At 49.0% G+C, this 115,343-nt stretch carries 103 protein-coding genes and 2 pseudogenes; 45 read left to right on the top strand and 60 right to left on the bottom strand.

What is annotated here, in order from left to right:
- The first annotated feature begins 185 nt into the window (after positions 1-185).
- Positions 186-1,076 (top strand): TPR end-of-group domain-containing protein, encoded by an 891-nt coding sequence (locus BZG76_RS07345; protein WP_236719515.1) that lies wholly within the window; start codon positions 186-188, stop codon positions 1,074-1,076.
- Positions 1,077-1,133: 57 nt separating this feature from the next.
- On the opposite strand, the gene yciH is transcribed toward BZG76_RS07345, so the two are convergent.
- A complete protein-coding gene (gene yciH / locus BZG76_RS07340) occupies positions 1,134-1,457 on the bottom strand; it encodes a stress response translation initiation inhibitor YciH (RefSeq protein WP_077460748.1) in 324 nt (107 codons plus the stop codon).
- 68 nt (positions 1,458-1,525) lie between these two features.
- Positions 1,526-1,894 carry a DUF3319 domain-containing protein gene (locus BZG76_RS07335; protein WP_077460747.1) on the bottom strand — a complete coding sequence of 123 codons (369 nt, stop codon included), beginning with the start codon at positions 1,892-1,894 and terminating at the stop codon, positions 1,526-1,528.
- 209 nt (positions 1,895-2,103) lie between these two features.
- On the opposite strand from BZG76_RS07335, the gene BZG76_RS07330 reads away from it, so the two are divergent.
- The gene (locus BZG76_RS07330; RefSeq protein WP_077460746.1) at positions 2,104-3,057 is read left to right on the top strand and encodes a tyrosine-type recombinase/integrase; all 954 of its coding nucleotides are present in this window, start codon (positions 2,104-2,106) and stop codon (positions 3,055-3,057) included.
- On the opposite strand, the gene BZG76_RS07325 is transcribed toward BZG76_RS07330, so the two are convergent.
- Both BZG76_RS07325 and BZG76_RS07320 read right to left on the bottom strand, forming a co-directional pair.
- Positions 3,058-4,062: a D-alanine--D-alanine ligase gene (locus BZG76_RS07325; protein WP_077460745.1), complete on the bottom strand. Its 1,005-nt coding sequence runs from the start codon at positions 4,060-4,062 to the stop codon at positions 3,058-3,060.
- Positions 4,063-4,240: 178 nt separating this feature from the next.
- A complete protein-coding gene (locus BZG76_RS07320; protein ID WP_077460744.1) occupies positions 4,241-4,747 on the bottom strand; it encodes an SPOR domain-containing protein in 507 nt (168 codons plus the stop codon).
- A gap of 285 nt (positions 4,748-5,032) precedes the next feature.
- On the opposite strand from BZG76_RS07320, the gene BZG76_RS07315 reads away from it, so the two are divergent.
- Positions 5,033-7,735 (top strand): bifunctional acetate--CoA ligase family protein/GNAT family N-acetyltransferase, encoded by a 2,703-nt coding sequence (locus tag BZG76_RS07315; RefSeq protein WP_077460743.1) that lies wholly within the window; start codon positions 5,033-5,035, stop codon positions 7,733-7,735.
- A 53-nt stretch (positions 7,736-7,788) separates the two neighbouring features.
- Here the strand turns inward: BZG76_RS07315 and BZG76_RS07310 are convergent, their stop codons facing one another.
- On the bottom strand, positions 7,789-8,706 hold the full coding sequence (locus BZG76_RS07310; RefSeq protein WP_025744581.1) for a LysR family transcriptional regulator: 918 nt from the start codon (positions 8,704-8,706) through the stop codon (positions 7,789-7,791).
- A 212-nt stretch (positions 8,707-8,918) separates the two neighbouring features.
- On the opposite strand from BZG76_RS07310, the gene BZG76_RS07305 reads away from it, so the two are divergent.
- On the top strand, positions 8,919-10,550 hold the full coding sequence (locus tag BZG76_RS07305) for a DUF2813 domain-containing protein (RefSeq protein WP_077460742.1): 1,632 nt from the start codon (positions 8,919-8,921) through the stop codon (positions 10,548-10,550).
- A gap of 14 nt (positions 10,551-10,564) precedes the next feature.
- Here BZG76_RS07305 and BZG76_RS07300 read toward each other — a convergent pair whose 3' ends face one another.
- The 13 genes from BZG76_RS07300 to BZG76_RS07240 form a co-directional block, all read right to left on the bottom strand.
- Positions 10,565-11,113: a DUF3833 domain-containing protein gene (locus BZG76_RS07300; protein ID WP_077460741.1), complete on the bottom strand. Its 549-nt coding sequence runs from the start codon at positions 11,111-11,113 to the stop codon at positions 10,565-10,567.
- Positions 11,110-11,649, bottom strand: coding sequence for a hypothetical protein (locus BZG76_RS07295; RefSeq protein ID WP_108743657.1), 540 nt, complete (start codon positions 11,647-11,649; stop codon positions 11,110-11,112). The genes BZG76_RS07300 and BZG76_RS07295 overlap by 4 nt, the downstream gene beginning before the upstream one ends.
- On the bottom strand, positions 11,646-12,164 hold the full coding sequence (locus tag BZG76_RS07290; RefSeq protein WP_077460740.1) for a DUF2878 domain-containing protein: 519 nt from the start codon (positions 12,162-12,164) through the stop codon (positions 11,646-11,648). The genes BZG76_RS07295 and BZG76_RS07290 overlap by 4 nt, the downstream gene beginning before the upstream one ends.
- A 3-nt stretch (positions 12,165-12,167) precedes the next feature.
- Positions 12,168-13,409, bottom strand: a complete 1,242-nt coding sequence (locus BZG76_RS07285; RefSeq protein ID WP_025744576.1) for an SAM-dependent methyltransferase — start codon at positions 13,407-13,409, stop codon at positions 12,168-12,170.
- Between the two features lie 2 nt (positions 13,410-13,411).
- Positions 13,412-14,158 carry a DUF1365 domain-containing protein gene (locus BZG76_RS07280; protein ID WP_198532308.1) on the bottom strand — a complete coding sequence of 249 codons (747 nt, stop codon included), beginning with the start codon at positions 14,156-14,158 and terminating at the stop codon, positions 13,412-13,414.
- The gene (locus BZG76_RS07275; RefSeq protein WP_037367761.1) at positions 14,155-15,414 is read right to left on the bottom strand and encodes an NAD(P)/FAD-dependent oxidoreductase; all 1,260 of its coding nucleotides are present in this window, start codon (positions 15,412-15,414) and stop codon (positions 14,155-14,157) included. The genes BZG76_RS07280 and BZG76_RS07275 overlap by 4 nt, the downstream gene beginning before the upstream one ends.
- A 3-nt stretch (positions 15,415-15,417) precedes the next feature.
- Positions 15,418-16,143, bottom strand: coding sequence for an SDR family NAD(P)-dependent oxidoreductase (locus BZG76_RS07270; protein WP_077460739.1), 726 nt, complete (start codon positions 16,141-16,143; stop codon positions 15,418-15,420).
- Positions 16,140-16,580 carry a nuclear transport factor 2 family protein gene (locus BZG76_RS07265; protein ID WP_077460738.1) on the bottom strand — a complete coding sequence of 147 codons (441 nt, stop codon included), beginning with the start codon at positions 16,578-16,580 and terminating at the stop codon, positions 16,140-16,142. Before BZG76_RS07265 ends, BZG76_RS07270 begins: the two co-directional genes overlap by 4 nt.
- Positions 16,580-18,019, bottom strand: a complete 1,440-nt coding sequence (gene phrB / locus BZG76_RS07260) for a deoxyribodipyrimidine photo-lyase (protein ID WP_077460737.1) — start codon at positions 18,017-18,019, stop codon at positions 16,580-16,582. Before phrB ends, BZG76_RS07265 begins: the two co-directional genes overlap by 1 nt.
- Positions 18,010-18,840 carry a MerR family transcriptional regulator gene (locus tag BZG76_RS07255; protein WP_025744573.1) on the bottom strand — a complete coding sequence of 277 codons (831 nt, stop codon included), beginning with the start codon at positions 18,838-18,840 and terminating at the stop codon, positions 18,010-18,012. Before BZG76_RS07255 ends, phrB begins: the two co-directional genes overlap by 10 nt.
- Positions 18,830-19,783: a YbgA family protein gene (locus BZG76_RS07250; RefSeq protein ID WP_077460736.1), complete on the bottom strand. Its 954-nt coding sequence runs from the start codon at positions 19,781-19,783 to the stop codon at positions 18,830-18,832. Before BZG76_RS07250 ends, BZG76_RS07255 begins: the two co-directional genes overlap by 11 nt.
- Positions 19,784-19,920: 137 nt before the next feature.
- On the bottom strand, positions 19,921-20,172 hold the full coding sequence (locus tag BZG76_RS07245) for a GIY-YIG nuclease family protein (RefSeq protein ID WP_037367758.1): 252 nt from the start codon (positions 20,170-20,172) through the stop codon (positions 19,921-19,923).
- Between the two features lie 6 nt (positions 20,173-20,178).
- On the bottom strand, positions 20,179-20,823 hold the full coding sequence (locus BZG76_RS07240; protein WP_025744571.1) for a YceH family protein: 645 nt from the start codon (positions 20,821-20,823) through the stop codon (positions 20,179-20,181).
- Between the two features lie 234 nt (positions 20,824-21,057).
- Here BZG76_RS07240 and BZG76_RS07235 point away from each other — a divergent pair, with 234 nt between their 5' ends.
- Complete coding sequence (locus BZG76_RS07235) at positions 21,058-21,513, top strand: bactofilin family protein (protein ID WP_077460735.1); 456 nt, start codon at positions 21,058-21,060, stop codon at positions 21,511-21,513.
- Between the two features lie 13 nt (positions 21,514-21,526).
- Positions 21,527-21,958 carry a DUF3069 domain-containing protein gene (locus tag BZG76_RS07230; protein ID WP_077460734.1) on the top strand — a complete coding sequence of 144 codons (432 nt, stop codon included), beginning with the start codon at positions 21,527-21,529 and terminating at the stop codon, positions 21,956-21,958.
- Positions 21,959-22,068: 110 nt separating this feature from the next.
- Here BZG76_RS07230 and aroG read toward each other — a convergent pair whose 3' ends face one another.
- The gene (gene aroG / locus BZG76_RS07225; RefSeq protein WP_077460733.1) at positions 22,069-23,151 is read right to left on the bottom strand and encodes a 3-deoxy-7-phosphoheptulonate synthase AroG; all 1,083 of its coding nucleotides are present in this window, start codon (positions 23,149-23,151) and stop codon (positions 22,069-22,071) included.
- A gap of 287 nt (positions 23,152-23,438) precedes the next feature.
- Between aroG and BZG76_RS07220 the strand changes: the two genes are divergently transcribed.
- A complete protein-coding gene (locus BZG76_RS07220) occupies positions 23,439-23,978 on the top strand; it encodes a hypothetical protein (RefSeq protein ID WP_077460732.1) in 540 nt (179 codons plus the stop codon).
- Positions 23,979-24,185: 207 nt separating this feature from the next.
- Positions 24,186-24,383 (top strand): hypothetical protein, encoded by a 198-nt coding sequence (locus BZG76_RS07215; protein ID WP_128080777.1) that lies wholly within the window; start codon positions 24,186-24,188, stop codon positions 24,381-24,383.
- Between the two features lie 587 nt (positions 24,384-24,970).
- Here the strand turns inward: BZG76_RS07215 and BZG76_RS07210 are convergent.
- Positions 24,971-26,290, bottom strand: coding sequence for a DEAD/DEAH box helicase (locus BZG76_RS07210; protein ID WP_028569685.1), 1,320 nt, complete (start codon positions 26,288-26,290; stop codon positions 24,971-24,973).
- 257 nt (positions 26,291-26,547) lie between these two features.
- Here BZG76_RS07210 and BZG76_RS07205 point away from each other — a divergent pair, with 257 nt between their 5' ends.
- Positions 26,548-27,030 (top strand): PaaI family thioesterase, encoded by a 483-nt coding sequence (locus tag BZG76_RS07205; protein ID WP_021023545.1) that lies wholly within the window; start codon positions 26,548-26,550, stop codon positions 27,028-27,030.
- Positions 27,031-27,351: 321 nt separating this feature from the next.
- Here the strand turns inward: BZG76_RS07205 and BZG76_RS07200 are convergent, their stop codons facing one another.
- The 5 genes from BZG76_RS07200 to BZG76_RS07180 form a co-directional block, all read right to left on the bottom strand.
- Positions 27,352-30,417, bottom strand: a complete 3,066-nt coding sequence (locus tag BZG76_RS07200; protein ID WP_077460731.1) for an efflux RND transporter permease subunit — start codon at positions 30,415-30,417, stop codon at positions 27,352-27,354.
- Entirely contained in the window at positions 30,414-31,523 is a 1,110-nt protein-coding gene (locus BZG76_RS07195) for an efflux RND transporter periplasmic adaptor subunit (protein WP_077460730.1), read from the bottom strand. The genes BZG76_RS07200 and BZG76_RS07195 overlap by 4 nt, the downstream gene beginning before the upstream one ends.
- Positions 31,520-32,557 carry an efflux RND transporter periplasmic adaptor subunit gene (locus BZG76_RS07190; RefSeq protein WP_077460729.1) on the bottom strand — a complete coding sequence of 346 codons (1,038 nt, stop codon included), beginning with the start codon at positions 32,555-32,557 and terminating at the stop codon, positions 31,520-31,522. The genes BZG76_RS07195 and BZG76_RS07190 overlap by 4 nt, the downstream gene beginning before the upstream one ends.
- Positions 32,558-32,682: 125 nt before the next feature.
- The gene (locus tag BZG76_RS07185) at positions 32,683-35,994 is read right to left on the bottom strand and encodes an ATP-binding protein (protein ID WP_241824059.1); all 3,312 of its coding nucleotides are present in this window, start codon (positions 35,992-35,994) and stop codon (positions 32,683-32,685) included.
- Positions 35,995-37,203, bottom strand: a complete 1,209-nt coding sequence (locus tag BZG76_RS07180) for an EAL and HDOD domain-containing protein (RefSeq protein ID WP_077460728.1) — start codon at positions 37,201-37,203, stop codon at positions 35,995-35,997. It abuts the gene before it with no gap.
- Between the two features lie 179 nt (positions 37,204-37,382).
- Between BZG76_RS07180 and BZG76_RS07175 the strand changes: the two genes are divergently transcribed.
- Positions 37,383-37,571 (top strand): restriction endonuclease subunit S, encoded by a 189-nt coding sequence (locus BZG76_RS07175; RefSeq protein ID WP_077460727.1) that lies wholly within the window; start codon positions 37,383-37,385, stop codon positions 37,569-37,571.
- A 185-nt stretch (positions 37,572-37,756) separates the two neighbouring features.
- On the opposite strand, the gene BZG76_RS07170 is transcribed toward BZG76_RS07175, so the two are convergent.
- Positions 37,757-38,098 (bottom strand): 4a-hydroxytetrahydrobiopterin dehydratase, encoded by a 342-nt coding sequence (locus BZG76_RS07170; RefSeq protein ID WP_077460726.1) that lies wholly within the window; start codon positions 38,096-38,098, stop codon positions 37,757-37,759.
- Entirely contained in the window at positions 38,091-38,963 is an 873-nt protein-coding gene (gene phhA / locus BZG76_RS07165; RefSeq protein WP_077460725.1) for a phenylalanine 4-monooxygenase, read from the bottom strand. The genes BZG76_RS07170 and phhA overlap by 8 nt, the downstream gene beginning before the upstream one ends.
- Positions 38,964-39,184: 221 nt before the next feature.
- On the opposite strand from phhA, the gene BZG76_RS07160 reads away from it, so the two are divergent.
- Positions 39,185-39,490 (top strand): DUF6482 family protein, encoded by a 306-nt coding sequence (locus BZG76_RS07160; RefSeq protein WP_069586487.1) that lies wholly within the window; start codon positions 39,185-39,187, stop codon positions 39,488-39,490.
- A gap of 17 nt (positions 39,491-39,507) precedes the next feature.
- Here the strand turns inward: BZG76_RS07160 and BZG76_RS07155 are convergent, their stop codons facing one another.
- The 4 genes from BZG76_RS07155 to BZG76_RS07140 form a co-directional block, all read right to left on the bottom strand.
- Positions 39,508-40,242 carry an SDR family NAD(P)-dependent oxidoreductase gene (locus BZG76_RS07155; RefSeq protein ID WP_077460724.1) on the bottom strand — a complete coding sequence of 245 codons (735 nt, stop codon included), beginning with the start codon at positions 40,240-40,242 and terminating at the stop codon, positions 39,508-39,510.
- Between the two features lie 87 nt (positions 40,243-40,329).
- Positions 40,330-42,297: a Fe(3+)-hydroxamate ABC transporter permease FhuB gene (gene fhuB, locus BZG76_RS07150; RefSeq protein ID WP_077460723.1), complete on the bottom strand. Its 1,968-nt coding sequence runs from the start codon at positions 42,295-42,297 to the stop codon at positions 40,330-40,332.
- Entirely contained in the window at positions 42,294-43,163 is an 870-nt protein-coding gene (locus BZG76_RS07145; RefSeq protein WP_077460722.1) for an iron-siderophore ABC transporter substrate-binding protein, read from the bottom strand. The genes fhuB and BZG76_RS07145 overlap by 4 nt, the downstream gene beginning before the upstream one ends.
- Positions 43,160-43,939: an ABC transporter ATP-binding protein gene (locus BZG76_RS07140; RefSeq protein WP_021023558.1), complete on the bottom strand. Its 780-nt coding sequence runs from the start codon at positions 43,937-43,939 to the stop codon at positions 43,160-43,162. Before BZG76_RS07140 ends, BZG76_RS07145 begins: the two co-directional genes overlap by 4 nt.
- 240 nt (positions 43,940-44,179) lie before the next feature.
- Between BZG76_RS07140 and BZG76_RS07135 the strand changes: the two genes are divergently transcribed.
- Both BZG76_RS07135 and BZG76_RS07130 read left to right on the top strand, forming a co-directional pair.
- Positions 44,180-45,736, top strand: a complete 1,557-nt coding sequence (locus BZG76_RS07135) for an FAD-binding domain-containing protein (RefSeq protein ID WP_077460721.1) — start codon at positions 44,180-44,182, stop codon at positions 45,734-45,736.
- Positions 45,726-45,887, top strand: a complete 162-nt coding sequence (locus BZG76_RS07130; protein ID WP_077460720.1) for a DUF2256 domain-containing protein — start codon at positions 45,726-45,728, stop codon at positions 45,885-45,887. The genes BZG76_RS07135 and BZG76_RS07130 overlap by 11 nt, the downstream gene beginning before the upstream one ends.
- Here BZG76_RS07130 and BZG76_RS07125 read toward each other — a convergent pair.
- Entirely contained in the window at positions 45,823-46,755 is a 933-nt protein-coding gene (locus tag BZG76_RS07125; protein ID WP_077460719.1) for a LysR family transcriptional regulator, read from the bottom strand. The genes BZG76_RS07130 and BZG76_RS07125 overlap by 65 nt on opposite strands.
- A 99-nt stretch (positions 46,756-46,854) precedes the next feature.
- On the opposite strand from BZG76_RS07125, the gene BZG76_RS07120 reads away from it, so the two are divergent.
- Genes BZG76_RS07120 through BZG76_RS07110 form a run of 3 tightly spaced genes read left to right on the top strand, consistent with a single transcriptional unit; the run spans position 46,855 to position 51,649 of the window.
- Positions 46,855-48,222 carry an NADH-quinone oxidoreductase subunit L gene (locus BZG76_RS07120; protein WP_077460718.1) on the top strand — a complete coding sequence of 456 codons (1,368 nt, stop codon included), beginning with the start codon at positions 46,855-46,857 and terminating at the stop codon, positions 48,220-48,222.
- On the top strand, positions 48,222-50,669 hold the full coding sequence (locus BZG76_RS07115) for a DUF2309 domain-containing protein (protein WP_077460717.1): 2,448 nt from the start codon (positions 48,222-48,224) through the stop codon (positions 50,667-50,669). Before BZG76_RS07120 ends, BZG76_RS07115 begins: the two co-directional genes overlap by 1 nt.
- Positions 50,670-50,677: 8 nt before the next feature.
- Positions 50,678-51,649: an L-threonylcarbamoyladenylate synthase gene (locus BZG76_RS07110; protein ID WP_108743656.1), complete on the top strand. Its 972-nt coding sequence runs from the start codon at positions 50,678-50,680 to the stop codon at positions 51,647-51,649.
- A 10-nt stretch (positions 51,650-51,659) separates the two neighbouring features.
- Here BZG76_RS07110 and BZG76_RS07105 read toward each other — a convergent pair whose 3' ends face one another.
- The 7 genes from BZG76_RS07105 to BZG76_RS07075 form a co-directional block, all read right to left on the bottom strand.
- The gene (locus tag BZG76_RS07105; protein WP_077460716.1) at positions 51,660-52,118 is read right to left on the bottom strand and encodes a PaaI family thioesterase; all 459 of its coding nucleotides are present in this window, start codon (positions 52,116-52,118) and stop codon (positions 51,660-51,662) included.
- Entirely contained in the window at positions 52,063-52,578 is a 516-nt protein-coding gene (locus tag BZG76_RS07100; RefSeq protein ID WP_077460715.1) for a NifB/NifX family molybdenum-iron cluster-binding protein, read from the bottom strand. Before BZG76_RS07100 ends, BZG76_RS07105 begins: the two co-directional genes overlap by 56 nt.
- A 338-nt stretch (positions 52,579-52,916) precedes the next feature.
- Positions 52,917-53,198: a DUF134 domain-containing protein gene (locus BZG76_RS07095; protein WP_021023566.1), complete on the bottom strand. Its 282-nt coding sequence runs from the start codon at positions 53,196-53,198 to the stop codon at positions 52,917-52,919.
- Positions 53,199-53,311: 113 nt separating this feature from the next.
- A complete protein-coding gene (gene gnd, locus BZG76_RS07090; protein ID WP_077460714.1) occupies positions 53,312-54,760 on the bottom strand; it encodes a decarboxylating NADP(+)-dependent phosphogluconate dehydrogenase in 1,449 nt (482 codons plus the stop codon).
- Between the two features lie 11 nt (positions 54,761-54,771).
- The gene (gene pgl, locus BZG76_RS07085; RefSeq protein ID WP_077460713.1) at positions 54,772-55,497 is read right to left on the bottom strand and encodes a 6-phosphogluconolactonase; all 726 of its coding nucleotides are present in this window, start codon (positions 55,495-55,497) and stop codon (positions 54,772-54,774) included.
- Positions 55,494-56,996, bottom strand: coding sequence for a glucose-6-phosphate dehydrogenase (gene zwf / locus BZG76_RS07080; RefSeq protein WP_077460712.1), 1,503 nt, complete (start codon positions 56,994-56,996; stop codon positions 55,494-55,496). Before zwf ends, pgl begins: the two co-directional genes overlap by 4 nt.
- A 236-nt stretch (positions 56,997-57,232) precedes the next feature.
- Positions 57,233-58,159, bottom strand: a complete 927-nt coding sequence (locus BZG76_RS07075; RefSeq protein ID WP_077460711.1) for a LysR family transcriptional regulator — start codon at positions 58,157-58,159, stop codon at positions 57,233-57,235.
- A 218-nt stretch (positions 58,160-58,377) separates the two neighbouring features.
- Between BZG76_RS07075 and BZG76_RS07070 the strand changes: the two genes are divergently transcribed.
- A complete protein-coding gene (locus BZG76_RS07070) occupies positions 58,378-60,009 on the top strand; it encodes a glycoside hydrolase family 13 protein (RefSeq protein WP_077460710.1) in 1,632 nt (543 codons plus the stop codon).
- Between the two features lie 101 nt (positions 60,010-60,110).
- Here BZG76_RS07070 and BZG76_RS07065 read toward each other — a convergent pair whose 3' ends face one another.
- Positions 60,111-61,418 carry an ATP-grasp domain-containing protein gene (locus tag BZG76_RS07065; RefSeq protein WP_077460709.1) on the bottom strand — a complete coding sequence of 436 codons (1,308 nt, stop codon included), beginning with the start codon at positions 61,416-61,418 and terminating at the stop codon, positions 60,111-60,113.
- Positions 61,419-61,556: 138 nt separating this feature from the next.
- Positions 61,557-62,606, bottom strand: a complete 1,050-nt coding sequence (locus tag BZG76_RS07060; protein WP_198532307.1) for a zinc-binding metallopeptidase family protein — start codon at positions 62,604-62,606, stop codon at positions 61,557-61,559.
- Positions 62,607-62,801: 195 nt separating this feature from the next.
- Between BZG76_RS07060 and BZG76_RS07055 the strand changes: the two genes are divergently transcribed.
- The 5 genes from BZG76_RS07055 to BZG76_RS07035 all read left to right on the top strand — a co-directional run bounded on the left by BZG76_RS07055 (position 62,802) and on the right by BZG76_RS07035 (position 70,379).
- Positions 62,802-64,805 carry a hypothetical protein gene (locus tag BZG76_RS07055; RefSeq protein WP_077460708.1) on the top strand — a complete coding sequence of 668 codons (2,004 nt, stop codon included), beginning with the start codon at positions 62,802-62,804 and terminating at the stop codon, positions 64,803-64,805.
- A gap of 365 nt (positions 64,806-65,170) precedes the next feature.
- A complete protein-coding gene (locus BZG76_RS07050) occupies positions 65,171-67,000 on the top strand; it encodes a M4 family metallopeptidase (RefSeq protein ID WP_077460707.1) in 1,830 nt (609 codons plus the stop codon).
- A 263-nt stretch (positions 67,001-67,263) separates the two neighbouring features.
- Positions 67,264-68,001, top strand: coding sequence for a substrate-binding periplasmic protein (locus BZG76_RS07045; protein WP_077460706.1), 738 nt, complete (start codon positions 67,264-67,266; stop codon positions 67,999-68,001).
- A gap of 65 nt (positions 68,002-68,066) precedes the next feature.
- Positions 68,067-69,620 (top strand): methyl-accepting chemotaxis protein, encoded by a 1,554-nt coding sequence (locus tag BZG76_RS07040; RefSeq protein WP_077460705.1) that lies wholly within the window; start codon positions 68,067-68,069, stop codon positions 69,618-69,620.
- A 27-nt stretch (positions 69,621-69,647) separates the two neighbouring features.
- Positions 69,648-70,379, top strand: coding sequence for a substrate-binding periplasmic protein (locus BZG76_RS07035; RefSeq protein ID WP_077460704.1), 732 nt, complete (start codon positions 69,648-69,650; stop codon positions 70,377-70,379).
- A 96-nt stretch (positions 70,380-70,475) separates the two neighbouring features.
- On the opposite strand, the gene BZG76_RS07030 is transcribed toward BZG76_RS07035, so the two are convergent.
- The 4 genes from BZG76_RS07030 to BZG76_RS07015 form a co-directional block, all read right to left on the bottom strand.
- Entirely contained in the window at positions 70,476-71,243 is a 768-nt protein-coding gene (locus BZG76_RS07030; protein WP_158011333.1) for a substrate-binding periplasmic protein, read from the bottom strand.
- Between the two features lie 65 nt (positions 71,244-71,308).
- On the bottom strand, positions 71,309-72,376 hold the full coding sequence (locus BZG76_RS07025) for an efflux RND transporter periplasmic adaptor subunit (RefSeq protein ID WP_077460702.1): 1,068 nt from the start codon (positions 72,374-72,376) through the stop codon (positions 71,309-71,311).
- On the bottom strand, positions 72,373-75,681 hold the full coding sequence (locus tag BZG76_RS07020; RefSeq protein WP_077460701.1) for an efflux RND transporter permease subunit: 3,309 nt from the start codon (positions 75,679-75,681) through the stop codon (positions 72,373-72,375). The genes BZG76_RS07025 and BZG76_RS07020 overlap by 4 nt, the downstream gene beginning before the upstream one ends.
- A gap of 135 nt (positions 75,682-75,816) precedes the next feature.
- Entirely contained in the window at positions 75,817-76,155 is a 339-nt protein-coding gene (locus tag BZG76_RS07015) for an ArsR/SmtB family transcription factor (RefSeq protein WP_021023582.1), read from the bottom strand.
- Between the two features lie 214 nt (positions 76,156-76,369).
- Between BZG76_RS07015 and BZG76_RS07010 the strand changes: the two genes are divergently transcribed.
- The 3 genes from BZG76_RS07010 to BZG76_RS15620 all read left to right on the top strand — a co-directional run bounded on the left by BZG76_RS07010 (position 76,370) and on the right by BZG76_RS15620 (position 80,206).
- Positions 76,370-76,561, top strand: a complete 192-nt coding sequence (locus BZG76_RS07010) for a YgaP family membrane protein (protein ID WP_077460700.1) — start codon at positions 76,370-76,372, stop codon at positions 76,559-76,561.
- 10 nt (positions 76,562-76,571) lie between these two features.
- Positions 76,572-78,272: an FAD-dependent oxidoreductase gene (locus BZG76_RS07005; RefSeq protein WP_077460699.1), complete on the top strand. Its 1,701-nt coding sequence runs from the start codon at positions 76,572-76,574 to the stop codon at positions 78,270-78,272.
- Positions 78,273-78,463: 191 nt separating this feature from the next.
- On the top strand, positions 78,464-80,206 hold the full coding sequence (locus tag BZG76_RS15620; RefSeq protein ID WP_077460698.1) for a PAS domain S-box protein: 1,743 nt from the start codon (positions 78,464-78,466) through the stop codon (positions 80,204-80,206).
- 69 nt (positions 80,207-80,275) lie between these two features.
- Here BZG76_RS15620 and BZG76_RS06995 read toward each other — a convergent pair whose 3' ends face one another.
- The gene (locus BZG76_RS06995) at positions 80,276-81,757 is read right to left on the bottom strand and encodes a putative bifunctional diguanylate cyclase/phosphodiesterase (protein WP_077460697.1); all 1,482 of its coding nucleotides are present in this window, start codon (positions 81,755-81,757) and stop codon (positions 80,276-80,278) included.
- Positions 81,758-82,011: 254 nt separating this feature from the next.
- Between BZG76_RS06995 and BZG76_RS06990 the strand changes: the two genes are divergently transcribed.
- Both BZG76_RS06990 and BZG76_RS06985 read left to right on the top strand, forming a co-directional pair.
- Positions 82,012-82,437, top strand: coding sequence for a YeeE/YedE family protein (locus BZG76_RS06990; RefSeq protein WP_077460696.1), 426 nt, complete (start codon positions 82,012-82,014; stop codon positions 82,435-82,437).
- Between the two features lie 15 nt (positions 82,438-82,452).
- Entirely contained in the window at positions 82,453-82,890 is a 438-nt protein-coding gene (locus tag BZG76_RS06985) for a YeeE/YedE family protein (protein WP_077460695.1), read from the top strand.
- Positions 82,891-82,952: 62 nt separating this feature from the next.
- Here the strand turns inward: BZG76_RS06985 and BZG76_RS15655 are convergent.
- From BZG76_RS15655 to cysM, 3 genes and pseudogenes are all read right to left on the bottom strand, one after another.
- A pseudogene (locus BZG76_RS15655) lies at positions 82,953-83,327 on the bottom strand (methyl-accepting chemotaxis protein); the annotation flags it as partial.
- A 162-nt stretch (positions 83,328-83,489) separates the two neighbouring features.
- Positions 83,490-84,248, bottom strand: a pseudogene (locus tag BZG76_RS15650) (PAS domain-containing protein); the annotation flags it as partial.
- Positions 84,249-84,617: 369 nt separating this feature from the next.
- Entirely contained in the window at positions 84,618-85,508 is an 891-nt protein-coding gene (gene cysM, locus BZG76_RS06975; RefSeq protein WP_077460694.1) for a cysteine synthase CysM, read from the bottom strand.
- Between the two features lie 226 nt (positions 85,509-85,734).
- On the opposite strand from cysM, the gene cysP reads away from it, so the two are divergent.
- The 7 genes from cysP (at position 85,735) to BZG76_RS06940 (ending at position 92,050) form a co-directional block, all read left to right on the top strand.
- Positions 85,735-86,739 (top strand): thiosulfate ABC transporter substrate-binding protein CysP, encoded by a 1,005-nt coding sequence (cysP, locus tag BZG76_RS06970; RefSeq protein ID WP_077460693.1) that lies wholly within the window; start codon positions 85,735-85,737, stop codon positions 86,737-86,739.
- Between the two features lie 58 nt (positions 86,740-86,797).
- Positions 86,798-87,634: a sulfate ABC transporter permease subunit CysT gene (gene cysT, locus BZG76_RS06965; protein WP_108742907.1), complete on the top strand. Its 837-nt coding sequence runs from the start codon at positions 86,798-86,800 to the stop codon at positions 87,632-87,634.
- 10 nt (positions 87,635-87,644) lie between these two features.
- Positions 87,645-88,553, top strand: coding sequence for a sulfate ABC transporter permease subunit CysW (gene cysW, locus BZG76_RS06960; RefSeq protein WP_077460691.1), 909 nt, complete (start codon positions 87,645-87,647; stop codon positions 88,551-88,553).
- Positions 88,554-88,557: 4 nt separating this feature from the next.
- Entirely contained in the window at positions 88,558-89,685 is a 1,128-nt protein-coding gene (locus BZG76_RS06955; RefSeq protein WP_077460690.1) for a sulfate/molybdate ABC transporter ATP-binding protein, read from the top strand.
- 628 nt (positions 89,686-90,313) lie between these two features.
- Positions 90,314-90,445 carry a hypothetical protein gene (locus tag BZG76_RS15610; RefSeq protein WP_274532497.1) on the top strand — a complete coding sequence of 44 codons (132 nt, stop codon included), beginning with the start codon at positions 90,314-90,316 and terminating at the stop codon, positions 90,443-90,445.
- Positions 90,446-90,558: 113 nt separating this feature from the next.
- Positions 90,559-90,759, top strand: a complete 201-nt coding sequence (locus BZG76_RS06945) for a hypothetical protein (protein WP_077460688.1) — start codon at positions 90,559-90,561, stop codon at positions 90,757-90,759.
- A gap of 127 nt (positions 90,760-90,886) precedes the next feature.
- Positions 90,887-92,050, top strand: a complete 1,164-nt coding sequence (locus tag BZG76_RS06940) for a DEAD/DEAH box helicase (RefSeq protein WP_077460687.1) — start codon at positions 90,887-90,889, stop codon at positions 92,048-92,050.
- Between the two features lie 63 nt (positions 92,051-92,113).
- Here BZG76_RS06940 and BZG76_RS06935 read toward each other — a convergent pair whose 3' ends face one another.
- Together BZG76_RS06935 and BZG76_RS06930 are read right to left on the bottom strand one after the other, a co-directional pair.
- Positions 92,114-92,740, bottom strand: coding sequence for a DsbA family protein (locus BZG76_RS06935; RefSeq protein WP_077460686.1), 627 nt, complete (start codon positions 92,738-92,740; stop codon positions 92,114-92,116).
- On the bottom strand, positions 92,734-93,603 hold the full coding sequence (locus BZG76_RS06930) for an MBL fold metallo-hydrolase (protein ID WP_077460685.1): 870 nt from the start codon (positions 93,601-93,603) through the stop codon (positions 92,734-92,736). The genes BZG76_RS06935 and BZG76_RS06930 overlap by 7 nt, the downstream gene beginning before the upstream one ends.
- Positions 93,604-93,771: 168 nt before the next feature.
- Between BZG76_RS06930 and BZG76_RS06925 the strand changes: the two genes are divergently transcribed.
- The gene (locus BZG76_RS06925; protein WP_077460684.1) at positions 93,772-94,674 is read left to right on the top strand and encodes a LysR family transcriptional regulator; all 903 of its coding nucleotides are present in this window, start codon (positions 93,772-93,774) and stop codon (positions 94,672-94,674) included.
- A gap of 55 nt (positions 94,675-94,729) precedes the next feature.
- Here the strand turns inward: BZG76_RS06925 and BZG76_RS06920 are convergent, their stop codons facing one another.
- The 6 genes from BZG76_RS06920 to BZG76_RS06895 form a co-directional block, all read right to left on the bottom strand.
- The gene (locus BZG76_RS06920) at positions 94,730-95,209 is read right to left on the bottom strand and encodes a YaiI/YqxD family protein (RefSeq protein ID WP_077460683.1); all 480 of its coding nucleotides are present in this window, start codon (positions 95,207-95,209) and stop codon (positions 94,730-94,732) included.
- A gap of 112 nt (positions 95,210-95,321) precedes the next feature.
- On the bottom strand, positions 95,322-96,395 hold the full coding sequence (locus tag BZG76_RS06915) for an alpha/beta hydrolase family protein (protein WP_077460682.1): 1,074 nt from the start codon (positions 96,393-96,395) through the stop codon (positions 95,322-95,324).
- Positions 96,396-96,422: 27 nt separating this feature from the next.
- A complete protein-coding gene (locus tag BZG76_RS06910) occupies positions 96,423-97,181 on the bottom strand; it encodes a MipA/OmpV family protein (protein WP_158011332.1) in 759 nt (252 codons plus the stop codon).
- 75 nt (positions 97,182-97,256) lie between these two features.
- The gene (locus tag BZG76_RS06905) at positions 97,257-98,546 is read right to left on the bottom strand and encodes a sensor histidine kinase (RefSeq protein ID WP_077460680.1); all 1,290 of its coding nucleotides are present in this window, start codon (positions 98,544-98,546) and stop codon (positions 97,257-97,259) included.
- Positions 98,543-99,217, bottom strand: coding sequence for a response regulator transcription factor (locus BZG76_RS06900; RefSeq protein WP_077460679.1), 675 nt, complete (start codon positions 99,215-99,217; stop codon positions 98,543-98,545). Before BZG76_RS06900 ends, BZG76_RS06905 begins: the two co-directional genes overlap by 4 nt.
- A gap of 130 nt (positions 99,218-99,347) precedes the next feature.
- Positions 99,348-100,034, bottom strand: coding sequence for a type 1 glutamine amidotransferase domain-containing protein (locus tag BZG76_RS06895; RefSeq protein ID WP_077460678.1), 687 nt, complete (start codon positions 100,032-100,034; stop codon positions 99,348-99,350).
- Positions 100,035-100,307: 273 nt separating this feature from the next.
- On the opposite strand from BZG76_RS06895, the gene BZG76_RS06890 reads away from it, so the two are divergent.
- From BZG76_RS06890 to BZG76_RS06865, 6 genes are all read left to right on the top strand, one after another.
- A complete protein-coding gene (locus tag BZG76_RS06890) occupies positions 100,308-100,850 on the top strand; it encodes a copper resistance protein NlpE (RefSeq protein ID WP_077460677.1) in 543 nt (180 codons plus the stop codon).
- 454 nt (positions 100,851-101,304) lie between these two features.
- On the top strand, positions 101,305-102,492 hold the full coding sequence (locus BZG76_RS06885) for a M24 family metallopeptidase (protein ID WP_021023431.1): 1,188 nt from the start codon (positions 101,305-101,307) through the stop codon (positions 102,490-102,492).
- Between the two features lie 177 nt (positions 102,493-102,669).
- Positions 102,670-103,665: a N(2)-acetyl-L-2,4-diaminobutanoate deacetylase DoeB gene (gene doeB / locus BZG76_RS06880; protein ID WP_021023430.1), complete on the top strand. Its 996-nt coding sequence runs from the start codon at positions 102,670-102,672 to the stop codon at positions 103,663-103,665.
- 10 nt (positions 103,666-103,675) lie between these two features.
- Positions 103,676-104,164, top strand: a complete 489-nt coding sequence (locus BZG76_RS06875) for an Lrp/AsnC family transcriptional regulator (RefSeq protein WP_077460676.1) — start codon at positions 103,676-103,678, stop codon at positions 104,162-104,164.
- A 153-nt stretch (positions 104,165-104,317) separates the two neighbouring features.
- Positions 104,318-105,877, top strand: coding sequence for an NAD-dependent succinate-semialdehyde dehydrogenase (locus BZG76_RS06870; RefSeq protein WP_077460675.1), 1,560 nt, complete (start codon positions 104,318-104,320; stop codon positions 105,875-105,877).
- 32 nt (positions 105,878-105,909) lie between these two features.
- The gene (locus BZG76_RS06865) at positions 105,910-107,313 is read left to right on the top strand and encodes an aspartate aminotransferase family protein (protein WP_077460674.1); all 1,404 of its coding nucleotides are present in this window, start codon (positions 105,910-105,912) and stop codon (positions 107,311-107,313) included.
- Between the two features lie 75 nt (positions 107,314-107,388).
- On the opposite strand, the gene BZG76_RS06860 is transcribed toward BZG76_RS06865, so the two are convergent.
- The 3 genes from BZG76_RS06860 to BZG76_RS06850 form a co-directional block, all read right to left on the bottom strand.
- The gene (locus BZG76_RS06860) at positions 107,389-108,933 is read right to left on the bottom strand and encodes a BCCT family transporter (protein ID WP_021023426.1); all 1,545 of its coding nucleotides are present in this window, start codon (positions 108,931-108,933) and stop codon (positions 107,389-107,391) included.
- A gap of 186 nt (positions 108,934-109,119) precedes the next feature.
- A complete protein-coding gene (locus BZG76_RS06855; protein ID WP_077460673.1) occupies positions 109,120-109,551 on the bottom strand; it encodes a hypothetical protein in 432 nt (143 codons plus the stop codon).
- 119 nt (positions 109,552-109,670) lie between these two features.
- Complete coding sequence (locus BZG76_RS06850; RefSeq protein WP_021023424.1) at positions 109,671-109,970, bottom strand: DUF6916 family protein; 300 nt, start codon at positions 109,968-109,970, stop codon at positions 109,671-109,673.
- Positions 109,971-110,198: 228 nt separating this feature from the next.
- Here BZG76_RS06850 and BZG76_RS06845 point away from each other — a divergent pair, with 228 nt between their 5' ends.
- The 4 genes from BZG76_RS06845 to BZG76_RS06830 form a co-directional block, all read left to right on the top strand.
- Complete coding sequence (locus tag BZG76_RS06845) at positions 110,199-110,804, top strand: TetR/AcrR family transcriptional regulator (RefSeq protein ID WP_108743655.1); 606 nt, start codon at positions 110,199-110,201, stop codon at positions 110,802-110,804.
- Between the two features lie 200 nt (positions 110,805-111,004).
- The gene (locus BZG76_RS06840; RefSeq protein ID WP_021023422.1) at positions 111,005-112,162 is read left to right on the top strand and encodes an iron-containing alcohol dehydrogenase; all 1,158 of its coding nucleotides are present in this window, start codon (positions 111,005-111,007) and stop codon (positions 112,160-112,162) included.
- 28 nt (positions 112,163-112,190) lie between these two features.
- The gene (locus BZG76_RS06835) at positions 112,191-113,213 is read left to right on the top strand and encodes an NADP-dependent oxidoreductase (RefSeq protein WP_077460671.1); all 1,023 of its coding nucleotides are present in this window, start codon (positions 112,191-112,193) and stop codon (positions 113,211-113,213) included.
- 247 nt (positions 113,214-113,460) lie between these two features.
- Positions 113,461-115,343: sensor histidine kinase (locus BZG76_RS06830; protein WP_131825317.1), on the top strand; the 1,883-nt coding region annotated here is incomplete at its 3' end.

Below are 115,343 nucleotides of genomic sequence, written 5' to 3'. Positions count from 1 at the left end.
CTAAAATGGATGACATTATGACAGTTGTCAAGCTGGGCTAAAATACAGCAGAACAGCAGGTGTTTACTGTACCGGGAACACAAATCACGGTTTGCTCCGGACGAATTCCACCCATTAACCTTTTTAGGTTCAGCAAGGTTTGCTACAGTTCATCAGTCATTAGATCATTCATTATAAGGATAACCATGAAAGCGCACATTTGGGCGTGTTTGCTCGTGGCGTTAGCCAGTTTTGGCGCGATAGCTCAGGACGAAAACGATGTTAAGCATACTAAGGCGGCCAAAGAGCCAACATCGTACGCCGAGCAAAGTATTTACGATAAACCATTGATGGAAAGGTATGTTTTGGATGAGATCCGGAACTTAAGAACCGATTTCCAAGCGTTAGAAAAACGTATGGTCACAGAGATTACCGACCGTGAGCTCGACGTGGCGGATAAGTCACTCAACTACGCTAATGTGACAGTGACCTACTTCTTTTATCTCATCGCGGGCGCAGCATCGCTCATTGCCCTCGTTGGCTGGCAGTCGTTACGTGATATTAAGACCAACACCAAAGAACTGGCGGATCAACAGTTATCTGAAATTGCAGAGCAATATGAGCGCAAGTTCCAAGCGCTCGAGCGAGATTTGAAGCGTAAAACGCGTATTATTGCTGAAAATAACAAAGAAATTGAACGCATTAACGAAATCCATAACTTATGGTTACGTGCGCAGCATTCGCAGACGCCAGAGCAGCGGATGGAAATTTATAATGAGATACTCAAAATCCGCCCTGGTGATCTCGAAGCGTTAACTCACAAAGCGGATGCCGCGATGGAAATGGGTGAATACCATTGGGCGCTAAGTATTAGTAACCGCGTCTTGGAAGTGGATGAGCGCAATGCTAATGCCCTATTCCAACGCGCTTGTGCTTATGCAAGGTTAGGTGCCGAGGACCAAGCCGTGTCTGACTTAGAGCTGGCGATAGCTGAAAGTGCTTCGTTGCGTGAGGCGGCTCGAGAAGAGGCCGACTTTGAATCACTGCATGGTCACGAGCGGTTTGATCTGTTGATTGACCCTGATGGACTTATTTAAGCAACAAAAAACGTAAACAAAAAACCAGGCATGAGATGTTGCCTGGTTTTTCTTTTTTTACCCGCCGGCCAGTTTGACTGTGTGGCCTTTCTTTTCTAAGTACGTTTTGATGTTGTCGCGCTTATCCCCTTGGATCTCAATCACGCCATCTTTCACGGCTCCCCCGCAACCACATACTTTTTTGAGTTCGGCGGCGAGCTGTTTTAATTCAGCATCATCAAGGTCTAAGCCAGTGACTAAGCTGACGCCTTTACCTTTGCGCCCTTTTGTTTGGCGCTGGATACGAACAATGCCATCCCCTTTAGGGCGTTGAGGCTTCTCGGGCGTTTCTTTGATTTTTCCAGATTCTGTTGAGTAGACTAAGCGGTTTTCGTCAGACATGGTGATAGTTTTGCTTCGTTGAACATTTTAGACTTATACTATCAAAAGCAATGCTATGTTGGCAGTCACTATCCGCGCAGCTGCTCTCCATTCTTATCAATAAAAAGCTTTAATCCTGGTAGCGATCCCTTCATCAGTTTGCCTCGGACAATCATATACCAGCCCTTTTCATCTTTTTCTGGATCGTCGTTCATAATACGAAAACCATTATATTCTTCCACCTGCTTTTTTGACGATACGTCATCCTCTTCATCATCAAAATCGGCGGGATCGACAAGAATACTGGTGTCAGCCCACCACTCGATTGATTTTTTCACATTGTGCAAACTGCCAGATATCGATTTACCCCCGAGTCTAGCGCGGTAAACCTCTGTGGCCTCATCGCCACCTTCTGACTTTTCAATCGTATAACCACGATGAAAAAGGCGTCGGGTCATGTTTTTTCCTCCCGCAAATAGCCGTGTACGCCATGTTGCATTGAACTACGGCCTTGAGTCTGTTTTAGACTATTATCAGCCCTACTTAGAATTATTTCATTAATCCAAGCCATTAACGGACTTAGGGTCTAGTGTAATGAGACATAAGTCTAATATTTTTCATTCTAGCGTGTTAGACTGACAACAAACATATAAAGTTATAGTGCGTTATGAAAAAGATTTTACCGCTTGAGCCAAAACATATTCCCGATAGCTTGGCCCTTTTCAATCAAGGCGTAGTCAGTTTGGATGAGTGGAAATTATTAACACAAGGCGCTTACAGTCGTAATTCATTACTCAGTTACCGTAATGACTGGCACGTATTTGCTGATTTTTGTCACGGCCAAGGGGTAACAGCCGTGCCATGTGCGATAACGACGTTGCGTCGCTTTGCCGAGCTAGCGGCTCAACACCGTAAAATATCGGCGATTCGTCGTGTCGTGGTCACCGTCGGTTTAGTACATCGACTACATCAACAGCGTGATCCCAGTAAACATCGCGAAGTAAAATACGCCATGGCTCGATTACTTCAGGCAAAGTTACCGGAAAGTAAAGAAGCCACCCCCTTTCACGCGCAGCACATGATACAACTCAATGAACAACTCGCCAGTTCGCAAAGACTGCAAGATCTGAGAGATCGGCTTGTATGGTCACTTTCTTATGAAGGATTGCTTAAACGCAGTGAACTTGCCGCACTGACCACAGACGATCTGATTACTCAAGGCACCCAAACGTTCATAATAGTTAGAGATCAACGGGTAGCATTGAGTGAGCAAACAGCGATGTTAGTCGCCCAGTGGTTAGATAAAACAGGAATGAATCATGGCCCTCTCCTTCGTCGAATCAACAAACATGGCCATTTAGGTGAGACCGTATTAGACCCGTCATCGATTTATCGGATCTTTCGACGCGCGAGTCGCTTGCTGGGTGAGTCCGTTACTTTTTCCGGGCAATCGCCTCGCGTCGGTGCAAGCCGTGCACTTGCCAATAAAGGAATGACAATAAAACAAATCCAGCATCTTGGCCGCTGGAAAAGCCCCGCAATGCCGGCGCAATATGTCGGTAACACGATAGCAAGTGAACAAGCTAAAGCGCGATACCGACATAAGAAGCTGACGGAATAACTAGCTTACTCGCCGTCCCGTTGCATGGGTGATACGTGATGCGAGATATTCATCAAATGCTAACCCATGATGTTCGACCAATTTAGGGAACATGGAAATGGGCGTCATACCTGGAAAGGTATTAATTTCGTTGACGAGTACCGTACCGTTCTCAGTCAAGAAAAAGTCAATGCGCGACATGTCCTTTAATCGCAGTTGCTTAAACGCTTGATGGGCATAGTCGCGAATACAGGCAACTTGTTCCTCGTTAAGGTCGAGTGCTTCAATCTGTGTATTGCTCGAACTCCCTTCGCTGTATTTCTCTTCAAAGGTATAAAAACTCCCCTCTGGACAGCGTATTTCACCCGGCTTGGTGACAATAATTTCGTCGCCAACCTGAAACGCGGCGACCTCTAATTCACGCGGTTGAATCGCTTTTTCGATCAATACTTGGTCAGAAAACGTAAACGCATCTGCAATGCATGTTGAGAGCTGCTCTTCTTCAGTCACACGATAGCAGCCTACACTGGAACCTTGACTGGCCGCTTTGACGAAAACACCTTGATGCTCAGCAAAAAAGGCGGACGCACGTGCCATGCTTTGGTCACTTTGATCGGTGATAAACACGTAGGGTGTGTTCGGAATGCCGAGGGCATCAAACCACAACTTCGAGGTAATTTTATTAAAGCAAATTTGGCTACCTTCCGGGCCGCATCCTAGGTAAGGCAGGCCGGTGATCTCGAGTAGTGACTGAATATCCCCCGTCTCGCCGGGAAAACCATGGAAGCAAGGGATCACATAATGAATTTGCCTATGCTCAACCTTGCTACAAAGCATGCCATCAGTATCAAGGTGACAGCGCATACCATCGTCAAGATGCCATCCCTCTTGGGTGATTTCGACTTTTTGGACATTGACTCGAGGGAGCTTCGCTAGCTGTGATTCAATATACTGCGCAGAAACGAGCGAGATATCGTGCTCCGCACCACCGCCACCGCACAGTAAAAGCAGGTTTAGTTTCGTCATTATTTTCTCTCACCACGTGCATTAACACGTTACCTGAATATACCGCCATAGTAGTCAAATGCGACGTTGCTTTCACCTATCGACGCGTATTTGTTGGTATTTTTGTGTTTGATTGCTGCGGGTTTGTTCAAAGCTGACCCAAGAGCCAGCTTCTATATTGACAGGCGCGGAGATTCGACTAGTTAACGCGTGTCATCTCAGGCGTTGATGAACGCTTAATGTCTGCGATGTCACGAACAAAAGGACCATACTGCTGAATGGTTTGCGGTAAAGCCTTAATGGCACGCTTCGCTGCATCTCGTGATGAATATTCACCATACAACAAGGTATACCAAGGTAAGCCGTCTACCATTTTCTTGTTGCTCCAAAGTGGCTCGTTACTTGGAAGCCGTTTGGCGTAATCAGTAAACCCGCGATCATGGCTAAGTGCCACAATTTGAATGGTATACCCTGGGCCCTGGCTTGATGCTTTTACGGTTTGTTTTTTCGGCGCTGGCGACGCTTCCTCTTTCCAAGCGGATTGCCCTTTCGATGCAGATCGCTCTTTCGGTTGTGGTGCCGAGGTTTTCACAGTCTCGCGCGTATCGGTTGACTCAATGGTCTGACTATAAATTTCAGTGGTCACACCACCACCACTGCATCCTGTTAGCAGCAGCGCAACTGCAAGTAAGCCCAGTTTTTTCATTGTGATTCTGTCAGTTATCCAAATTTGTTTCATTGTGCCCCCGACCTAATAGCCATTCAACCAAAAGTTAACCTGTTACATAAGGTTTCCGGTGATAGCTCACAGATAGAACGTTAAACGACGTGCTTGAGTGTATCGTAACAGCCAGTTTCTGCCACACCCAGATCACATTGCGTTAAAAAAGACCGTTGATTTCAACGCTGAACCGATAGACTGGCTTCAGAGCTTAACCAATTGATGTGCCCACCGTTGATGACGCTGGGCGACGCTTTTTCGGAGGAAACTATGGCCGGCATCGATCAACTCCTCAAGCCTAAATCTATTGCGGTTATAGGTGCGTCCGACCGCAGCGACCGCAGCGACCGCGCAGGCTACGTTATCACCCGCAACTTACAATCCGGTGGATTTCAAGGCCCTATCATGCCTGTCACACCTAAGTATCAAGCGGTTGCCGGCATTTTGGCGTATAAAACGATTGCGGACCTGCCACTTGTCCCCGATTTAGCTGTTCTCTGTACCCGTGGTGAAGCGACGCCAGCGCTTATCGAACAATTGGGAGAAAGAGGCGTTAAGCTCGTCATTGTGCTCGCAGCCGGGATGCGCGGCCAGCTCGACTCACTCGGCACAAGTCAGTACGCGATAATGCAACGGGTGGCAGAGAGATACACCATGCGCGTGCTTGGCCCCAATAGTTTGGGCATGATTTTACCATGGCTTAACCTTAACGCATCCTTTGCACCTGTGCCGGCCAACAAAGGAAACATTGCTTTTGTCTCTCAATCGGCCGCCGTCTGTACCACTATTTTGGACTGGGCGCGAAATAAACGTATTGGCTTTTCAACCTTTATCTCATTGGGCGAAGCCTGTGATATTGATTTCCCCGAATTACTCGACTTTTTGTGTCGCGACAGTAAAACCGACGCGATTTTGCTCTACGTCGATTCAATTCGTGATGCACGACGCTTTATCTCCGCTGCGCGAGCGGCCGCCCGGAATCGTCGTATTCTCGTATTGAAAAGTGGTCGTACCCGCGGTGGGTCCGTTGCTCTTGAACAACTTAGTCAGACCAGTACAGGGTTAGATGCCGCTTACGATGCTGCAATCCGTCGCTCTGGGATGTTACGTGTGAACAACACGCACGAGTTATTTGCCGCGGTCGAGACGCTATCTCACTCCGTTCCTTTGCGTGGAGAACGACTCGCGATTATCACTAACGGCGGTGGGCCGGCAGTAATGGCGGTTGACACGCTGATGGATGCTGGGGGTAAGCTAGCGACCTTGAGTGATTCAACGCTTGACGCCCTAAATCAGGTCTTGCCTGCAAGCTGGTCGCATACGAACCCCATTGATCTGGTCGGAGATGCTGACACGCAGCGTTACCAAGCGGCAATAGATATCATGTTAAACAGTGATGAGGCCGACGCGGTTTTGATCATGCATTCCCCATCGGTCACGGCACCTGGACTGGCGACCGCCAAAGCCATCATTCATTCATTAAAAGAAAACCCTCGCGCGCGGCGCTTTAATATTTTAACGAATTGGCAAGGAGAGGGAGACGACGCCACAGTCGCCCGGCTGGCGTTCACGCATGCCGGCTTCCCAACCTATCGAACACCTGAAAGCGCCGTGACTGCTTATATGCACTTAGTCGAATATAGGCGCAACCAAAAGCAATTAATGGAAACCCCTACCTCGACTGGACTCATGGACTATGACTTATTGGCCGCACGGGCGTTTATCGAACAAGCAGAAGACATTGAGCATCTCACCCTAACGACCCATGAGGTACGACCCTTTTTAGAAGCTTATGGTATGCAGGTTATATCTACCTGGCTCGCGACCGACGCGGTAGAAGCCGCCCAAATTGCCGAACAAGTTGGTTATCCTGTTGCCGTGAAGCTTCGCTCTTCCGATATTCGTCATAAATCAGATGTACAAGGCGTGATGTTGAATTTACGTACAGGAGCGGAAGTCGCTAATGCCGCTCAAGCGATCCTTGATCGCGTGTCTGTCACTTTTCCCAACGCCCACATCCAAGGATTATTGATACAGTCGATGGCTCCGCGAGCGGGTGCCCAGGAGCTACGCGTTACCATCAGTAATGATCCCGTTTTTGGTACCATCATTTTACTCGGAGAAGGCGGCTCTGATTGGGATGTCACCAAAGATGCGGCAGTCGGGATCCCGCCGCTGAATATGGCACTGGCGCGCTATCTTGTGATTGGCGCGATTAAAAGCGGTAAAATCAAGCAACGCGGCTTTCCTATTGCTATCGATGTACCGCGTCTATGTCAATTTTTAGTGACATTGTCACAAATGATCATTGATTGCCCGGAAGTCGATGAGCTCGATATCCACCCACTTCTGGTCGCTGGCGAGGAACTCACGGTTTTGGATGCATCGCTGCGGTTACGAGATTACGCGGGTAGCCAACAAAAGCGCTTAGCTATTCGGCCTTACCCTAAAGAATTGGAGCAATCGGTCACGCTTAAAAACGGACAAACCATTCTGCTGCGTCCTATTCTTCCCGAAGATGAGCCAACGCATAAGGCCTTTGTCGAAAAAGTGTCTGAAGAGGATCTATACCGCCGCTTTTTCTCTGACGTTGGCGAGCTAAATCATGAGGCGTTGGCGAATTTGACTCAAATTGACTATGACCGTGAAATGGCGATAGTGGCCACGTTCCAACTATCTTCCGGGAGAGAAGAAATCTGGGGAGTCGCGCGTTTATTGGCCGATCCTCAAAATACAGACGCCGAATTTGCGGTCTTAGTCCGCTCTGATTTAAAAGGTGTTGGTCTCGGCAGTGTGCTTATGAACACCATTATTAACTATGGCCGCCAGGCAGGCCTATCACGCATCACCGGGATGACCATGCCCAATAATCGAGGGATGATCGCACTCGCACAAAAATGCGGCTTTAGTATTGATGTGCAAATGGCCGATGGCATCGTCGATATGCAACTGCCGTTATCATCCAACGCGTAAGCGAAGACAACGCGCGACCAAAGCTGGTCAATTCAATCCAGCGCCTTCTTCATTCAAGACGAGGACTTATTAATCGGTATGTCGCCTGCTTGCATGTAAGGCGCAAGTAAATTGGGCAACTGTCTGACTAACCAGGATTTAGCATTGCCCATTCGATTGCGCTTCCAGGCTACTCCGAACTTGAGCTGAAACGGCTCTCCCCCTTTTAGGCGTTTTAAACGTCCGGCGTTGAGATCGTCTTGGACCCAAAACCAGGGCAACGTCCCTATGCCTTGGCCATTCAAAATAGCCGTATATTTGTCATGCATGGAACTGACGGTTAAGCGTGGTTGATTTTCCAGCACATTATAGGTTTTCGGCTGCATACCTCGCGCCGTGTCAGCAACCGCGACGCCACGGTATTTGGCGCGAACATCGGGTTCAACCGGGCGCGCTTCTTTATGTATCGGATGGTCGGGAGCGGCAACCCAATAGGCGCTCATTTCTCCCAGCGGCTGTACTTTTATCCCTTGAGGCACAGTATCGGGGATCGGCGCAATCAGTACATCTGCGCGCTCTTGTGCTAACGCCTCCCAACAGCCTGCTAGTATTTGCTCAGACAGTTTCAGCCGTGTACTACTCTTTTTAGCTAAACGCTCGATCAGCGGAAAAAAGAAGTCACTCTTAAACAATCCATCGTAGGCAAGACAAATTTCCAACTCCCAGCCGTGAGCCAATGATGCAGCATCCGCCACCATTTCATCTGCCGCTTTTAACAACATGCGCCCTCGCTCAACCAATAAATGGCCGGCATCAGTAAACGTCGCACGGTGGCCTGAACGATCAAAAATCACTAATCCAAGTTCGTCTTCAAGCTTCTGTACTTGATAGCTCAGCGATGAGGGCGCACGATTCAACGACTCAGCGGCAGCAGCAAAACTGCCTTTTCGCTCAATGGCATCAAGAACGTGTAAGGCTTCAAACGACAACATAATTTTCTCTCGATGATCACCCTAAAAAGGGCACGTAACAGATCTACACACTATATCAGGGTTTACCTTGCCACCCTATGGTAAATCGAAGGGCAATCCCTCGAGAGGAAGCATTATGTGTTAGTCACGATAAATCAGGCATATAGCACAAAATAACCATCGATTTCGTTTCCTTTTTCGTCAAGGTGTCATACTCTAAAACAGAGGTGACAATGAGATTAGACCGTATAGAAATTGCAGGCTTCCGTGGCATCCGGCGCCTATCACTCCAAGTCGATGAACTCACCGTGTTAATCGGCGAAAACGCATGGGGGAAATCGTCTCTTTTGGATGCACTGGAGCTCGCACTCCATCCCAGTGGCGATAAACCTCAGTTTAAACGCTCTGACTTTCATGTTGACCATGCCCTTGGCGTCGCACCAGAACAACAATTTCAGATTATTCTCCGTTGGCAGGAAAGTTTTCCGGGGGAGCATAAAGCTCGCCGTTATCGTCGTTTTAAGCCGCTCTGGAACGGTGAAAATGGCGGTTGCCGAACTTTAGATTACTGTCTGAACGCGACCATGCAAGAAAGTAAAGTGTCGGTACAGCGTGTATTCTTGTCTTGTCAGGGAGAGATAATTGAAAAGGTCGACAACGATGCGCTCGCAAGCCATTTAATGCAGATCCACCCCGTTGTTAGGGTACGTGATGCCCGACGTATGCGGGTACCTGGGCAAATGGTCAATAAAGACAATACGCGGGTTGAGCAACGTTTAGATAATACCTATCGCCGTTTATTAATGATGCCTGGGCACGTTAACAAAGGGGAAATAAAAAGTGGTCTGCATGCAATGCGTCAGCTACTCGATCACTATTTTGCCGCTGACGAGCATAGCCGCGCCCCCTACCCCATTCATGCTCCTGGCGCACTGTCGATTACTCATAATCAAATGCACCCCTTAGAAGCGGTTGCCGCCAATACATCCAACCAAAGCCGGCTCGTATTAATGGGGTTACTGAGTGCATTTGTGCGGGCGCGTGGCCCGAAACAACTCAAACGTAATGCCCGACCTATTATGTTGTTTGAAGATCCTGAAGGTCGGCTACACCCCACACTTTTAAATCAGGCATGGCGGCTCATCCAACTCATGCCCATGCAAAAACTGTTGACCACCAATAGCGGTGATTTGTTGGCTGGCGTTCAGCTCGATCATATTCGCCGGCTTGTACGCCATCCCACGGAAACACGTAGCCATCAAGTCCCTTCTCACCTACTGACGCAAGATGAACGTCGGCGTGTCACGTTCCACGTTCGCTTTCATCGTCCCAGCGCACTGTTCGCACGCTGCTGGTTATTGGTTGAAGGTGAAACTGAAATCTGGCTATTTAATGAGCTTGCACGATTACAAGGTTATGACTTTGCAGCGGAAGGTGTCCATTTAATTGAGTTTGCACAAAGCGGACTTAGGCCACTCATCAAGACCGCCAAGGCACTGGGCATTGAATGGCACCTTGTCGCCGATGGTGATATGGCAGGAAAGAAGTACGCAGCCACCGCGCGAGGACAAATCGAGCATCAGCCCGAAGGAGCAAGACTGACGGTACTGCCCGATAGAGATATTGAGCATTATTTATATAACAATGGCTATGAGCCGTTGTTTCGCGAGATGGCTGGCGTGGCGAGCCAGCAGCCGCACATGAACGATAAGCGTATCATCGCCAAGGCGTTAAAGCGCTACGCAAAACCCGATGCCGCCCTGGCCATTATTGCTTATACAGAAAATGAGCTGAATACGCCGATCCCTAAACTGCTCCGTTGGGTTATTCAGCGTGCCATCGGGCTAGCTAGAGGCGTTGGATAACGCCTCAAACACACTTATTGTTCGACGCGTTGGAAAAACAGCGTCACTTTGCCCACTTCAATGCCCCATTTTCGCATCGAGGTCACGTTAAAGAGATGATCATCATCTTGACGAAACATCCAGTCATCAAAGTGGAACTGGTATTCACTCTCGCCAACAGGCACCACTAAATCATAGCGCCAATTCAGGGCATTACCCGCAACGACACCCCTTGCCTCGCCGACGATATCGCCAGCCGTCCCCGTATAAGTACCATCTTGATGACGCGTAATCGTCCACACGCGCGTTTGGGTTTCTCCATCCGCATAGATAAACGATTCATCCAATGTGAGCGTGTCACCGTCGACCGTTCCCTCAATATCCACTTCGAAGCGGCGGGTTTGCTCTCCTGTAAAGTCTTGGACCATGCCCCACGCTTTGGTATGTCCATCAAAATACTCGAACATGTTGAACGCCGGCTCACGATCTTGATAATCATCGATATCCGCCGAACAAGCAGCAAGCATGATAACGCTTGCAAGGGTAAGGCATGCCCGGTTAAAACTGCGGGTCCACTTTGTCATGATGCTTCTCCTAATAATGCGCGCCGATGATCGGGGTACTCTGTGTTTTCTGATAACCAGATAGCTAAAAAGGCGTCGGCTAGATCTGTGTCATCGATCACTAATGTGGTGCGCCAATCTTGCCCTTGAGATTGATAATGGAAAACGCCTTTGTCCTTGTAGCGAACAAACGCAAGTCGATCGTCTTCGACAATATCGCCCCACGCATCATTAAGCGCAGTTTGCCAGCGTTCACGTTGTGAAGCCGAATAACCTAAATGCGCCCATTGGTCGTTAGTGGCTTTCATCAAGCGCTCGTCGCTAATATCACGGGCATACGTGATCACCAGAGCATGAGGTAATGGTGGTTCGTAATCGCCTGATGGCGTGCGTAATGACGATTGATAAATCGTCCACCAGCCCCAAGTAAAGGTCGCTTCCCCCACTTCGGGCCATTGCTGCCAGGCCATCGAGCCGCCGGTCGTTGGCTGCTCAGCTTGCACGGAAGTTGCCATGGTGAGAATGAGGCTGGCAATAAGTACTTTCCATCCTGTCATTGTTGTCCCCTTGTTGCCGCCATTCGCGCCTCTACTTTGTGTTGTAACCCACGCATTAAGACAACGAATAACACACTGTATATCGCCCAAACGCCGAGTAATACCACGCCCGTTATCCAAAAGGATTGCGGGAATGATAATGCACCGAGTCGCTCTCCCGCGAGATAACTGCTTGCTCCCCCCACACTGCCAATGCATGTGATCAACCAAATTGGCCGAGCGAGCACGAGTTCACGCATAAGCCACGCAAAGGCGCAAAAACCCAACCAAAGTAAAATAAGCCAAGAAGGCATGATCAGTGAGCTGGTGTCGACAGCTAACCACTGCGTATACAGCATCACACTGTCACCAATGATGCCTACTGGGGCAAGGGTTAAGATCCCAGCGATCACGGTACGATCATAGGCGATCGCAGCCAGTAACATCGCTCCCATCAACCATTGTAAACTCGGCGGCCCGATAGCCGCCGAAAACCAGTACACGTTGAACAATAAAGAGATCAACACAAAACGCATTATTTAGGCCTCTCGCCAAGCCGGACGACTGAGCAACAGCTGGACTGCACTGATGGTTCGCTCTCTGAAGCCGCCTTCGCAATAGCAAAAATAAAAACGCCACAGGCGCGCAAAACGATCGTCGTATCCGTATTCCCGCAAGGTCTCTGCTTGTTGATTAAACCGGGTATGCCAGTCAGCTAGCGTTTGCGCGTAATCCAAACCAATGTCTTTTAAATCCCGCATCACAAAGTCCGTTTGGGCGGTGAAGTGATCAAGTAAGACGTTTACCGAGGGCAAAAACCCTCCCGGGAAAATGTGCTTTTGAATAAAATCGACATTGCGACTGTAATGGTCATAACGTTGATCCGCTATTGTAATCGCTTGAATCGCCATCAAACCACTCGGCTTGAGTAGTGACTGACACTTTCGCACAAAGGTATCTAGGTATTCTTTGCCTACCGCTTCAATCATCTCTATCGAGACAAGTTTGTCGTACTCGCCGGTCAGATCGCGGTAATCCTCTTTAAGCAATGTGATCTGATTATCTAACCCCTCTCGTGCAATACACGCCTGTGCCCAAGCATGCTGTTCTTCCGAGATGGTGGTGGTAGTAACGCGACAGCCGTAATGCTTTGCGGCATAGATCGCCATGCCACCCCAACCTGTGCCAATTTCGATCAGGTGATCATCAGGCGTTAGCGACAGTTGTCGGCAGAGACGATCCATTTTTTCGATTTGCGCGGCTTCTAGTGAGGCTTCCTTTTCCGGATAAATTCCACTGGAATACAGCATTTGATCATCGAGAAAGTGACGATACAGATCGTTGCCAAGATCATAATGCGCGGCAATATTGCGGCGTGCTGTGTCTTTCTCGTTACGATTGCGCCAATGTGCCAGTTTATGACCGAGGCTCACCAACCAACCCGTGTGCTTTTCTATCCGATCAATCGCCGGCAAATTACGAGCAAAGACCCGAATCACGTCGGTTAGACTGGGCGATTCCCACCAGCCTTCAATATAAGCTTCGGCGGCTGCAATACTGCCACCGGTCAAAATCCGAGTATAAAAACGTGGATCATGGACTAAGACTGATGCATGTAATTGTGCCTGAGGATCTCCGCACTGCAAGGTCTGACCCTGCTCATCAACGAGCGAAATGGAAGCATCTTTGACGTGTGCCATTAACGTATAAACCAACTGCTTCGCGTAATGCTCTTTACGCGTCAATGTGCGTTGACTTTGAGGTACGTCCGTTACAGACATAATTACTCCTTCTTCGCACCCGGGTGCGGATAAAACGGTGCGCCCTTTATCCAAAGTTTGAGCGCTTGCCAATAAATACCAATGAGAACTTTTACTGTCTCTATCGGTGTCCGGATCAATAACTTACCCAATGTTTTTGAGGTAAAAGGCCGTCGTTGTAGGCCAAGTGTCGCGTCAAACTCCTTGGCTTCGCGGTGCGCTTCAAGATGCAAGTGCACGCGCTCGCGGGGCGGACGAAGACGCCAATGATAGCGTTGTTCTATTGGATTGAACGGCGACACATGAAACGCTTTATCATTTTCCCAACGCGTACCGGCCGGAACCGCGTAATAGTGGCGTTCGCCCCAAGGGGTGTTACTGACTTCTGCAAGCACGTAGCGCCAGTTATTGTCGTGATCATAGACGTAGTAAAAATTCGCCGGACTAAAATACACGCCGAGATAACGCAGCTGACACAGCGCATAAACTTTTCCTTCTATGCGCTCGCCCGTGAGTGTGTATACCTTGTCAAGACACGCCGCTTTGGTATCTTCTCGCCCATCTAAATAGTCTCGATAATCAAAGGCCGCCCAGCCCCATTTACCCAGCCGGAACCCCGTAACCTGTGACGACAGTAATGCCAGTTCGTCTAGGTCAATCAACGGCATAAAAACAGGATACGTGAACGTATGTTTGATCGGTGTATAGCGCCGATGCCGGACCTGGCCGACATACAAACCGCTATTCAAAGTTACAACCGACTCAGTCACGAATTGATGCCCTCCACCACGTCAAGTGCACTTTTAACGCCATCTTCATGAAAACCGTTATACCAATACGCGCCACAAAACCAGCTTTGCTGTTGGCCATTAATCTGATGACGCTTTTGCTGTGCTGCGACGCTCTCGGTATTAAACACTGGGTGTGCATACACAAAACGACGTAAAATCTTGCTGGGTTCTATTCTGTGTGTTTGATTGAGCGTGACACAAAACGTCTCAGGCGACTGAATTGATTGCAATATATTCATATTGTAGGTCAAAGCTGCCGGATCCGTGTCTATTTCTTCTGACAAGGGCAAATGATAATTCCAGCTCGCCCATGCACCTTGTCGCTTAGGTAACAGAGAGGTATCCGTATGTAGCACCACTTCATTATCTTGATAAGGGATGGCGCCGAGAACGTCACGCTCTGCATCACTGGGATCGGCTAACATAGCAAGCGCTTGATCGCTATGACACGCGAATACCACCTGATCAAACACCTGCTCGCCCTTATCCGTGGTGACATAGACCGCGCCTTGATCACGTCGAACCTGTTTTACCGGCGTATTGAGATGAATTTTATCGGCAAAAGCCGGTGTCAGTTTTTTCACGTATTCGCGTGAGCCACCTGGTATCACATACCACTGCGGTCGATTCGTTACATCTAACAAACCATGATTTTGGAAAAACCGTAGGAAAAAGGCTAATGGAAATCCACGCATATCCGACAGCGTTGACGACCAAATGGCCGCACCCATCGGTAAGATATAGTTTTGACAAAAATAATCACTGAATCCATGTTGGTTAAGGAAATCCCCTAAGGTATTCAATGATGAAGACGAGGCACTATCTTTCGCTGCGTACGCGTCACGTGCGAGACGATTAAAGCGCATGATTTCGGCTAGAAAGCGATAAAAACGTACATTAACGATATTGCGTTTTTGCGCAAACAACGACGACAAGCTGTGGCCGTTATATTCTAAGCCGTTTGCATCGTTGCGCACACTAAAACTCATTTGTGAAGGCTGACGTCCAACCCCGATGTCATTGAGCAAGCGCTCATAATTTGGATAAGTTCTGTCATTAAAGACGATAAAGCCGGTATCAATCGCGTATTGACCACTTTCGACCTCAATATCAACGGTCGCCGTGTGACCACCGAGGTAGTCATTCGCTTCAAATAACTGAATATCATGTTGTTTGTTAAGGTAATGGGCGCACGTTAACCCGGCAATGCCCGAACCAATAATGGCAATTTTCATGGTTTAGTTCCTTGTCATACGTCGAGCAAGGGCTATCTGCCAAGACATAGGCAGTAGCGCTAAAAATTTAAGAATAAACGTGAATTTTCGTGGGAAATGCACTTCTGTCTTGCCTTTGGCTAATCCAGACTGGATCGCCGCTGAGGCTTGTTTAACACTGACTCGCATTGGCATAGCAAAGTCATTTTTGTCCGTGAGCGGGGTTTCCACGAAACCAGGAGAAACAAGTGACACTGTCACTCCTTGCTGAGCAAGATCTGCGGATAACGTATTGGCGATATAGCTGATCGCCGCTTTGGAGGCGCCATAAGCTTCTGCTCGGGGTAGCGGCATGTAACTGGCAGAGGAACCCACGATCGCAAGATGGGTCGCATCACTAAAACCCGCTTGTAATGCTTCAATACAATTGAGCACACCAAAGACATTGATATCAAACACGCGCTTAAACAACGACACATCGACCCGACCTTGATCGATATATTCGCAGGTTCCCGCGTTTAAAATGATCAAATCTGGGGCCATACTGAGTTTGCCCAATGCCTGATGGGTTTGTTCACTATCGGTCGCGTCAAACGCCAAGGGGGTGAGTGAGGCATGATCATTTGCCATTGCAGACAGTTTGTCTTGATTGCGCCCACACGCGGTGACTTGCCAGCCTTGTCGCGCATAATCTCGAGCCAACTGTTCGCCAATGCCAGAGGTGGCGCCTGTGATCACTACGTGTTTCATTGTCCTAACCTCGTTTTAATCTGTTTCAGTAAGCGCCCGAGAACAGGCAATGCTTCATATAGCATTTCACCCATGTCAAAGTAGTCACGATGACGGATAATTTTGCCCTCGCTAAAGCGCAAGTGAGAGCAACCTTGAACCTGACGCGCTTTGCCTTTTTCTAACTTTGGATGCGAGAGTGTCATGGTCCAGGTGACAAATGCGTCATCGTCTTCGACCGTGGTGTGATGAATAACAAATTGACAGTCAGTAACATTCTCATAAAGCACAGTAAAATACTGAATGAAGGCTGCCAGTCCGACAATCTCATGTGCCGGGTCACGAAACACGATCTCTGGATGATAAAGGGTTTCTAATGACGTTAAGTTACGTTTGTTTAATGCCTTATAAATAGACACAAACTGCTTCACTCCGGCTTGTGTTTCATGATGTGCCATTAAAACGACTCCTGAGGCTGGTTTTTAGCCGCTTCAAATAAGGCTAACGCTTTCTTTCTTTGTTTAGCGTGATCAACCACAGGTCGTGGATAATCTATTGATTGAGCATACTTTTCTGCCCATTGCCAGGGTTGATGAACATGCTTGCCAGGCACCGATTTTAAAGCCGGAATCCAGCGGCGGATAAAACGGCCATCACTATCAAACCGCTCTCCTTGTGTTGTTGGGTTAAAAATCCGGAAGTAAGGCTGCGCATCGGTGCCGACAGATGCCGACCACTGCCAACCGCCATTGTTTGATGCAAAGTCGCCATCAATCAGTTTGGACATAAAATAGTCTTCGCCCCAGCGCCAGTCGATCAGCAAATCTTTGGTTAAAAAGCTCGCCACGATCATTCGTAAGCGGTTGTGCATCCAGCCGGTTTGATTCAGTTGCTGCATGGCGGCATCGACAATCGGATAACCCGTTTTTCCGTTTTTCCACGCCTCAAACAAGGTTGAGTCGTTTTCCCAGACCACCGACTCTCCCCAGCTTAAAAAACACTGCCGCTTGCTAATTGCAGGGTTCTGCGCGCTGACTTCTTGATAAAAATCTCGCCAAATAAGCTCAGACAACCAGGTAGCAGCGCCGGTATCGGGCTCACGCCAATCGCCGTTTTCCGCCTGAAGTCGGGCTAAGCATTGTCGTGGTGACAAGGCGCCGATGGCGAGATAAGGGGAAAGCTGACTGGTGCCATCCATCGCAGGAAAGTCACGGTGCTTTTTGTAATCTGCCGCTCGCTCGCGACAGTATTCGCGCAAACAATCAAGGATCCCTTTTTCGTCACTCGCCCACGCAGAGACATCTTCGGTTGGGTAGACAAACTCAATCGGGGCGAGTTGAGAAAAGATGTCTCTCACCACAGATGTTTCTTCTCGCACAGACGGCGCTCTACGGGGCGATAAGTCCAAGTTATCAAGCGCGCGCAAGCACGCTTTTTTAAACGGGGTAAACACTTTGTATGCTTCTCCCTTGCCTGACTTTATCGTTCCAGGGGCAAATAAATTGCGATCGGCATAGGTATGCCAAGCAATCCCTCGGGCAGCTAAATCAGCCTGCACGCGTTCATCTCGTTTGACTTCATTGAGCTCGTACTCATGATTGGCGAATACCGCTTGTGCATCTGTTTGTGTGGCATACTCTGCCACTGTACGCGCCGCCTCAGTAAAATCATTCGCCCGTTCAACCACTAATGGGATGTTGAGTGCTTTTAGCTCCTCACGCAGCGCTTCGAGCCGTGCTTGAATAAGTCCGGCTTGTGTGGGTGCAAGCTGGTGCTCAGCCCACTGCTGTGGTGTTTCGATAAAAATCCCGACAACAGGGCTAGATGACGCACTCGCGGCACTCAACGCCAAGTTGTCTAACACACGTAAATCGCGCCGAAACCAAACTAAATGCATAACGTCTTGTTCTCCCTCAAATCCTCGAGCTCGTCACCGTGTACGGAGTAAATGAATGCCTGGCTCACCACCTCAATCTCATTTTGCGACAGACAAAGACGTAGTTGGTTAAGCTGCGTACGATCAAGTCGATGGTTTGCCATCACCGCCAGTGTTTTAATTTGCTGCTCGCGCATGACCTCTAAAATCAAACTTAACTGGCTGTGTGCCTGTGAAAGTATAGTGACGTTGTAACCTTTTTCGTGAAGAGCTACCGCCATTAACAAACGTTGATACTCACTGGTTGGGTTGAGCGATACCAACCAACAAGTTGCTCGCGTGTTTCTCTTGGCATTCGCGGCGATCACCGACCGGCACTGTTCAATCACCGTGGTTTGCCAAAGATCACGCTGTAGCATACTGACCGCTCCATCGTGATGACTGAGCCATTGATCGACGGGTGTCATGACATGCTCGACCAACCAGTAAAAGGGATACTCTTTGAAGAGTTGGTCCAAACTTTGGCTAAGGCGCCTCACCGAGAACGTATGAATACAGTCGATCAAATCTCGAGCGACACCGTTGTCTTGGACATCGATAGATGCGGACGTTTGCACCAACAAGGGTTTCACCTTGCTAATTGGCACACCTTTGTCTAACCACTGAAGAATGCTCGCAATCGTGCTGACGTCATCGTCACTGTATAAACGGTGGCCTTTTGCGGTTCTTGCTGGTGACAATAAGCCATAACGACGCTGCCAAGCGCGTAAGGTCACAGGATTAACGCCCGTTTGCTCTGCGACCTGACTAATAGTGAGTGTGTGGGATCCCTCACAAGCCATAACGTAACCTCAGTGCGTCGGGGTATGGCTTAAGATAGACTTGATTGGCCAGATAATCGTCGGGATGATTATGTAAATGATGTGAAATTAAGGTCAAAGGCGCCAGTAATGGCATGGTGCCTTGACGATAGGCGTGGATAAGGTTCGCCAATTCTGCTTTTTGGCCTTTATCGAGATTATTTTTAAAATAACCTTGTAGGTGCATTAGCACATTGGTGTGCTTTTTACGGGTAGCGCGAATGGCAATCGCCTGCATAAAAGCGGTCCGATACTGTTCAAAGAATGCATCGATATCGTAATGCCCAATGTTCGCCATAAAACGCCCTAACTCGCGATAACGTTCGGGCGAGTGTGCCATCAACACCAATTTGTATCGGGAATGAAAATCAACTAGAGTTTTTTTAGTGACGCCACCTTCCACACTTTTATAGAGATCATCGAGCGCGAACAAACGGAACACGAAATTCTCTTTTAAGATAGGATCATTAAGGCGACCATCTTCTTCTATAGGTAGCCAAGGCATCTGCGCCATCAGTGCTTGCGTGTACAAGCCAACCCCTGAAATATCAGAGGCGTAGCCATTTTCGCGATACACTTTGACCCGCTCCATGCCACACGTTGGTGACTTTGCGCAGACGATGTATCCGCGGAGTGCTTTGTGTTCCAGCTCTTCCGCTTTACGCTCACTAAACGCGATCATTTTATCCGTGTAGTCTTTTTGTTGATCCTTGGTTTCAACAAGCTTTACAGAAAGATCGCCTTTATCGACCAGCCTAATCGCCGGACGGGGAACAGGAAGACCAATCCCCACTTCAGGGCACACGGGCACGAAATCCACATAAGGACCTAACTCTTTCGTGACGAATGTGCTCCGCTTATGGCCACTGTCAAAGCGGACTTTTTCACCGATCACACAGGCGCTTACACCAACTGGAAACGACATGCCTTACCTCTACACTCACTGTGCGACGGGTGCCGCACTTGTACATTTATATTATCTTGTACAAGTAAAGGTAGAGGATAGATCAAAATTGTACAAATTTTTTTATTTGTACAATTTAAGAGAATCAAAGCGACGTGCTATTGCTGAAGGCATAACGCTTCTTTGCGTTCCTTAGGCCACTGTTTAATCTCCCATTCGCGTTGCATCGCGGCCCGTTTTTCCATGGGCTCTGACTGCCACGCCAATAATAGTGGACCTTTACCTCGCAATGCTCGGGCGCCTTTTCCGGCTGAATGCTGTGCGAAACGACGAGAAACGTTAGTGGTAACACCGCAATACAAGTGGCCTTGACGCGTTCGAATCAAATACACAAACCAAGGCGTGTCCATGCTCAATTACTGCCCCAACAGTGTACCTAACAGTTGACGTAGCTCTGATACCTCTTGCTCGAGTGCCGTGACACGTTGAGAAAGGGAGACGTTATCAGACGCGCCAACCGCTTCTGATTCATCCTCTGAATGCATCAACGAATCAATCGACGCATCGGTAAACAAATGCCTGTACCGTGATTCTCGCTTACCCGCTTCACGGGGTAATTTTTGCACCCACTGTTGCTCAACCATGCTTGTCAGTGTTGCTTCGACGTCCGCCATGTCATCAAAGGCGCACAAACGTTGCGTTCGAGTTCTTAGTTCTCCGGGTGTTTGCGCGCCACGCAGTAACAGTACACAAATAATGGCTTTTTGCTGTTCACTAAACGTCAAGTCACCAAATGTCGTGTTACAAAACCGATGCTGGTATTTTGTCACACGACTTCCGCTCCCCTCTTGCGGGCTGACAAGCCTTGCTTCTTCCAACTGATGGATAACATCCAGCACGTCTGAGTCCGACATATCGTAAACAGGATCGCGATTGCTTTTCTGATTCACTGCGGTGGTCAGCGCATTTAAAGTCAGCGGATAGTGATCTGGCGTCGTGACTTCTTTTTCAAGCAAGCAGCCAATAACACGCTGTTGGTATGGGGAAAGCTGTATTGACATAGTAGAGATGGACATAGTTGATGTCTCTATTCGGCTAAATGATTGGCTTTATATCAATTGACGGTGATGCAAGCAATCGCCGTTCACTGCCTTAGGGAACACACGAGCCACTCAGCAACCCCGAATACTGGTAGCGGGATCACATCTTTATCACGCGCTTATCCGCCGATCATCCTCCATCAAAGCGTGGCTAATGGTATACTTTGACGAAATGAAGTATGTGGAGAGCACGACATGGGCCTGTTTAGTTCAAAATCTCATCCAAATCATGGGTTATCTATCATTGCCAAAAACTGCAAAGTGGTGGGTGATATCGATCTTGAAGGTGACATTCAAATTGATGGGTTTGGAGAGGGAAATATTACTCAAGCCAATGCTGTTGTTATTTCTGCTTCTGGCCATTTTCGCGGTACCATTCACGCTAAACATATCACTATCAATGGGTTAATCGAAGGTCAGTGTGATGCCGATGCCATCGATATCCTTTCACAAGGAAAAATGAAAGGCGTACTTAACACCGAACAATTAACCATTGAAAAAGGCGGCCTACTCGCCGGCGAAAACCGAGCTACCTTGTTAACGGATACCGTTATCCCACTGCCTGAACAGAATCGTGCTGAGACCAAACAGGATCCGGACGCGCACCACACCGATCATAAAACACGCTCTTCCTCATCTAAAAAATCATAAGGAGAATCGGTGTATGTCTGATACCGATGCAAACCCAACACAAGTCAGTTTTGAAAGCTTCTCCCCAGAGCTGCAGTGCGTGATTCGCTATGAGCAAGCGCCTGAGGCCATGTACGCAATGATCGCATCTATCCATGATGCTTCTAGTTCAAGTGTCAAAGAAGCGTGGGAAATACTGCCTGCCAGCGCACAAAATATTCTCGATAACTATGACCAATTTCATGCGCTTGTTGCGATTAGCCAAAGTTATGCAGGTATCGATGCGCTGAGCGAACTCGAGAAAGTCGACTTAAGTGATATGTCTGACGAGGCGAAAGAAAACTACAAAGCCCAAGTACTCGACGATGTACTTAGCTCTTGTGTCAAAGATTTAGCTAAACAGCTTAAACAAGCACGCTTAAAGCCGGGCTTGAAACGCGAATTCCAAGCGATTTTTCAAAAATAAAGAGATAGAGACGGCTAGCGCTAGCCGCTAACCTTGGTCGTTAAGAGTAAGCCCCCAAACGCTGGGGGCTTTTTTTATCGACGAACATTTTTCCTCGGCGAACAAACCAATTAGGCAGACTCACTAAGACGAGCCGCTTTTTCTCGACGCGCTCGAACAGCTGCTGCCAACTGGTGTAGTGCCTTCTCGGTATCATCCCAACCAATGCAGCCGTCTGTGATGCTTTGACCATAGGTAAGCGACTGACCATCCGTTAAATCTTGTCGACCTTCGACCAGGTGGCTTTCAATCATCACACCGAAAATTGCCTGATTTCCAGCGGCGATTTGGCCCGCGATATCTTCACAGACGTCTTTTTGTTTTTGATACTGTTTGCTGCTGTTTGCATGACTTAAATCTATCATTACTTTTTGACGCAGTCCCGCGCCCGTCAACGCGCTGCAAATCTGATCCACGTCTCCGGCACTGTAATTTGGCACTTTGCCTCCGCGTAAAATCAAATGGCAGTCCTCATTACCGGCCGTCGCGACAATCGCTGAATGGCCATACTTGGTCACAGACAGAAATTGATGAGGGGCACTGGCAGAGCGAATCGCATCCGTGGCAATTTTTATATTGCCATCCGTTCCATTTTTAAACCCCACCGGACAAGACAGGCCTGACGCTAGCTCACGATGCACCTGAGATTCTGTCGTTCGCGCCCCGATTGCTCCCCAGCTAATCAAATCCGCCATATATTGTGGGGTAATCATATCGAGAAACTCACCCGCTGCAGGTAAGCCAGTATCGGCGATATCGAGGAGCAGTTTGCGCCCTAAGCGTAAGCCATCATTGATTTTAAAACTATTGTCCAAATAAGGGTCATTAATCAGACCTTTCCATCCAACGGTAGTGCGTGGTTTTTCAAAATAAACCCGCATGACAACTTCGAGATCCTCACTTAAGGTTTCACGTAATTGCTTAAGTTGACGTGCGTAGTCTCGCGCGGCATCTGGATCGTGAATCGAGCAAGGACCAACCACAACCACCAAGCGATCATCATCGTCGTTTAACACTCGGTGAATCGCCTGACGGGCGTTTACGACGGTCTGCTCTGCCGCCTCTGTTGCGGGGAACTTTTCCAATACAGCAATCGGCGGAAGAAGTTCTTTTATTTGCTGGATTCTTACGTCATCCGTTGGGTGTACACTCATGGGCTTGTCCTGTGTTTGCTTTTATCGTTTACGCGCTAATGCGGCCACTGATGGGCTTACGTTCTTATGGTTACACGTCTACGCTAACCTGACATCTCTGCGTGTGCAAATATTTTTTTACAGAGAGAATAGTCATCAATGTTTTAAAAAAATTGACAGGGAGAAATAGGCAGTATTTCCGTTGCGGTACACGACAAGAGAATTCCCACTGCAAACACGACCTCGTTATTGCACTTGTCATACAGAAGCTATTACACTGATCATTAAATATAAAAGGAGTAAATGACGTGATCACACGCCTAACCACTAGCGCACTCTTGGGGATATGCCTTTGGGCTCCAACCGCCCAGGCGACCAACTTTGACTATAACCATATTCAAGTCAATGCATTAGGCAATCCTAGTGGGCTGGGTGGTTTAGCACGTTTTGCGTTTACCGAAGGGGCGCATTTTGTCGTCAAAGGGAATACGCAATTTGAAGGGGACTGGTATACCTCTGGCGGGGTTGGTTTTCATGCTCCTATTAACGAATTTGTTGATTTATACGGCGAACTTGAAGGTGCGTGGTTTAGACGCCCAGAGGATGACAGGCATGATGCCGGCGATTTGGCGACGGTCATCGGTGGTGGTATGCGAGCCTGGATCGCACCGCCCTTTGAGGCGAATCTTTATGTCGGTTCGATTATTTTTGACCAAGACGATAGCACCAGCCTTGTCGAAATTGGTGGTCGTTTTCACTCAACAGAAGCGTTATCTCTCGGCGCAACCTGGCGTGCTAATGGTTTAGAGCAAAACCGCTTGATTTTCTCAGTCAGATACCTGTATTAATAGCCTGTGATTCGTTGCTCTTCTTCTACAGCGTGATCATACCAGTGTGATCTTCTCTCGCTGGTGAAAATTTTAATCTAAGCTAAATTAAACGTAGAGGCGTACCACTCTGGTAAAAAGTGGGCGTCTTTAGTGCGTGGTGTAACACTCACGTCTGACGCTCGTCGTCATTGTACGTGAGAACTGTCGGAGGGTATAACGATGGTGATGACTCAGCGTATTGGTGAATTTGAGAGAAAAATACAAGAGGCCTATCAAGAGGGTAACATTGAAACGGCTCACCGCTTAGAGGAGCAGGTCGCGTTATTGCGGCGGCGTAAGCTAAAACCTGCTGCTGATTTTAAAGCAGCCAGTCAGGTAGAAGACTTTCACGATGTTTCTGACGGGGATTACTACGATAGTTAACACATCACCATAGAAGCGTCCAGAAATCACATTCTCATAAAAATGTATTGTATGTAAAAAGCCTTCTCCAAAGGAGAAGGCTTTTTTATTTGCTGCCTAAAAACATGTGTTTAAAAAGGACGACTACAGCAAATTATTGTGCGGCACGCTCACGACGAACGATCCATGCCGCGGCAGTAATAAAGGCAACGACCAGTGCAGTTTCCACAGCAACACTCCAGTTTCATTGATGATTAAAAGACAAAAACCCAAGTTGCCAGCCACTCAAATCGTCTGAAGAATGAGCGACTATCAACAGATGCGCATAGTCTACGACTCCATGAGCTAAAAATCAGCTATAGAATCGATCTAACGCAAAGAAAAGCGCTTTTTTTGGCAAGATCGACACTTCGACAGATAAAGTTTCATCAACTCACAAAGTTAAACGTGACAATGCGCAGTTTTAGCTAGGTGTTTATTGTAAAAATCGCTGAGCTAACTGATTGAGAAAAGCAGAAATGGTAATAAAAGATTATTAGGCTCGTCGACTCCGCTGCACCAGAGGGATACAGCGGATAGTCACGACAAAAGATAGACGTATTGTGGCGTTAGGATTCAGGTTTTGTTTTCTTTTTTGCTAACGGCACATCGCCGACAGGCACATTGTTGTAAAAGCTCTTATCTCGTTTTTTCGGGGCTTTAGGCTGCTTTTTAACCGGTGTTTTCTGGCGTTTTGCCGGTCCAGGCGATTTTTTATTAGGGACTTTTTTCTCTTTAAAGCCTTTAAATTTACCCTCTAGGCCTTCTATTGCCGTAAATTCAAGCTTTTGTTGCAAGAAGCCTTCAATATTTTTAAAGCTTCGCCAGTCTTTCGGCCCAACCAGTGAGTAAGACAGGCCTTGGTGCCCTGCCCGACCAGTCCGTCCCACGCGATGCACATATTCCTCAGCGTGTTTTGGCATATCAAAATTAATGACCAAAGACACATTCAACAAATCTAAGCCGCGTGACGCAACATCGGTAGTGACCAACACCTCATGAAAGCCGCGCTCAAACTCATTCATAATACGACTACGTGATGCTTGGTTTAGCTCACCACTCAACGCAATCGCTTTATACCCTGCCTGTGTAAATCGCTCAGCCAATCGTTCCGTGTCTGCGCGAGTGGCAGTAAAGATCATGACTTGCTTGTGCACGTTGGCTTTCATCAAGTGCTCAAGCAAAGCCTGCTTATGATCCAAGTGATCACACAGTACAAAATGCTGCTCAATATCGCTGTGCAGTCTTTCCGCTTCACCAACCGCGACTCGCTTAGGAGACTTTAGCATACCGGCAGCAATTTCAGTCACTTGCTGATGATCTAACGTTGCAGAGAACATCAGTGTCTGGCGCAACCTATGCTCAGCATGCGCATTCACGCTATCCAATTGTTCTTTAAAGCCAAGATCGAGCATGCGATCCGCTTCGTCTAAGATCAGCATCTCTAAACCAGATAAAGACACGTTGCGCTGTTTCAAATGATCGGCGAGTCGGCCAGGTGTGGCCACCACAAAAGTTGGCGACTGACGAAAAACCTTTGCTTGCTCATTGAAATTTTCGCCCCCCAGTACGAGGGCCGCTTTATGAGTCGTGCCACTGGTTAGCATCCGCAACTGGCCATAAACTTGTTTGGCCAATTCGCGAGTCGGTGCCAATATTAACACGCGTGGATCACGACGACTGAGAGGTTTAGAACGCAAAACACGCTGCATCGCAGGCAGCAAAAACGCCAGTGTTTTTCCCGAGCCCGTTTTCGATGACGCCAGCAAATCTTTCCCTGCCATCACAACAGGAATTGCCTGACGTTGAATATCAGTTGGCTGTTCAAATCCACGGTGGGCAATGAGCGACAGTAAGCGTCTATCGAGTCCCAAATCGTCAAATTGCAAGGTATCACTCCAAAGGTAAATCAAAAGCAAAAGGCGCACACGCGCCATTTAAGGCGGCGAATGCTATCATACTTTACGCAAAAACACCGCACCAAAAATTTCGACACTCCAATATCCAGACGCTGTGATTACATGTATGTCTGTCTACGTTATCTGCGAAAAAAAGGCATCAGCCCGCAAGTTTGTTAACAAAATGTTGACGCACAAATAAACATCAATGTAGCGTTACAGGTAAGACCAGATAACAAGGAGTGTCTATGTTCTCGTCTCCACTCGCCCGTGCGAATCAGCATCTATCACTATTCGGTTTCCTAAAAGTCCCAATGATTGGCTGGTGCCGACCCAAGATCCTTTCGATCGACGATAAACATGTCACGATGAAAATTCCGCTAGGTCGACGCACCAAAAACCATTTGAACAGTATGTATTTTGGTGCTTTAGCCGTAGGGGCTGATGTAGCGGGCGGCTTTCTAGCGATGGCGATGGCAGAGCAGCGCGGTGTGAAGATTAGCCTTGCGTTTAAATCGGTACAAGCCGATTTCCACAAACGTCCCGAAGGGGATGTCATTTTCACCTGCCAAGATGGCGAAAAAATCAGTGCCATGATTGGCAATGCCATAGAGACAGGTGAACGCATCAACCAGCCGGTGACTATTGTCGCAACGTGTCCAAGCTTACATGGTGATGAACCAATGGCAACCTTTGAGCTTACGTTATCAGTGAAACACATCACTGATTAGCGCGTCGGCTTAACCGTAACAGCCTCGGCAACGCAGAAAAAAACCAGATTATCGGTCAGCAGATAATCTGGCTTTTTATCAGTAATCGTTAGCGATAACGACAATACAAAAAGCTCAGCGCACTCATTCTGACATCCGTGATACGGGTGCAAGAATCACTGAAAAATCATTGACTTTATACAAGCACAATAAAGCTGCGGATTTCATCGGTAATACACCGAGTTATCAACCGTTTCTGTGGATGACTTTAAAGTTATACACAGCTGGCGTTTTTCTTACTTTGAAAAACACAGCACCGCGCTAAGCGATGCCGGTTGATCGTTATTCAGGGTGATAACGAATTTGATAGAAAATGCGATACAACACCGGCACCACAATCAAGGTCAGCACGGTAGCAAACCCAAGACCAAACATGATGGTCACTGCCATAGGCCGGAAAAATACATCAGGTAGTAGGGGTAGCATCCCCAAAATGGTTGTAATTGCCGTCATACAAACGGGTCTCACACGACTAACCGCAGCATCAACCACGGCCTGGTATCGCTGTTTTCCACTCTCAACCTCTATATTTATCTGGTCGATTAGCACAATTCCGTTTTTAATCAACATCCCACTTAAACTTAAAAATCCCAGTAAAGCCATAAAGCCAAACGGTGTATCAAGTAACAATAAGCCAGTGGTCACCCCGATGACGGCCAGCGGTACCGTTAGCCAAATAATGACCGACTCTTTCACTGAGTTAAATAGCAAAATAGTGACCAAGAACATGAACAAATAGCCAAGCGGCATAATACTAAACAGCCCTTCTTTCGCCTCCTTGGAAGACTCATGCTCACCGCCCCATTCAATGCTGTAACCATCCGGCATCGGTATCGATTCAATATCGGCACGTACACGGCTCAATACGGTCGCGGCGGTCGTTTCTCGCAATGGATCAGGGTCGGCCAAAACAGTTAGCATACGTTTACGATTCTTCCGCATAATGATCGGATCTTCCCAACGCATGTCATAATCCAGGATGACCTGCTGCAAGGGAATATAATCTTGCAATGCTGGACTCCAGATTTTCATTCCTTCAAGCGTATTGATATTGACGCGCTCTTCATCCGGCAGTCGCGCAACAATGGGCATTAAATTGGTACCATCACGATAAACACCAATCCGCTTGCCACTAAATGTCATCGCCAGTAGCTCGTCGACATCCTTTTTGGTGATCCCATAACGACGTGCTTGGCTTTCATTAAATTCAGGTTCCAGCACCTTGGTACGGTTGCGCCAATCGTGGCGAATATTGACGGCATCGGGATCATCATGCAGCCGCGCTTCCACTTTTTTCGCTATCGCACGAAGTTCAGTGGGGTCGGAGCCAATAATACGTGCCTCGATTTTAGATCCCGTCGATGGTCCCAAAGAAATCGGTTTCAGTTTTAACTGTGCATTGGGGTGTTGGCGACGTACATACTCGCGCACCAATCCCATCGTTGATTTCACATGCTCATATTGGTCTACTCTTACTATCAGCTCACCGTAGGCGGCATAGCTTTTCTCAGGTGAGTAGGTCAGCATAAAACGTTGCGATCCCTGCCCAGCACTGGTAGACACATAGTTCACCCCTTTTTGCTCGCTGAGCCAGCTTGACACTTCGTCAAGCGTGTCTTGTGTGGCGCGAATATCAGTTCCTTCCGGTAACCACACATCAACCATGAACATAGGCGTGGTTGAGTCAGGGAAAAAGGACTGCTTAAGATGACCAAAACCATACACGCTCGCACCTAGCGCTAAGACCATCACCAGCAAAGTGAGGTAAGCATGGTGCATGCACGCAGTTAAAAAGCGCTTATACACCACAAAAAGAATACCATTATAGGGATCGCTTCCCTCGTCGCCCTCTTCTAAAGGCGTTTCTTTAAAAAAGAGGCTCGCAAAGAAAGGGGTCAATGTGATCGCGGTAAACCAGCTCAATAGCAAAGAAATTAGCAATACGGTAAATAGCGTTCCACAGTATTCCCCTGTCGCGTCTTCGGACAAACCAATCGGGGCAAACGCGGTGACCGCAATAACCGTCGCCCCCAACAACGGCCATTTCGTTTGTGTAACAATGTCATGCGCCGCTTGTAATCGTGTTCGCCCGCGTTTTAGTCCGACAAGGATCCCCTCCACCACCACAATGGCATTATCGACTAACATCCCAAGGGCTATCACTAAGGCACCAAGAGAGACGCGTTGCAGGTTGATCTCGAAATAGTACATGAACACAAAAGTGCCAAGCACAGTGAGCAAGAGCACTAGCCCAATCAATAGGCCCGAGCGCAAACCCATAAAGAACAACAGCACCACAATTACGATCGCCACCGCTTGTCCCAAGCTCGAGACAAAACCGGTGACTGAGTTATCTACTTCGTCAGGTTGGTTATAAACATGATGAACGTGAATACCTACCGGCTGATCGCTATTCAGCTCGGCTAATCGTTTATCTACTTTTTCACCCACTTCAACCACGTTGACGCCATCAGCAAACGAGATCCCAACCTGGAGTGCCTGCTTACCATTGTAAGCAATAATTTGACGCGGGACTTCTTGGTATCCACGTTTAATATCCGCCACATCACGTAGGTAAATTAATCCCTCGGAACCTGCTTCTGTTAAAATCAAACTGCCCAATTCTTCAACAGAAGAAAACTCGCCAGTTGGGTGAATACGGATATATTCATCACCGACCCGCAACGCCCCTGCGTTACTGACCAGATTTTGGGTCGCTAACAGGTTAAACAGAGTATCTGGCGAGATCCCCAGGCTACTCAATCGTTGAATTGAGACCTCGACAAAGACTTGTTCTTGCTGAGCCCCACTAACTTGTACCTTGCCCACGCCATCAACAAGCTCCAGCTCACGACGCAAAAAATCAACATAATCTTTTAGCTCGCTGTAACTGTAACCCTCTCCAGTTACTCCAAGTAAGATGCCGAATACATCGCCAAAATCGTCTTTGACTGAAGGTGGATTAACGCCAGGCGGTAACTCGCCTCGGGCATCATGGACCTTTCGTCGCAATTCATCCCAAATTTGCGGCAAATCATCTGAACGATATTTGGGTTTCATTTTCACTGTAATTTGCGAGAGGCCTCGGCTAGAAATCGATCTCACCTCGTCAACATAAGTCAGCTGTTGTACCGCTTTCTCCAGTGGATAGGTGACTTCTTCCTCCACTTGTTGCGGTGTCGCCCCCGGGTAACTGGTGACGATCATCGCATCTTTGATCGTAAAAGCAGGATCTTCGAGGCGCCCTAATCCTAGGAATGCAAGGGTGCCGCCGATAAGAAAAATCAGGGTGATCATCCAACTGATCACCTTGTTTTGAATAAAATAACCCGCCACACCTTGCTTCATGATGCTTGTTCCTCTTTTGACGCCAATTCTACTTTTTGTCCTTCAGACAGATGGTTGGCACCGCCGACGACGATACGCTCACCCATAGAAACTCCCGTTACGACTTCAATCTGTTGCCCATGAATGCGGCCCATTTCGACTTGTCGTTTGCTTACCGTTTGGGAGGCCTCATCGTAGACCCAAACATAACTATGATCGCGATCGAGTGGATCGCCATCTTGATTGAAAATCGCTTCGATAGGGACTGAAAGGCCTGTACGCGTCATTTTTAATCCATCACGAGCAATACTGACTTGTACCGGCATACCATCCAATATGAATTGGTCATCAGGCATTGGCATTGTCAACGTCACCACGAATGCCCCACTGTTGGGATCTGGCTCTGCGGTGAATTCATCGACGGTGGCTTTGTATGACTGCCCTTGCTCAGTAACGACCTTAGGTTGCAAGCGTGTTTGCACAGATGCTGCATCCCCACCTGCATTGTGACTAAAAAGAACATCTGGGACCTGAACGCGAATATCAGCGCGTGACGCATCATGAATATTCATAATCCCTTGTCCCGGAGCAATAGTCTCGAAAGGTTCTGCGTTCACTTTCGATATCACTCCATCAGCGGGGGCTTTCAATGCGACATAAGATAAACGGAGATTAGCCAAGGCTAATTCTGCTTGTGCAATTTGTCGCTGCGCTTTTAGTTCATCAAACTGAGACTGGGCTAGCATTCCTTTTTCAACAAGCGGTGCCGAACGCTGATACTGTGAGTTAGCAACGTCGAATTTTGCGTTCGCATTTTCAACCGCTAAGCGATAGTCCGTCGGTTCGAGACGGGCGAGGACCTGTCCTTTTGACACACGATCCCCGGCTTGCACATTAATGGCTTGAATTTCGCCCGGCACCCTAAACGCTAACTTGGCTTTATCGGCGGCAGCGGCAACCGCGGGGAAAGCAATCCGCTCATCCAACTGTTGTTGTGCGACTGTATGAGTTGAAACAACAGGCAAAGGTGCTGAATGAGACGCCGGATCAGGTTGACAGCCACTGATAACGCTTAGCCCGAGTACCACGCTAAGCCAAAGCAGCACCTTGATTAATTTTATTCTCATAATCCTCGCTCCTTCACCCAAGCTCTCACTCGATCACCGGCTTCAAGTGCGCCCGCACCCGTCACGACAATGACATCGCCATTGTCAAGCCCAGAGGTAATCTTGCCGTTTTTGAGCACGACAGGAACCAAGGTGATCTCTCCGTCTTCATTCACCCGCCAAACCGCACTTCCTGAGTCTGATTGCACCACTGCCGTATCAGGGATTTGGGGCTGTGATTGCGCCGGTATGGTGACATGGACTTTCGCAGCCATCCCTGGTAATACATTGACCGCATCGGGTCGACTCAGACTGACCGTGACATGATAAGACGCGGTTTTTGGATCCGCTTCAGTATCGATCTCTTTAAACTGAGCCGAAAATTGGCGATGCTCATACGTGTCAAAAGAAACACTCGGCGTTAAGGTATCAAGATGCTGGGCGAAATAGTGAAAGTAGCGCTCCGGTAACTGGAAACTCACGTTAATAACATCTTTAGATTGAATATGCAGCACCGGAGATTGTGCTTGAGTAAACTCGTTGCGCTCTTTCATTCTTAATGACACTGTGCCTGCATACGGCGCTTTGAGCTCGGTGTAATTTAGGTTGGTTTGCGCCTGTTCAAGGCCCGCCGCAGCTTCGCTAAGTGCCGAACGCGCCTCATCAAACCGCTGCTCCGAAATAACTTTATCATTGTGTAAGCGATCAGCACGGTTAAATTGAACCTGAGCAAGCTGGTATTGTGCACGCGCTTTGTCTAACTGCAGTGAATACTGTTGATTATCAAGCGCCGCAAGCATCTGCCCTTTCTTGACATCCATTCCTGCTTTTATCGGCATAGATTCAATAACGCCTGAGACTCGAAATGATAGTAACGCTTTGTTATCTGCTTCAACCTGAGCGGGGAACTCCCGGGTTAATCCTTCTTCATTCGTTACCACAGTCAATAACTTAGCAGGACGCGTTGGCGTCTCTGAGGGAGAAGATATCGCTGGCTCACCACACCCAAAAAGGATGAGAGCAGCGCAACTGGCTAATACAAAACGCTTTATCATCAGCTTATCCTTAACAATAAAACCTAGAGTCCGACAGCAACTGTCAGACCCTAGGTCTTTGATGGGTCTTTATTTTTCATTCTAACCGGCACTGAGTGTTATGCTAACCAGCGCCAGAGCATGTATCAAGATGTTTCCGATAAACTGGCTGTTTGTTCGACAATTAATGCTGTGTGTTTCTCAATAGGAAGAATGTAGGGCTGCAACGATTCCAGATCTTCATGCGGTGACTTTTCCAACTCTAGACACGTTTTCGACAGTTCGTTCGCTCCGATCATGGCTGCTGCACCTTTCATTTTGTGTGCGAGTTTTTTAACTTTACCCACATCTTGCTGTTCAAATGCTTGCTTCAGCGCGGTTAAATCTTGGGTTTGATTATTAACATATTTATTAAGTAGCATGGTCACTAGCTCCATACTATCACCTACTTGATCTTTGACATGCTGAACGTCAATGGGGTATGAGTCACTCATGGCAGGTTCTCCATCATCTTGGGGCTGAGCTTCAACGCCGCTATCATCGCCATAACGGACCGAGTCTGGGTTAGCGTAAAGTAGTAACAGTTCAATTAATTGATCTTTACTAAACGGTTTAGCTAAATGCCCATTCATTCCCGCGTCCACACATCGCTCAGCATCCCCAGACAACGCATTGGCTGTTACCGCTAAAATTGGCGTGTGTTTATCGAATTCACGGATCTGCCGAGTCGCTTCAAAGCCATCCATTTCCGGCATTTGGCAATCCATCAAAATGATATCGAAAGGGGTCTTTTTGTGCAGTTCAAGCGCTTCTTTTCCGTTCACGGCTAGCGCTCGTTGGCAGCCAAGTTGTGCCAAAATAATATCAATAAGTTCTTGGTTAACAAGATGATCCTCTGCCACCAAGACATTGAGATCAAAATTAATACTGTCGTATTGCCCTACATCCGGACTTGGATCAACTAATGTATGTTCATCTTCGTTCAATACTCTATAAAGCTCAGCATGGTAAATGGGACAAGTCAGCGTGGCCATTCCTGTATCATGATGCCCATCATGACTGATTGCGATACACTTATGCACGCTGCCAACAAATGCCTGGCAGCCTTGCATTTTGTCTTGATCGACCATTAGGACCGTCTGTTCCGGTTCGTCCAGTTCAAGGTTTCGTCCATCAGAGCATGGCGTCAGCGCGAGATTAAAACCTTGTAAATAAGCAGTCAGCGTCTTAGTCAATATTCTATCGCCAGAGACTAAAAATATATGATAACCCTCAAGAGCGTTGCTCAAGTCGTAACTTGATAAGAGCGTACAATCAGGATTAGGGACACTAATCGGCACTTCCGCGACAAAAGTAGTCCCTTGGTTTTCTTGACTGCGTATATAAATATCCCCATCCATTAAACGCAAAAGCTTGCGACAGACGGGCAAGCCCAGGCCGGTTCCTTGATAAGAGCGAGAATATGAATTATCAACTTGCGTAAAATTCTCGAAAATAGCATCATGACGATCTTCCGGAATACCAATCCCGGTATCCTCGACTTCCATGACAAGCTTAGTGATGCCACTATCATCATGCGTTTGAAATAGATTAACACAGATATGACCGCGCTTAGTGAACTTCACTGCATTACCAACAAGGTTAATAATCACTTGTTTATAACGCATCGCATCTAATTCAATGTCACATGACATGTTGGGGTCGATATAGCAATGGAGACGTAATTGTTTTTCAGCCGCTTTCGCCGTAAATATACTTAGAGATTCATGTACGATCTCAGCTAAATCTACCGACTGCTTGCTAAGCGTCATTTTACCTGCTTCTATTTTGGTGAGATCGAGCACATCATTAATAATATTTAATAATGCCGTCGACGAATTCTGTAGGGTGTCAACAAAATAGCGTTGCTGTTGCGTAAGCGACGTTTCCATCAATAGATTAGACATCCCCACAATCCCATTCATGGGTGTGCGAATCTCGTGACTCATCATTGCTAAGAAGTTAGTTTTTGATTCATTTGCGCGCTCAGCTTGTTCCTTCGCTCGCGCCATTTCTCGTGAAATCATATCGTTCAGTGCTTTCTGTTGCACAAAGTGCACCATCGAACTCAAACTTGATAAAATCGGCTCTATCCAGCTTTGTAACTCTTCATTGTATGTCGTAGACTCATCAAAAAGGCAAACCACACCAACCATTTGATTTGACATGTAGAGCGGCGTGCCAAACACATTAACAATCATTTTCTGGTTATTACCGGCAACACCTGCCATCTGCAGACTACGCTTGCTCTGTTTCGTCTCAATAATATCTTCGATTAAACCACGAACAAATTCCTCACCAATAAAGTTATTTTTAACCAGGCGCGTTTGTGCCAAAATACGGTAAGGGAGGTTGTAATCTATATTATTATCGTCATGATGGCCGACTTCGACAATAATACCATGATTGCTCTCACCAATACGCAGTAGAATGTCTAACACATCTTTAAAGCTCTTTTTAAAGTCCTCACGTATCAAAAATTTATCTTGTAAACTCTTCATCGCCGAGAAAAGCTCAGCACCTTTGGACACTTTTTGCTTGTCCAGATGTTGCTCAGTGATATCACGTATAATGGCGACATTAAGTGCGCGAGGATCTTCGTCTTTAATGGGGGTCGATTTCACTTGTACAACGCGAACGCCCCCGTCAGTCTCTATTTCATAGGAGCGTTCAACACGCCCATTCAAGCCGTAAAGGGCTTGAGAAAAATATCCACGAGAATTAGGCGTAACACGAGAAATTATCGTGGATAAACTGATTGCTTCGTCGGGAACCGACTCAAGTTCGAAAAGCTTTTTTGCCGACTCATTGATTGTAATAATGCGGTGTTTTTCGCCCAGCACTAACAAAGCATCCGTATAACTATGAATAACGGTATCCAAATATGCGCGACTTCTCTCTGCACGATTTATTTGCTTGGCATATTTCCAAATAAAAAAAACCACTAATAGATTCAAAAGTACGATTTGTGTCGCTGTACGGAGCACTTCTGTATTTAACTCTCTATTAATATAACGACTATCTTGATAAATGATTAGTTTACCCACCTGGACAGACGGGCTGGTTTCATTGTAAACCATTGGAACGATGACTTTATTTAACTCGTCACTGGAGCGCATACCTTTGGAGTCAGTCACATAACGAAACTGATCATTAGAGTCGGTTAACTCTAAACGGTGTACATAGCGTGATCCCATTTCACTATCTAGATCATTTTGTACATTATTAAAGTCATAGTTCCACATTAACGTTGGTAACCGCTGCTTTAAACGTTGGGTAATCGAATTAATGTCTTGGTTCATGTCTGACTCAAGGCGCTCTTTCGCAACGTGATAATTATAGTATCCGAAAACGCCCAGTAATAAGGTCGCCAATACCATTAAAACGACGGCTAGCCGCATCCCTACTTGATTCATCATTTACACCTGCATCGTTGCAGCTAAGGTCTGAGTTTGAAAACGTGCTTTATCGAAAGCTTTGAGTACAGCACGTTCTTTTAACGTCATTTTCTCACATACTGAGCCGACCCACTCCCAATTGGCATGCTCAATGTGCTTACATAACATTAACAATTCACCATAACGTCCTGATTGAGACAAGAGTGCATTTTTCGCTTCTTGGTCGAGATCAAGTTTCCCAACTAAATCTTCCATTGGCGCTGCCAACATAGCATCAAGCAGTGAAAAGGCACCAACTAAAAAGGCCTCATCAGGATCCATACCTTTTATCATTGGCGCCGCCTGTTGCATAAAAATCGCACGGAGTATCGCGGATGTCTGCAAATGAGAGCATTCCTGATGATTCATATTCGACATAATGAGTAAGGATATTAACCGACGCAACGACTCAAGCCCTAGATAGACAACCGCTTGCTTCGGGTTTGTGATCGGCTTTTTTTTCGATTTAGCTAGGATGTTCGCACTGGTTACAACTTTATAGAGTAACGAGACATCACGAGAAATTACGTCGGTAATTTCATCAATATCATGAGGACTACGATTAATCACGATGCAAGCATCTAATAAGCTGATCACAGATGGCGCCACATCATTATGACTTTTTACTTGCGGTTGTTCAAAAAAATAGCCCTGAAACAGGCTAAACCCAAGTTGCTTGGCCAGCATAAACTCGTCTTTTTTTTCAACTTTCTTCGCAAGAAACTGAATATCTGGATAATCAGACATCACACCAACCCAACTCATCGGGTCTTCGCTTGCCATACTGACAGAAATGACATCAAACAGATGCAAATGCCGCTGCCAGCGGTTAGTAAACATACCGCTGTCACCCTGTATCGTAAACCCTGCTTTTCGGTAGGCCTCTAGCTGTTTAGTCAGTACAGGCGTTGCTTTGCACGTCTCCGTAATATAGAGAACCAAGCGCGCGACAGGAATAGAAAAGGGTATCTCATCTAATAAGGCCGTTTCTGAGAAACTCACGACATAGCGCAAATCATCATCAAGCTCCTTCCCCGAGAGAAAGTTGGCACTTAGAATCCGTGATGTTGCAGTATCTTCATCAATCGAGGGAAATTTGTTTTGTAACCCTTCACGAAATAATAAATCGCTACCCCACTGATTTTGCTTGTCGTCAAAGATCGGCTGGCACGAAAAAAAAATCTCACTCACAATGTACTCCCCCCAAAACAATCCCTTAGTACAAACTTAGACCAAAGGAAGGACTTTTGATCGTTTTTTTGATTAAAGTGAGTATGTTAAGTCCATTTCCCTACCAAGATAGTGCCTTTTACTTGGGAGAAATCATGAATTTTGCTACGCTTCCCGCAAAGACACTAAGAGGATAAATCATGGATATCTTAAACCAACTCGCTGATGATGCCCCCGAGCACGAGCCGGATTCGTTACCGTCACTCGACGAACAAAAAGCGATTGTGGCAAAACTCAAAGCGCTTGAGGAAAAAGGCGAGCTCACCGACGACGTATTGGCGCAGTATTTTGCCGCCAAACAAAAAGACACAAGCGACGAAGAAGAGTAAACTCAACACGATAAAGTGACCTTGTCACTTTTTAAATCTATCCTATTTTGCGCTATGAGTGTGATAGCCGAGACGTGCCAATGAGAGATGTGAGCCTCGCAGGATTGATACTTGCGTGACAGGGATAGATAGCAAGTGAGCGAAAAAGATACGCCCCGAGTTCAATTTCGGGGCGTTTTTTTGGTTTACTCAGGCGCAATGCCGTCGGTTTTCGCCGCACAAATAAAATCATTTTTGTGCAGGCCTTTAATCTTATGCGACCACCAAGTCACGGACACTTTACCCCACTCCAGCAAGATAGCCGGATGGTGGCCTTCTTGCTCAGCCAGTTCAGCTACTTGGTTGGCAAACGCCCACGCCAACTTAAAGTTGCGGAAAGTAAACTCGCGTTCGAGCTGATCAATCCCATCTCGCGTCACTTTGCTCCATTGTGGGATATCTTTAAGCAGCGTCGGCATTTCCTCAGCACTGACCAATGGGGCATCAATATTACAGGCTTCACATTTCAACTCAGTTAGTTCAGACATGTTGCGTTTCCTTTTGCTGTTCTGTCTTTTTCGGTTTGGGCGGGAACAAAGGCGCATGAAGGCCCAGTTCCATGGCTTGATGCACATCAGAAATCAAATCACGTTGGCTGATGGCAAATAAGTCGTCAATCGACTCAATGGTAAAGTAAATGGGTTGCATGATGTCAATCCGATATGGCGTGCGCATGACATCTATCACTTCTAAAGGCTTACGCACCGCTTTGTCGCTATTAAAGGCGTACTCGGTCTCCGCCGGCGAAGACAAGATCCCGCCGCCATAAATACTGCGATTGCCTTGCGCGTCACTGAGTAAACCAAACTCGACCGTAAACCAATACAAGCGTGCAAGATAGACGCGCTCTTTGGGCGTGGCCTGCTTACCGAGCTGACCATACATATGGGTAAATTCAGCGAATGCTGGGTGGGTGAGCATCGCACAGTGACCGAAGATCTCATGAAAATAATCCGGCTCTTGCAAGTAATCAAAGTCTTCTTTGGTGCGCAAAAAGGTCGCCGCGGGGAATTTTTTATCCGCCAATAAGGCGAAGAAATGGTCGAAATCAATCAATGCAGGCACGGGGGCCACTTGCCAGCCCGTCTCTCGCATTAACACTGCATTGACATCTGGGATCTGTGGCACCGTGTCATGCGGCAAGTCGAGCAGTCGTAAACCGTCGAGATATTCTTGACACGCTTTGTCCTTGATGCACGCAAGCTGCCGTGTGACTAACTGGCGCCATACATCGTTTTCTTGTGCCGACCAGGCTACACGACCCAGTTCATTAAGTGGTTTGGATTCGTATTTACTCTGTTTCACGTTCACCGCCTTGTGTCGTTGTCTGGCGTAAAAATCGCGCGTAAACAGCGGCCCTTAGCCTTACGCAATGTTTCCGTTACTCACAGATTACGTCGACTTTGCAGAGAAAATCATCTCCTCACCTCGGTTTTAATTTTACTTTTGCGTAACATTTATTTTACATTGTGCGTTCAAAAGGCTGTCGCTACGGGTAATGCCTCACCCTCGAGGGATCCGCGTGCTTGCATGGCTCGTAGTGGTTGAGAAAGGCCTAACTGCAGGGACGAGTGATGAATTTACAACTGAGCGAACTGATAAATTACGACAACATTGACAAGATTCAGATCCGCGGCATTGATGGCATGTTATATCAAGCAATAGCCTTTTTGCGTCACGGCGATACGGTGGAGCAGAAGCTAATTTATCAAGGCGATAAACCTTATTTATCTCGCAGCTTGCTGGCGGTAAAAGATGATTTTGAATGGGTTAATGCCGCGCAATATGTATTGGTCACTGACACGGCATATGATGAAATGATAGGGCTTGGCACGGAAAAGCCTTTGTCGACTTTGGAGCAGCCATTGCATTGGAAATAACGCAACAATGCCCCAACCTATGGGGCAATTTCTTCCCCGTCCCACGCAAACAGACGCCCAGTATGACGACTGTCTAGGCCATCCAATACCGACAATAAGTAGCCAGCCGATTGAGCCGGGCTGAATAATTTACCGGGCTTAACATTGGCTTGGAATGGCGCGGATAAATGACTGTCGACGGTCCCCGGATGCAGACCAACCACGGTCAATGATTTGTCCTGGCGGCCAAGTTCAATGCTCATGCATTTGATCAGCATGTTCACCGCCGCTTTACTTGCACGATAGGCGTACCAACCGCCCGCACGGTTGTCACTAATACTGCCCACGCGCGCCGACAAGATAGCGAGCTTCGCCTCAGCGTTACGTTTCAGTTTGGCCGCTAGATGTTTGCTCAACAGCAGCGGCGCAACGGCATTCACATCAAACAGCTGGTGCATGGCCTCACTGCTGCACGCCGCGAGGCGTTTTTCTGGGCTGACCGCATCATCATGAAGCATCCCCGAGGCAATGATCACCGCGTCTAGACTGTTGTCGTCGATGTGCTCGGCCGCCGCTTGTATCGATGCGTCATCGCGAATGTTCACTGTCACCGGGGTGACCTTTTCACTTATTTCGGCAAGTAGCGCGGGGTGACGCCCCAAGGCAAAGACTTGCTGAATGGATGGCTTGTCGAGCAATGCGCGGCAAAAAGCTTCACCAATCGCGCCACCTGCGCCGACAACCGCCACACGCTGCATGGAATCACTGTTCATTCTCTTGGCTCCTCAAACAAAAAGAGATGCAAACTGTATCTCTTTAGTTAGGGATGAGGCGATCTTGTCGATCACCGTACGTTAAAACTATAGCTTACGTAACACAACCATGAGGTAAAGCCCGCCTATCAAGGAAGCAATGATCCCAGCTGGCATTTCTTGCGGATACAGCCATTGTCGTCCTAGCCAATCGGCAAACAGCATCAATCCCATGCCAATCAATCCGGCGGTGATCATGTGCGCGCGGGCATTTTTCGCACCCCAACTGCGCGCAATATGCGGAGCCATCAAGCCGACAAAACTAAGCGGCCCTACCACCAAGGTGGCACTGACGGTCATGACCGCGACGAGGGCCAGCAACAGCATGCGGGCACGCCCTACCTTTACCCCTAGCGATTGAGCAGTTTCGCCACCGAGCGGCAAAATATCGAGCCACCGCTGACACATCAATCCCAGTGCCACCAGCACCGCCGCAACCAAGGCCAATGTAGTCACTGTGCTGTCGGTCACATAATAGGTTGAGCCTGAAATCCAAGCGAGGACTTGATACGCGCGAGGATCGCCGCCCGCCATCAAGAAGCTCTGTACCGCTTGCATCAGTGCGGCAATGGCTACGCCAGTGAGCAACACCTTTTCTGGCTGGAAGCCGGTTTTGTGATTGAGTAGTACAATCAACGCCAAGGTTGCGCCGGCACCGATTAATCCCCCGACATACAAACTCAGCATAGACGCGCCCATGCCCGCAAAAATAGTGACAATCAGCCCCAGCGCCGTGCCGGCACTGATCCCCATCACCTCAGGGCTCGCCATCGGGTTGGCACTTAAACGCTGAAGCACGGCACCCGCAACAGCAAGCACACCGCCCGCCAATGCCGCCGCCAGCAAGCGTGGCAAGCGCCATTCCAACAAAGACCAATCGCCGCTGAGCGCCAGCCACTGCCAGCCCTCACTTTGACGCGATACGGTGGCAAAAATCACCACACCTAACACCAGTAACATCAACGTTCGGCCTAACGGCCAATCCTGACGTGGTGCGGGCGATCCCGATTGCATCTGTTGGCGTTGACGATTCCCCAGTGACACCCGTGGCAACAACCACAAAAGAAGAGGCGCCCCTAACGCTGCCGTCGCCGCCCCAGTGGGCACCATCATGGCCCGGCGGCCAGGTAACAGTTGGACAGCCAAATCGGTGGCTGCCAACATCAATGCGCCTAAAATCATCGCCAGGCTCAATCGGGTGATGAGCTTACGTGCGCCACATAAGCGCGCAATCGCGGGCGCGGCGAGACCGACAAAGCCAATCACGCCAATCAAGCTAACCACCCACGCGGTCAGAAGCACCGATAGCCCCAGAGCAATTACGCGGATTTTCGCCAGTGATACGCCCAAGCTTTTCGCTCCTTCATCCGAAAGACTCAAGACGTTGAGCGGCTTTAATAAGGCAAGGATCAACACGACCGCCAATCCAACACGTGGCAGTAAGGCTTGTACACTGTGCCAGTCGGTTTGCACCATCGAGCCCGCGCCCCACACCATCATGCCGTGTAGCGCTTCTTGATTCATCAACAGCAGTACAGTGCTGAGCGCACCGCAGTATAGATTTAGAATCAAACCCGCGATCACCACCACGGTGGGCGATAGGCCGCGTCGCCATGCCAGCGCAAACACCACCAGCATAGTCAGCACCCCGCCAGACATCGCCACCATCGCGCTCGACCAAGTCAGTAGCCAAGGGGCATAAAGCGTTGCTAGCATCAGCGCCAAGCTGGCGCCATTCGCCACCCCCAGCGTCGACGGCGAAGCTAGTGGGTTACGTAACACCTGTTGCATCAAGGTACCGGCCAGTCCCAAACATGCGCCAGCCAGTAATGCGGTGACCAAGCGCGGCCACCAGGTTAAATGCATCACCACCCCAATCGACGCGCTGTCATCCAGCGACCACAGCGACTGCCAGAGCATAGATGCATTCACATCCCACTGCCCCAACTGAGTGGAGGCGAGGCTTAACAGTGCCGCCAGTAACGCCAAAGGTACCCATAATAGTTTCAGTTTCATGACTGCCCACCTTGTTCAGGGTCGGTCAATGCCACGGTCACAAGGCGCGCAAAGCGTAACGCCGACGGAATCGCACCAAAGCTCCACACCGGATCAATCATCAATGGCGTACGCCCCGTGCGTTTAACCAAATATTGCCAAAACATATTGGTCTGAAGAGTTTGCTCGACGCCCGCGGGAAGTGGGCGCACAATCACCAGCTGCGCATCAAGGTCTAGCAGCTCGCGGGTGGAGACCATGCTAAATCCCCAACTGTTGGTGGTGTTTTGCCACGCATTGCTGAGCCCCAATTCACTGATAGCGGCGTGATACAAACTGTTCGTCCCAAACACCCGTACATGGTTGGGGTCTAGGAACTGGATCATCAGCAGCGGGGGTTGTTCACCGGGGATGGTATCGCGCAGGCTCGCCAGTTGCTGTTTCGCATTGGCAATCAGAGTTTCACCGGCCTCCAGACGGTTAGCTTCGCGCGCAATTTTCCGCGTCACGGTTTTTAACGACGTCCAGCTTAGGCCACTTTCATAGAGAGGAATTGAACTGACCCGCGCAATGGTGCTTAACTTGGGCTTCATCGCCTTAAAAATCGGCGAAATTAGAATTTTATCGGGGTGAAGCTCGGCCAAACGCTCCATGTTCGGCTGGGTGCGAAGCCCAATATCGACAGTGTCCTCTGGAATGGGCGGGGCTTTCACCCACGAATTGTAATCTGCCTTTTGCGCGACCGCGACTGGGGTAATGCCTAGCGCCAACAAGGTTTCAGTTTGGGTCCAATCCAGCGAGAGAATACGAGGCGACGCGCTGACGCTCGCTGACATCATGGCCGCGGTCAGCCAGACCATAAGCGTCAGAAAAGAGGACTTGATCATACTGGCGATAACTCCCCCGGCATAGCGACCGCATAGCCGGCGGCATGATCGGCAATCGGCATTTCAATACCATAAATCGATTTGAGGGCCGACTCTTGAAACACATCACTAACCGCACCTTGAGTCAGGACTTGCCCGCTGTGCAAGGCGACAATCTCATCACAAAAACGCGCCGCCATATTAATATCGTGCACCACAATAATGATGGACTTATCCAGCTCTCGGCTGAGTTTTCGCACCAAGGTCATCACTTCAACTTGGTGGGCTACATCTAGTGCAGATAGCGGCTCATCGAGCAGTAAGTAACGCGTTTGCTGTGCCAGCAGCATCGCAATCCATAGCCGTTGGCGCTCGCCGCCCGATAAGGTATCGACCAAGCGCTCGGCATAATCTTGGGTACCGGTGAGCGCCATTGCCTCGTTGATCGCTTGGTGATCGGCTTTGGTCAACCGCCCCAGCAAGCCATGCCAAGGATAGCGACCAAAACTGACCAACTCATACCCAGTTAAGTTATCTGTTGCCGGTAAATGCTGTGGCAAATACGCCACCTCGCGCGCAAACGCTTTTTCTGACCATTTCGACAAGGGCTTTTGGTCTAATGCGATCTGTCCGCTGCTGGTTGCCTGTTGCTGCGCTAACAATTTTATCAAGGTCGACTTGCCCGAACCATTGTGGCCGACCAACGCACAGATTTTTCCTGGCGTAAACGACAAGCTCACCTTATCAAGCAACACTTTTCCGTTGACGGCAAACGCAACGTCCTTTGCCTCTAACATATCCCGATCCTACTGCTTAAGTACAAGCGCGGGATGCGCCTGTCAGTTAATTCTACAGTTGGTAATTTTCCGATGCCTAAAAAGCAAATGCAAACCATTTTGATTTCGCTTTGTGCGCTTAGCGCTTGTTAATGAGAGAAATTAGACCTCAACCACGTCACCATCAGGGATCCAAACACCATTCAGCCTCGTATCGCCAAAGGTGAATAGAAGATTGTTGTTACTACTGTCGAGAGCCCTATGTCCCCGCCCATCAGCCTTGTGTGGTTAAAACGCGATTTACGCCTGCGGGATCATGCCCCTTTACAAGCTGCCATTGCAGCGGGGCGTCCCTTAGTGATCCTGTACCTGTTTGAGCCACTGCTGCTTAACGATCCGCACTATAGCGAGCGCCATTGGCGGTTTGTCTGGCAATCGCTTTGCGATCTTAATCAGCAGCTGGCGCCGCTTGGCGGGCAGGTCACCATTTGCCAAGGTGAAGCACTTGCCGTTTTCGACGCCATCCACCAGCAACGGGCCATTGGCGCGGTCTACAGCCATCAAGAAATTGGCGTCGACGCGACATTTTCTCGCGATAAAGCGGTGGCGAAATGGCTGACAAGCCATCAGATCCCATGGCATGAATATCCTACCGGGTCGGTGATCCGCGGCGCTAAAAGCCGAGTCGATTGGGATGCAGAATGGCAAAAGGTGATGCGTGCCCCTCTTGCTGATCCCGATTGGCAACAAGCGCACTGGCTAGACACATCACTCACGCTACCCGCGCTCGAACACCACAAGTGGGATTCTCCCGCGCCACGCTTTCAACCCGGCGGCCCGAGTTGGGCGTATAAAACCTTGCAGTCTTTTTTCCGCGAGCGCGGGCAACGCTATCAACGCCACATCTCTAAACCGCTCGCCAGCCGCAAAAGCTGTACGCGACTGTCACCCTATCTTGCTTGGGGTAACATCAGCGTGCGCGAGATGTATCAAATCACCCTCCTCCATTGGCAGAAAAAGGGTTGGCGGCGTGCGCTGGTAGCCATGGTGTCGCGTTTGCATTGGCACTGTCATTTTATGCAGAAATTTGAAAGCGAGCATCACATGGAGCATCGGCCCGTCAATCGAGGTTACTTACATTTTGAGTACGCAAACGGTCCGCAGAGCGATGCGCATCTGCTCGCATGGCAACAAGGTCATACCGGTTATCCGCTCGTCGATGCCTGTATGCGTTGCCTACACGCCACCGGCTATATCAACTTTCGTATGCGGGCGATGCTGGTCAGTTTTTTAACCCACCACCTACTGATTGACTGGCGGCGTGGTGTGCATCATTTGGCGCAGCTATTTCTCGATTTTGAGCCCGGCATTCACTACCCCCAGTTTCAAATGCAGGCTGGCGTGACAGGCGCCAATACCCTGCGCATTTATAACCCAGTGAAACAATCGCAGGAGCAAGATCCGGAAGGGGCATTTATTCGTGAATGGTTACCCGAGCTTTCTCCCTTGCCCGACAGTTTGATCCACACCCCGTGGCAAATGACCGACATGGAAGCGATGATGTACGGAGTGGTAATTGGCGAAGACTATCCCAAACCGATTGTCGATATCGAACAAACCGGCAAACGTGCGCGTGATATTTTATGGTCGTTTCGTCAACAGGATGCGGTTCGTATCGAAAAAGCACGGATACTCGCCACCCATGTGCGTCCAAACAGCCCTGAGCGAACAAATAGCCCTGAGCACGCGGATAACGGCCAGACAAAACGACGTTCACGTGCCACGCAGTCTCCTGGAGGTAACCACGATGGCGCATAAAAAGCCGCATCTTCCCACCAAGGCATGTTTGACGTGCGAACGCCCCTTTACGTGGCGTAAAAAGTGGGCGCGCTGTTGGGACGAAGTTAGGTATTGCTCTGACCGTTGCAGCCGGGAAGGTCGTCGCCATGCGCGAGCGGCGACGCACTGAACGCATCTAAAAGCGAATTCAATTTCGGATGTACCCACTGACGTTTAATCGATACCGCATAGAACGGCTCATACACACTCGGCAGTAAGGCATAGCGGGTGAGCATGCCACTATCTAGCTCATCGCGGACCACCACTTCGGGCATCACCGCTAACGCGTCATTATCTCGGCTTAAAAGGCGCAACATCGCCATATCATTGGCTTCTGCCATGATGTAAGGCTTGAGTTGATACTGCGCAGAGATGGCATCAAACCCCGAGCGAATCGGGTTATCGCCATATGGCAACACCCACGCTTGGTGCTGGTAGCTGGCGTCTAAGGTGGGCGATAAGGCTTTACCCGGCCAACCAATCACGGCGACCGGCTGGCGTGCCAGTTGCTGGTACTGCCAAATTTGTTTATTAGTCCCCCGCACCGCGATATTGGTTAGCGCCAAATCCAACTGGTGATCAGACAGCGCATGAAGCAAGCCGGTTTGATCCATCGACTGCAATACATAGCGGCACTCTCGTTGATTGACCAATGGCTGAATAAACTGCTCGATAAAGTTCCGCGACATGGTGGATAAGGTGCCAATGCGAATCGTGGCACTGGACAGCGCCCCGCCACTGGATAACAACTGCTCTAACTCTTCCCCTTGGCGAAAAATCTCTTCGGCATAGTTCATCGCTTGATAGCCACTTTCGGTCAACGTCAATGTACGACCTTGCCGCTCAAACAATTGCACCTGCATCGCCTGCTCAAGCTGCTTGATTTGTGACGACAGCGCCGACTGCGAAATATGCAGGTTACGGGCGGTCTGGGTCAGGTTGCCATGGCGTGCCACCTGCCAAAAATAATACAAATGATGGTAGTTAAGTCGGCTCATCGTTCTCTAAAACAGAATGAAAAGTTATTTATTATGTATTTTACTTAACTGTAGTAAGTTTTCACAATGGTTCGCATAACTATTGCTGTGAGGTAAGTCATGTTATCCCTATTTCTCGTCACGCCGCTCAAACTGGTGCTGCTCGCACTGGTTGCTCTTCTTGGCGGTGTTATATGGCGATACAGTGCCACTGCGTTTGCGGGCGAAGCCGACAAACACCGTTTTCTTTCATCCTTACTGCTCACCTTGTCAGCAGTCTTGTTGGTTTTAGTCAGTAATCACCTGTTGCTGTTTTGGCTCGCTTGGGTGGCAGTTAGCCTCTCATTGGGTCGCTTAATTCTTTTCTATCCGCATCGGCCTCGCGCCCAACTCGCGGCACACAAAAAAATGCTGCTCGCCCGCTTGAGCGAATTGCTACTCGGTAGCGCATTTTTACTGTTGTTTTTCCACTACCAAACCGCACAGATTGACCAATTGATGTTTCAAGTCAGCCAGCAGCCTCACACGCTGTCTGTAAGCATCGCCGCCTTTATGTTGGTGGGCGTGGCGATTATCAAGTGCGCTCAACTGCCCTTGCACGGTTGGCTCATTCAAGTGGTGGAAGCACCAACGCCTGTCTCTGCCTTATTGCATGCAGGCATTGTGAATCTTGGCGGGATCTTATTGATGCTATTCGCGCCAGTGCTCGCGGCAAGCCCCAGTGCCAGCCTTGCCCTGCTGGTTATCGCAGGCATCAGTACGCTGGTGGCGGGACTGGTGAGCCTGACACGCGTGAGCATTAAGGTAAAACTGGCGTGGTCGACCGTCGCACAAATGGGTCTGATGTTAGTCGAAATCGCCCTAGGTCTTTACGAGTTGGCATTGCTTCACTTGCTGGCGCACTCTTTCTACAAGGCGTTTTCTTTCCTCAACAGCGGCAATGGCGTGAATCATTGGCTCGCCACCCAACTGGCTGACGCCTCAGTTCCGCGTCGCTGCCATTGGCTTGCCGCGATGGCCACCGCCGCCGGTTTGATTGTCGCCGTGCACCTGAGTGTTGGTATTTTAAATAGTTTGGCAGCCGGTTGGTTGCTGTGGATGGCGATGACCATGCTGCTATTACCGGCCTTTACCCGCCCAGGCGCTGCTCGCCCGACACGCGTGCTGCTCAGTAGCGTGTTTGCGCTTGGCCTGCTCGGGCTCTACGCCGCCATTAAACATAGCTTGATTGTGTTTGTCGCGGGTGGAAATGCCACCTATTTATTTGCCGATGCCTTTGCGCTGGTGCTGTTTATCACGCTGTTTGCTCTATCACTGGCGGTCCAGTACTGGCCTCACAAAGCGTGGGTCAACCGCCTGTTTATTTGGCTGAACGCCGGGGCTTACCTTGATGAGTGGGCGACGCGCCTAACACTCAAATGGTGGCCGAGTGCTTCTTTAATCCAACTACAAACGACCCAATGGCAACCGCATAAGGAGACGCGTTAATGATTGCGAAAACGCCCAACGTATCTGCACACCCCGAGTCCCTCGATGTGAGCGATTTTCGCGATGCCACCCAGCAAGCGGTCGTAGCGATTGCGCCAAGCTGGCCGTTGGATCAAATGATTGCGGTGAACCCATGGTGGCCGCAACGCTTTACCCCCATTGAGCAAGTCTTTGCTGAGCAAGCGGTGTTAAGTGGCCACTGTCCGCTAATGCCGTCGGCGTACTATCTGTCGCATTGGCAATCGCCCATTAGTGAGGCACACCTTGCCGAGGCCATTTCAACCTCTGGCAGCGCATTAACAGTGAGTGATTGTCTGCGTGCACTGCGCATTCATAGCAGTAACCTCCCGCGTTGGAAGCCATTGGCTGAGTTGTGTGACCGCACTCGGGAAACACAAGAAGGCTTATCGTGGCAGCAAGAAATCCAGCAGCAAGTGAGCCAGTTTCTCGCGCTTTATCACCAATACCCACAGCGCTTTGATGCCCAAGGCCAAGGCGGTGAACACCTTTATCAATGCTGGTTGAGTGTGGTGAGCCAAGATAAAGGCATTAAAACCCTCACTGGCGTGGATTTGCTCGCCGATTTCGCCGCACTGCCCACTCAAATGGATGCCCTGATCGCGGAAGCGGCCGCCTTTTGGCAACCGATCCTTCACGACCAAGACGGTAACTTGGCCTATTGCCACGCGCTGATGCATGGTTTATCGGGTTGGGCAAGCTGGCAAGCCTGGTTAGATTGGCAGCAACAGCTCGGTGACAGTGAACAGCAAGATCATGGTATGGGCCTATTCGCGATTTTACTCGCGTGGGATACAGTGCTGGCACGTTGGCTTGCCAAACACCGTGAAGCAGCGTGGGCAAGCATTCGTCAATCCATGCACCACCAAGCGGTGAATGTGCGCCATTGGTATCACCAAGCACAACAACAGCTCGCGCCACTGTGGATTTGGCAGCAAGCGCTAGAAATCAGTCAGCAGCGCCCTTGGGCACACGCCCTGTCCGCGCAGGCCAGTGTCGACACTCTCGCCACCTCGCCTACGCTGCAAGCTGTGTTTTGTATCGATGTGCGCTCTGAACCGATGCGTCGCGCGTTAGAAGCACAATCTGATCGGATTCAAACCCTTGGCTTTGCTGGCTTTTTTGGCTTGCCGATCGCCTATCAACCCACTGATAGCCAGATTCAACGCCCGCAACTGCCCGGCTTATTGGCACCGGCGATCACCGCCTCACAAACTCATGCCACCCCCGAACGCTGGTTGCGGATGACCAAGCTCGGCTGGCAACGTAGCCTTGATGCGCCCGCCGCCAATTTAGGCATGGTCGAAGCCGGTGGCATGCTGAAACTGGTGAGTTTGTTAAAGCGCGCATTGCGCATTTCTGGCACCGAAAACCCGCTGAATCGACTCAGTCATACTGACAGTGATTGGGCGCTCACCCTTGACAACATGCCGTTAAGCGCAGCAGAAAAGGCAGAGCTAGGCGCTGGTATCTTGCGCGCCATGGGCATTGCTGACCATTTAGCCGATGCCGTCTTGTTGGTGGGTCATGGCAGTGAAACCTGTAACAACCCTCATGCAGCAGGGCTTGACTGTGGTGCTTGCGGTGGACAAACCGGTGAGGTGAATGTCCGTGTACTCGCACAGCTTCTTAACGATGCCGACGTGCGTGATGCCATGGTACAGCAAGGCGTGACGATTCCCGCCAGCACCCGTTTTTATGCCGCCATGCACAACACCACGACCGACGCGCTGGATGTCTTTCACGCCCCCGAGCATGCCCAGTGGCAAACGTGGCTTGCCGCTGCGAGCGAGCAAGCACGTGCAACCCGCGCCAGTCAGTTTGATCAGGCACCTACTCAGCCTTTGAAGCTTAAACATTTCTTTGGAGCACGTGGCAAAGATTGGGCACAAATGCGCCCTGAATGGGGACTGTGTGACAACGCCGCGTTAATCGTGGGCCCGCGCACCCTGTCTCGACAGATTAATTTGCAAGGTCGCAGCTTTTTACACGACTACGACTGGCATAGAGACAGTGACTTTAGCCAGCTTACGGCAATCCTCACCGCGCCCATGGTGGTGACCAATTGGATCAACTTGCAGTACTTTGCTTCTGTTACCGCACCGGAAAAATTCGGCAGCGGAAACAAATTGCTGCACAACATCGTGGGTGGCCACATTGGGGTGTTTGAAGGGAATGGTGGTGACTTGCGAATTGGCTTATCGCATCAATCTGTGCACGATGGCCGTCGATATCGCCACCAGCCAGTGCGATTAAGCGTATTTATCGCTGCCCCTCGGGAGGCAATTGATAGTATACTTGCACGCCATAACGATATAGCCGCGCTGGCGAATCACGGCTGGCTGTACTTGATGCAAATTGATGCGCAAGGTGCAGTATGGCAACGCGATCGCTCGGGTCAGTGGTATCACCTGAACGTAGCAACATAAAACGGAGCATGTCGTTGAAAACGCAACTTCTCTCAGCGCAGTGTTCAACGGACCTAACACAAGCCGCCGAGCTGCTGAAAGCCGGCGAACAAGTCGCGGTGCCCACAGAAACCGTGTACGGTCTGGCAGCGGATGCCAGCAATCCAGACGCCGTCGCGGGCATTTTTACCGCCAAAGGGCGACCCGCCAATCATCCTTTGATTGTTCATCTAGGTGACGTCACGTCGATCACCGAGTGGGCAACGCAGATCCCTGATGAAGCATATAAGCTGGCGAATGCCTTCTGGCCAGGGCCGATGACGCTGCTGCTGCCACGAGCCGAGCATGTTTCACCGGTAGTCACGGGTGGATTGGATACCATTGGGCTTCGCGTGCCCGCGCAACCTGTGTTATTGGACCTGCTCGCCACCCATCAACTTGCCGTTGCCGCCCCGTCAGCGAACCCGTATAAAAAGCTCAGCCCCACCACGGCAGAGCAAGTGATGCATGGTTTAGGCGGAAAAATCGCCGCGGTGATTGATGGCGGCCCTTGCCAGCATGGGCTGGAATCGACCATTGTCGATCTTACCAAGCGTCCATTCCGTGTACTTCGCGCCGGTCCCATCACCGCCAGCGAGTTGAGCGCCGTGCTGGGTGAAACAGTCGACGCCCCCGAGCAGCACGATAGCGTAGTACCCGGCAATGTCGGTAGCCATTACCAACCCAACACCCGGTTGCAGATGGTGGCTGCGGACTTGTCTGATCTCCCTGCGCCCCATCCGGAAAAACGCGCGGCCTTGCTTCACTTTGGCGACGCCCCGACACGGGATGATCTGGTCTGCATTGCCATGCCGGATGACGCCGCGCGCTACGGGCAAGCGTTATATCACCAACTCGCCCAAGCCGACCAACTGGGCGTCGATGAAATCTGGCTCGCCCAGCCCCCTCATGGCGAAGCGTGGCTTGCGGTCCATGATCGCCTGCGCCGCGCGGTCAGCTAGTTTTTGACGCTCACAACGCGCGTGTTTGCATAAAGCTTGCCGTTGCAGTGGCACACACAGTGTCTGCAACGGTAAGTGTTGCCTCCAACTGACTCATTCCGTGTTTCGCTTTCACACACCAAGCACGTACCTCACCATAAACAGCGATAGGCACCGGATGGTGATAGCGAATATTAAGTGACGCTGTCACACTTTGCGGGGCAAACAAGAAAGTACAATGGGTCAACCCCGCATCCAAAAGCGTGGCAATGATCCCACCGTGCAGCTGATCTTGATACCCCTGCCAAGTGCTTTCTAACCATACGCTTGCGGTCACGGCGTTGTTATCGTCTTGATAAAATTTAAGATTAAACAGCCCGTTGTCACTGCAAGCCACACACTGATGATGGGAATCCGGCGGGATAACAGGTTGCTTATTCATGGCAACCGCAACCGTGGCCACTGTTTCGACCTCGTTGACCTTGTCCATGTCCACACCCCCGATGTTGACCACCTATACCACTATCTTGCGCGCCACACCCTCGCCCACGTCCTGAATGACACGCTGCTTTCCGTTGTTGTGGTTGTTGCTGTTGCTTCATTCGCTGCAACGCCGGCCGCCCTTGACTCGCATCCGTAAGCGGTTGCCAGTACGCAGGCGACAACCACTGGGTAGGATTTAGGCGACCATTGGTTAACTGATAAACATGTAAGCCAGCATCAAGTAATCCTGCTAACGCATGCTCGCCAATATGACGGGTCACCACACGTGTTACTTGGTTAGCTTTCAGCATCGCTATCAAGGCGTTTTTGGCACCGCAACCTTCTGTTACACGTGGGTTGGCGAACTGAGCGAGTGCTTGGCCATCGTCGTCAAACAGCGCAAAGTGCTCGGCCTTCATAAAATGTCCCGCAGGACGGTCTTGGTTCATCGCAATAGCAATTGTCATCTTCCGTTCTCTCTTTATATAAATGGCATATGCTAAAAATACGCCTGATTTATGGCATATGCAAACTATTCTGTGAGAGAAAAATGAAGAAAGTCACGTCAAGACGTGGAGAGTGTTCGAATCAAGCTGCAACGTCGTGCGACAAAATACTTTTTCGAACACGCGCTCATCCTTGCTAAGTCGCATGATGAATGACAATAACTAAATGGAAGCATTAGTTTAAAAATACCTATTTTCACGGCAATCATTGACGTGAAAATACAGTTTAGTAAACCATAAAAGCACTTTGGTTAGTCACATACAGCACAGACCTTTTTTTGTAAATGATTAACCCAACACTACTCTTCTGACTCAAACACCAGTGCTTTGCCTTCTACGAGGCAGGCGGTGGTTTTGGCGCGGGCGCGTTTAACCAGGTTGGCTAACGTTTGACGAGATACGCCCATGACTTCCGCGGCTTGCAGTTGCTGCATCCCTTGATGGTCAACAAGGCGCATGGCTTCGAACTCATCCAAACCTATGGTCACCGTCTCTAGCTCACTGAGTGGAATGGCGTTGGGTTTAAAACAATTGGTATGCGGTTTTCCGCAGATACGGCGGGGCATTTTAGGGCGCGGCATAGGGTCTCCTTTTTCGCCTATGCTAAGTGAGTTTTTTGCTTATGCCAACAAAAAGGGATGCCAATGCATCCCTTTTCTATTTATTGCTACGAGCAGTGACTTAGTCTGTCACGTTACACGTCGTACGTCGTCGAGGCGGTGTTACCGCCAGTGCCTGTCCAGTTGGTGTGGAAGAACTCACCACGTGGCTGATCAAGACGCTCATAGGTATGCGCACCGAAGTAGTCACGCTGCGCTTGCAGCAGGTTGGCTGGCAAACGTGCTGTGGTGTAGCCATCCAAGAAGGTCAGCGCCGATGTGGTACATGGCATTGGGATACCGGTTTCCATCGATTTCGCCGCCACTTTACGCCATGCCGCTAAACAGTTATCCAAGATCCCTTTAAAGTACGCATCTGAGCCCAAGAAGGCCAAGTCAGGATCCTTAGCAAAGGCATCACGGATGTTACCCAAGAAGGCCGAACGGATAATACAGCCGCCACGCCACATCAGCGCGACGTTGCCGTAGTTGAGATCCCAGCCGTTCTCGTTTGACGCTTCACGCATCAGCATAAAGCCTTGCGCGTAAGAGATAATTTTTGACGCCAGCAGCGCTTGACGCAGCGCATCAACCCACTCGGCTTTGTCACCATCAACCGGCTGGATATGTTTTTCAAATAGCTTCTCTGCCGCGACACGCTGATCTTTCAATGCTGACAAGCAACGCGAAAATACCGATTCAGAGATCAGGGTCAGCGGAATGCCAAGATCCAGCGCGTTAATCCCAGTCCATTTACCGGTGCCTTTTTGACCCGCGGTGTCGAGGATTTTCTCAACCAAAGGCTCACCGTCTTCGTCTTTATAACCCAAGATGTCCGAGGTGATCTCGACCAGATAGCTATCCAACTCGGTTTTGTTCCAGTCGGTAAAGACTTGCTGCATCTCATCATGGCTCATGCCAAGGCCGTCTTTCATGAACTGATACGCCTCGGTGATCAGCTGCATATCGCCATACTCGATACCGTTGTGCACCATTTTCACAAAGTGGCCGGCGCCATCACGGCCGACCCAGTCACAACATGGCTCGCCGGTATCGGTTTTCGCTGCAATACCTTGGAAAATAGGCTTCACCGCTGGCCACGCCTCTTCTGAGCCGCCTGGCATAATAGACGGCCCGAAACGTGCGCCCTCTTCACCGCCAGACACACCGGCACCAATGAAGTGAATACCTTTTTCACGCAGCGCTGCCACACGACGGTTGGTATCTGGATAGTTGGTGTTACCGCCATCAATAATGATGTCGCCTTTCTCAAGCAGTGGCGTCAGTTTGTCGATAAAGGTATCGACCACATCACCGGCACGAACCATCAGCATCACTTTACGTGGCGTTTCTAGCTTCTCAACCAGTTCTTCCAGCGAATAAGCGCCAACGATGTTAGTGCCCTTGGCTGGGCCTTCAAGAAACTCATCGACTTTGGCCGCGGTACGGTTATGTGCCACGACTTTAAAGCCGTTGTCGTTCATGTTGAGGATAAGGTTTTGGCCCATGACTGCCAAACCAATTACGCCAATATCACCTTTCATCGTGCTCTCCATTAATTCTGTCCTGGTAATTTTTTTGCTGCCGCGGCATCGAGTACCCATTCCGTCGTGCCTTTGGCACTGCGGATATTGGCGGCAGGATATGGCAGTTGAGTGGGCTCGTGCGTGGCGATCTCATTCACGATCGCTTGCTTGCCCTCACCCAACACCAGATAACTGATTTTCTTCGCCGCGCGCAGCACACGGGCGGTTTTTGATACACGCTTTTGACCCGATTCAGGATGCGAGGCCACCAGCGCCAGTGCGGTATTGTCATACTGAGGATCGTGCGGGAATAGCGAGGCGGTATGGCCATCGCCACCGACACCCAGCAAGACCCAATCAAACACAGGCGTGCCGTTTTCGCTTGGGATCAGCGCTTGCATTTCCGCACTAAAGCGCGCGGCTTCCACGTCCGGATCGTCTTCACCACGAATGCGATGAATGTTCTCTTCTGGAATGCGAATCTGGCTAAACAGTAGTTTGTCGGCTTCGCCAAAGTTGCTCTCGGCATCATCCGGTGCCACACAGCGCTCATCGCCCCACCAAAAATGCAAGTTTTGCCACTGAATCGCCGTGGCGTAGTCATCACTGGCTAAACGCTTAAACAGCATTTTGGGCGTGCTGCCACCCGATAGCGAGATGTGTACGGCACGATCTTGCTCGCTGAACGCTTGCATCGCGTCAGCTAAGTGATTGACCACCGCGTCGGCGTCATCAAAAATACGGGCATTGATCATAGTTCGCAGTATTCCGTGTCTGTGAGGTTTTTGCAGGGGAAACGCCACGCATGGTCGTCTCGCGCCAGCAAGTGGTCGGCTTCTTTCGGCCCCCAAGTGCCACAGGCATAACCATATAGCGCTTTGCCATTATCCTTGTATTGGAGAATTGGCTCAACAAACTGCCAGCAGGCTTCCACCGCGTCACTGCGGGCAAACAAGGTCGCATCGCCTTTTAAGGCATCAAGCAATAAACGCTCGTAAGCCGTCAGCATCTGGGTTTCTTCCAGCGACGTATAATGAAAATCCATGTTTACCGCTTTGGCGTTAAAGCCAGCACCCGGCTCTTTCAGGCCGAAACTCATTTGAATGCCTTCGTCGGGCTGAATACGGATCACCAAGCGGTTTTCGGGCGCATTTTTGCCGAATACGGGATGCGGGGTCTGTTTAAAGTGGATCACCACTTCGGTCACGCGCGTCGGTAAGCGTTTACCGGTGCGCACGTAAAATGGCACCCCATTCCAACGCCAGTTGTTGATAAACATCTTAAGACCAACGTAGGTTTCTGTGCGCGAGTCTTCCGCCACACCTGGCTCATCACGATAGCTGGGTAATGCTTTGCCGCCAACTTGCGATTCAGTGTACTGGCCCAGCACCAAGTTATTGTGCAAGTCGTCTTCAGAGAGCGGCTCAAGCGATTGCAGCGCTTTAAACACCTCATCACGCATTGCATCAGCATTGATCTGTGCAGGCGGCTCCATCGCCACGAGCGACAACACTTGCAATAGGTGGTTTTGGAACATATCCCGAACCGCGCCCGACTGGTCGTAATAACCACCGCGACCTTCTACGCCAAGATGCTCCGCACCGGTAATTTCAACATAGTCAATGAAGTTGCGATTCCAAAGCGGCTCGAACATCGCATTGGAGAAACGGAAAACCAACAGATTCTGTACCGTTTCTTTGCCTAAGTAATGGTCAATACGGTAAATCTGATGCTCTGCAAAGTAGGCGTGAATGTCTTTGTCTAACTGACGAGCGGAGGCTAAGTCGTAACCAAACGGCTTTTCGACCACCAAGCGTTTCCAACCGTTACTTTCATCATTCAGGCCATGTGCGGCTAGACAGGCAGGAATAAAGTTGTACAGCTTCGGCGGCGTAGCAAGATAAAACAGCGTATTACGCTGGGTGAAACCATATTGTTCGGACAATTCGTCTAAACGCCCTGTTAGCGCGCCATATTCGTGGGTGTCAGAGATATTGAACGATTGATAATGCACGTGCGCCATAAAGGCGTCGAGCGTGGCAGGATCGGTTTCTTCAAGCTCTTGCATCGAGCGACGGAGCTTGTCACGGAACGACTCGTCACTATAGAAGGTGCGGCTTGCGCCAAGAATTGCGAAAGACGCAGGCAGCTGTTTGTTCGCATACAAATGATACAGGGCTGGGATCAGCTTGCGGAAGGTGAGATCGCCAGATGCACCAAAAATAACAATACTGCTGTTTTCTGGAATTACCATCATCTTTCCTTTGATAATAAAGGTACTGCATGTGATTTGCGCCACAAATTAGCAGCGCAGTGGCCAAATTGGTAATTGGCCCTACCTATTGATGCCATTGATGTCGCCACTGAAATATGGAGCCGGCTAACTCATCCCTACATTTGCAGCCAGCACGACCAATTCAATGTGCGACAAAAGCACTCTAGTCTAGCACTTTATTCGTCAATAAGCTGCCCCACACTGGTAAGAGGTGCTCAATCGACATCGCTCGCCATCCAGTCAGTCCCGCTTTCCAGCAGACACGTAACGAACTGCGAGACTTTATCGCTTGTCGCCCCGTACGCGGTATAAACACCCACGTTGCCCCGTTTTTCTGCATTAACCCAAAGCATGTTAATTCCCTTAGCGCCGAGAAATGACGCGGCTTTATCGGTGTAAGGCATGAGAGCATGCGTACGTTGCAACAACGAGATGCTGGCTGAGAGTGAGTCGAGATCAAAGGCATGCGGGTGAAGGTTTAGCAACGGTGGTAAAGGACGAGAAAGTAAATGGGCATGGCGAGGATGATCGGGTGTCACTCGCAATAATGGCCAGTCAAAAAGATGCGCTGACAACACCGGCTGATGGTGGCGCTTCAATTGGTCAAACAAGGGATGATCCTGATGTGCAAACCAAGCTTCTGTATCTTGGAACAAAGGGGTAAAACGCACCTGACTGGTGGCAATTAGTTCACTGATTTCATGGCCAATAAAAACATCAATATCGCCATTTAAAAGCGATGACATTAATGCCAACCGATTACCAAACTCAATATGCACCGAACACTGGTGCTCGGCTTGATACGCCACCACCGCCGATTCGACAAACAAAGGCCACCAGGCTTCTCCCGTCCCTAGCTTAACCTGTCCGGCTTCTCTGGCTTGTAGCACATGCAACTGTGCTTGTAATCGTTGGCGCGCAGCGTGTTGGGCCGTTGCGTGCTGATAATAAAGCTCGCCAGCAGCCGTCATACTGACGCCACGCGGATGCCTTATTAATAATTGGCTTAATAGACGCTGTTCTAACTTTTGGATTTGCGCGGTCAATGTAGGCTGACTGATCCCTAGCTTTAACGCTGCGGCTTTAATGCTGCCACTCTCAGCCACAGCCAAAAAATAACTTGCCGCTTTTTCTACGTCCATTGCATCACCGTTCACATTTTTGCTTTAACCGTTATAGTTTAAAACACTTACTCGCATCAATCATAGCCGTTAAATAGGTTTATATTCACTCTTTGGTATAGCCATATAGCTATAACAAAGAGAGAGTTATCTATTTTTAATCCCCGTCTTGGGCAGGTACATTCATATCCATTATCGAACGCGTGTTCAAACTGATAAAAAACAAAGAGGTAATGGGTATGCAGTACGCTTGGTGGCATGATGCCGTTGTTTATCAAATCTACCCACGTAGTTTTTACGACACCAATGATGATGGCATTGGCGATCTGAACGGAATTATCGAGAAACTCGATTACTTACATTGGCTCGGCGTCAATGTGTTATGGCTATCACCGGTGTACCAATCGCCGATGGATGACAATGGCTACGACATTTCCGATTACTGCGCGATCGCGCCTGAATTTGGCACCATGGAAGACATGACGCGCTTGATTGATAAAGCCGGCTCGCTCGGCATCAAAATCGTGATGGATTTGGTAGTCAATCACACCTCCGACGAACACCCTTGGTTCCAAGCTGCGCTTCAAGACAAAAACAGTCCCTATCGCGACTTTTACATTTGGCGTGATGCCAAACCCGATGGCAGTGCGCCGGATGATCAAGGCTCAATCTTTGGTGGTAGCGCATGGCAATGGGAGCCAAACACCGAGCAGTACTACTTTCACTTGTTCTCCAAACGTCAGCCCGATCTGAACTGGGAAAACCCCGCCGTCCATGACGCCGTGTATAAGATGATGAACTGGTGGATTGACAAAGGCATTGGGGGATTCCGCCTTGACGTAATAGATTTAATTGGTAAAGAGATCGACAAAGGCATCACTGGCAACGGCCCGCGCCTTCACCCTCTGCTGCAGGCGATGAACCAAGCAACATTTGGCGGCAAAGGCTTGCTCACCGTCGGCGAAACATGGGGCGCAACGCCGGAGATCGCCAAACTTTATAGCGCACCGGAACGCAATGAACTCTCCATGGTGTTCCAATTTGAACACATTACCGCGACCTGGAAAGACGGCGATAAATGGCAGCCCGTGCCGCTGGATGTCGCCGCCCTTAAACAGGTACTGTTCAAATGGCAACAAGAGCTGGCCGATAGCGGTTGGAACTCACTGTTTTGGAACAACCACGACTTGCCCCGCGCCGTATCTAAATTTGGTCACGACGGAGAGTACCGGACACGCTCAGCAAAAATGCTCGCCACAACCTTGCACTTAATGAAAGGCACGCCCTATATCTACCAAGGGGAAGAGATTGCGATGACCAATGTCGCCTTCCCGTCTATCGACGATTATCAAGACATCGAAACCCGCAATTTTTACGACTTGCGTGTTGCAGAAGGCGTTGATCCAGACACCATGATGGAGGCGGTCTACCAAAACAGTCGCGATAACGCCCGTACTCCAATGCAATGGGAGAACGCACCGCAAGCAGGCTTTACCCAAGGAACACCATGGTTACCGGTTAATCCTAACTACACCACCATCAATGTGGCACGGGCAACTGAAAATAGCGGCTCGGTGCTCTATCACTACCGTGAGCTGATTAAGCTGCGCAAGCAATACCCAGTGATTGCACATGGCCAGTTTGCGCCTGTGGAAGAAGCCCACCCTGATGTGATCGCCTACGAGCGCTTCGACGATACCCACCGTATTCTCGTGGTCAGCAACTTTAGTGAGCAAAAACAAACCATCACCCTCCCCGAACACTGGCGCTATAAGGCCTTAACCTGCCTTAGCTACAACATGGATCCGGTCAAACAGTTAAGCACCACCTACAAACTGGCCCCTTATGAGTCGTTTGCAGTGATGATTTAACCCTTCACGGTATTGCATGGGTAACACCCACAAAAAAAGCCTGGGTTAGAGACGCCTCTAACCCAGGCTGCGGAGGATAAGCAAGGTTATATCAAGACGTACTAGACGTAAAAATCCAAGTCTTCTTGGGCTTTTAATAAATCCCGCATTTTAATCGGATCATCCCCGAAGAAGAACACCAGCCCCCAGTGGGTACCAAACGCATCTCGCTCTGGAACCGTCTCTTCAGCAGGCGCCTGAAGCTCATGGAAATCAAAATAGGGATGTTCTATACACTCTTTTGGCATCTCTAACTGACTGACGACACGCCGTTTGGGATATACGCCAAAGCAGCCAGCATAGCCTTTTGCATCAACAACTTCACGCGGGAAGAAAGCGTCAACTTCTTCTTTTGTGCTCTTAGGATCAAACACCAAAAATGAAGCCTGATAAGCATTAAAGCCATAAGCTCGCTCAATCAACTCAAACGCTTTAAATCCCGGTGGGCGGTAGGCGACCTCACCAAAGTACATAGTGCCGTCACTGGTCACAAAGTATTCTGGGTGGATCTGACCGAACTGGATATCAAAGGTTTTAATCAATAACTCAATTTGCTTAGTAATCGCGTCTCGCCAACTCTCGAGCTCTTTTGTCGCAGGCACAAACACCGAGTAGCCGAGTGTGACGTATTCAGAGATATTTAAGAACATGATCTTGCCATCGTGAATCCAGGCTTCAACGGCAAACTCCCATCCATCGAGATGACTTTCCATAAGCAGCGGGTATTCTTCAGCCGGGATAGCATCGATTTCGTCAACGGTTCGCAGCATGCGATGTCCTAAACAACCCGCTTTATCAAACGCTTTGACATGAATTGGATCGTCTGGATCGCCGTCAAGTTTGAGTAATGTTTGATTAACTCGCTTCATAAATCGCACGATATCTTCTTTTTCATGCGCCTCTTCAAAAATGCCGACACGAATACCGCCAAGCTGAGCTCGACGTTTCATTAGCGCTTTATCACGGAATAAAATCGATTGCCCGTACATCCGAGGATTATCAAGCAGTACAGAGTTGATCGCGCCGGACCATTCAACCGTTTCTTCAAACAGTGGCACAGCGACATCGACGCCCTCAGCCTTGAGTTTTCTAGCAAGCTCGATAGAAGTGTCATCAAGTCGAAGGAAATCCCATGACATAAACGGGATATTGTTCGCAGTACAAAAATCTCGCGCCCACTCAGGTGCAACCACGATATAGCGACGATCAAATTTCTGGGCCGCTTTAATTGCGTTGACACTCCACCCTAATAGCGCAATGTAACCTTTGTTTGGATCTTTGGGGGTTTCAGTTCCTTGGACAGAGTCCATAGAAGGATCTCGCCAGGACAAAACTTCTGGTGACATGTCTGATTTAGGCGTAATCGCCATATTTATAACTCCTTTTATTTGATACTGAGGCATCGGAAACGGACCAACGTTGATGCGATGCATCCTATTCCCATCCATCGTCTTTTAAAGACACCATTCCAAGTAGATGTTCGTTAAGGCCTTTGACCTATATAAAACTCATCGCCCCTGCGCGCCACGACGAAGCCAGTCATGTACAAACGCAAGCTTTCGATGGGCAGTCTCAGACAATACATAGGGATAAACGTCAGACAAGCCCATGGATCGATTAATATGATTTACTCGCATCACAATGGCAGAGGCCACATGAACCAGCAGCTCCGTGTCAGGCTCGGCATAGGGATCCCAGCCGTGGCTAGGCATCTCCGGCGACACAAGCCCCGAGGCCACAAAGCTATCAGTGATATCAGTAAGATGTAATAGGCTTGCTGCCGTTTCCGCCCAATCTTCATGGGGGTGAGCCGATGCATAAGAAGTGATGTACGCCTGCTCCCACCCTACCGGTGGCCCTTGATGATAATGATTTTCCAGCGACGTGGTGTAATCGATACGTTCGTCCCCGAACATCTCACGAAATGCATTAAGAAAATCTTCTCGAAGGCTTAAGCGCCACCAAAGCATATGCGCAATTTCATGGCGCATATGGCCTATCAGCGTTCGATACGGTTCATCCAAGGCTTCCCTGCGGGAGATACGCACCACAGGATCGGCCTCAGAAACGCTCATTGTTACCACGCCATCCCCATGCCCCATTGCCGCCAACGTATTACCATCAGCGAGCATATGAAAGGTAGGCCGTGTACCAGGATCTTCTGGTCGGAACCAATGCCACCGCCCTAAGTTATCGATGACCCAGCGTTTAGCCGCTTCCGTTTCTGCCCAGTAATCAATGGCGTTAGGTATGTCAGGATCTGGTGCGAGTGCTGTCATTGCGCAAGCCCGGCAAAAAGCACCTTCTTCAGGCGCTATCCAATTACATCCTATAATGACACGGTTGGCACAAAATGGTGGCATAGGCAGAAAAGCACGCGCCTGAGGATCATAAGCTACCGGTGTTCCCTCTGCAGTGGCCAAGTTGTGAAACCATAACGTGCCGGAACCTACCGGATTCGTGAAACTCATCATATTCGGCAAAACTCCAGAAAAGGCAAACGATGCCGCGGAAAAGTACTTTCCGAGCCACCCACCGTAGGCTTTGGCTGTGCTCACAACCAGCGATATTTCCCTAAAACTGCGACTGGGTCACAACAAACGGCTTTCGATTTGCTTAGCAATCCAGCGCCATGCGTGGAACACCTTGGGGAGTAGCCTAAATGTGATCTAAGCGCGCTTTCGCTTCCCCCTGCTTTCTCGCTCTTGTAGACTACGCGAGCGTTGACTATCTACTGATAAGAAAATTGATTTATGCCTGCGATTACACCGGCCTTTAAAGTGATAGACGGTTTCTCTCTCTGTGCCAATGACACGGAGCGCCTTGATGTATTCTTTACCTACCTTCGTGAAGGAGAGCCAAAGCTGGCAGAATTGCGTCTTGAGCAGCTTGTCTTAGCGTTAGCCAACTCCCCCTCTCAAGCCGCGCTCTTTGCCAACAGCGTGTGCAATGAAGCCAAAAAAATAAAGCTGTCACCGGCGTTTGTGCAGTTGGGGATTTTCTCTAAAAACGGTCTTGTTACCGATATTTTTCGTCGTCTTTATAACAAAGTCAATCCGCCGCCTAAGCGCTGTAACGATATTAACGACCTATTAAGTTACTTTGTAGGAGGGGAAGATAAAGCGTGGGTCAAAGCCATCTCTCATAAGTGCTGGTTTAAGCTATACCGCCTCTTAGTAAAAAGTGCCGCTCCCGAAACAATCCGCTCAACAGGTGCGTACATTAAAAGCGAGCTATGTTATTCGTTAGAAATGCTCTCTATCTGGATTGCCGCGGAGGAATTGGATCCAGAGCTATTACGCATTGATCGACGTCTCAGCGAGGTTGATTCGCCATTCATTGCATTGCAGCGTGAAACCCACCAACTTGTGAACGCGATTAAGAACGACACGTTGGATCCCAAAGACAGGGCACATTTTTGGGTGATAATTGAGCAATGTCAGCAGCAGGTTAAGCGGATCCGAGCTCGTGGTATTAACCAAATGGGCTTCTCTGCGCACGCCTCACGTATGCTTGAGCGCTTGGATCAAACGTTAAACCGAATGGTGCTACTGATCCAAATCCTAGACTTTCGGCATCCACACCAAAAAGCACGCTGCGTATTAAACCTCTGGCGGCAATTGCTTATTTCAGTGACTGAACGCAACAGTGTACGCGCGATTTATCGCAAAAGTACCCGCACATTCGCACAAAGCGTGACACAAAATAAGAGCAACCACGGCGAGCATTATATCGCCAAAACCAAAAACGATTACTTTAAAATTCTGCGCGGCGCCTGCGGCGCAGGGGTGATTATTGCCCTGTTAGCATGGGTAAAAATGTATATCGAGACCCTGCAATTATCACCACTCAATAATGCATTACTGGTCAGTTTAAACTACGGCGTCGGCTTTATGCTGGTGCACATTTTACACTTTACCATTGCCACCAAGCAGCCGGCGATGACCGCGGCAAACTTTGCTGCACATGTGGAAAAGAACAAACAAGGGCGCACGCGTAGTAAAAAGCTGGCACGGTTACTGATCAATGTGAATCGTTCTCAGTGGTTTGCAGTCTGGGGCAATATCACCGCGGCAATTATCGTAAGTGTGTTGGTTAGTCTGCTTTTTAGCCATTTATATGGCAATCCGGTACTAAACAGCGAACAAGTGGCCTATCAAACCGCTGCGATTCATCCGATCCATGGTTTAGCCTGGCTTTACGCCGCTATCGCTGGGGTCTGGCTATTTTTGTCAGGTATTATTACCGGCATACTCGATAATCGGGCGGACTACATTGAGTTGAAAGATCGGTTAATCGGCCATCCGTTATTCCGCGCAATCTCGCTTCAACGACGAGAGCGGATAGCGCTGTATATTCATCAAAACTATGGCGCATTGGGGGGTAACTTTATTTTTGGTGTGCTTTTAGGCATGACCAGTTACTTAGGCTATCTTATTGACGTTCCGCTTGATATTCGCCATGTTGCCTTCTCTTCTTCCCATGCGGCCTATGCGCATATTAGCGATTACCAGTCGTGGTTGACTGTTTTATCCAGCCTATTTTTTGTATTGATGATTGGCTTTATCAATCTGTGGGTCAGCTTTGGCCTCGCATTATTCGTCGCGCTGCGCTCGCGTAACTGCGAGCTAGACATCGCATCGGTCCGATCCGCCGTTATCAACCAAATAAAACAACGCCCAACCTCTCTGTTTTGGCCAAATTATCACCAGCCCCTGACTAAATCACAATCGTCTAGTCAGCGTCGTACGCCATAGATAACAGGCATGACATCGACGAGGGTCACGCTCAAGTGACCCTCGCTTATCTCGTCGACCATGCTATACATAAAATTTGCGGCCAGTCTCTCATAACTAAATAGTCATTTATTCTGTAAATAATTCTGGTCATTGATGAATCAATAACCATAACCTCTTTTAGATAAACGGTTCACAGCAAGGTTGAACACGCTATTGCATTTAAAACGGTCCGACCATGTCAGTGTTTGTTTACACAACTAATTGTAACAAGCTTGTAAAGAGAGCTGTTGATAGGTCACGTTAGAGAAGTGGACTAAAACGTTCGCCTTCCTATTGTGCGGTTGGGAAGAAAGGAATCTTTCAACAACAATTAGGGCAATAACATGAAATTATCTAAATTAGCATGGCTTATCGCTTCTGGCATGGCCATTAGCACTCCCGCTGTGAGTGCCGATCTCATTAACGTTACTGACGAAACAATACTCAACCAAGTTTTGAATCAACCGACTGGCGTTTATGCATCGTCAGGATCGCAAACGAATCCTTTAGGATTTAAAGAGGTCAAGCGTGTCACCTTGCCAAATGGCAAAATCAAAGTCCGCTACCAACAAACCTTTCAAGGTGTGCCGGTTATTGACACGGCTGTTGTTGCGACAGAAAAGCAGGGCCAACGGAGCGACGTTTACGGCACCATGGCCCAAGGCGTAGCGAATGACATTGTTAATGTGTCACCCGCGCTCAACAGCCAGTCTGCGTTAGAAGCGGCCAAAGCCGATTTTACGCAAAGCCAGAAGACACTTACTTCCGCACCTTTCGAAAACGAAAACACCCGCTTGGTGGTGAGGCTCGATGATCAACAAAATGCACAACTCGTCTACCTCGTTGATTTCTTTGTAGCTGGTAATGATCCAACCCGACCATTTTATATAATTGACGCTAATACAGGCGAGATCTTAAAACAATGGGACGGCATCAACCATGCCTCGGCAGTCGGCACCGGGCCGGGCGGCAATGAAAAGACTGGTCAGTATACTTATGGCACCGACTATGATGGCCTGCCTATTGATAAAGTCGGCAGTACTTGTACACTTGAAAACGACAAAGTCAAAACGGTCGATTTAGACAATGGTACCTCCGGTAGCACTGCCTTTTCCTACCCTTGCACGGACACCGGTAATTACAACGATAAAAAATATGTTAATGGTGCCTATTCGCCGCTCAATGACGCGCACTACTTTGGAAATGTTGTCTTTGACATGTACAAGGACTGGATGAATACCGCGCCACTTAGCTTCCAACTCACCATGCGAGTGCACTATGGCAACAATTACGAAAATGCATTCTGGAATGGTCGTTCAATGACGTTTGGCGATGGCCAAAACACTTTTTACCCCTTGGTCGATATCAACGTCAGTGCTCACGAGGTTAGTCACGGCTTTACGGAGCAAAACTCGGGGCTAATTTACGCTGACATGTCAGGCGGGATAAATGAAGCTTTCTCTGATATCGCTGGCGAAGCCGCTGAATTTTATATGCATGGTGATGTCGATTGGCTAGTTGGTGCCGATATCTTTAAAGGCTCCGGTGGGCTCCGTTACTTTGAGCAGCCTTCTCGCGATGGCAACTCGATTGATGACGCCAGCCAATATCGTGATGGCATGAATGTTCACCACTCAAGCGGTGTATACAACCGTGCCTTTTATCTACTAGCCAACAAAACGAATTGGGATGTTCGTAAAGGCTTCGAAATATTTACTACGGCTAACCAACTATATTGGACCGCAAATAGTACATTTGATCAGGGTGCATGTGGCGTAGCAAAAGCCGCCAAAGACCTGGCTTATAACGAGCAAGATGTCATTGACGCCTTTAACGCGGTAGGTGTTAGCGCAAGTTGTGACGATAACACTAACAATGTACTTCTACCAAACCAGCCTATTACAGGCTTAGCCGGTGGTAGTGGAAGCGAGACTTTTTTTACATTTACCGTAGATAGTAGCCGCAGTGTCAACGTCAGCATGAGTGGTGGATCTGGTGATGCAGACCTTTATGTCAAGGAAGGAAGCAAACCGACCACCAGCAATTGGGATTGCCGCCCCTACAACAACGGCAATAATGAAAACTGCACACTAAATGCGCAGCAAAACGTGACATACCACGTCATGCTACGTGGCTATCAAAACTATTCAAACGTCAGTTTAGTCCGCGATTAACCGCTATCATGCCGCTGTAATCACAGCGGCATTTTTGTCTAGTCGACATAGGGTATTTACTGAAAAGATAGACAATTTAAGGTCTATCCTTTTTCTCTTTGATGATTTAGCTATCAATGTAAACGCTGAGCGTGCATATAAATTTATAGCTTTCATCACGTTATAGACATTAATCACACGGTTATCACAGGTAAAAAAAGATCACGACGTTCATATTTTTTATCTCGTCTACGCTTATAAGAAGATAAAAAATTGGAGGCACCATGCTCAAACACCTGTTCACACTCGCTTTCTCAGCATTACTACTGATCACGACACCCGCTCGTGCCGATGTGCTGACTATGCCATCTCTTGAATGGCCCCCTTATTCTGGTAAAAAATTACCGGATCAAGGCGCCTCTGTCGCTGTTGTGCGCGCAGCGGTTCAGGCCATGGGTCATGAGCTAAATGTCGAGTTTTATCCTTGGTCGCGCACCGTGTACCTGGTAAAAAACGATGCCAAATATGCAGGGTACTTCCCAGAATATCACTATGAGACAGATGATCTCATTTTCTCTGACCCTATAGGAACCGGCCCACTGGGTTTTGTTGAAAACGTTAACCGCCCTATCGAATGGTCAACGCTTAATGATCTTGCACCTCACACGATTGGTGTCGTCCGTGGTTACGTCAACACACCGGAATTAGATGCCCGTATTGCGAATGGCTCATTAAAATCCTCCGACGTCACCAGCGATACCCAAAACCTACAAAAAGTGGGCCGAGAGCGTATCCCTCTCGCGGTGGTTGATACCAACGTTCTGGATTACCTCAAAGAGAATGATCCAGCCCTTAGTGCAGTAAAAGCTAATCTGCAAATGAACAAAAAGCTTCTCGTCGACAAACAACTCCATATCGCATTTGCTAACAATGAGGCGGGAAAAAAGTGGCGCGATATCGTTAATCAAGGGCTCGAGAAAATCGATATCGAACAGATAATGAAAGAACGTTTGGGCGAGTAATCTCCCTTACCAATAAAAGCGATCGAAATGGATCGTGCGGCAAATGCAAATGGAAGAGTAGCGCTATGTTGAAGAGTCTTAAAGCAATATTTGTCACTCAAGTGGTTATTGCTGTTTCTATCGTGTTAGGCATATCAAGTTATATTGATTACCAGAGCACGAAAAAGGAACTGAGTAGCGCGCTTGAAACCACCGTGGCTAACGCCACCAACCGAATGAACCTCAGTCTCCCAAAAGCGATTTGGGATTTTGATTTGGAAGCGGCGAAGTTATCCATTTCTGCCGAGCTCAAAGCGCCAGATATAAAAGCGGTAAGAGTGCTTGATAAACAAGGCGAAGCCATTGTGTTTTTGCGTCTTGGCCAAGACAATGGCGAAGACGGTGAAAGGCAGGCAAAAACGATTGGTGATGGTGAAAAATCGATGTACGAGTCGATGATGCTGAAAGAGAACGAGCTGTCATTCACCGAATATGGAGAAACCAATCAAGTCGGTACATTACAAGTTTTCTACAACACTGAGCGATTAGAAGCCGCACTAGCAGACACACTGAAACGAAGTGTTATCGAGCTCGTCGTGCTCGATCTTGTCATTATTGTGTTCTTAATTCTGGCACTCACTGCAACGGTGGTGAAACCACTCAATGATCTCACTGCTAGAGTTCGTGAATTGGCCAGTGGCGATGGTGATCTTTCTAAAGTTATCCCCGCGCCAAAGTATAAAGAATTTGCTCAGATAACCGAACATATTAATCATTTCACCGCCTCTCTTCGTGAGATCGTCAATGAAGTGACCCAGGCATCGATTAATCTCGCCAGCGTCTCAGCAGAAAGTGGACAAATGGCACGAACCAACGCCGAGCGTTTAGAACAGCAAAAACAGAGCCTGTCTACCGTCGCTGCGGCCGCAACACAAATGAACCAGTCGATCGCAACGGTTGCGGATACAGCGAATGATGCAGCGACACATGCTGCCAATGCAACCGACCTTGTCAATCAAGTCTACGGCACTATTGAAAGTTCAGCGTCTGAAATTATTAACATGCGCACTGAGATGGAAAATGTGAATACTGAAATGCACAAGCTGTTAGAAGAGGGTGAGAAAATTTCAGATGTCGTCAACGTGATCAACGATATTTCAGAACAAACAAACTTATTAGCATTGAATGCCGCGATTGAGGCGGCACGAGCGGGCGAACAAGGGCGAGGGTTTGCGGTTGTCGCCGATGAAGTGCGTAGCTTATCAGTGAAAACCAGCGAATCGACTGAGAAAATCCAATCCAACATTAAGTCGCTGAGTGACGCAACGGAATCGGTTGAAAAAGAAATCAATCGTATTAGTAGCATCCTAGAAAGCACCGCAGGACGCGTATCAGAATCACAAGAATCCGTTAGCCAAGTGCGCGAAACCATTACGGATATTTCTGAGCGCAGCGGCCAGATTTCGCAAGCAACCGATGAGCAGCGTCAGGCCATCGATGAAGTCAGCCAAGCGATTAACGAGGCCTCAGAAGCGACTAATCAGGTTACAGAAGGGGCGCAAGATAATGCCACGCGCACTGATAAAGTGCTGACGCTCAGTGAGGATATCAAAGGGCAAATGGAGAAGTTTAAAACCTAGCTCAAGCGCTAATAAAAAGGAGAACACATGAAAAAGTTAATCTCAGTTGGCTTAGGGTTATTACTACTTATACCCAGTGCCATAGCTAAAACATTGACAGCTGCGCAAGATCCTTGGCCACCTTTCGTGACTGCGGATCCAGAGCGGCCTGGTATTTCTGTTGAGCTAGTAACAGCAGCCATGGAAACACAAGGCTATCAGGTGGACTTTAAAAATATGCCATGGGCACGTGCACTGGATGCAGTGAATAAAGGGAATATCGATATATTACCGGCAACGTGGCACACCAAAGATCGCACTGAATTTTTGCACTATAGTGATGCATACATGGATAACGAGCTGACGTTTATAAAACGCTCTGGCGATGACTTCCAATTCTCTAACTTGAATGATCTTGAGGGTAAAGCCGTTGGTGTTGTGCGTGATTACGGTTATGGTGATGCCTTCTTAAATGCCACAAACTTTGAAAAACCAGTTGCCAATAATCTTGCAACAAATTTAAAGAAGTTACTAGCCAGCCGAATAGATTTAACTCTGGAAGATAGAATCGTCGCCCAATCCGTCATGCAAAAAGAAGGACTTGATAGTAACCAGTTTTCTTTTACTGATAAGTCACTATCAACCAACGCTTTGCATGTGACGAGTGGTAAGGCCAACCCAGATGGAAGAGCGATTATTGATGATTACAACCAAGGACTTAAAGCTATCAAGGCAAACGGTACATTTGAAGAAATCGTGAAAAAATACGGTGTCGATTAATAAACAATGCACCCATGACATAAAAAGAGGTGCGATTGCACCTCTTTTATTACTATTTACGTGCGTTAAGTTCGCACGTTTAATTTAAATAACCATTTAGTTTAAATAACCATCAAGTATTGATTTTAATTGACCGGACTGGCGCATGGATTCAAAGTTTTGGTCGAGCAATGCTTTTATCTCATTAGCCTCTGGGTGTTCACGCGAAATCATCATATGGAACTTATCACCCATATTGCCGGGAATCGGCTCGACTTGCATCCCGCCAGCGAGGTAATCAATGCCTTGTGCTGCTTTGAATCCTGCGAGTATCTCGTAGCGTGCTAAAAATACATCACAGCGCCCTGCTTGCGTCTGTTTTACCAGTTGCTTAAAGTCTTTTGCTGACTTCCTCACCTGGCTATCATCGACACTGAACCCTGTGTAGTTATAGCCCAAAAGGCCACACATCCGCAGCTGGTTAATATCATCCGCTGTCTCGATGTTCAGGCCATTCGGATGTTGTTGAGTTGAATAAATATAGCTAGGCTGCAATGTGTAATAATAGTCAGTTAAAAGAAAGTCACGATTGCGTTCTTCGCTGTAAGATGCGCTGAGCGCAATATCGTAATTACCTGATTTTGTCTCAAAAACGCACCGCTTCCACGGCGGTAAATCTACCGATACATCTACACCGCTGTCTTGAAAGATGGCATTAAGGACATCAATGTCATAGCCTTCGATATTCTCGCCTTTTTTATAGTGAAAAGGTGGCCAATTCGCCCCATCACCACACACTTTAAGCGATGAGGTATCGAGTGCCATCGATGGTCCTGATAATAAGCTGCCAGCTAAGGCCGTGGCAGAGAGTAACGCAATCTTCATAGTCAACTCCTTGAGGGATAACTCACCTCTAAGTATCGTCGACATTGTTAAAAATACGAACGCGATCAGTCAGTCTTCTGCGATTTAGGATGCAGTAATACAGTTTCGCCAGCCTTTAGCCCTTTTCGCACTCGGCCCTCTTCGGTCAGTACCACCAAGCGTCTTATAATTTGGTTGTCTTCAACCACGTTCACATAGTCAAGTTGACCAATTTGGTAACGCGCGTTAGCAGGAACCGATAAAATAGAGCTCGTCTTTTGTGACACTGTCACTTTAACAAACATACCAGGTAACCGTGCCTGATCATCTTCACCGTCTGTGACAGGCAAAGTCAAAGCAACGCGATAGCTACGTGACGTCGCATCGGCGGCCGGCGTGATCGTGCGTATCGTTCCAGTCAATGTTTTTTCATAAGTTGGCAAGCGTAGATGAAGCGTGTCTCCAATCGTCACAAAAGGCAGTGAAGACTCGGCGATGTTCACTTGTGCCTCCATACTGTCTGGGTTGTACAACGTCAGCATCGCTGCACCCGGCGTCGCCGTATCCCCTTGATTGATAATTTTTTCGGTGATCAGTCCAGTAAATGGCGCGCGCACTAGACTAAATCCGAACTGGGTTTCGGCCTCATCCACTGCCGCGATCGCCCGGCGGTATTCAGAGCGCGCGGTATTTAAGCGGTTCTCGGCATCATCGAATTGTGATTGCGGCACGAGCTTTTTCGCTAATAAGGTTTCCATCCGGCGATAATCGCTGCGCGCAGTATTCAGTTGTGACTGTGCTGAGGCCAGTGCTTGTTGCACTTGGCGCACTTTAGCACTGAGATCGGCGTTGTCTAAGCGGATCAGTATATCGCCTTGCTCCACGCGATCGCCAACATCGACCAGGACATCGGCAACCGTTGCCGTCATTCGCGCCGCCAATGTTGCGTTTTGCCGCGCCACCAGCTGCCCTGAAAAAGTTCGGGTTTGCGGCTGCTCAATCGCGGTAAGCGTCAAGGTGTTATGATCGTCCGCTCCTTGCGAAGAGCTGGCCTTTGAGGTCACCTTTTCTGTAAAGACCCCAGCCATACCAAGAAATAGCACTAACAATCCAGTGCCCAGCACGACGGCCTGTAATCCTTTTTTCTTATTCATGCCTCGTCTCCTTCTGCCGGTAAGCCATGGGTAGGATGATTTTGATACGCTAAGTTGTACACCACAGGCACAACCAGCAAGGTAAAGACGGTTGATGCCGCAATCCCGAAAATAATGGCCCATGCGAGACCATTAAAAATGGGGTCAAGGGTAATAATCACATTCCCTAATAAGGTGGTACCGGCGGTCAGCAAAATCGGCCGCATACGTACCGCTCCCGCTTGTATTAAGGCTTCACTAAGTTCCATACCGCGCGCCAATGATTGCTGAATAAATTCAATCAATACCAGGGAGTTACGCACCACGATGCCGGCCAATGCAATCATGCCTATCATCGCGGTAGCGGTGAAAAGTGCTGGGTTTGGATAGCCGTTAATGTCGCCACTTAAGCCATTAAGCAACAAAAAACCGGGCATGATGCCGATTACCGTGAGGGGAATTGCCAGCATAATCATCCCAGACACCGCCGGTAAGCCGGTTTGGATTAGCATCACGATAAAGACGCCTAACAAAGCGGCGCCGTAAGCTATACCAAGGTCACGGAATACATCAATGGTGATCTTCCACTCTCCCTCGCCGCTCCAAACAACATTAATATCGTCACGCACCTGCCAACCATCACCAGCACCATTGTCGAGGTAACTACGCGCTGCAAGCGGCCGTGGTGTATCCGTTTTTGGCTGATTAAAGTCAGCGATCACATCAGCGACCACCTCCCCAGGTACACGTCCAATTGGCTCGGCATAGACATACACCACAGGCTGAAGATTTTTATGATAAATCGGTTGGTCCACCGGTTGTCGCTCAAAATACCCCAACTCGCTTAATGCCACCAGCGGTTGCGGTGCATCGACCAAAGCGCCTTGCACCGATTGTGTTGCGACACCGGCACGGCCTCGTATATGAAGCGCTAATAAGGTATCCAGTTTATCGCGTGCATCCGGGGCTAAACGCAGCGTGACCGGTAAGGGATCGATTTCATCAGCATCCGCCAGGTGAGCCAACGTGACGCCTTGATTGGCCGCGCGCAATGCCTGGTTAATATCAGTGATAGCAACGCCAGATAATGCCGCTTTTTCTTGATTGACCACAAACTGCCAGCGCGATAGCGGTCCTTGAATACTGGTACTGACTTCCGAGACTAACGCTTCTCGTTCCAATCGCGCCGCAACCTGTTGGGCTTGCGCTTGAATATCTGCATAAGGCGTACTCGGTGCACCATAGACTTCTGCGACAAGGGTCGCCAGTACAGGTGGGCCGGGTGGCATTTCCACCAGTTGTATGTCGGCATTATGTTTGGCTGCGATCGATTCCAGATCATCACGCAAGCGGGTCACTAAACCATGTGATTGTAATTCTCGCCGCTGCTTATCCACCAAGACGACGCGCAATTCGCCCTGATAGGGGGCATTTCGCGCAAAATAATGACGCACCATGCCATTAAAATCCATCGGTGATGCAAGCCCCGCAAACCCCGACACAGAGACAACTTCCGCTTGCTGCTGAAGATAAGTGTTCATCTCACGTAATGCATTCGAGGTCTCGACATAACTGGCGGTTTCTGGCAAATCCAACACCACCTGAAATTCGTTTTTGTTGTCATAGGGTAAGAGTTTAAGCGGCACGAGACGTAGCGCCGGTAACATCGCCGCTACCACAAACAGCCCCCCTACTACCATAAGAAACCTTTTCGCACGGCGATTATTTTCTAACAGGGGAAGTAATAGTCGACGATAGCCCCGATAAAGTGGTGTCGTTTCCATACGATAGTCATCACCCTTATTCGAGGCACGAACAATTTTTTTCGCCAGCCAAGGCGTGACTAAAAACGCCACCAAGGTACTGATCACCACACTCACAGGCACATTAAATGCCAGTGGCGCCATGTAAGGTCCCATCATCCCAGTGATAAAAAACATCGGAGTAAACACAATAACAATCGCCACCGTCGACATGATCAGTGCCCGTTTGATTTCCAGCATCGCCAGTACAATGGTGCGACCCCGCGGCTTATTATCATGGGTCAGGTGACGTTCAATATTATCGATACTGGCTATTGGGTCATCGACAATCAGGCCCAACGCCAAAATCAGAGCAAACAAGGTGACACGATTGATGGAATACCCAAAAGCGAGATCAAGCCCCAGCGCCGCGCCATAGCTAATCGGAATCGCGATGGCCACGACCAAGGCACTGCGCCAGTTTAAAAACAGCCCCACAAACACCACCACGGTCAGCACGGCAATACCTAAGCTCGAGACTAAATTATTGACTTTAGCATCAGCGGTTTGACCATAGTTGCGAATAATCTCAACCTCTACGCCCTCCGGGAACTGGGTGTTCGCTAAACGATCGAGGGTGCGCGTTACATCGTCGGCCACCGTCACCGCGTTCGAGCCTTTTTGCTTGGCGACCGAGATAAATACAGCGGGATGCGGTTTGGTCTGTTGTTGCGATTGAATCCAAGTATCGGTGCTGGCCTCAGTGGGACCATCACTTAACGTGGCGACATCTTGTAAGTACACAGGCTTGCCATTCACAACCGCGACAACCAACTGGCGAATATCGTCACGGCTTTGATACCACTGTCCGGTTTCAAGGACATACCGCTGGCCTTGATGCTGAATATCACCGGCATACCGTTTTTGATGGCTCAGTGAAAACGCACGGGTTAAATCGGCCACACTGATTTGATAACTTGCCATTGCCGCCGGATCGAAAGCCACTAACACTTGACGTGGCATACCCCCGACAACGTTAACCACATTGGTTTTGGGAAGGGTTTTTAAATCCAAAGTGGCTTGCTCAGCAATACGACGCAGCGCGTAATGATCGACACTATCTGGCTTATCGCTACGCAGCGCCGCCATCACAATAGGGACATCATCAATTTCAACCGGCTTAATCGCCCACTCGCTCACCGCGGCAGGGATCTCATCTTGGTTGGCGTACAGCTTGTTATATAGCTTGACCAGCGCTGATTCGCGATCTTCTCCGACATAAAAACGCACGGTCACACGCGCCGATCCGGTTTGTGTCGTGGAATAAACATACTCCACCCCGTCTATTTGACTGACTTTTTTCTCTAGCGGCTGCGTCACCTGCTTTGCCACTTGTTGCGCGCTTAAGCCCGGTGCTTGTATGAGCACATCTGCCATCGGCACCACAATTTGCGGATCTTCCTCTTTCGGTGTAAGCCACAGCGCGGCAGCCCCAACCAAAAATGCCAACGCAATTAAAATAGGCGGAAAAAAACTGTTCATCACACGGGTAATAAACGGGCCTTGAGGTTGATCATCTCGCATAGCAGTTCCTTGTTGCTGTCGTCCGTGCGCATCCTTTACGGAATGGATATAACGTCTACATGCCTAGATATAACTTAGTGAACCATCGCCGTCTGATATGTTGTTAGCATCACAACAACGAGTAATAAATCAAGATTACGGGCAATAGATGCGTTGTAACGTGGCGATAATATCCGCGACGTTGGGATCTCGTAAGCGATAAAATACCTGCTGTGATGATTTACGTACGCTCACCAGTTGATGACGTTTGAGCACGCTTAAGTGTTGAGAAAACGCCGACTGACTGAGGCTCGAACCTTGTTGCAACTGTCCCACATGGGTCTCTCCAGCCAGTAGCTGACATAACACCACCAGGCGCTCAGGATGCGCCATTACCTTCAACAAGGTCGCCGCTTTCGATGCTTGTTGTCGCATTGCGCCAATGTCCATATCAGGCACATCATCTTTTTCATATAACCCTGTCTGAACCACCATGTTAGGCTCCTGTTGTAAGGACTTCCTTAAGCTTAGCCCCTCTTATTATTTAGTCAACTCTAATTTAGATGGATTATCATTAGACTTTTCTAAACATAGCGACTACAGTGAAACTAACGCTGGATTCAATCCACATAACAGGACACGCACCCAAAGCAACCAACGTCAGTCGAGCGGTAGCTACGGTGCAATATCAATGCAAAGGAGTCTTACAATGACAATTGAAAATGCAGTTCGCGTGATCGCTGGCAGCATAGTGCTGCTTTCTGTGGTACTTACCCTCACCGTGCACAGCCAATTTGTTTGGCTTACTGTATTCGTGGGCGTAAACCTCATTCAAAGCGCGTTTACAGGGATTTGTCCGGCAGCCTTTTTCCTGAAAAAACTTGGATTACGTCACGCTTAACGGAGTCAAAATGACCAAGATAGTAATTATTGGAGGCGTCGCCGGTGGCGCTTCTGCTGCAGCTCGTGCACGCCGTCTGACCGAGGACGCTGAGATCATTATGTTCGAACGCGGCCCCTACGTTTCGTTCGCTAACTGTGGTTTGCCTTACCATATCGGTGGCGATATCACGGATCGCAGTAAGCTCTTGCTACAAACCCCAGATAGTTTTCGTGCGCGCTTTAATGTCGATGTGCGTATTAATAGCGCCGTCAGTAACATTGACCGCGAAAACAAAACCGTTACGGTCACTCGGGCCGATGGCAGCACCTATCAAGAGAGCTACGACAAATTACTATTAAGCCCTGGCGCGGCGCCAATTATGCCGCCGATTCCTGGCTTAGATAACCCACTCACACATTCTTTGCGCAACATCCCGGACATGGATGCAATTTTGCACACCATCGAGATGAACAACCCTAGTCACGCAACCGTCGTCGGCGGAGGCTTTATTGGTCTTGAGATGATGGAAGCACTCCATCAGCGTGGCATTCAAACCACCCTTTTAGAAATGGCCGATCAGGTGATGACGCCGGTTGACCGCGAAATGGCAGGCTTTGCCCATCAGAGCATTCGTGATCATGGCATTGATTTACGCCTGGGGACGGCCTTGGCGTCGGCCGAATACATTCCAACCACGCATGTGGCCAGTGATGACGCCGGTGAACCCAGTGAACCGCAACACTTAGAAGGTTCACTGAGCCTCACGCTAAATAATGGTGACACGCTACACACTGAATTGTTGATCATGGCTGTCGGCGTAAAACCTGAAGTCACCCTAGCACAACAGGCCGGCCTGGCGATTGGTGAAAAAGGCGGGATCGTGGTCAACAGCACCATGCAGACCCAAGACCCAGATATTTATGCGGTCGGGGATGCCGTCGAAGAAATCGACTTTGTCACTCACAAGCCGACGCTGGTACCACTGGCTGGACCGGCTAACCGTCAAGGGCGCATGGCCGCTGACAACATGCTAGGAAGCACTGAGCATTATCTTGGCACCCAAGGCACCGCCATTTGTAAGATTTTCGATCTGGCCGTTGCCTCTGTGGGCCAAAATGAGAAGCAACTTAAACAGGCCAACATTGATTACCAAAAAGTCTATGTTCACGCGGCAAGCCATGCAGGTTACTACCCGGGCGCAGAAATTGTCTCGTTTAAAATGTTATTTACACCCGACACGGGCGCTATTTTAGGCGCACAAGCGGTAGGCAAAGATGGCATTGATAAACGCATTGATGTCATGGCGGTTGCACAGCGTGCCGGGATGACGGTTGAGCAACTGCAACATTTGGAGCTGACCTATGCCCCACCGTATGGCAGTGCTAAAGATGTGATCAACCAAGCCGCGTTTGTAGCAACTAACCTGATCAAAGGTGACGCAAAAGCGGTTCATTATCACGATTTAGCGACCCTAGGTGATGACCAAGTGCTTCTGGATGTGCGCAATGCCCCCGAACGCGAAAACGGTGAGTATATCGAAGGCGATATCCATATTCCGGTTGACGAACTGCGCGGGCGCATTCATGAGCTTCCCAAAGACAAAGAAATTTTGATTTACTGCCAAGTCGGCTTGCGCGGCAACGTCGCCTATCGCCAGTTAGTCAATCATGGCTTTAAAGCCCGTAATTTACTAGGCGGCTATCGCACTTACAAGTTTGCCACAGCTTAAACGCGAATCATTGCCAGTCAAAAGCGCGAGCCAATGCTCGCGCTTTTTGTTTATTGGAAAACCCGCCCAACCTGGCTTATACCTATTAAGTTACCATCATAATTTGTCAGTTTTATTGATAATCAAGGTACCGACTTAGGGCTCACACCTTTTGTCTCACAGCTTAAAGGCCATTAACAGAGAGGATCAATATGCTAGGTCGTTCTAACTCTCACCTACAAGCGCTTGAGCAAGCAATTATCGCGGTTGTCACCATTGATCACCACAATAACATCACTTTCTTTAATCAGGCAGCAGAGGACATTTGGGGATATTCAGCAAGCGAGGTGAAAGGAAAGAACGTAGCAATGCTGATCCCCACCGAGTTACAAGCCAACCACGACAGCTACGTTAACCGACACAGATCTGGGGGAGAAGATCGCATCGTCGGGCGTTCTCGTGAAGTGCAGCTCAGACGAAAAGACGGCTCATTGACTTGGGTGCAACTGTCTTTATCCAAGATACGCGTCTCTGGCAAAATTCATTACACGGCATTTGTTCGTGATGTTACCGCTGAACGAGATGCGCGAGAGATGATGACCCAAACCCTCGAACAAGCGCTTGATGCTGTGGTGTGTATTGATGAAAACAATTGTATTACCTTTTATAACAAAGCGGCCGAGCAGCTGTGGGGATACAGCAAAGAAGATGTTCATGGCAAGAACGTTAAAATGTTGGTGCCTCATGCAATCCAAGCCAACCATGATGACTATGTAAATCGCAACCGAAAGACCGGCGAAGATAGAATTGTTGGCACCAGTAGAGAAGTCGAGATCGAACATAAGGATGGTCATCGACTCTGGGGGCAGCTCTCATTATCGAAGGTACATCTTGGTAATCGAACACTTTATACTGCCTTTGTAAAAGATGTCACTGAGACTGTGCAACGCCGGGAAGAAATGCAGTTATTGTCCATGGTGGCAAACGAAACCGATAATGCGGTTATAGTCACTAACCCACAAGGAGAAGTGGTTTATGTAAACCGTGGTTTTGAGCGGATGTCAGGGTATAGCTTAGATGAGATGAGAGGCAAAAAGCCTGGTCATATTCTTCAAGGAGCAGATACCAGTCCTGAAACCGTGCAAAACATTCGTGATCATCTTGCCCGCTATGAGCCCTTCTATGATGAGATTCTAAATTATACTAAAGATGGGCAGCCTTACTGGATATCGCTTTCTATCAACCCTATTTGGGACGACAACCACCATATTACGCACTATATCTCTGTGCAGGCCAATATTACTCAGGTAAAACAAACCTACTTAGATTTCACCCGTAAATTAGATGCTATCAGCGGCGCATTAGTTATTATGGAAATTTGCCCCGACGGTAAGCTTGATTCCATAAACTCTCTATTTGAAGACGCCTTGAAAAATATCGGTACGCGATGCGAAGACGCCTCCCATGACATCTACCATAAAATCACGCACGAATTAAAAGAAAGTATCGATAAACAAGGCCATGCCTCCACCCTCATTGAGTTTAATGGAAAAGGGGAGCAACTCGCAATTGATGCGAGGATTTGTGTACTCAAAGATTTTTCCGGCAATATACTTAATTATGTCATGTTTGGTATTGATATCAGTGCTCGACGTAAAACCGTGGCAAAAACGCAAACATCAATGCAGTCCGTTTCTCAGTCAAGCCAGGAAGTGATGAAAATTATCGATACTATCAACAACATTTCCGAGCGCACCAACCTTCTGGCACTGAACGCAGCGATCGAGGCCGCTCGTGCCGGTGATTTGGGGCGTGGTTTTGCGGTGGTCGCCGATGAGGTTCGCCAATTAGCTCAAGTCTCTCACCAGTCGAGCAAACAAATTAGCGAGTTGGTGGAAAGTACGGTTCAAAGCATTGATGAGCTTGCGGTTTTATTGAACGACATTGAAAGCTAGAGCGTCAATAAGCGCGAGATAAAAACACTCGCGCTTTTTCTTTTTATACGTTGGCCAAAGTCATGACCATTAAAACGACTGGGCTACAGCCAACTGCTCTAAAGGCGCCGGATAGCCTAGATAGAAACCCTGCACGTGTTGACAATCAAGCTGCTTTAACAGCATAAGTTGAGTGTGGGTCTCTACCCCTTCAGCTACCACGTTAATATCCAGTCGTTTAGCGATATCGATAATGCCAGCGGTGATCGCTTTGGCGCGACTATCGGTTTCCATCGCTTGAATAAAACTACGATCAATCTTAATTTCATCGACGTTGATCCGGTTAAACATACCTAACGAGGTATAGCCGACCCCAAAATCATCAATCGAAAAGGTGACGCCATGGCGTTTAAGCGTGTCAACCACTCGCGCGCACTCAATAATGTCATCTAATGCGGCAGTTTCTGTGATCTCCAGGCAAAGATAACGAGCGAATTCAGGGTTGGACTGCAAATAGGTATCGATACGTGCTATCGCGTCCACACTGTTAAATTCAACCGCAGAGATATTGACCGATACCCGTTTAACCATATTACCTAGCAGCTGACTTTCATTCAGTTGTTTGGTGGCTTTTTCTAACACCAGTGCCGTTAAATCCTCGCAAAAATGCTGCTCTTCAGCGAGAGGAATGAACACACTCGGGGGTATATTGCCATATTGATCATGTGTCCATCTTGCCAATACTTCTAAACCACTTAATTGGCCAGAAACCACGTGGTATTGAGGCTGGAAAACAACATCGATTTTATTGGTATCAATCGCCTGCTTAAGATCATTAACCAGGTTTTGCCGCTTTTTAGCCTCTTCTGTTAGATGGATATCGTGATATGCAACGGCATTTTTATACTTCTTCGCTTCGTTCAATGCGCGTGTCGCCGCTGTCATTAAAGCCGTGGTGTCTTCGCCATCCGAGTCAAACACCGCCACGCCTACCGAACAGGTAATGTCTCTATCGTATCGTTGCAAAAACTGGTTACACTGACGATGTAACTTGTCAATGTATGGCGTCATTTCGCAAACATCGGACAACGTCAACAAACATGCAAATCTATCGGCGTGAACTCTCGAGGTTAAGTTTTCAGGCACGGTGGGCGTATCTATTTTACGCGCCACCCCCATCAGCAGTTGATTGGTGCGATCAAAGCCCAGCTTATTGGTTACCGACGTGTAGTTATCAATGTCGAGTACAAACAACATATAGCACGACTCAGCATTAGCACGCTGCAGTAATGTATCAGCGCGACGAATGAATACGGAGGGACTATGAAGCCCGGTAACCGTATCGATGTCACTCGCTCGCTCTAAATCACGATTATTTTTCTGTGCTAACCCCCAAAGTAACACTGAGGTAATAACGACAAACAGGTGCCCCTTGAACGACTGTGCCCAAGTATACATTTCAAGATTATCGGACAGCACGTTAACCAATTTATCGGAAAACAGTATCCACAACGAAGCAAAAAAGAAGTAAGTTAATGCTAATTTTAGTGCGTAGTACGCTGTTTTTTTCATTAACACTTCTTAACCTCTTCGTCTCGCTTATTAACTTATCATTAATTATTGCATCTTTTATCACCGCCGCTAATCATAACAGTTCTATCGCTTCACCGCGGTAACCTTTTACTTACACCAACGAGTGCAAACCGCCTGCGCCTGCCCGCCCAAACATAAAAACAACCTAAATTAGTATTGACTTATTTATGTATCCGAGTATGCTGCTCTTCTCCTTTAGCCGTAACGTTTTTTGACTCACTGAGAGGAAAATCATGACGTTTCAAATCCCATGGGATGCCTTGTTTGGTGGCATGCTGGTTGGTACTGCCTGTCTCGCACTTTTAGCACTCAATGGCCGTATTGCCGGGATCAGCGGTATTGTGTCAGGCGCGTTATCATCACACGGCCGTGAAGCTCAATGGCGAGGTCTGTTTTTGCTGGGTATGATCAGTGCGGGTGTCTTCATGCCATTTATCGGTTTTGAACTACCCGACTACACAAGCCTTGCGCCTGCACTCACACCTATAGTTGCCGTACTTGCGGGGTTGCTGGTCGGGATAGGCACTAAATTAGGTAACGGCTGTACCAGTGGTCATGGCATTTGTGGCATGGGTCGCTTATCGAAACGGTCAATCGTGGCAACGCTCACTTTTATGGGTGCTGCCTTTGTCACTGTTTTTGTTCGTTTACACCTTTAAGGACGTTTATCGCTTATGTTTCGCCTTGTTGCTCTACTCTCTGGCTTTATCTTCGGTGTGGGTATGATGGTGTCAGGCATGGTCAATCCCGCGAAGGTGATTGGCTTTCTGGATGTATTCGGCCAGTGGGATCCCAGCCTTGCGTTTGTGATGGGCGGTGCGCTGTTGGTCTTTGTTCCCGGCTACTTTTTGGCCGTACGTCGGCAGAAAAAACCCGTACTGGCCGATCAATTTTGTCTACCCAAGACGCAAACGCTTGATAAAAAACTCATCGGCGGCGCATTACTCTTTGGCACCGGCTGGGGACTCGCCGGACTTTGCCCAGGACCGGCGATCACGGCTATTGGCTCCGGCGCACTACCGATCGGTCTATTTGTGATTAGCATGCTAGTCGGGATGCGCGTCATAACCTATCTTCAGCAAACACGAATACCGTCACCAGTAAAAACTTAAATAGACTCATGCGAGATGATGCGCCCTGATATCCGCTTTAGACAGGGCGCCAAAGTTTAGCGCTAAGTAGCGAGACGTTGAACTGTATCAGAGACCTCTTCAGCTCCGGCATAAATATCACGCATGACAGTTTCCGCTGAGGCAATTTTTTCTCGGCTCTGCTCCGATTCTACTGCCACTTCTTCCATCGACTCACTCACACCATGGGTCAATTTTCTATTTTCATCGACAACATTGGCGATTTGTGTTGTCGATTCACTGGTGCGTTTGGCTAAACTTCTCACTTCATCAGCTACCACAGCAAATCCTCTGCCCATCTCGCCGGCACGTGCGGCTTCAATAGCAGCATTTAAAGCAAGTAAATTGGTTTGTTCAGCGATTTGATTAATCGTGGTCACAATCTCTTCAATGCTCTGTGCGTGCTCAGTCAGTTGGTGGAGTTGCTCAGCCGTTGATTGCATTTTCTCAGTGACATGGCTAGTGATATCGACCGCTTCTTTGAGCAAAGCACTACCATCCTCAACATGTTGAAGTGTCGCGGCTGACGAATGGTGGGCGAGTTCAGCGGCTTGAGAGACTGCATGGCTTTTCTGCACACGTGCAGTGATGTTGGAAGCAAATTTCACGATCTTTTCAACACGCCCACTATCACCGAATATGGGGTTATAAGTGGCTTCTAACCAGATTTCATTGCCCAATTTGTCACGCCGTTGATATTGTCCACCCTTAAATTGTCCATCTTCCAGTTCTGCCCAAAAGTTCGGATTTTGCTCATAAAAGTCAGCGTCGCAGAATATACGATGATGCTGCCCTACAATGTCATCTAACTCATATCCCACTGTGGCTAAAAAATTGTCGTTAGCATGGATAATGTTGCCTTGGGGGGTAAAAATGATGGCCGCCATGGAACGGTCGAGCGCCATAAACAACGCCTCTTTTTTGGCTTTTTCTTGGTGGACTCGCGTCACATCGGACGCGATTTTGCGAACTTTAACCACTCGTCCGGTTTTATCTTTAACTGGAAAATAAGACGCATCCATCCAAATTTCGTTACCATTTTTGTGCCGGCGTCGAAAAACGCCCTTCTGTCTTTCGCCCTGACCGAGACGCATCCAAAAATCGCGGTATTCTTGGGACTCTGTCGTTTCAGGAAAACATACTGCCGAGTGGTGCTGTCCAACCACTTCATTACTCTCGTAACCAATAATATCAAGTAATAGTTGATTGCAACTGAGCACAATTCCATCAGGAGAGAAGGTGATGGTGGCAACACCTTCTATGATGGCATCAAGCTCGATTTCTAGTTGTTCTCTGTTTGTCTCGCTTTCGGTAAGTAGGCGTCTAGTTTGATTAAACATCATGGTGGCTCCCCCGTTAACTCTAGGACCATATCGTTACTTTTTATGCTTCTTTACTTCAGTGGCTAGCCAATCCACAAGAACATTTTAAAGTATGTGAACTACGTTATTAGTCGCGTAATATCAGTAAAGCGTAGAGCATCATTATTTATCCGATAATCAGGCGTATTAATTAATAAGCATTAGAAGAATGAAAAATGTAACAAAAAATATATTACCATTAATAACAAAGAGTTAATTACCATCTGGCTTGTATTAAAAGACTTCATAATCGCCTAGAAAACCATCTACTTTTCCGTTTATTGCATTGTCCCTCATACTAAGTAATTTTTTCTCATCATTACGACCTAGATCTTTTAGCTAGAACGGTTAAGAAAACAACCCAGACGATAAATAGCGATCGCCGCGATCGCAAATAATGGCTACCACCACAGAGTCGGGTTCAGCTTTGGCAACTTGCAGTGCCGCATATACGGCCCCGCCAGAGCTCACCCCCGCACAAATCCCCTCTTCTCGCGCTAATGTTCGCGCCGTTTCTTTGGCGTCTTGCTCAGAAATATCCATCACCTCATCGATATGCTCGTCGGTATAAATGCCGGGTAAGTACTCAGCGGGCCAGCGCCGGATCCCAGGGATGGCACTGCCCTCTGTCGGCTGTAAGCCAATGGTTTTTATCGCGGGGTTTTGCGTTTTTAGGTACTTTGATGTGCCCACAATGGTGCCTGTGGTGCCCATGCTGGCAATAAAGTGGGTGATTTTTTGTTGGCTTTGCTGCCAAATTTCAGGCCCTGTACCGGTCACATGAGCCTGAAAGTTATCCGGATTATTGAACTGATCCAACACTTTGCCCTTGCCCTGTGATTGCATGGATAACGCCAAATCACGCGCACCTTCCATTCCCGACGCTTTAGAGACGAGAATCAACTCACTGCCATAGGCACGCATCGCATCTTTGCGCTCCTGGGTAGCATTTTCAGGCATGATTAAAATCAGACGATAGCCTTTAATCGCCGCCGCCATTGCTAGCGCTATCCCGGTGTTGCCACTGGTCGCTTCAATCAAGGTATCGCCCGGTTGGATATCTCCCCGCGCTTCGGCCTGCACAATCATGTTCAGCGCGGGCCTATCTTTGACCGAACCGGCCGGGTTATTGCCTTCAAGTTTAACCAAAACAGTACTCCCCGTATCAGCGCCTAGACGCTGCAAACGTACCAAGGGTGTTTGTCCTACGTAGTCTTCAAGCGTTGGGAAATCAGTCACGTCTCTTACCTCTGCCTATCTTTTTCACTGGCGTCATGCCATGGGGCACTGTCTATAAACGCCATGTTACAAGGGTTTATCACTGGCACGCAGATAAATTGTCACTAACATATACAAAATGGTTATAGTAAAACTGTTTTTTATTCCTAATGATTGCTTTTATTCTGTGACTTATAGCGACTTCTTTTGTTGAACAAGCATCAACCGGTCATTAAGGAACATTACAATGAAGGTATTCAAAACGCTGGCTCTGTCGGCCCTACTTGCCACCAGCAGCGCACAGGTATTCGCCGCTGAACAAACACTGTTGAACTCTTCTTATGATATCGCAAGGGAGCTTTTTGCCGACTACAACCCACTATTCGCAGAGCACTGGCAAGAAAAAACCGGCGACTCCGTAACGATTAAGCAATCCCATGGCGGTTCATCGGCGCAAGCGCGCGCAATTATGCAAGGGCTGCAAGCGGATGTCGTCACCTTTAACCAAGTCACTGATGTGCAGGTACTGCACGATCGTGGCAAACTGATCGATGCCAATTGGAAAGACAACTTCCCCAATAGCAGCTCGCCCTATTATTCCACCACCGCCTTTTTGGTGCGTAAGGGCAATCCCAAAAATATTGAAAACTGGGACGACCTTGCCAAAGACGATGTCGCATCGGTCTTTCCTAACCCAAAAACCTCAGGCAATGCGCGCTATACCTATTTAGCCGCGCTCGGTTATGCGCAAAAAACGTTTGGCAAAGACAACACTGAACAGCAAGATGCGTTTTTGAAGCAGTTACTCGCCAATGTGGCCGTATTTGATACCGGCGGCCGTGGCGCAACCACCTCATTTGTTGAACGTGGCATTGGCGATGTCTTAGTCACCTTCGAATCAGAGGTGAATAACATCCGCCAACAATATGGCAGTGATGATTACGATATCGTGGTGCCTAAAACCTCGATCCTGGCTGAATTCCCCGTTGCCGTGGTAAAGCGAAATGCTAAACGCAATGGCACCACTGAACTGGCGACAGAGTATTTGTCTTATCTTTACAGTGAAAAAGCGCAGCGCTTACTGGCTAACTTTAATTACCGCGTTCATCACCAAGCCGTCGCAGACGAGTATGCCGATCGCTTCCCTCAGGTTGAATTACTGACGGTAGAAGAGATTTCAGGTAGCTGGGATAAGGCGATGAAAACCCACTTTGCTAGTGGCGGAAAGCTAGACCAGCTCCAGCGCCGCTAATTGCTATTACGACTTAAATCGAGACGTTATGCCATCGTTATCGCATCAACGCCAATCTATGCCACGGGGAGTGCGTCATCAGCGCGTACTCCCAGGGTTTGGTATCAGTCTGGGCGTATCGCTATTGTTTATTAGCCTGATTTTACTACTGCCAGCCAGTGGTTTAATCATGCAAACCAGTCAAATGACTTGGCAGGAATATTGGTTTGCCATCTCAGACCCACGTATTGTCGCCAGTTATAAAGTCACGGCCGGCGCGGCGCTTATCGCTTCCTTATTTAATGGTGCGATTGGACTGCTCTTTGCGTGGGTGTTGGTGCGGTACGATTTTACGGGTAAACGCTTTATTGACGCGTTGGTGGATTTGCCTTTCGCACTGCCCACCGCAGTCGCCGGTGTCACCCTCGCTACCTTGTATGCCGATAATGGCTGGATAGGTAGCGTGCTCGCGAACCTCGGTATACAAGTGGCTTATACGCCGATAGGCATTATGATTGCGATGATGTTTACCAGCTTGCCGTTTGTCGTGCGCACCGTACAGCCCGTACTGGAAGAAATTTCTCAAGAGGAAGAAGAAGCTGGCACCTTATTAGGCGCAAGCGATTTTGCCGTGTTTTGGCGCGTTATCCTGCCGACCATCAAACCCGCTTTATTAGTAGGTATCGCCTTATCTTTTACGCGCAGTCTTGGCGAATTTGGGGCCGTGATTTTTATTGCGGGCAATACGCCTTACGTCAGCGAGATCACCTCATTGATGATTTTTGTCCGTTTGCAAGAGTTTAATTTCCCAGCGGCAAGTGCGATTGCCTCAGTGATTTTGATGGCATCATTGTCGTTACTGTTTGCGATCAACCTATGGCAAGGTCGCTACTTAAAACGTATTCACGGTCGCTAAGGATAGCTTTATGACTCCCCACACTGCCCGAATCGGTGATTCTGTTTGGATCAAACGTAGTTTGATTGGCTTAATGCTGATACTGGTTGCGCTCGTGTTGGTGCTTCCCTTATTGAGCATTTTTTCTATTGCATTTTCTGACGGTATTGGTACCTATTTTGAGCACCTTCTTGCCCCCGATACACGCCATGCGATTGGGTTAACGCTATTGGTTGCCGTTATCACGGTGCCGGTTAACTTAGTGTTTGGTGTCATGCTCGCATGGGCGGTAACTCGGTTTCAGTTCCCAGGCCGAAAACTGGTCACCACCTTGATTGATATTCCCTTCGCGGTATCACCTGTGGTCGCTGGTCTACTCTATTTGCTGCTGTACGGTAGTAACGGCTGGCTAGGCGCGTGGTTGTTTGAGCATGATTTACAAGTGATGTTTGCACTGCCTGGCATTGTTTTAGTCACCCTTTTTGTCACCTGCCCCTTTGTTGCTCGCGAGCTTATTCCGCTGATGCAACAGCAAGGACACGCCGAAGAAGAAGCGGCGGTGATTTTAGGGGCGTCTTGGTGGCAACTGTTTCGACGCGTCACCTTACCGAACATCAAGTGGGCCCTGATATACGGGGTGATCTTGACCAATGCCCGGGCCATCGGTGAGTTTGGCGCGGTGGCAGTGGTGTCAGGTAGCATTCGTGGCCAAACCAATACCTTGCCTTTGCAAGTGCAGCTTCTGTATGAAGACTATCAAACCCAAGCCGCGTTCGCTTGTGCCTCTTTGCTTGCCTTTATGGCATTGGCAACGTTAGCGCTCAAAGCCTTAGTAGAGTGGCGTCAGCAACGCGCACAGACAAACATAACGCCGCTTGATGAGCACATGGCGTCAACACCAGCCCAATTTATCCCACAAACGACCCAGAGTGAGCAGTAACATAATGCAAATTCAATTAAACAATATCACCAAACACTTTGGCCAGTTTCAGGCACTTTCGCCGCTATCTCTCACCATAGAAAAGGGTGAAATGATGGGGTTACTTGGACCATCAGGTTCGGGAAAAACCACGTTACTGCGGATTATTGCGGGGTTAGAAAACAGCAATAGTGGCCAAATCCATTTTGGCGAACGCGATGTCACCCGGGTGCATGTTCGCGATCGACGCGTTGGCTTTGTCTTTCAAAACTACGCTTTGTTTAAGCACATGACAGTCGCTGAAAACATTGCGTTCGGCTTACAAGTCATGCCGCGGCGCGAGCGCCCTTCAGCGGCCGCCATCACTCAACGAGTTAACGAGCTGCTCGAGGTGGTCCAGCTTGGTCATCTTCGCCAGCGTTATCCCGAACAATTATCGGGCGGACAAAAACAACGTATCGCTCTGGCACGTGCACTCGCGACGCAACCAGAAATTTTACTTTTGGATGAACCGTTTGGGGCATTAGATGCGCAAGTACGTAAAGAACTACGACAATGGTTACGACGCCTACATGATGAAATGGCATTCACTAGCGTGTTCGTCACTCACGATCAAGATGAAGCGCTGGAGCTATCCGATCGGGTGGTGGTGATGAGTAACGGGCAAATTGAACAAGTCGATAGCCCGGTTGATCTGTATGCTTCGCCGAAGAGTCGATTTGTGTTTGATTTTTTGGGGAACGTGAATGTCTTTTCCGGCCAATTTCAGCAAGGGGTATGGAAAAATGGTAACGCCTTTATCGAACCCGCCCTCAATGCGCAGACCAAACAATCCGGCGATTTGTATGTACGCAGCCATGAACTGACCATCACCGATAAACCGAACAGCCAGGTATCGCTGCCCATGCGCGTGGTATCAGTCAACCCTGTCGGCGCCGAGGTACGCGTATCACTGGCACCACAAGGTTGGGAAAGTGATCAATTGTGGGAGGCCACCCTAACTCATCATGCTTGGCAAGCCGCATCGTATCAAAAGGGCGATACCGTTTATGCCATGCCACATATTGGTTATTTCTTTAACCATGACGATACAGCCCCCCACCGCTTACAATGGCCATTCTTGGCGGCAGATAGCTTGGTGTATGATATTTAAATAACATTTTATGTGGCGTTGACCCTATCCTTCTCAACGAAAAAAGACAGCAGGTGTCATCACCCAAACACCTGCTAGTTATCGCTTAGCATATAACTGGGTGAGTTCTACCCCGCCGCGCCATCTGTGTGTGCTTGGTGATATTTAACAATGATCTTTCTAACACTTACCTTGTTTGGCATGCCCAGGCGGGCAAAACTTTCCAGACGATCGCGTCTCACTATCTTTTGAGTTCACTTTCACCTCTACATTATCAAGCTCGCCTTCTACACGGGTCAGCTGACAGCCTGATACCAGAGCAACAGTTAATAGCATTAACATCACATGTTTCAATTTTGGTACTCCACATAATCGAATAAATGTGAGGCTATCAACTACTATCTGACCTTGTGTTAATCCAATGACAAAATCATTAATAACCGCCACATTTTTCTATTGGTCATTTACTCACCAAGCTCTACCTTGGCTTATCAAAAAGCTGGACGTCACCGGTGATAACCACAACAATTTGCTCATCACCTACCCGCGCAATATTTAAACGGTACAGATACAGATTAAGGAGGCCCATGACCAACCCATCTAGCACAAAGTTTGCGGTACTTGGCGCCGCTCTGAATGGGATGAAGAAGTGATCGAGGACTCCGGTCTACAAGCGGCGTATGACCACCAACTGCATGATGATGAGGGCGAGCCCTATCGCGGGATAGAAATAGAAGAAAAGACCAAAACAGCCGAAGCAGAGCGCATAGATGAAAACTAATTACAAAAATGTTATTTAGTACAGATATAAAGTTTAAACTTGATCACATTTCAAACACAAACTATGCTTTGTACATACTGATATGTAATTTAGTTACACATAAGGAGCGTGCTATGTTATCAGCCATTAAGGAACTGTTTACCCCTCACAAAGACTATGCAGGTCGACACATTGATGCTGTTATCGACCGGTTAGCGGCGCAAACAGGGACAGAAGCCCATGCTTGGTCTTATCTCCGAGAGCAAGCTGTGTATGAGAATACATTAAACGGCACGCGTATTTACCCGCATGAGCTGAGAAAGAACGCGGCCTAGAACATACACTCAGGATACCAGCAGATTTTACGTCGTGTGGATGTGGGGTTCGTGCTAGACTCCACGCCATTCAGTGTCTCCACCCTTTTTATGGGTGGGCGCGCATTCATTGTTTGTTGAGTTTGCCATGCCATTTAAAAAACTGGGGTTAAGCGCCCCGCTTTGCCAAGCCATTGCCCAACGCGGCTATACCATCCCCACGCCAATTCAAGCCAAAGCCATTCCGATCATCCAACAAGGCCATGATCTGATTGCCGCGGCACAAACAGGTACCGGGAAAACCTCAAGTTTTATCTGGCCCATTATCGATAAGTTGTGTGCCGGTGAAGCGGGACGCAAAAAGCGCGCTCGCGCATTGGTGATTGCTCCAACAAGAGAGTTGGCCTTGCAAGTCGCCGAAAGCGCCCGCCAAGATACGCAGTTTACCGCGCTTAGAACCTTGGCGATGGTTGGCGGTATGGACGAGCAGGCACAAAAGCAAGCCTTGATCGACGGCGTCGACATTTTGGTCGCTACGCCGGGACGGTTGCGTGATTTACTCAGCCAACGTGCCGTCTATCTAGATGAAGTAGAAGTGCTGGTGCTGGATGAAGCCGATCGAATGCTCGATATGGGCTTTATTGATGCCATTCAGAATATTCTCGACCGATTGCCGGCAAGCACGCAGTGTCTGCTGTTTTCTGCCACCTTGTCTAATAAAGTGCGCGATCTAGCCAAAGCGACCATTGGCGATGAAGGCAAAGAAATCAGCATTGCCGCACGAGATGCCTCGAAAGACAACATTACTCAGTGGTGTATTCCAGTCGATAAAGACAAGAAGTCCGCACTGCTTAGCCATTTGATCAAAGAGAATGGTTGGGCACAGGCATTAATTTTTATCGAAACCAAACATGGCGCCGCCAAACTCGCCACCCAGCTGGAAAAACGTGGCATTGCCGCTGAAGCGTTTCACAGTGGACGCAGCCAAGCCGCGCGGACCCAATTGCTGGAAGACTTTAAAAACGGTGACATCCAATTTTTAATTGCCACCGGTGTCGCCGCACGCGGCATTGATATTGAGTCGCTTGAGCGCGTAGTCAATTACGATCTACCCTTCCCAGCCGACGAGTACGTTCACCGGATTGGCCGTACTGGCCGTGCCAGTGCTCAAGGCGAAGCGATTTCATTGGTCTCAAAAGACAACACCAAAAATTTGCGTATGATTGAAGCACGTCTCGGGCACCAACTTGAACGTCGCATCATCGAAGGCTTTGAGCCTAAAAAGCCAGTGCCGCTGACTGCACCCAAATAAATGGTACGCATACAATGATCGCAATAAAAACGGCGAGCCTGGTGCTCGCCGTTTTTGTTTGCTTTATGCCTGAGTCAGTGTTTGCCACAGCGCCTGCCATGCGTCTGGACGGCGATAGTATTGGCTCACTGTGATGACTTGCCATTGACCGTTTTGCTCCACCAGCATGGATGGAAAACCGCGTAAGCCATGCGCTGCCATCAATTGACGGGTTTGATTCACCGCAGGCATCACGTCATTTTCGGCGCGATTCATCGCCTGTTGCCAAGCCTCTGCCGCTATCCCCATCTCACTGGCAAGCTCTGCGAGCGTGTCAGCGTCATAGACGGAGCGACCTTGCTGATAATGGCCCCGCTGAATGCGTTTCAGCATCTCCTCGCCCTGACCATCAAGCTGCTGAGCAGCGAGTATCGCTTGCGCGGTCATAAAGGAGTCCAAAACGACCGGCTGGTCGCTTGCCACGCGGTCAAGATAGGCTTGACCAAATGTCTGTCCGGTTTGATCAGCAATGGTCTGATCTGCCGCCAAAATGTGTTGACGAAAGCTGTCTTCAATCGGCGCACGCTCTCGCATACCACCCGGATGAAGTTGCAGGTTGATGTCAGGGTTGTTACTTAGGCTTTCAATCAAGGTGGCGGCGCCGAAGCACCAGCCACACATTGGGTCAAATATATAGTGGACGTTTACCATTCCATCTCTCCCATGTGCACTTTCGCACCAATTTCCAAAGCCATCGGCAAACCCGCTTCCGGATATTTCGCTTGCAGGTTTTTTATCAGCTCAGCACTGTCTTTGCTTTTGGCTTTCGCCTCGGCAAAGTCTTGCAAATACTGCTGGGCAAAGGTGATGGTATCAGCGTTTAGTGCCGTGCCTGCTTTCATATGGCCTGGGATCACCACTTCAGGTTTCAGTGCTGCCATTTCTTCTAGTTGTGCGGCCCAACCTTCACGTGCTTGGTCAGATTGTGCGTCTGCCATCCACAGGTGAACATTGCCATACACGGCGACGTTACCCAGGATCGCCTTGTTGGCTGGGATCCAAAGATACGGACGGTGAGCCAACTCGCCTTTCGCGCCGCGAATTTCAATCTTACGGCCGTCCAGTGTCAATGATGAACGGGTATAAGCTGCGGGCACCACGGGATTTTGCGGGGCATTGTCACCCATTTTTGGGGTCCAAAATGCCATTTTTCCGTCTAGTTTTTCTGCAATGGTGGCGCGCACAGCCGGTGTGGTGATCACTCTTGCGTCAGGGAACATGCCGTGCAGCACTTCCGCACCAAAGTAGTAATCAGGGTCGGCTTGGCTGATAAAGATGGTGGTCAGCGCTTTGCCGGAGTCCAGTACTTTGGCGGCAATGCGAAGCGCATCTGCTTTAGTAAAGCCAGTATCAACCACCATGGCTTCGGTTTCGCCGTACACCAAGGTTGAGTTTACGTGGAAGCTATTACCATCCGCGTTATACACGTCTAGGTTCAAGGGTTCAGCATTATTTGCTGCCATTGCGCTACCGGTCAGTAATAAAGAGGCGGCTAGGGTTTTTATCAATTTCATCGTCGTGCTCCGTTGTTTTGCATTCGGTGTTGAGATGCTGCGCAGTTTACGGGCTCGACTTGTTCGAATATATAGCTAATAATTTACATCATTATTTCATAATTCGAGCATATAAACTGATCGTACCGTGTTACGAACGGCTAGCTCTTAAGCAAAGATGAGATTGACATGGACACACTGACTGCCGCTCGCGTATTGATTGATGTTGCCCTTACACAAAGTTTTACCGCCACGGCCGAGCGTCTTGAGATGTCGCGCCCCATGGTGACTCGCCATGTCGAAGCGCTAGAAGACTGGTTAGGCGTGCGCTTATTACAGCGCACTACGCGCAAAGTATCGTTAACCTCCGCCGGCGAACAAAGCTTGCCACAACTGGAACAATGGGTTGAGCAAGCCAATGTCCTGACACAGCAATGGCAGCAAGAGGCGGGCTTAACTGGCAAAGTGCGGGTGGCGACCAGTATGTCGTTTGGTTTTGCGCAATTAATCCCCGCGGTAAAGCCCTTTATGGCCGCTCACCCCGGCGTCGATGTGGATATTGAAGTACAGGATAAGGCGATCGATTTGATTGCGGAACGGATTGATATTGCCATCCGTATTGCGTCCAACCCCGACCCTTCCTTAATTGGTCGCCCGATCGCCGCGTGTGATTCCGTCTTGGTGGCGGCACCGGATTATTTAGCCGCCCATGCACCAATCCGCTCACCAGACGATCTCACCGCGCATAGCTGCCTCAGTTACAAACAATTTGATCGGCCAATTTGGCATTTAGACAAAGGTGAGGAACACGCCGCAGTTGAGGTGCAAGGTAAGCTGTCTGCCAACGAGGCGACAACCTTACTCAGTGCCGCCATTCAGGGAATGGGCGTGAGCATGCAGCCAGTTTATTTGGCGCATAGTGCCATTGCGCGAGGTCAGCTGGAAGTCGTGCTCCCCGATTGGCAACCCAAAGCGATGGATATCTACGCCTTATACCCGTCACGTCGCAACCAACCACCGGCGGTGCGTGCGTTGCTGGATGCGCTGATTGCCCACTTCGCAGATAGCAAGTGGGCACCGGTTGCTATTTAGCCAGCAGAAAAGTTAAGTGAGAAAAGCTATTTAGTAAGAGAATAAGCGCGCCGGCTTAATCAGACGATTTTGCTTGCGCAGCATGATAACGCTGAGCTTTAACCAGCCATTTATCAAGTTGGTTGGCAAAGGCTTGTTTTTGCTGCGGGCCAAGCGGTGCGGGCCCGCCTGTGTGCACGCCGCTACTACGCATGGTTTCCATAAAATCACGGATATTGAGTCGGGCACGGATGTTTTCTTTGGTGAGCAATTCACCGCGGGTGTTAATTACCGTGACGCCTTTTTCAATCACTTCATCCGCTAAGGGAATATCTTGGGTGATCACCAAATCCCCGGCGACGGCATCGGCAACAATTTGGTTGTCCGCCACATCAAAGCCCTTTTCTACCTGACGTGCGCTGGCATAGGGCGACGGCGGCAAACGAATAAATTGGTTGGCTACAAAGGTGGCTTGAATGTGCGTTCGGTGTGCCGCACGAACAATCATCTCGCGCATCGCGACCGGACAAGCGTCCGCATCTACCCATATTTGCATGCTGGCTCTCTTAGCTTTTGCGTCAATGCCTGCATTAAACCCCAATTCGCTACAAAATGAAACGTTAGCCCTGCGTCGTGACGGCGTTTAATACGGGCTTTACATCGCTTGACTACTCAGGCGCGCAGATATTAGTCTGCCTTGGCCGTCCGCTCTCAAACTGCGCTAACCAAGACGTTAAGCATGGCATCACGCCATCTGCAAACGCTGCATCGCCTTGCCACCAAATACGGGCCAGTGTTAACCAGCGGTGATGCTCACTGTGCGCGTTGGCGATATTGTCGGTGCGCAGTAGGCTGTGATCGGCATGTTCAAACACACGCACGTGATAAAAAGGCAGCGGCGCGTTAGCAAGCCGTTGATGATAGGTTGAAGCGGTCTTATCCGAGTCGACATAAGCATCCCGCGCACCAAATAACGCTAACATGGGCACGTCGAGATCGATTAAATCATTGGTCACATCCGAGGCCCAATTACGTTGTACAAATTGCCAAAAGGCCTCGCTCATGGGCGCTTTCTCATTCTGATTTACGTGGTCTAGGTACTGTTGATACGACGCGCCGGATTGGATCAAAGCATCCACTTTCGCCTCGGCAGCTTGCTCTGTCGCACTACCTGACTCACTGTATCCGGTGGCTAATCGTCGTTGACGTCCAGAATACTGGGATTGCGCCATCCAGTTGACTGCACCGCCTACACTGATTAAAAAGTCGATATCTTCCACTTGGTGCGCCACCTTAGGGATCACCCAACCGGCTTGGCTAAAGCCCATCAACCCCAGCTTGCCATCCTTTAGCCCCAAAGCTTGGCGCAAATAGCGAATCGCCACGGCGACTTCATCGGCGCGATCTTGCATCGATTGCGACCGCCAATCCCCGCTGGAATCCCCCACGCCCGGCTTATGCCAAGACATTGCACACCACCCATTCGCCGCTAACACTCGCCAAAGTGGGAGGTAATAACCAAACGCATCGATCGGCACATCACCTGAGCCATGCACAAACACCACACACTGATGCGGTGTTTCAGTACTTTCAGGTAAAATTAACTCACCCGTGAGCTGATTATCGCCTGCGTTAAACTGAATGGCTTGACGATACAGCCCCGCGTTTGGATCATCCATGGCTATCACCACAAAAACGCCTATCAGCATCAATGCTATCAAGCCTCGCTTTAGCCACTTCATCCCCTTTCTCCCTCCACCCAATTGCCGCTAAAAGGTGTATAAATAGCCGGTATTGAACGACCAAAGATCATCTCTATCAACAATCGGGCTGTCTGATACTTCATCGCCATAGTGGCGATAGCTCACCCCCAACAACAGATGATGCGCACGGCCAAGCGTGTAATAGAGATTGAGGTCGGATTGGAATTTGCAGGTTTGATCAGGTTGGTAAGTAGGTCGGCCAGCTTTGGTATCTTGCGCTGACACGCCGACATAATAACGACTCACCGCGCGACCCACACAAGTCAGTGACAATTGTGGGTCCACCACCCACTGGCCTTGCTCTATGGGAGCGCCATAGCGAGCCACTACTGCGCCACTGTTATGATTATCCGAGATATCATGATGGTAGCCGAGCTCAAAATAGCCCACCGATGTTACCCATCCCGTGGTTAGATTAGCGGTATACACCTTATCGAGGCTTTTCATATCCTTGAGGGTTTTACTGTCACCGCGGGTATGGTCGCCAAACACATCGTCGCCCACACCCGCCGACACATACCAGCTGTCGCCCTCGGCGAGATACACACCTAGGGTATCGTTACGATAAAAAAAACCCTCCCATTGCGCCTCAACCACCAACTCAATGTCTTGGTCATCTTCACCGTCTGTATAAATCGACGGCTCGGTATAGCCGACCAGACCGACGGTTAGATAATTATCCCCAGACACGCTGCCGGTTTGCGCGTGTCCTACCCAGGGCACCAAGATCAAAACGAAACAGATAAGTGTGACAAATAGATTCACCGGCTGTTCTCCATAATGACGAAATAGTAACTGAGAGTTCGCCCTTATCTTGAAACAACCGGTATTAAGAAAACCTTAAGACACTCCCGTCATTTTGTGCGCCGCTTCCCAATTGATCAGCGCCCTCGCCACCTGAGCGTCGCACTGAAATTCAAAATGCCAGTTAAGCTGACTGGCAATGCGTTCAACAAGCTGTAGACCTAGGCCAAATCCGATCTGATTCTCGTCCACGCCTGAATCAATAGGGTTGGCAATCGAAAACTGCCCATTGGTGATCTTAATCTCAATCGCGCCGGGCGCACTGTAGGTGAGCGCATTGCGAATCAGGTTGGTACTCGCAATACGAAACAATTCCCTCTCGATACAAATAGGATCACTGTGATTATCGATATGGACAGTCACTGGCTTATGCGCTGCAAGATATGCCAGCTCATCCACGAGGGTTGCGCAAAGCGATCCTAAGTCGACCTTTGATTGACGAACCTTATCCGGATGTTGCCGTGCTAGCCAAAGCAGTGATTCAGACAGCGCCATCATATTAACGTTGGCACGCGAGGCACGCTGCAATGCCGGATAACTGGCATCCTTGTTATCGATACGCAGCGACAAAGTATCCAAGGATGCCTGCATGATCGCCAAGGGCGTGCGCAGTTCATGGCTGGCATGCTTTAAAAACTGCTGCTCCCGTTGGTTATACTCACGCACCTGTTGCAACGAGGCCATCAAGTGGTCGGCGATTTGGTTAACTTCACGTACCGAAAAGCGCACATCGATATCTTGATCCGGGTGTGTTTTTACCCGCGCTGACCATGCCACCAACTCTTTCAGTGGCTTTAATGCGTTGTTGAACAACAGCCCAATCACGGTGACAAGCACCAGCATAAAAGCGGCAATTAACACGCTGGCATCGGCCAAAGAGCGCTCGACAATCATGGCGGCTAATGCTTCGATTTTTTCTGCCGCTTCAAATTCGACTAGGTATAATCCTTGCGATAGATGCTGGTCGGAGTACAACAAATAACCATACTCACGCGCTCCACTAGAATTAATGCGCTGAATTTCAATCGGATCATCGGGTTGTATCGGCTCTGAGGAAAACAAATCACGCACCGATTTTGGGATAGACTGCCAATCTCGATACGCACTGACAGTGTCGCTTTGGGGTAATAGATAGTTAGGATCGGCGGTCAGCTTTTGCTCTAGTTTGATAGCATCGAGCCGCATGTAGTTTTTGCCTGCCTGACTGATTTGATAAAAACTAAACACGGTGACAAGCGCCAATAACCCGATAAAGATCGCCACCGCCATCAACACAAGCTGGCGGCGCGATTGTGCCGCGAGGCTTCGAACAAGACGTTGGCTCATACAGGCGGAGCCTCGGAAAGGGACAAACCAATGCCGACATGGGTGTGGATCAGCGTTTTTGTAAAGGGCTTATCAACTACTTTGCGCAAATGGTGAAGATGCACGTTAATGGTCCCTTGCCGCACATCCTCGCTGGCCCAAATCGCCTCTTCAATATCGCTTCTGGACACCACAGTGGGTGAGCGGCGCGCGAGTAGCAACAGAATGTTCCAACCGATAGGGGTCAGTTTAAGCGGCGTGTCACCGCGCGACGCGATATGCTCTTTGGGATAAATCGTCAGATCGGCAATGGTAATACATTCTCGCACCGGGTGATGACGCCGATGCAAGGCCTGTAAACGTGCGAGCAACAAAGGCATGGTGCAAGGTTTAACTACATAATCATCCACGCCGGCACGAAAGCCCTCAAGCTGGTCGGTTTCCGCATCACACGCAGTCAGCATTAACACCGGGGTATCAATGCCCTGTTCGCGCAGCTCACGACAAACCGCCATACCCTGTGTTTTGGGCAGCATATTATCGAGTATCACACAATCAAACGTCTGCTGGCTGGCAAGCTGAACACCGGTTTCGCCGTTATAGGCAAAATCACAGTCGATATGATGCAGCTCTAAATATTCTGAAATCGCGAGGCTAAGATCGTGGTCATCTTCAATGATGAGTATTTTCATGCGGCGTGCTCTTCTCTCCGTGTCGTTTTTAATCTACACGAATCCATTGGATAAAAAACACCCCTCTTAATGTCTCCCGATACAAAAAAAAGCGCCCGCAGGCGCTTTCATCGAAAGACTATCATATGACTTACTTTAACAACGCCAATACCGCATTGACGCACGCTTCAGACGATACTGGGTTTTGCCCAGTGACTAGGTTGCCATCGGTGACCACAAATGAGGTAAAATCATCCGCTTTTTCGTACATACCACCGTTTTCTTTGAGCATATCTTCCACTAAGAAAGGAACGACCTCGGTTAAGCCAACCGCGGCCTCTTCACCGTTGGTAAAGCCGGTGACTCGCTTGCCCTTTACTAACGGCTCGTCGCGATCTGAACGAGTATGGCGGAACACAGCCGGGCCATGACACACCGCACCGACAGGTTTGCCCTGGTAATAGAAGGTTTCGATCAATTGACGCGAGGTTGGATCTTCCGCCAAGTCCCACAATGGACCATGGCCGCCGGGATAGAAAATGGCGTCATATTCGTAAGCATTAATATCACTTAGCTTGACGGTATTATTAACCATGTCTTGTAGCTCAGCGTCCCCGTCAAAACGACGTGTTGAATCAGCCTGCGCATCTTCCGCCTCGCTATTCGGATCAATCGGTGCCTTGCCGCCTTTGGGACTGGCGACAACAATGCTTGCGCCGGCATCTTTAAACGCGTAATAAGGGGTCGTGAACTCTTCAAGCCAAAAGCCTGTCTGGTGACCCGTATCGCCCATGGCATCGTGGGATGTTAGCACCATCAAAATTTTATGTTGTTGCATCATCGCTCCTTCTTGTCACGCGTTTGGATGATATTTCATTCATTTACTCTGTATTGTCATTAGCTAGACTAACAGGCCAAAGAGGTAAACGTAATGGGTACCCGCTTAGATCAATACAATCAATTGACGGTTTATTTACTTTCCTAGTCTAACGCTGACCTAATACTAGCTCAGGAATGACAGCCTAACCTGCGCATTGCCTACAATAGTCTCATCCATTGCAGGCCATCGCCCGCATCGTTTCAGACTTAACATCGATACAATGAGGTCAACATGAAAAAAACATACCTACTCGCCCCTCTCGCACTCGTCGCCGTTTTAGTTGGCTGTGAACAACAAAAAAACGACCCTCAAGAGGGAAAGTCGCAAGTCGAATCTAGCGTAGAAAACGCCCAAACTGCAGTAAAAGAAAGCACCGAACAAGCATTAGACAGTGCGGAAACGGCTATCGACAACGCTGAGGATACGGTTTATGAAATGGCCGATCACCACAACGCCAAAACCTCACTTGACTGGAATGGTACCTACCAAGGCGTGATCCCTTGCGCCGATTGTGAAGGTATTGATACCACACTGACGCTTAACCAAGACAATACCTACGTTCTTAGCAAAACTTACTTGGGTAAACAGGGAGAAGCATTCAAGGAAGAAGGATCTTTTTCCTGGGATCAAACAGGCAGTGTCGTGATCCTTGAAGGCCTGACTGACAGCCCTAACCACTTCTTTGTGGCGGAAAACCAGGTGATCATGCAAGACATGAATGGCGAGACCATCGACGGCGATCTCGCTGATATGTACAAATTGAAAAAGCAGTAATGCGTCGAGCGCCTTATCGCTCACAACAAGCGGTAGGGCGTATTTTTTCTCCTTTAGCCCTAGAATGACACGCTCTCGCTGTTTTTTCTATCTTAATGCCGCGATTCACTCTCTTTTCTCCCCCACTGTTCGCACAATTTGTCACTTTAAGTGACAAATTTGTTGCCAATAAAACTTGACGATATTTCACTCTATGGTTTAACACTTAAATAGAGGCGAAACAAAATCTTATCCGGTTGGTGGTAAAAGCTCATATAAGAGAGCTGGACGCGGCAACCTGACACTACCTAGATTAGGACTGCGCACCAAACGAAAGCCTTCTCCGTTTGTTCGATAACGTGACCGAAAAACGGCACCTTTCTGCACCGGTAATCGTGCTTGATCCAAGTTCGATTACCGGTCAGTAGTACGTTTTATAAGCACCACCGTCGTGGGATTGAACAGGAGTCAGCGTATGAGCGACGTTGTATTGAAGTTTTCATACGAAGAATACAGCGCCCGTTTAGCCAAGGTCCGCTATGCCATGGAAGAGAACGATATCGATACCTTGCTGGTACACGATCCATCGAATATGGCGTGGCTGACAGGCTATGATGGCTGGTCTTTTTATGTGCCCCAGTGTGTCGTGATTGGTTCGACCGGCGATCCGTTATGGTTTGGTCGTATCCAAGACGCCAATGGTGCGCTGCGGACTGTTTACATGAGCGCTGAATGCATCACCTATTACCCTGACCACTATGTCATGAATCCACCGCTCCACCCTATGGAGTACCTTTGCAATTATGTCCTGGCAGAAAACTACTGGGATCGCGGCCGGATTGGGGTAGAAAAAGATAATTATTACTTCAGTGCCACCGCGTTCGAATCTCTCAAAGAAAATCTACCGATGGCAACCCTGGTGGACACCACCGGGCTAGTTAACTGGTGTCGCGCGGTCAAATCTAATCAAGAACTCACGTATATGCACACCGCTGCACGTATTGTGGAGAATATGCACCGCGTGGCCTTTGAGATGATAGAACCCGGCTTGCCCAAACATTTATTGGTAGCCGAAATAAATAAACACGCGGTCGTCGGTCATGATGGTCACTTTGGCGATTACGCCGCCATTGTGCCTATGTTGCCATCTGGCGGCGATGCGGCAGCGCCTCACTTAACCTGGGATGACCGCCCATTTAAGCGTGGTGAGGGGACATTTTTTGAAATCGCTGGCGTGCATCGTCGCTATCACTGCCCGTTGTCACGCACCATCTTTTTGGGTGAACCTGGCGATGAGTTCAAACGCGCCGATGAAGCGCTACAAGCAGGACTTGAAGCTGGTCTCGCGGTTGCCAAACCGGGTAATACCTGTGGCGACATTGCCAATGCCCTTAACGACGCGCTATTGCGGTACGGGTTCGATCGTGAAGGGGCGCGCTGTGGCTACCCTATCGGGCTAAGTTATCCCCCTGACTGGGGCGAGCGCACCATGAGCTTGCGCCCGAGTGATCAAACGATCCTGCGCGAAGGCATGACCTTCCACTTCATGCCTGGGCTTTGGATGAAAGATTGGGGGATAGAAACGACCGAGAGCATCATTATCACTCAAGAAGGGGCACAAACCTTGTGTGACTTGCCACGGCAGCTATTTGTAAAACATTAGTTGTAAAACACTGGCGTTTCGTGGATAGGTGCTACACTCATAACATCATGATTTAAAATCACTCTTATAGGCTTGGCACCTAGGCCGCCAACGGTGAAAAACGTCAATACATACCAAAAGCGGTCGCCACGTCCAAGACTGCAGCGAGAGTGAGAACGGTTATAGCAAGGAGCAGTTATGGAGCCAACAGCCATTGAAGCCACAGTCGATTTTCACGCGGACGGTGTACAACATGGATTTCTCAAACTGCCCCATTCCCACGATCAATCCGCTTGGGGCTGTGTGACGATTCCCATTACCGTGATTAAAAATGGTGAAGGTAAAACCGCGTTGCTCACTGGCGGCAACCACGGGGATGAGTATGAAGGTATTACGGCATTACTCAATACATGCCATCAGCTTATACCAAGCAACATTAAAGGTCGGGTGATTATTTTACCCATGATGAATGCCCCTGCGGTAACAGCAGGCACACGCACCTCACCTTGGGATCAAGGCAACATGAACCGTGCCTTCCCAGGCTCCCCGACCGGCAGTGTCACCGAGCAAATTGCGGACTATTTTACCCGTTATTTGATCCCGCAATGTGATACCGCCTTAGATATTCACTCAGGCGGTAAAACCTTAGATCTTATTCCCTATGCTGCCTCACATCGGTTAGAAAACCTGCAACAAGCCGATGCCTGTGCCGAGGGGGCTCGCCTGTTTGGAGCGCCGTATCAAGTGCAAACCACCGAAATGGACGCCACCAGCATGTATGACACTGCCGTCGAGCAACAAGGCAAAGTGTTTGTTACCACCGAGCTGGGTGGCGGCGGCACCAGTACACCTGAATCGATCGCGATTACCCAACGCGGCATTCATAATTTTTTAGTGTTTTCAGGTATTTTACAAGACGACTATCGCCATCCACCGGCTACGCCCGTCAAGCTCGAACTACCCGATAAACACTGCTATGTACAAAGTGAGCATGCCGGCATTATTGAGTTCTGTGTACACTTGGGCGATACCATCAAGCAAGGGGATTTGATTGGTAAAGTGCATAATATCGAGCGTACTGGCACCGAACCCGTTCCCTACTATGCCGAACGCGATGGCATTTTACTGGCCAAACGCCATCTCGGGCGGATTTATATCGGTGATACCTTTGCAGTCATTGCCGAACCTGTATGACGGAGGTGAGATGAAGCTCGATAAATTTGATATCAAAATCCTACACATTTTGCAGCAAGATGGGCGCATCACCAAGTCGAACCTCGCGCACGCCATCAACCTATCCGTAAGCCCTTGTTGGGAAAGAGTAAAACGGCTCGAGCAAGCGGGCGTCATTGAAGGCTACGGCGCGCGTATTAACCCTGATGCCGTGATCAAGCTCAATACCGTATTAGTTGAAATCACTCTCGGCCAACATGATGTGCAGAGCTTTCAACGCTTTGAACGCGCCATGCAAGCTTGTGAGGATGTCAAAGAATGCTGGGCCACAGGCGGCGGGATTGACTATATCGTTCGGCTTGGCGTCACCGATATCGACTACTATCAACGCTTGATTGACCGGTGGCTTACTGATGATCTTGGTATCAAACAGTACTACACCTATATCGTCACCAAACAAGTGAAACGTCCCGCCCTCACGCTCCCGCTCGAGGCTCCTGACACCGCCGCGAATGGATAAGCCTGCAGAAAATTTTATTCGGTAAAAGGTAGGGTTCAGAAAAAAACACCGTTTTATGGTCGTCTAACAAAAAACCTCTTTTCGATAAGTTGCATACAGTAAGAGTAAGCAAACGCTGATAGGCAGCGTGGCGATTTTGTCAGAGGAGGGAGTATGACCGTATTCCAATCACGTGATCTTCACTACACAGGATCAGCGGCCAATACACTACGTCACGATGCGACCGGTAAAGCAAGCGCCGATGTGCTCGCGTATCTTGACGATCAGCGCCTATTTCGGCAACTGGCGTATTGCAATGGCAAATGGGTCAATGGCGAGTCCGATACGCCAATTTTAAACCCCGCAACCGGCGAAGTGTTGGGCTACACCGCTGCCTTGAGTGCCGCACAAGTGAACCAAACCATTGATGATGCCGAAGCGGCTTTTCACCTGTGGCGCGCCGAGTCAGCCGAGACACGGGCAAAACGGCTAATGCGGTGGCATGATCTGATCATGGAAAATCAACACGATCTTGCTCACCTCATGGTGCTCGAACAAGGCAAAACCTTGCGCGATGCCGAGGGCGAGGTGGAGTACGGGGCCTCATTCATTCACTGGTTTGCTGAAGAGGCTAAGCGGGTATATGGCGACACCATGCCTAGCCACATTCCCAATGCGCACCTAGCGACATTACGTGAACCTATTGGCGTGGCCGCCTTGATCACGCCATGGAATTTTCCCAATGCCATGATCACGCGCAAAGCCGCTGCCGCACTCGCCATTGGCTGCAGCGTGATAGTTAAACCCGCAGAAGAAACGCCCTTCTCTGCACTCGCATTAGCCGAGCTTGCTGAGCGTGCGGGGATCCCTGCCGGCGTGTTTAATATCATTTTAGGCGATCCTCCCATGGTCTCAGCACAATTGTGTCAAAGTGAAAAAGTCAAAGCGCTCAGCTTTACCGGCTCTACCCGTGTTGGCCGGCTACTGCTAGAACAAAGCTCCCAAACCGTAAAAAAATGCGCCATGGAGCTTGGGGGAAATGCGCCCTTTATTGTGCTGCCTGATATGGATATTCAACAAGCCGCGCGCGCCGCTATCGATGCAAAATTCCAAACGTCAGGCCAAGATTGCCTGGCGGCGAATAAAATTTTAGTGCCACATGACAAACATCAAGCATTCGTCGATGCCTTTGCCGCACTGATGGATGAACTTGAAGTAGGCAATGGTCTATTGCCAAGCACAGACATTGGCCCATTAATTTCACGCCGTGCGGTCGAGAAAGCGCAATCGCTCGTCGATGATGCCATTGCCAAAGGGGCAACTGTGATGGGCGGCAAATTAAATCCCAACCTGGGTGAGAACTTCTTTGCGCCTACGCTTATCACCAAGGTGACGCCGGAGATGTTGGTCTATCAAGAAGAAACTTTCTGTCCCGTCGCTGCTGTGATTGCCTACGATGACTTAGACGAAGCCATCGCCATGGGCAACGATACCGAATATGGCTTATCAGCGTATGTGTATGGCCATGATATTCGAGATATTTGGCGCTGTCTGCGCGGCTTAGAAGTCGGGATGGTCAGTGTCAATTCAGTGAAAATGACCGGCCACCCGATTCCATTTGGTGGCGTCAAGCAGTCGGGCTTAGGCCGAGAAGGAAGCCGTTACGGCATCGACGAATTTAGTGAAATCAAATACTACTGTTTAGGTGGCCTGCCCACGGTAAGCGGCAGTTAACAAGGGTTTGCTGACGGATAAGGAGACTGATCATGCGTCCAGAAACAAAAGCGTTGCTAGAAAAAGACAGAAATACCGTGTTCCATCCCTCTACGCACCTCAAGCAGTATGCGCATGGCGAAATGCCTGGCCGAGTGATCGCGTCAGGTAAAGGGATCCGGATCACCGATTCTGAAGGCATTGAGCTGATTGACGGCTTCGCGGGCTTGTATTGCGTGAATATCGGCTATGGCCGTGAAGAAATGGCAGAAGCCATCTACGAGCAAGCGAAAAAGCTCGCCTACTATCATACCTATGTTGGCCACACCAATGAGGCTTTGGTGACCTTATCAGACCGCTTAATCAACATGGCGCCTGGCATGAGTAAGGTGTACTACGGTATGTCGGGGAGTGATGCCAATGAAACCCAGCTTAAAATTGTTTGGTATTACAATAACGCCCGCGGTAAACCCGAGAAAAAGAAAATTATCTCACGCGACCGGGGCTACCATGGCTCTAGTGTGGCGTCCGGCTCACTAACCGGCCTGCCTTTGTTCCATGCGCACTTTGATTTACCGATTGAACGCATCAAACACACGATGGCGCCCTACTACTATCGCCGTGAAGACAGTGGTATGACAGAGCCAGAGTTCGCACAACACTGCGCGGATGAACTGGAAAAAATGATCTTGGCTGAAGGCCCCGATACCGTCGCCGCCATGATTGCCGAACCTGTACTCGGTACCGGTGGTATCGTACCGCCCCCCGAGGGCTACTGGGCGGCCATTCGTAAAGTGCTGGATAAATATGACGTACTGCTGATCGCCGATGAAGTGGTGTGTGGCTTTGGCCGAATTGGCAGTGATTTTGGATCGATTTATTACGACATGAAACCCGATCTTATCACAGTCGCCAAAGGGCTAACGTCTGCGTATCAGCCACTGTCTGGGGTTATGGTTGGGCATCGCGTCTGGGAGGTGCTTGAAGATGGTACCGATACGTGGGGCGCCATTGGTCATGGCTATACCTACTCTGGGCATCCATTGGGCGCCGCGGCAGCACTGTGTAATCTTGATATCATTGAGCGCGAGAATCTGACTCAGAACGCCGCAACCACGGGCGAATATCTGCAAATGAAAATGAAAGCCGCCTTTGCCGATCACCCATTAATTGGCGATAGCCGCGGAGTGGGGTTACTGCATGCGCTGGAGTTCTCGCCTGACCGCGCCCATCGCAGTCACTTTGATCCCAGCCTAAAAGTGGGGCCACAAGTGGCGGCTGCGTGTTTAGAGCAAGGGCTAATTGCGCGCGCGATGCCACATGGCGATATTCTCGGCTTTGCGCCCCCACTGGTGGTGACGCCCAATGAAGTGGACGATATCGTCGCAAAAGCCAAAGTGGCGGTCGATAAGGTAATGGATAAACTGGTCACCAGCGGGCAGTGGCAACCTAAATAGCACCTCCCGAGGAAGGCCAGATATAAAAAAAGCGCCGACATTCGGCGCTTTTTCTTTAAGCTATGTATGACGCCATTAATTGGCCGTCGCAGGCTCTAGCGCCAGGTTCGCTTCTTTTTCTTTTTGCATCCGCATCACGGCTATTGGGCCGGTGATAAAGGTAAATGCAATCAAGAAAGACACAGGCACTGCAGTGATCACAATGAACGACTGGAGCGCGTTCAAACCACCGTCTCCGGCGAGCAGAAGCACACCAGCGACCACGCCCATCACAATCGCCCAGAACAGGCGATGTTTACGGGTTGGTTGGTTATCACCAGATACAGCCATCGCAATCGAATACGCCATTGAATCGCCAGTGGTTGCCACAAATGTCGTGGTAAGCAACATAAACGCTGGGATCAGAATCACGCTGTAAGGCAGCTGTGACAGTGACGCAATCAAAATCGCGGGTAAGCCGGCATCCGCCATGGGACCAGAAATACTACCGGGTGATTGCAACTCATAGAAGATACCGGTACCGCCCAATACTGAGAACCAGAAGTTAGTGGCAATTGGGGCACAAATCGCAACAGCGAAAATTAGCTCACGAATCGAACGGCCTTTAGAAATGCGCGCAATGAAGATAGCCATCATCGGAGCAAAACCAATAAACCAGCCCCAGAAGAACCAGGTCCACCATGCGTTCCAGCCACCATTATCGGTATTCAGTGCGAGAGTATGCATGTTGTTCAGGTAGTAGCTAAAGCCCGAGCCAAATTGCTCAAAGATAAAGCCGGTAGGACCGAGCACGATAACCGCACCAAGTAACACTGCGGCGCCGATAACGTTCATACGGCTCAGCCATTGCAAACCTTTATCCATACCGGTAAACGCAGAGATGGAATAAATAGCCACGACAGCCGCCAAGATCAGCATTTGCATCGGCATGGTATTTTCAATGCCCACAAAGCTTTCCAAGCTATAACCCAACTGGGTTGCTAAGAAGCCAATTGGACCAATGGTTCCGGCAGCTACGGCAATGATCGAACAAGCGTCGATCACAGAGCCAAGCCAGTGATTTTCTAGCTTGTCACCGAGCAAAGGGTACAAGAGTGCACGAGGACGCAAGCGTACGCCTGCCTGGTGGTGCGCATACATCAGTACAATCGTCGCCAAGGTGCCTAATACCGCCCAGGCTAAGAAGCCCCAGTGGAAAAAGCTTTGGCTTAACGCAGGGGCGACGGTCTCCATCACACCCGCTTCCATCTCACCCAGTGCTGGTGGTGGCGTCATGAAGTGATAGATAGGCTCAGCCGCTGACCAAAAGACACCACCGCCGGCAAGCAGGGTACACATGATCATCGCAACCCAACGAAAACGGCTCATTGAGACGGTATCGGTGGCGCCAAGTTTCAATTTACCAAATTTACTGCCGCCAATAGCTAGCGCCAATACGAAATTGATGACCATTAGCCACTGCCACCAATAACCAAAAAGGTTGGCAGACTCAGAGAATAGAGACTGGATCACAGAGGAAAAATGTTTTAGGTCAAACAGGGCAAAGGCAAGAAATACAGCGACAAAGCCGATAGTAAATACGGCAACAAGTCGGTCGTTATTTTGTGTAGATTTAAGCATTAGTTCGCTCACAAGGTGTGTGAGGGATGGGACTCTATCAGTGTGGCGAATGAATGACCAGAACAAATTGACTCATAGGGATGGAATAGAAACCGTGACAGACATCACTTATTCAGATTTGGCGGGGGCTGAATAGGTTTATGACATTTTTATTAAATGCACAAAAAGCCACCAGCTTGTGACCTATCAAGCTGGTTCTGCGCTTTTTTGTTTTTTCGTCGTCTTACCTGTCTCTAGGATTTTTTTATGCAACACTATCGTCGCGCGATACAGTTTGGGGTGAACTTGTGCATCGCCTCTTTTAGCACGGTTGCAGGTAGAAATCACCGCAGCAGTAATACAAGCCGCCACTTTTAACTGCCCAAGCTGGTAGGCATAGCTAGCGACTTTAACTGCCATAAAGACGGATTGATCGCTGTGCTTATAGTTACGTACCGCGAACTTCTCAAAGCGGAGAAAATCCTTGTGATAACTTTTGAGGATCCGATTGATGTGGCGATCATAGTAATTTTTGTATTTGGCGTAGCTCCCTTTCGGATTACTCGCCACGATGTCTCTCACCCAGACAGACGCTTGCAGCTGTTCTTTTTCAAATAAGCCACTCAGCCAGGCAAACATATAACCTCCCTACTGCTAGCTTAGCCGCTTTATTCTACTTAATTTGCGCGACTAATCTATCAAAAGAAAGTGCTAAGTGGTTGAGTGGCGGTTATTTAACCAGCAGTAAGAATGGCTGTTCAGGCTTGGGTATTGATGGTGATGGTATACGTCGCATCACCTACAGGTAGCATATGGAGGATCTGCTCTCCTAACTCTGGATGACTGAGCAAATAATTTCCCTGAGGAAAGCGCGTGTCTTCAGGACCTTTTAATACCAAACTGAAATTCTCGACGTAATGGTCGTTTACTTCATCGCCATGACCAGGATGGGTATCAACACGAACAAGCGTCATAGCATATTCAGTATCTGTTCCGTCAATAAGCGTAATCGACTGATCGATCAACTCACTGACATGCTGACAAGATAGTACATTCATCGGCCCTCCCGCGTTCCGTTACTGCGTATTTACGCCTTTTCTCTCTCACCATCAAGATTAGAAGAAAAATCCGACAATGCACAACAGCTTAGTGCTTTTCGGACTTAAAATACGGGAAATATCACTCAGGCTGGGTGATGTTGCGTTAAATCCCCTTGCTGTATCCCCTGATAAAAAAATCACACACAACACTAGACGACCGGTCTAATCTTCATTATGCTACACCACATGAAATCAAGTAGCACATTAGAACACACCAGCCACAACGCTACCCACCAGCATTTGCTGGATACGGGTGTTAATGTAATGGCGCAGTTTGGCTTTAGTGGTGTGGGTCTTAGCGCAATACTGAAACAAGCCGGCGTCCCGAAAGGGTCGTTTTACCATTATTTTTCTTCAAAAGAGCAATTTGGTCAGGCGGTATTGCAGCACTATTTTTCGCGTTATTTAGCGGAAGTAAACAGTTTGCTGTCAGACACTACGCTGCCGCCTATTACGCGAGTTCATCGCTACTTTACCCTTTGGCAGGCCCAGTACTGCAGTATGGATCCCGTTCAAACTTGCTTGGTCGTTAAGCTAAGCGCCGAGGTGGCAGATCTTTCCGAGCCCATGCGGCTTGCGTTGCGTGATGGCACCGACAAACTGATTGGTAGCTTAGCGAGTGCACTCGCGCTCGACGAAAGCAATTTTAACCATGACAACGCCTTAACCACGGCGACGACGCTTTACCAGCTATGGTTAGGGGCAACACTGTTAACAAAACTGCACCGTAATGACAGCCATCTAGCGCAGGCGATGACCATTACGCAACAAAAACTCGGCTTGGCTGACTAGTATAAAAGTCAAACGAACAAACGCAGCATACGAGGAACAACGATGAGGTGCTAGTGAGCATTTCATTTCCGGTTTTTTGATAAAACAAGCATTTCAACAAGACCCGCCAAGGCGGGTTTTAAATAAACGTTAACTAGACGACCGGTCTAATCAAACGAGAAAACTGATTGACTGACAACAATGAAAAGGAAGGATGAGCAATGAACAACTTTGAGTTCTACAATCCCACACGTATCGTTTTTGGCGAAGGTAAAATTGCCGAGCTGGATCGGCTCATCCCAGCCGCAGCAAAAGTTTTGGTTCTTTTCGGTGGCCAGAGTGCACGCAAAACCGGCACCTTAGGTGAAGTTGAACAAGCACTTGGCGAGCGTCAATTTGGCCTGTTCAGTGGTATTGAGCCTAACCCACGCTACGACACGCTAATGAAAGCGGTCGAAAAAGTGCGTGAAGAAGGCTACGACTATCTGCTCGCTGTCGGCGGTGGATCAGTGATCGACGGCACCAAATTTGTTGCAGCAGCAGCGAAATACGATGGCGATGCATGGGACATTCTCACCAGCATGGGCAGCAAAATCGAAGCCGCACTGCCATTTGGCACCGTGCTCACCTTGCCTGCTACTGGCTCAGAAATGAACAAGGGCTCGGTAGTCAATCGCGAGTCAATGCAAGCGAAATTGCCGTTTATGAGCGAATTGGTGTTTCCACAATTCTCAGTGTTGGATCCGGTAAAAACCTATACCTTACCTATCCGTCAAGTCGGCAACGGTGCCGTTGATGCGTTTGTTCACGTGGTTGAGCAATACCTCACTTATCCAGCTAACGCGCCGGTACAAGACAGATTCGCCGAAGGCCTGCTACAAACCTTGATCGAGCTTGGCCCACAAGCGCTGGAAACCCCGGAAGATTACAACATCCGTGCCAGCTTGATGTGGACCGCGACTCTCGCGCTGAATGGTTTGATTGGCGTGGGTGTACCACAAGATTGGTCAACCCATATGCTTGGTCACGAGCTGACTGCCCAACATGGTTTGGACCATGCACAAACCCTCGCGGTTGTGTTGCCGGCAATGTTGAATGAGAAGTTTGAGCAAAAACAAGCCAAGCTCGCACAATTTGCTGAGCGTGTCTGGCATATTGAGCAAGGCAGCGAAGCAGAAAAGGCTCAACAAGCGATTGAGAAAACCCGCGATTTCTTTGAGCGCATGAACGTGAAAACACGCATGAGCGACTATGACTTGGACGAAAGCGCGATTGAACCATTGATTGAAAGCTTAACTCAGCACGGCATGACTCAGCTCGGTGAGCACGGCGATGTGACCCCTGATGTTTGCCGCCGCGTGCTGCAAGCCGCGCTTTAATTCCCGTACTGAATAAGGGAGGACACACATGTCATCACCAATGAACCAACGTTTTGTTCTTGCATCGCGCCCCGTGGGGGCGCCTACTGCAGAGAACTTCCGCTTAGAAGAAGTGGATATTCCTGCTCTCGGCAACCATGACGTTTTAATTGAAAACCACCACTTATCTATCGACCCATACATGCGCGGTCGTATGAGTGATGCAAAATCGTACGCCGAGCCGGTGGCAATTGATGGCCTAATGGTCGGTGCTACCGTGGGTAAAGTGCTGGAGTCTAACCATGCCGATTACCACCCGGGTGATTGGGTACTCGCTTACAAAGGTTGGGAAACGCATTCAGTTGTAAACGGTGATACGCTGATCAAACTCAATCCGGATCTGGCGCCGGTTTCTTACGCGCTCGGTATCTTAGGGATGCCAGGCTTTACCGCTTACATGGGCTTACTGGATATTGGCCAGCCCCAAGAAGGCGATACCCTAGTGGTTGCGGCGGCAACCGGTCCCGTCGGCGCAACCGTTGCGCAAATTGGTAAGCTAAAAGGTTGCCACGTAGTAGCGATTGCCGGTGGCGAAGAAAAATGTCAATACGCACGTGAAAACCTCAACGTTGACGCCTGTATCGACCACAAAGCAGACAACTTTGCCGAGCAACTCGCTGAAGCCTGCCCTCAAGGCATTGATATCTATTTTGAAAACGTCGGGGGCAAAGTGTTTGATGGTGTAATGCCACTGCTCAACACCGGTGCTCGCATTCCAGTGTGTGGATTGGTGTCACAGTACAACAACACTGCCTTGCCCGATGGCCCAGATCGCCTCTCACAGTTGATGGGCACCATCTTGGTTAAGCGCTTAACCATCAAAGGTTTTATTATCTTTGATGACTATGCGCACCGCTACCCTGAGTTCGCGCATGATATGGCCAAATGGGTCGGCGAAGGCCAAATTCATTACCGTGAACACGCGGTGGATGGCTTTGAGCAAGCGCCGCAAGCACTGATTGATGTGCTAGAAGGCCGTAACTTCGGCAAGATGGTCGTCAATATCAAATAAAGCTCGCACGCTTTATTTCGCAATACCGAAAACCCTGCCTCCCCCTTAGCGATGGATAGCTAAGGGGGTTTTTATATGCTTATTACGTGTACTTTTTCACATATGCTTTTTCTCACCACATAAATGCACACTGAGGGCTACACTGATGAGAGATGGCTTAATCATCATTGCTGAGCTTAGATAATACTGGCAGTAATAGGCGATCTGTGCGCACGGCAGCCAGTCGAGAAGAAAGGATGTATCTCCAATGCCCACTCCTACCCCAACAATCCGTCACCAAATTGCTTTCGGTCTCGCGCTTGTTCTCGTCATGGCGCTACTCACAATCTATGCGGTGGTCGAATGGAGAGTAAAGCCCGATTTGATTGACCAGCGACACCAAAAAATCGCCATAAGTCAGCATAGCCTCATAGACTTGCTCGATGCCAAACTCGGACAGATCGAACTGTTAACCAGTACGATCGCTTTAAAGAGCACCAACCTTCCCAAGGACGAAGCGCTATTCCGCAGCCTCTTTCCCCCGATCTTTAACAATCATGGCGATCCCACGATTGTCGGTGGGGGGATCTGGCCGGAGCCCAACACCTTCACACCGGGCGTAGAACGACGTAGTTTTTTTTGGGGCCGCGCAGGACCCGATATGGAATACTATGATGATTACAACAACCCTGATGGCAAGGGTTACCATAATGAACGCTGGTACCTAGCAGGAAAACAAGCACCTATCGATCGCTGCCGTTGGTCCAACGCCTATATCGACCCGTTTACCAAAGAGCCCATGATTACCTGTACCGTGCCCATGAAAGAAAACGATCGCTTTATTGGGGTGGCAACGGTCGACATGAGGCTGAGCGGCATTGCCGACATTCTGTCTCGTTATGGCAAAGAAAACGATGGCTATGTGTTCGCCTTGGACGCTGATAACAAAGCAATAAGCTTCCCCGAAACAGCGGTAACATTTAATCCTTATCGAAATACGCTGCGAACGGTTACCGAGTTAGAGCAAGCGCTCCCTTGGCTACAAGAAGCGTTGCAGGCAAGTCAATCTCTCCAAGATAGTCAACTGATCACGATAAAGAACGACGGCGTGCTAAACGAAGCCGCTTACGTTCATATTATTAAATACCCTCAAACCGATTGGGTGATCGGTCTCGTCGTGCCCAAAAGCAAAATGACAGCGGCTGCCGATAGCATGGGACTGTTCCTGATGTTCGCCATTGGCGGGCTGTTGCTCGTTGTGGGAATTATCGCCGCGATTACCGCTCGCAACCTATTAGGTAAAATTCAACAGACCACCCAGCAAATCCGAGAGCTCATTGAAGGTGAAACCACCCAAGAGTTGGCGGTAGGTAAGATGAACGAGGTAGGCGAATTGCGCCAAGCCGTTAACGCGTACGGTGAAAAACTTAAGTCACTACTTAGACGACTCGAAGCGATTCAAGAGGAATTGGTTCAGAATGAAAAGTTGGCATCACTCGGCTCGTTGGTCTCTGGCGTGGCGCATGAGTTGAATACACCCATCGGTAACGCCCGGATGTCTTCCACCTCGATACTCGATACCAAACACGAATTCGTTCACAAACTCGAGCAGCCAATCACCCGCGACGACCTCGATCAGTTTCTCAACCATGTTGAAGACGGGACACGTATTATTGAACGTAATATGTTACGGGCCTCCGAATTAATTCGTGCCTTTAAGCAACTCGCGGTGGATCAAACCAGTGACCACAGACGCGACTTTGAACTACATCTGTTGATGAACGAAGTCCTTCTCTCGATGCGACCGACACTTCAGCGCGCGCCGCACCAGCTCGAAGTCGCTATTCCAGCGGGTATTCTGCTTAACAGCTACCCGGGTGCACTCACCCAAACGTTGATCAACTTAATCAATAATGCGTTAATTCATGCGTTTATCGGGCGTGACGCTGGGCACATACACATCATAGTCACCATGGCGACAACCGAGAGTGTGAGTATCCGCATACATGATGATGGCGCAGGGATGACGCCCGAAGTACAAAAACGTATTTTTGATCCCTTTTACACCACCCGACTCGGGCAGGGTGGGTCGGGGCTTGGCTTACATATCACCTTCAACCTCGTAACCGGCATCCCCGGTGGTCGCATTGA

This window comes from Salinivibrio sp. AR647 (assembly GCF_001995415.1).
Classification (GTDB): Bacteria; Pseudomonadota; Gammaproteobacteria; order Enterobacterales; family Vibrionaceae; genus Salinivibrio; species Salinivibrio costicola.
This window is presented reverse-complemented; position numbering and strand designations above follow the sequence as displayed.

Coding starts and splice junctions, on each gene's coding strand:
- BZG76_RS07290 (WP_077460740.1), bottom strand. CDS start 12,164: ATGCGTTTTGTGTTGATCTCTTTATTGTTCAACGTGTACTGGTTTTCG.
- BZG76_RS06875 (WP_077460676.1), top strand. CDS start 103,676: ATGAAGCTCGATAAATTTGATATCAAAATCCTACACATTTTGCAGCAA.
- BZG76_RS06900 (WP_077460679.1), bottom strand. CDS start 99,217: ATGAAAATACTCATCATTGAAGATGACCACGATCTTAGCCTCGCGATT.
- BZG76_RS06845 (WP_108743655.1), top strand. CDS start 110,199: ATGAAATCAAGTAGCACATTAGAACACACCAGCCACAACGCTACCCAC.
- BZG76_RS07335 (WP_077460747.1), bottom strand. CDS start 1,894: ATGACCCGACGCCTTTTTCATCGTGGTTATACGATTGAAAAGTCAGAA.
- cysW (WP_077460691.1), top strand. CDS start 87,645: ATGACTCCCCACACTGCCCGAATCGGTGATTCTGTTTGGATCAAACGT.
- phrB (WP_077460737.1), bottom strand. CDS start 18,019: ATGCATTTAGTTTGGTTTCGGCGCGATTTACGTGTGTTAGACAACTTG.
- BZG76_RS06945 (WP_077460688.1), top strand. CDS start 90,559: ATGTTATCAGCCATTAAGGAACTGTTTACCCCTCACAAAGACTATGCA.
- BZG76_RS07315 (WP_077460743.1), top strand. CDS start 5,033: ATGGCCGGCATCGATCAACTCCTCAAGCCTAAATCTATTGCGGTTATA.
- BZG76_RS07160 (WP_069586487.1), top strand. CDS start 39,185: ATGAATTTACAACTGAGCGAACTGATAAATTACGACAACATTGACAAG.
- BZG76_RS07215 (WP_128080777.1), top strand. CDS start 24,186: ATGACTCAGCGTATTGGTGAATTTGAGAGAAAAATACAAGAGGCCTAT.
- BZG76_RS07245 (WP_037367758.1), bottom strand. CDS start 20,172: ATGGACACGCCTTGGTTTGTGTATTTGATTCGAACGCGTCAAGGCCAC.
- BZG76_RS07075 (WP_077460711.1), bottom strand. CDS start 58,159: ATGGACGTAGAAAAAGCGGCAAGTTATTTTTTGGCTGTGGCTGAGAGT.
- BZG76_RS06840 (WP_021023422.1), top strand. CDS start 111,005: ATGAACAACTTTGAGTTCTACAATCCCACACGTATCGTTTTTGGCGAA.
- BZG76_RS07300 (WP_077460741.1), bottom strand. CDS start 11,113: ATGACAAAGTGGACCCGCAGTTTTAACCGGGCATGCCTTACCCTTGCA.
- BZG76_RS06985 (WP_077460695.1), top strand. CDS start 82,453: ATGTTTCGCCTTGTTGCTCTACTCTCTGGCTTTATCTTCGGTGTGGGT.
- BZG76_RS06995 (WP_077460697.1), bottom strand. CDS start 81,757: ATGAAAAAAACAGCGTACTACGCACTAAAATTAGCATTAACTTACTTC.
- zwf (WP_077460712.1), bottom strand. CDS start 56,996: ATGGTAATTCCAGAAAACAGCAGTATTGTTATTTTTGGTGCATCTGGC.
- BZG76_RS07005 (WP_077460699.1), top strand. CDS start 76,572: ATGACCAAGATAGTAATTATTGGAGGCGTCGCCGGTGGCGCTTCTGCT.
- BZG76_RS07140 (WP_021023558.1), bottom strand. CDS start 43,939: ATGTTAGAGGCAAAGGACGTTGCGTTTGCCGTCAACGGAAAAGTGTTG.
- BZG76_RS06865 (WP_077460674.1), top strand. CDS start 105,910: ATGCGTCCAGAAACAAAAGCGTTGCTAGAAAAAGACAGAAATACCGTG.
- BZG76_RS07030 (WP_158011333.1), bottom strand. CDS start 71,243: ATGAAGATTGCGTTACTCTCTGCCACGGCCTTAGCTGGCAGCTTATTA.
- BZG76_RS07320 (WP_077460744.1), bottom strand. CDS start 4,747: ATGAAAAAACTGGGCTTACTTGCAGTTGCGCTGCTGCTAACAGGATGC.
- pgl (WP_077460713.1), bottom strand. CDS start 55,497: ATGATCAATGCCCGTATTTTTGATGACGCCGACGCGGTGGTCAATCAC.
- BZG76_RS07125 (WP_077460719.1), bottom strand. CDS start 46,755: ATGAGCCGACTTAACTACCATCATTTGTATTATTTTTGGCAGGTGGCA.
- BZG76_RS07185 (WP_241824059.1), bottom strand. CDS start 35,994: ATGATGAATCAAGTAGGGATGCGGCTAGCCGTCGTTTTAATGGTATTG.
- BZG76_RS06930 (WP_077460685.1), bottom strand. CDS start 93,603: ATGAAATTGATAAAAACCCTAGCCGCCTCTTTATTACTGACCGGTAGC.
- BZG76_RS06990 (WP_077460696.1), top strand. CDS start 82,012: ATGACGTTTCAAATCCCATGGGATGCCTTGTTTGGTGGCATGCTGGTT.
- BZG76_RS06850 (WP_021023424.1), bottom strand. CDS start 109,970: ATGAATGTACTATCTTGTCAGCATGTCAGTGAGTTGATCGATCAGTCG.
- BZG76_RS07170 (WP_077460726.1), bottom strand. CDS start 38,098: ATGTCTGAACTAACTGAGTTGAAATGTGAAGCCTGTAATATTGATGCC.
- BZG76_RS06935 (WP_077460686.1), bottom strand. CDS start 92,740: ATGGTAAACGTCCACTATATATTTGACCCAATGTGTGGCTGGTGCTTC.
- BZG76_RS07195 (WP_077460730.1), bottom strand. CDS start 31,523: ATGAGAATAAAATTAATCAAGGTGCTGCTTTGGCTTAGCGTGGTACTC.
- BZG76_RS07255 (WP_025744573.1), bottom strand. CDS start 18,840: ATGGCTTGTGAGGGATCCCACACACTCACTATTAGTCAGGTCGCAGAG.
- BZG76_RS07040 (WP_077460705.1), top strand. CDS start 68,067: ATGTTGAAGAGTCTTAAAGCAATATTTGTCACTCAAGTGGTTATTGCT.
- BZG76_RS07190 (WP_077460729.1), bottom strand. CDS start 32,557: ATGATAAAGCGTTTTGTATTAGCCAGTTGCGCTGCTCTCATCCTTTTT.
- BZG76_RS07310 (WP_025744581.1), bottom strand. CDS start 8,706: ATGTTGTCGTTTGAAGCCTTACACGTTCTTGATGCCATTGAGCGAAAA.
- BZG76_RS06890 (WP_077460677.1), top strand. CDS start 100,308: ATGAAAAAAACATACCTACTCGCCCCTCTCGCACTCGTCGCCGTTTTA.
- BZG76_RS07115 (WP_077460717.1), top strand. CDS start 48,222: ATGATTGCGAAAACGCCCAACGTATCTGCACACCCCGAGTCCCTCGAT.
- BZG76_RS07110 (WP_108743656.1), top strand. CDS start 50,678: ATGTCGTTGAAAACGCAACTTCTCTCAGCGCAGTGTTCAACGGACCTA.
- BZG76_RS07305 (WP_077460742.1), top strand. CDS start 8,919: ATGAGATTAGACCGTATAGAAATTGCAGGCTTCCGTGGCATCCGGCGC.
- BZG76_RS07010 (WP_077460700.1), top strand. CDS start 76,370: ATGACAATTGAAAATGCAGTTCGCGTGATCGCTGGCAGCATAGTGCTG.
- BZG76_RS07250 (WP_077460736.1), bottom strand. CDS start 19,783: ATGTCGTTTCCAGTTGGTGTAAGCGCCTGTGTGATCGGTGAAAAAGTC.
- BZG76_RS07070 (WP_077460710.1), top strand. CDS start 58,378: ATGCAGTACGCTTGGTGGCATGATGCCGTTGTTTATCAAATCTACCCA.
- doeB (WP_021023430.1), top strand. CDS start 102,670: ATGGAGCCAACAGCCATTGAAGCCACAGTCGATTTTCACGCGGACGGT.
- fhuB (WP_077460723.1), bottom strand. CDS start 42,297: ATGAAACTGAAACTATTATGGGTACCTTTGGCGTTACTGGCGGCACTG.
- BZG76_RS07275 (WP_037367761.1), bottom strand. CDS start 15,414: ATGAAAATTGCCATTATTGGTTCGGGCATTGCCGGGTTAACGTGCGCC.
- BZG76_RS06835 (WP_077460671.1), top strand. CDS start 112,191: ATGTCATCACCAATGAACCAACGTTTTGTTCTTGCATCGCGCCCCGTG.
- BZG76_RS07100 (WP_077460715.1), bottom strand. CDS start 52,578: ATGACAATTGCTATTGCGATGAACCAAGACCGTCCTGCGGGACATTTT.
- BZG76_RS06915 (WP_077460682.1), bottom strand. CDS start 96,395: ATGAAGTGGCTAAAGCGAGGCTTGATAGCATTGATGCTGATAGGCGTT.
- BZG76_RS06925 (WP_077460684.1), top strand. CDS start 93,772: ATGGACACACTGACTGCCGCTCGCGTATTGATTGATGTTGCCCTTACA.
- cysP (WP_077460693.1), top strand. CDS start 85,735: ATGAAGGTATTCAAAACGCTGGCTCTGTCGGCCCTACTTGCCACCAGC.
- yciH (WP_077460748.1), bottom strand. CDS start 1,457: ATGTCTGACGAAAACCGCTTAGTCTACTCAACAGAATCTGGAAAAATC.
- BZG76_RS07240 (WP_025744571.1), bottom strand. CDS start 20,823: ATGTCAATACAGCTTTCCCCATACCAACAGCGTGTTATTGGCTGCTTG.
- BZG76_RS07155 (WP_077460724.1), bottom strand. CDS start 40,242: ATGAACAGTGATTCCATGCAGCGTGTGGCGGTTGTCGGCGCAGGTGGC.
- BZG76_RS07330 (WP_077460746.1), top strand. CDS start 2,104: ATGAAAAAGATTTTACCGCTTGAGCCAAAACATATTCCCGATAGCTTG.
- BZG76_RS07175 (WP_077460727.1), top strand. CDS start 37,383: ATGGATATCTTAAACCAACTCGCTGATGATGCCCCCGAGCACGAGCCG.
- cysT (WP_108742907.1), top strand. CDS start 86,798: ATGCCACGGGGAGTGCGTCATCAGCGCGTACTCCCAGGGTTTGGTATC.
- BZG76_RS07105 (WP_077460716.1), bottom strand. CDS start 52,118: ATGGACAAGGTCAACGAGGTCGAAACAGTGGCCACGGTTGCGGTTGCC.
- BZG76_RS07130 (WP_077460720.1), top strand. CDS start 45,726: ATGGCGCATAAAAAGCCGCATCTTCCCACCAAGGCATGTTTGACGTGC.
- BZG76_RS06940 (WP_077460687.1), top strand. CDS start 90,887: ATGCCATTTAAAAAACTGGGGTTAAGCGCCCCGCTTTGCCAAGCCATT.
- BZG76_RS06885 (WP_021023431.1), top strand. CDS start 101,305: ATGAGCGACGTTGTATTGAAGTTTTCATACGAAGAATACAGCGCCCGT.
- BZG76_RS07230 (WP_077460734.1), top strand. CDS start 21,527: ATGTCTGATACCGATGCAAACCCAACACAAGTCAGTTTTGAAAGCTTC.
- BZG76_RS07095 (WP_021023566.1), bottom strand. CDS start 53,198: ATGCCGCGCCCTAAAATGCCCCGCCGTATCTGCGGAAAACCGCATACC.
- BZG76_RS07050 (WP_077460707.1), top strand. CDS start 65,171: ATGAAATTATCTAAATTAGCATGGCTTATCGCTTCTGGCATGGCCATT.
- aroG (WP_077460733.1), bottom strand. CDS start 23,151: ATGAGTGTACACCCAACGGATGACGTAAGAATCCAGCAAATAAAAGAA.
- BZG76_RS07065 (WP_077460709.1), bottom strand. CDS start 61,418: ATGGCGATTACGCCTAAATCAGACATGTCACCAGAAGTTTTGTCCTGG.
- BZG76_RS07055 (WP_077460708.1), top strand. CDS start 62,802: ATGCCTGCGATTACACCGGCCTTTAAAGTGATAGACGGTTTCTCTCTC.
- BZG76_RS06860 (WP_021023426.1), bottom strand. CDS start 108,933: ATGCTTAAATCTACACAAAATAACGACCGACTTGTTGCCGTATTTACT.
- BZG76_RS07285 (WP_025744576.1), bottom strand. CDS start 13,409: ATGTCTGTAACGGACGTACCTCAAAGTCAACGCACATTGACGCGTAAA.
- BZG76_RS07205 (WP_021023545.1), top strand. CDS start 26,548: ATGTTCTCGTCTCCACTCGCCCGTGCGAATCAGCATCTATCACTATTC.
- BZG76_RS15620 (WP_077460698.1), top strand. CDS start 78,464: ATGCTAGGTCGTTCTAACTCTCACCTACAAGCGCTTGAGCAAGCAATT.
- BZG76_RS07015 (WP_021023582.1), bottom strand. CDS start 76,155: ATGGTGGTTCAGACAGGGTTATATGAAAAAGATGATGTGCCTGATATG.
- BZG76_RS07265 (WP_077460738.1), bottom strand. CDS start 16,580: ATGGCACATCATGAAACACAAGCCGGAGTGAAGCAGTTTGTGTCTATT.
- BZG76_RS07045 (WP_077460706.1), top strand. CDS start 67,264: ATGCTCAAACACCTGTTCACACTCGCTTTCTCAGCATTACTACTGATC.
- BZG76_RS07020 (WP_077460701.1), bottom strand. CDS start 75,681: ATGCGAGATGATCAACCTCAAGGCCCGTTTATTACCCGTGTGATGAAC.
- BZG76_RS07200 (WP_077460731.1), bottom strand. CDS start 30,417: ATGAAGCAAGGTGTGGCGGGTTATTTTATTCAAAACAAGGTGATCAGT.
- BZG76_RS07295 (WP_108743657.1), bottom strand. CDS start 11,649: ATGACAGGATGGAAAGTACTTATTGCCAGCCTCATTCTCACCATGGCA.
- BZG76_RS06905 (WP_077460680.1), bottom strand. CDS start 98,546: ATGAGCCAACGTCTTGTTCGAAGCCTCGCGGCACAATCGCGCCGCCAG.
- BZG76_RS07025 (WP_077460702.1), bottom strand. CDS start 72,376: ATGAATAAGAAAAAAGGATTACAGGCCGTCGTGCTGGGCACTGGATTG.
- BZG76_RS07345 (WP_236719515.1), top strand. CDS start 186: ATGAAAGCGCACATTTGGGCGTGTTTGCTCGTGGCGTTAGCCAGTTTT.
- BZG76_RS07035 (WP_077460704.1), top strand. CDS start 69,648: ATGAAAAAGTTAATCTCAGTTGGCTTAGGGTTATTACTACTTATACCC.
- BZG76_RS06870 (WP_077460675.1), top strand. CDS start 104,318: ATGACCGTATTCCAATCACGTGATCTTCACTACACAGGATCAGCGGCC.
- BZG76_RS06955 (WP_077460690.1), top strand. CDS start 88,558: ATGCAAATTCAATTAAACAATATCACCAAACACTTTGGCCAGTTTCAG.
- BZG76_RS07120 (WP_077460718.1), top strand. CDS start 46,855: ATGTTATCCCTATTTCTCGTCACGCCGCTCAAACTGGTGCTGCTCGCA.
- BZG76_RS06920 (WP_077460683.1), bottom strand. CDS start 95,209: ATGCAAATATGGGTAGATGCGGACGCTTGTCCGGTCGCGATGCGCGAG.
- gnd (WP_077460714.1), bottom strand. CDS start 54,760: ATGAAAGGTGATATTGGCGTAATTGGTTTGGCAGTCATGGGCCAAAAC.
- BZG76_RS07270 (WP_077460739.1), bottom strand. CDS start 16,143: ATGAAACACGTAGTGATCACAGGCGCCACCTCTGGCATTGGCGAACAG.
- BZG76_RS06895 (WP_077460678.1), bottom strand. CDS start 100,034: ATGCAACAACATAAAATTTTGATGGTGCTAACATCCCACGATGCCATG.
- BZG76_RS06855 (WP_077460673.1), bottom strand. CDS start 109,551: ATGTTTGCCTGGCTGAGTGGCTTATTTGAAAAAGAACAGCTGCAAGCG.
- BZG76_RS07235 (WP_077460735.1), top strand. CDS start 21,058: ATGGGCCTGTTTAGTTCAAAATCTCATCCAAATCATGGGTTATCTATC.
- BZG76_RS07145 (WP_077460722.1), bottom strand. CDS start 43,163: ATGATCAAGTCCTCTTTTCTGACGCTTATGGTCTGGCTGACCGCGGCC.
- BZG76_RS07135 (WP_077460721.1), top strand. CDS start 44,180: ATGTCCCCGCCCATCAGCCTTGTGTGGTTAAAACGCGATTTACGCCTG.
- BZG76_RS07325 (WP_077460745.1), bottom strand. CDS start 4,062: ATGACGAAACTAAACCTGCTTTTACTGTGCGGTGGCGGTGGTGCGGAG.